Annotated in this window: 92 protein-coding genes, 8 pseudogenes and 1 riboswitch (1 of these 101 only partly in view); of the genes and pseudogenes, 51 read left to right on the top strand and 49 right to left on the bottom strand. The window is 70.8% G+C overall.

Annotated elements, in window-relative coordinates; all coding sequences use genetic code 11:
• A protein-coding gene (locus Pma05_RS21360) for a helix-turn-helix domain-containing protein (RefSeq protein WP_203859207.1) crosses the window boundary here: on the bottom strand, window positions 1-22 show its start. 419 nt of this gene lie to the left of the window's left edge; the window shows 22 of its 441 coding nt (coding positions 1-22); it begins with the start codon at window positions 20-22; the stop codon falls past the left edge of the window.
• Between the two features lie 264 nt (window positions 23-286).
• Between Pma05_RS21360 and Pma05_RS21355 the strand changes: the two genes are divergently transcribed.
• The 6 genes from Pma05_RS21355 to Pma05_RS21330 all read left to right on the top strand — a co-directional run bounded on the left by Pma05_RS21355 (window position 287) and on the right by Pma05_RS21330 (window position 5,854).
• Window positions 287-646: a hypothetical protein gene (locus Pma05_RS21355; RefSeq protein WP_203859206.1), complete on the top strand. Its 360-nt coding sequence runs from the start codon at window positions 287-289 to the stop codon at window positions 644-646.
• Between the two features lie 174 nt (window positions 647-820).
• Window positions 821-1,153 (top strand): hypothetical protein, encoded by a 333-nt coding sequence (locus Pma05_RS21350; protein ID WP_203859205.1) that lies wholly within the window; start codon window positions 821-823, stop codon window positions 1,151-1,153.
• A 363-nt stretch (window positions 1,154-1,516) separates the two neighbouring features.
• Window positions 1,517-2,935, top strand: a complete 1,419-nt coding sequence (gene phoH2 / locus Pma05_RS21345; RefSeq protein ID WP_203859204.1) for an RNA 5'-3' helicase PhoH2 — start codon at window positions 1,517-1,519, stop codon at window positions 2,933-2,935.
• A gap of 311 nt (window positions 2,936-3,246) precedes the next feature.
• Complete coding sequence (locus Pma05_RS21340) at window positions 3,247-3,936, top strand: aggregation-promoting factor C-terminal-like domain-containing protein (RefSeq protein ID WP_203859203.1); 690 nt, start codon at window positions 3,247-3,249, stop codon at window positions 3,934-3,936.
• A gap of 192 nt (window positions 3,937-4,128) precedes the next feature.
• The gene (locus Pma05_RS21335; RefSeq protein WP_203859238.1) at window positions 4,129-4,773 is read left to right on the top strand and encodes a rhomboid family intramembrane serine protease; all 645 of its coding nucleotides are present in this window, start codon (window positions 4,129-4,131) and stop codon (window positions 4,771-4,773) included.
• A gap of 112 nt (window positions 4,774-4,885) precedes the next feature.
• Window positions 4,886-5,854 (top strand): NAD(P)/FAD-dependent oxidoreductase, encoded by a 969-nt coding sequence (locus Pma05_RS21330; protein ID WP_203859202.1) that lies wholly within the window; start codon window positions 4,886-4,888, stop codon window positions 5,852-5,854.
• A gap of 119 nt (window positions 5,855-5,973) precedes the next feature.
• On the opposite strand, the pseudogene Pma05_RS21325 reads toward Pma05_RS21330, so the two are convergent.
• Window positions 5,974-6,663 (bottom strand): annotated as a pseudogene (locus Pma05_RS21325) (TetR/AcrR family transcriptional regulator); the annotation flags it as partial.
• Window positions 6,664-6,876: 213 nt separating this feature from the next.
• Here Pma05_RS21325 and Pma05_RS21320 point away from each other — a divergent pair.
• Complete coding sequence (locus Pma05_RS21320) at window positions 6,877-7,806, top strand: NAD-dependent epimerase/dehydratase family protein (RefSeq protein WP_203859200.1); 930 nt, start codon at window positions 6,877-6,879, stop codon at window positions 7,804-7,806.
• Window positions 7,807-7,829: 23 nt separating this feature from the next.
• On the opposite strand, the gene glpX is transcribed toward Pma05_RS21320, so the two are convergent.
• Complete coding sequence (gene glpX, locus Pma05_RS21315) at window positions 7,830-8,861, bottom strand: class II fructose-bisphosphatase (RefSeq protein WP_203859199.1); 1,032 nt, start codon at window positions 8,859-8,861, stop codon at window positions 7,830-7,832.
• Between the two features lie 148 nt (window positions 8,862-9,009).
• On the opposite strand from glpX, the gene Pma05_RS21310 reads away from it, so the two are divergent.
• Both Pma05_RS21310 and Pma05_RS21305 read left to right on the top strand, forming a co-directional pair.
• Window positions 9,010-9,735, top strand: coding sequence for a DUF4245 domain-containing protein (locus Pma05_RS21310; RefSeq protein ID WP_203859198.1), 726 nt, complete (start codon window positions 9,010-9,012; stop codon window positions 9,733-9,735).
• Window positions 9,736-9,816: 81 nt separating this feature from the next.
• Complete coding sequence (locus Pma05_RS21305) at window positions 9,817-10,635, top strand: hypothetical protein (protein WP_203859197.1); 819 nt, start codon at window positions 9,817-9,819, stop codon at window positions 10,633-10,635.
• 49 nt (window positions 10,636-10,684) lie between these two features.
• On the opposite strand, the gene Pma05_RS21300 is transcribed toward Pma05_RS21305, so the two are convergent.
• Window positions 10,685-10,921 (bottom strand): exodeoxyribonuclease VII small subunit, encoded by a 237-nt coding sequence (locus Pma05_RS21300; RefSeq protein WP_203859196.1) that lies wholly within the window; start codon window positions 10,919-10,921, stop codon window positions 10,685-10,687.
• Between the two features lie 61 nt (window positions 10,922-10,982).
• Window positions 10,983-12,203: an exodeoxyribonuclease VII large subunit gene (gene xseA, locus Pma05_RS21295; RefSeq protein WP_203859195.1), complete on the bottom strand. Its 1,221-nt coding sequence runs from the start codon at window positions 12,201-12,203 to the stop codon at window positions 10,983-10,985.
• Between the two features lie 113 nt (window positions 12,204-12,316).
• On the opposite strand from xseA, the gene Pma05_RS21290 reads away from it, so the two are divergent.
• From Pma05_RS21290 to Pma05_RS21265, 5 genes are all read left to right on the top strand, one after another.
• Window positions 12,317-13,348, top strand: a complete 1,032-nt coding sequence (locus Pma05_RS21290) for a 4-hydroxy-3-methylbut-2-enyl diphosphate reductase (protein ID WP_203859194.1) — start codon at window positions 12,317-12,319, stop codon at window positions 13,346-13,348.
• A 77-nt stretch (window positions 13,349-13,425) separates the two neighbouring features.
• A complete protein-coding gene (locus Pma05_RS21285) occupies window positions 13,426-13,863 on the top strand; it encodes a hypothetical protein (protein ID WP_203859193.1) in 438 nt (145 codons plus the stop codon).
• A gap of 893 nt (window positions 13,864-14,756) precedes the next feature.
• Window positions 14,757-15,551, top strand: a complete 795-nt coding sequence (locus Pma05_RS21275; protein ID WP_307836870.1) for a helix-turn-helix domain-containing protein — start codon at window positions 14,757-14,759, stop codon at window positions 15,549-15,551.
• Complete coding sequence (locus Pma05_RS21270) at window positions 15,542-15,736, top strand: DUF397 domain-containing protein (protein ID WP_203859191.1); 195 nt, start codon at window positions 15,542-15,544, stop codon at window positions 15,734-15,736. The genes Pma05_RS21275 and Pma05_RS21270 overlap by 10 nt, the downstream gene beginning before the upstream one ends.
• A 51-nt stretch (window positions 15,737-15,787) precedes the next feature.
• Window positions 15,788-16,600 (top strand): hypothetical protein, encoded by an 813-nt coding sequence (locus Pma05_RS21265; RefSeq protein WP_203859190.1) that lies wholly within the window; start codon window positions 15,788-15,790, stop codon window positions 16,598-16,600.
• Between the two features lie 78 nt (window positions 16,601-16,678).
• On the opposite strand, the gene Pma05_RS21260 is transcribed toward Pma05_RS21265, so the two are convergent.
• A complete protein-coding gene (locus Pma05_RS21260; protein ID WP_239312783.1) occupies window positions 16,679-19,954 on the bottom strand; it encodes a S8 family serine peptidase in 3,276 nt (1,091 codons plus the stop codon).
• Between the two features lie 368 nt (window positions 19,955-20,322).
• Window positions 20,323-21,471: pseudogene (locus tag Pma05_RS21255) on the bottom strand (DNA recombination protein RmuC); the annotation flags it as partial.
• 56 nt (window positions 21,472-21,527) lie between these two features.
• On the opposite strand from Pma05_RS21255, the gene Pma05_RS21250 reads away from it, so the two are divergent.
• On the top strand, window positions 21,528-22,295 hold the full coding sequence (locus Pma05_RS21250; protein ID WP_203859188.1) for a hypothetical protein: 768 nt from the start codon (window positions 21,528-21,530) through the stop codon (window positions 22,293-22,295).
• 151 nt (window positions 22,296-22,446) lie between these two features.
• Window positions 22,447-23,055: a hypothetical protein gene (locus Pma05_RS21245; protein ID WP_239312780.1), complete on the top strand. Its 609-nt coding sequence runs from the start codon at window positions 22,447-22,449 to the stop codon at window positions 23,053-23,055.
• Window positions 23,056-23,138: 83 nt separating this feature from the next.
• Here the strand turns inward: Pma05_RS21245 and Pma05_RS21240 are convergent, their stop codons facing one another.
• Complete coding sequence (locus tag Pma05_RS21240) at window positions 23,139-24,977, bottom strand: glycoside hydrolase family 3 protein (RefSeq protein WP_203859186.1); 1,839 nt, start codon at window positions 24,975-24,977, stop codon at window positions 23,139-23,141.
• A gap of 128 nt (window positions 24,978-25,105) precedes the next feature.
• Here Pma05_RS21240 and Pma05_RS21235 point away from each other — a divergent pair, with 128 nt between their 5' ends.
• Both Pma05_RS21235 and Pma05_RS21230 read left to right on the top strand, forming a co-directional pair.
• Entirely contained in the window at window positions 25,106-27,082 is a 1,977-nt protein-coding gene (locus Pma05_RS21235) for a serine hydrolase domain-containing protein (protein ID WP_203859185.1), read from the top strand.
• A 302-nt stretch (window positions 27,083-27,384) separates the two neighbouring features.
• Window positions 27,385-28,350 (top strand): putative endonuclease domain-containing protein, encoded by a 966-nt coding sequence (locus Pma05_RS21230; protein WP_203859184.1) that lies wholly within the window; start codon window positions 27,385-27,387, stop codon window positions 28,348-28,350.
• Between the two features lie 12 nt (window positions 28,351-28,362).
• Here Pma05_RS21230 and Pma05_RS21225 read toward each other — a convergent pair whose 3' ends face one another.
• The gene (locus Pma05_RS21225) at window positions 28,363-28,962 is read right to left on the bottom strand and encodes a hypothetical protein (protein WP_203859183.1); all 600 of its coding nucleotides are present in this window, start codon (window positions 28,960-28,962) and stop codon (window positions 28,363-28,365) included.
• A 619-nt stretch (window positions 28,963-29,581) separates the two neighbouring features.
• On the opposite strand from Pma05_RS21225, the gene Pma05_RS21220 reads away from it, so the two are divergent.
• The gene (locus Pma05_RS21220; RefSeq protein WP_239312777.1) at window positions 29,582-30,724 is read left to right on the top strand and encodes a M14 family zinc carboxypeptidase; all 1,143 of its coding nucleotides are present in this window, start codon (window positions 29,582-29,584) and stop codon (window positions 30,722-30,724) included.
• A gap of 120 nt (window positions 30,725-30,844) precedes the next feature.
• Here Pma05_RS21220 and valS read toward each other — a convergent pair whose 3' ends face one another.
• Window positions 30,845-33,457, bottom strand: a complete 2,613-nt coding sequence (valS, locus tag Pma05_RS21215) for a valine--tRNA ligase (RefSeq protein ID WP_203859181.1) — start codon at window positions 33,455-33,457, stop codon at window positions 30,845-30,847.
• A gap of 93 nt (window positions 33,458-33,550) precedes the next feature.
• A complete protein-coding gene (locus tag Pma05_RS21210) occupies window positions 33,551-34,177 on the bottom strand; it encodes a DUF6939 family protein (RefSeq protein ID WP_203859180.1) in 627 nt (208 codons plus the stop codon).
• Window positions 34,178-34,396: 219 nt separating this feature from the next.
• On the opposite strand from Pma05_RS21210, the gene Pma05_RS21205 reads away from it, so the two are divergent.
• A complete protein-coding gene (locus tag Pma05_RS21205; RefSeq protein WP_203859179.1) occupies window positions 34,397-35,317 on the top strand; it encodes an aminoglycoside phosphotransferase family protein in 921 nt (306 codons plus the stop codon).
• Between the two features lie 66 nt (window positions 35,318-35,383).
• On the opposite strand, the gene Pma05_RS21200 is transcribed toward Pma05_RS21205, so the two are convergent.
• The 3 genes from Pma05_RS21200 to Pma05_RS21190 form a co-directional block, all read right to left on the bottom strand.
• Entirely contained in the window at window positions 35,384-37,381 is a 1,998-nt protein-coding gene (locus Pma05_RS21200; protein WP_203859178.1) for an ABC transporter ATP-binding protein, read from the bottom strand.
• Window positions 37,378-39,411 carry an ABC transporter ATP-binding protein gene (locus Pma05_RS21195; protein ID WP_239312775.1) on the bottom strand — a complete coding sequence of 678 codons (2,034 nt, stop codon included), beginning with the start codon at window positions 39,409-39,411 and terminating at the stop codon, window positions 37,378-37,380. Before Pma05_RS21195 ends, Pma05_RS21200 begins: the two co-directional genes overlap by 4 nt.
• Before the next feature lie 350 nt (window positions 39,412-39,761).
• Window positions 39,762-40,274, bottom strand: a complete 513-nt coding sequence (locus tag Pma05_RS21190; RefSeq protein WP_203859177.1) for a methylated-DNA--[protein]-cysteine S-methyltransferase — start codon at window positions 40,272-40,274, stop codon at window positions 39,762-39,764.
• Window positions 40,275-40,408: 134 nt separating this feature from the next.
• On the opposite strand from Pma05_RS21190, the gene Pma05_RS21185 reads away from it, so the two are divergent.
• On the top strand, window positions 40,409-41,602 hold the full coding sequence (locus Pma05_RS21185; protein WP_203859176.1) for an RNA-guided endonuclease InsQ/TnpB family protein: 1,194 nt from the start codon (window positions 40,409-40,411) through the stop codon (window positions 41,600-41,602).
• Here the strand turns inward: Pma05_RS21185 and Pma05_RS21180 are convergent.
• Window positions 41,599-43,308 (bottom strand): DNA-3-methyladenine glycosylase 2 family protein, encoded by a 1,710-nt coding sequence (locus Pma05_RS21180; protein WP_203859175.1) that lies wholly within the window; start codon window positions 43,306-43,308, stop codon window positions 41,599-41,601. The genes Pma05_RS21185 and Pma05_RS21180 overlap by 4 nt on opposite strands.
• A 397-nt stretch (window positions 43,309-43,705) precedes the next feature.
• On the opposite strand from Pma05_RS21180, the gene ychF reads away from it, so the two are divergent.
• Window positions 43,706-44,794, top strand: coding sequence for a redox-regulated ATPase YchF (gene ychF / locus Pma05_RS21175; protein ID WP_203859174.1), 1,089 nt, complete (start codon window positions 43,706-43,708; stop codon window positions 44,792-44,794).
• 35 nt (window positions 44,795-44,829) lie between these two features.
• Here ychF and Pma05_RS21170 read toward each other — a convergent pair whose 3' ends face one another.
• From Pma05_RS21170 to Pma05_RS21160, 3 genes are all read right to left on the bottom strand, one after another.
• Window positions 44,830-45,408 carry a Fic/DOC family protein gene (locus Pma05_RS21170; protein ID WP_203859173.1) on the bottom strand — a complete coding sequence of 193 codons (579 nt, stop codon included), beginning with the start codon at window positions 45,406-45,408 and terminating at the stop codon, window positions 44,830-44,832.
• Window positions 45,401-45,991: a type II toxin-antitoxin system antitoxin SocA domain-containing protein gene (locus Pma05_RS21165; protein ID WP_203859172.1), complete on the bottom strand. Its 591-nt coding sequence runs from the start codon at window positions 45,989-45,991 to the stop codon at window positions 45,401-45,403. Before Pma05_RS21165 ends, Pma05_RS21170 begins: the two co-directional genes overlap by 8 nt.
• A 170-nt stretch (window positions 45,992-46,161) precedes the next feature.
• A complete protein-coding gene (locus tag Pma05_RS21160; RefSeq protein WP_203859171.1) occupies window positions 46,162-47,037 on the bottom strand; it encodes an SDR family oxidoreductase in 876 nt (291 codons plus the stop codon).
• Window positions 47,038-47,152: 115 nt separating this feature from the next.
• Between Pma05_RS21160 and Pma05_RS21155 the strand changes: the two genes are divergently transcribed.
• From Pma05_RS21155 to Pma05_RS21145, 3 genes are all read left to right on the top strand, one after another.
• Complete coding sequence (locus Pma05_RS21155) at window positions 47,153-47,572, top strand: winged helix-turn-helix transcriptional regulator (protein ID WP_203859170.1); 420 nt, start codon at window positions 47,153-47,155, stop codon at window positions 47,570-47,572.
• A 370-nt stretch (window positions 47,573-47,942) separates the two neighbouring features.
• Complete coding sequence (locus Pma05_RS21150; RefSeq protein WP_203859169.1) at window positions 47,943-48,395, top strand: hypothetical protein; 453 nt, start codon at window positions 47,943-47,945, stop codon at window positions 48,393-48,395.
• Window positions 48,396-48,436: 41 nt separating this feature from the next.
• Window positions 48,437-49,429, top strand: coding sequence for a hypothetical protein (locus Pma05_RS21145; protein WP_203859168.1), 993 nt, complete (start codon window positions 48,437-48,439; stop codon window positions 49,427-49,429).
• 76 nt (window positions 49,430-49,505) lie between these two features.
• On the opposite strand, the gene Pma05_RS21140 is transcribed toward Pma05_RS21145, so the two are convergent.
• Both Pma05_RS21140 and Pma05_RS21135 read right to left on the bottom strand, forming a co-directional pair.
• Entirely contained in the window at window positions 49,506-49,868 is a 363-nt protein-coding gene (locus tag Pma05_RS21140) for a PH domain-containing protein (protein WP_203859167.1), read from the bottom strand.
• 62 nt (window positions 49,869-49,930) lie between these two features.
• Window positions 49,931-50,242 carry a 4a-hydroxytetrahydrobiopterin dehydratase gene (locus Pma05_RS21135; RefSeq protein ID WP_203859166.1) on the bottom strand — a complete coding sequence of 104 codons (312 nt, stop codon included), beginning with the start codon at window positions 50,240-50,242 and terminating at the stop codon, window positions 49,931-49,933.
• A 266-nt stretch (window positions 50,243-50,508) separates the two neighbouring features.
• Here Pma05_RS21135 and Pma05_RS21130 point away from each other — a divergent pair, with 266 nt between their 5' ends.
• On the top strand, window positions 50,509-50,898 hold the full coding sequence (locus Pma05_RS21130) for a (deoxy)nucleoside triphosphate pyrophosphohydrolase (RefSeq protein WP_203859235.1): 390 nt from the start codon (window positions 50,509-50,511) through the stop codon (window positions 50,896-50,898).
• Between the two features lie 182 nt (window positions 50,899-51,080).
• Here Pma05_RS21130 and Pma05_RS44045 read toward each other — a convergent pair.
• The 8 genes and pseudogenes from Pma05_RS44045 to Pma05_RS21095 form a co-directional block, all read right to left on the bottom strand.
• Window positions 51,081-51,332: pseudogene (locus Pma05_RS44045) on the bottom strand (succinate dehydrogenase/fumarate reductase iron-sulfur subunit); the annotation flags it as partial.
• 51 nt (window positions 51,333-51,383) lie between these two features.
• Window positions 51,384-52,172, bottom strand: a pseudogene (locus Pma05_RS21125) (succinate dehydrogenase/fumarate reductase iron-sulfur subunit); the annotation flags it as partial.
• A complete protein-coding gene (locus tag Pma05_RS21120) occupies window positions 52,172-54,097 on the bottom strand; it encodes a fumarate reductase/succinate dehydrogenase flavoprotein subunit (RefSeq protein WP_203859164.1) in 1,926 nt (641 codons plus the stop codon). The pseudogene Pma05_RS21125 and the gene Pma05_RS21120, both read right to left, overlap by 1 nt.
• Window positions 54,098-54,109: 12 nt before the next feature.
• Window positions 54,110-54,931 carry a succinate dehydrogenase subunit SdhC gene (gene sdhC / locus Pma05_RS21115; RefSeq protein WP_203859163.1) on the bottom strand — a complete coding sequence of 274 codons (822 nt, stop codon included), beginning with the start codon at window positions 54,929-54,931 and terminating at the stop codon, window positions 54,110-54,112.
• A gap of 306 nt (window positions 54,932-55,237) precedes the next feature.
• Entirely contained in the window at window positions 55,238-55,882 is a 645-nt protein-coding gene (locus tag Pma05_RS21110) for a hypothetical protein (protein WP_203859162.1), read from the bottom strand.
• A 181-nt stretch (window positions 55,883-56,063) separates the two neighbouring features.
• Window positions 56,064-57,452 (bottom strand): TldD/PmbA family protein, encoded by a 1,389-nt coding sequence (locus tag Pma05_RS21105; protein ID WP_203859161.1) that lies wholly within the window; start codon window positions 57,450-57,452, stop codon window positions 56,064-56,066.
• 22 nt (window positions 57,453-57,474) lie between these two features.
• Window positions 57,475-58,911 carry a TldD/PmbA family protein gene (locus tag Pma05_RS21100; RefSeq protein ID WP_203859160.1) on the bottom strand — a complete coding sequence of 479 codons (1,437 nt, stop codon included), beginning with the start codon at window positions 58,909-58,911 and terminating at the stop codon, window positions 57,475-57,477.
• An 83-nt stretch (window positions 58,912-58,994) separates the two neighbouring features.
• Window positions 58,995-59,549 (bottom strand): Uma2 family endonuclease, encoded by a 555-nt coding sequence (locus tag Pma05_RS21095; RefSeq protein ID WP_203859234.1) that lies wholly within the window; start codon window positions 59,547-59,549, stop codon window positions 58,995-58,997.
• A gap of 454 nt (window positions 59,550-60,003) precedes the next feature.
• Here Pma05_RS21095 and Pma05_RS42650 point away from each other — a divergent pair.
• From Pma05_RS42650 to Pma05_RS21080, 4 genes and pseudogenes are all read left to right on the top strand, one after another.
• A pseudogene (locus tag Pma05_RS42650) lies at window positions 60,004-61,143 on the top strand (LamG domain-containing protein); the annotation flags it as partial.
• Between the two features lies 1 nt (window position 61,144).
• A pseudogene (locus Pma05_RS42645) lies at window positions 61,145-62,113 on the top strand (LamG domain-containing protein); the annotation flags it as partial.
• Window positions 62,114-62,575: 462 nt separating this feature from the next.
• Window positions 62,576-69,154, top strand: a complete 6,579-nt coding sequence (locus tag Pma05_RS21085) for an RHS repeat domain-containing protein (RefSeq protein ID WP_425567763.1) — start codon at window positions 62,576-62,578, stop codon at window positions 69,152-69,154.
• A gap of 50 nt (window positions 69,155-69,204) precedes the next feature.
• The gene (locus Pma05_RS21080; RefSeq protein ID WP_203859159.1) at window positions 69,205-69,732 is read left to right on the top strand and encodes a hypothetical protein; all 528 of its coding nucleotides are present in this window, start codon (window positions 69,205-69,207) and stop codon (window positions 69,730-69,732) included.
• A gap of 250 nt (window positions 69,733-69,982) precedes the next feature.
• Here Pma05_RS21080 and Pma05_RS21070 read toward each other — a convergent pair whose 3' ends face one another.
• The 3 genes from Pma05_RS21070 to Pma05_RS21065 all read right to left on the bottom strand — a co-directional run bounded on the left by Pma05_RS21070 (window position 69,983) and on the right by Pma05_RS21065 (window position 71,952).
• Entirely contained in the window at window positions 69,983-70,516 is a 534-nt protein-coding gene (locus Pma05_RS21070) for a transposase (RefSeq protein WP_203859158.1), read from the bottom strand.
• Between the two features lie 442 nt (window positions 70,517-70,958).
• Window positions 70,959-71,087, bottom strand: a complete 129-nt coding sequence (locus tag Pma05_RS43520; RefSeq protein WP_275414725.1) for a hypothetical protein — start codon at window positions 71,085-71,087, stop codon at window positions 70,959-70,961.
• Window positions 71,088-71,199: 112 nt separating this feature from the next.
• Window positions 71,200-71,952, bottom strand: coding sequence for a helix-turn-helix domain-containing protein (locus Pma05_RS21065; RefSeq protein ID WP_203859157.1), 753 nt, complete (start codon window positions 71,950-71,952; stop codon window positions 71,200-71,202).
• A gap of 348 nt (window positions 71,953-72,300) precedes the next feature.
• On the opposite strand from Pma05_RS21065, the gene Pma05_RS21060 reads away from it, so the two are divergent.
• The 6 genes from Pma05_RS21060 (at window position 72,301) to Pma05_RS21035 (ending at window position 79,169) form a co-directional block, all read left to right on the top strand.
• Window positions 72,301-72,597, top strand: coding sequence for a hypothetical protein (locus Pma05_RS21060; RefSeq protein ID WP_203859156.1), 297 nt, complete (start codon window positions 72,301-72,303; stop codon window positions 72,595-72,597).
• A gap of 425 nt (window positions 72,598-73,022) precedes the next feature.
• Window positions 73,023-74,099 (top strand): ABC transporter ATP-binding protein, encoded by a 1,077-nt coding sequence (locus tag Pma05_RS21055; protein ID WP_203859155.1) that lies wholly within the window; start codon window positions 73,023-73,025, stop codon window positions 74,097-74,099.
• Window positions 74,096-75,136 (top strand): ABC transporter ATP-binding protein, encoded by a 1,041-nt coding sequence (locus Pma05_RS21050; RefSeq protein ID WP_275414724.1) that lies wholly within the window; start codon window positions 74,096-74,098, stop codon window positions 75,134-75,136. The genes Pma05_RS21055 and Pma05_RS21050 overlap by 4 nt, the downstream gene beginning before the upstream one ends.
• Window positions 75,133-76,197, top strand: coding sequence for an ABC transporter permease (locus tag Pma05_RS21045; RefSeq protein ID WP_239312769.1), 1,065 nt, complete (start codon window positions 75,133-75,135; stop codon window positions 76,195-76,197). The genes Pma05_RS21050 and Pma05_RS21045 overlap by 4 nt, the downstream gene beginning before the upstream one ends.
• A gap of 9 nt (window positions 76,198-76,206) precedes the next feature.
• Window positions 76,207-77,205: an ABC transporter permease gene (locus tag Pma05_RS21040; protein ID WP_203859154.1), complete on the top strand. Its 999-nt coding sequence runs from the start codon at window positions 76,207-76,209 to the stop codon at window positions 77,203-77,205.
• A 203-nt stretch (window positions 77,206-77,408) separates the two neighbouring features.
• Window positions 77,409-79,169 (top strand): ABC transporter substrate-binding protein, encoded by a 1,761-nt coding sequence (locus Pma05_RS21035; RefSeq protein ID WP_203859153.1) that lies wholly within the window; start codon window positions 77,409-77,411, stop codon window positions 79,167-79,169.
• 95 nt (window positions 79,170-79,264) lie between these two features.
• Here Pma05_RS21035 and Pma05_RS21030 read toward each other — a convergent pair whose 3' ends face one another.
• The 7 genes and pseudogenes from Pma05_RS21030 to Pma05_RS44040 form a co-directional block, all read right to left on the bottom strand.
• Complete coding sequence (locus tag Pma05_RS21030) at window positions 79,265-79,711, bottom strand: type II toxin-antitoxin system PemK/MazF family toxin (RefSeq protein ID WP_372441521.1); 447 nt, start codon at window positions 79,709-79,711, stop codon at window positions 79,265-79,267.
• Window positions 79,712-79,811: 100 nt separating this feature from the next.
• A complete protein-coding gene (locus Pma05_RS21025) occupies window positions 79,812-80,411 on the bottom strand; it encodes a hypothetical protein (RefSeq protein WP_203859151.1) in 600 nt (199 codons plus the stop codon).
• 271 nt (window positions 80,412-80,682) lie between these two features.
• Window positions 80,683-84,330 carry a methionine synthase gene (gene metH / locus Pma05_RS21020; protein WP_203859150.1) on the bottom strand — a complete coding sequence of 1,216 codons (3,648 nt, stop codon included), beginning with the start codon at window positions 84,328-84,330 and terminating at the stop codon, window positions 80,683-80,685.
• A gap of 15 nt (window positions 84,331-84,345) precedes the next feature.
• Window positions 84,346-84,426: riboswitch (S-adenosyl-L-homocysteine riboswitch) on the bottom strand.
• Between the two features lie 211 nt (window positions 84,427-84,637).
• Window positions 84,638-85,930, bottom strand: a complete 1,293-nt coding sequence (locus Pma05_RS21015; protein ID WP_203859149.1) for an RNA polymerase sigma factor — start codon at window positions 85,928-85,930, stop codon at window positions 84,638-84,640.
• A 34-nt stretch (window positions 85,931-85,964) separates the two neighbouring features.
• Window positions 85,965-86,369 (bottom strand): YciI family protein, encoded by a 405-nt coding sequence (locus tag Pma05_RS21010; protein WP_239312793.1) that lies wholly within the window; start codon window positions 86,367-86,369, stop codon window positions 85,965-85,967.
• A 156-nt stretch (window positions 86,370-86,525) separates the two neighbouring features.
• Window positions 86,526-88,445, bottom strand: a pseudogene (locus tag Pma05_RS21005) (S9 family peptidase); the annotation flags it as partial.
• A 123-nt stretch (window positions 88,446-88,568) separates the two neighbouring features.
• A pseudogene (locus Pma05_RS44040) lies at window positions 88,569-88,790 on the bottom strand (peptidase S9); the annotation flags it as partial.
• A 167-nt stretch (window positions 88,791-88,957) separates the two neighbouring features.
• Between Pma05_RS44040 and mshB the strand changes: the two are divergent.
• The 3 genes from mshB to Pma05_RS20990 all read left to right on the top strand — a co-directional run bounded on the left by mshB (window position 88,958) and on the right by Pma05_RS20990 (window position 91,070).
• Window positions 88,958-89,956: an N-acetyl-1-D-myo-inositol-2-amino-2-deoxy-alpha-D-glucopyranoside deacetylase gene (mshB, locus tag Pma05_RS21000; RefSeq protein WP_203859230.1), complete on the top strand. Its 999-nt coding sequence runs from the start codon at window positions 88,958-88,960 to the stop codon at window positions 89,954-89,956.
• A 17-nt stretch (window positions 89,957-89,973) separates the two neighbouring features.
• Window positions 89,974-90,432 carry a hypothetical protein gene (locus tag Pma05_RS20995; protein WP_372441519.1) on the top strand — a complete coding sequence of 153 codons (459 nt, stop codon included), beginning with the start codon at window positions 89,974-89,976 and terminating at the stop codon, window positions 90,430-90,432.
• Between the two features lie 173 nt (window positions 90,433-90,605).
• Window positions 90,606-91,070 carry a hypothetical protein gene (locus tag Pma05_RS20990; RefSeq protein WP_203859146.1) on the top strand — a complete coding sequence of 155 codons (465 nt, stop codon included), beginning with the start codon at window positions 90,606-90,608 and terminating at the stop codon, window positions 91,068-91,070.
• Between the two features lie 4 nt (window positions 91,071-91,074).
• Here Pma05_RS20990 and Pma05_RS20985 read toward each other — a convergent pair whose 3' ends face one another.
• Window positions 91,075-92,142 carry a GNAT family N-acetyltransferase gene (locus Pma05_RS20985; RefSeq protein ID WP_203859145.1) on the bottom strand — a complete coding sequence of 356 codons (1,068 nt, stop codon included), beginning with the start codon at window positions 92,140-92,142 and terminating at the stop codon, window positions 91,075-91,077.
• A gap of 79 nt (window positions 92,143-92,221) precedes the next feature.
• Here Pma05_RS20985 and fdxA point away from each other — a divergent pair, with 79 nt between their 5' ends.
• The 3 genes from fdxA (at window position 92,222) to Pma05_RS20970 (ending at window position 97,934) form a co-directional block, all read left to right on the top strand.
• Complete coding sequence (gene fdxA / locus Pma05_RS20980) at window positions 92,222-92,545, top strand: ferredoxin (RefSeq protein WP_203859144.1); 324 nt, start codon at window positions 92,222-92,224, stop codon at window positions 92,543-92,545.
• A 62-nt stretch (window positions 92,546-92,607) separates the two neighbouring features.
• Window positions 92,608-93,684 (top strand): succinyldiaminopimelate transaminase, encoded by a 1,077-nt coding sequence (dapC, locus tag Pma05_RS20975; protein ID WP_203859228.1) that lies wholly within the window; start codon window positions 92,608-92,610, stop codon window positions 93,682-93,684.
• Window positions 93,685-94,043: 359 nt separating this feature from the next.
• Entirely contained in the window at window positions 94,044-97,934 is a 3,891-nt protein-coding gene (locus tag Pma05_RS20970; RefSeq protein ID WP_203859227.1) for a ThuA domain-containing protein, read from the top strand.
• Window positions 97,935-98,149: 215 nt separating this feature from the next.
• On the opposite strand, the gene Pma05_RS20965 is transcribed toward Pma05_RS20970, so the two are convergent.
• Window positions 98,150-98,605, bottom strand: a complete 456-nt coding sequence (locus Pma05_RS20965; RefSeq protein WP_239312766.1) for a MarR family transcriptional regulator — start codon at window positions 98,603-98,605, stop codon at window positions 98,150-98,152.
• Between the two features lie 86 nt (window positions 98,606-98,691).
• Here Pma05_RS20965 and Pma05_RS20960 point away from each other — a divergent pair, with 86 nt between their 5' ends.
• Window positions 98,692-99,186, top strand: coding sequence for an SgcJ/EcaC family oxidoreductase (locus tag Pma05_RS20960; RefSeq protein ID WP_203859143.1), 495 nt, complete (start codon window positions 98,692-98,694; stop codon window positions 99,184-99,186).
• Between the two features lie 132 nt (window positions 99,187-99,318).
• Here Pma05_RS20960 and Pma05_RS20955 read toward each other — a convergent pair whose 3' ends face one another.
• The 3 genes from Pma05_RS20955 to Pma05_RS20945 all read right to left on the bottom strand — a co-directional run bounded on the left by Pma05_RS20955 (window position 99,319) and on the right by Pma05_RS20945 (window position 101,399).
• Window positions 99,319-100,188 (bottom strand): tetratricopeptide repeat protein, encoded by an 870-nt coding sequence (locus tag Pma05_RS20955; RefSeq protein ID WP_203859142.1) that lies wholly within the window; start codon window positions 100,186-100,188, stop codon window positions 99,319-99,321.
• Window positions 100,185-100,616, bottom strand: coding sequence for a hypothetical protein (locus tag Pma05_RS20950; RefSeq protein ID WP_203859141.1), 432 nt, complete (start codon window positions 100,614-100,616; stop codon window positions 100,185-100,187). Before Pma05_RS20950 ends, Pma05_RS20955 begins: the two co-directional genes overlap by 4 nt.
• A 225-nt stretch (window positions 100,617-100,841) precedes the next feature.
• On the bottom strand, window positions 100,842-101,399 hold the full coding sequence (locus tag Pma05_RS20945; RefSeq protein WP_203859140.1) for a hypothetical protein: 558 nt from the start codon (window positions 101,397-101,399) through the stop codon (window positions 100,842-100,844).
• 152 nt (window positions 101,400-101,551) lie between these two features.
• Here Pma05_RS20945 and Pma05_RS20940 point away from each other — a divergent pair, with 152 nt between their 5' ends.
• From Pma05_RS20940 to Pma05_RS20920, 5 genes are all read left to right on the top strand, one after another.
• Entirely contained in the window at window positions 101,552-102,148 is a 597-nt protein-coding gene (locus Pma05_RS20940; protein ID WP_203859139.1) for a TetR/AcrR family transcriptional regulator, read from the top strand.
• Window positions 102,149-102,204: 56 nt separating this feature from the next.
• A complete protein-coding gene (locus tag Pma05_RS20935) occupies window positions 102,205-102,867 on the top strand; it encodes an SIMPL domain-containing protein (RefSeq protein WP_203859138.1) in 663 nt (220 codons plus the stop codon).
• Window positions 102,868-103,103: 236 nt separating this feature from the next.
• Window positions 103,104-104,591, top strand: a complete 1,488-nt coding sequence (locus tag Pma05_RS20930; RefSeq protein WP_203859137.1) for a class I tRNA ligase family protein — start codon at window positions 103,104-103,106, stop codon at window positions 104,589-104,591.
• Window positions 104,592-104,700: 109 nt separating this feature from the next.
• Window positions 104,701-105,321, top strand: a complete 621-nt coding sequence (locus Pma05_RS20925; protein ID WP_203859225.1) for a nucleoside/nucleotide kinase family protein — start codon at window positions 104,701-104,703, stop codon at window positions 105,319-105,321.
• Window positions 105,322-105,560: 239 nt separating this feature from the next.
• Window positions 105,561-108,701, top strand: a complete 3,141-nt coding sequence (locus Pma05_RS20920; RefSeq protein ID WP_203859136.1) for a putative bifunctional diguanylate cyclase/phosphodiesterase — start codon at window positions 105,561-105,563, stop codon at window positions 108,699-108,701.
• A 138-nt stretch (window positions 108,702-108,839) separates the two neighbouring features.
• Here Pma05_RS20920 and Pma05_RS20915 read toward each other — a convergent pair whose 3' ends face one another.
• A complete protein-coding gene (locus Pma05_RS20915; protein WP_239312764.1) occupies window positions 108,840-109,427 on the bottom strand; it encodes a sugar O-acetyltransferase in 588 nt (195 codons plus the stop codon).
• Window positions 109,428-109,443: 16 nt separating this feature from the next.
• On the bottom strand, window positions 109,444-110,397 hold the full coding sequence (gene dapD, locus Pma05_RS20910; RefSeq protein WP_203859135.1) for a 2,3,4,5-tetrahydropyridine-2,6-dicarboxylate N-succinyltransferase: 954 nt from the start codon (window positions 110,395-110,397) through the stop codon (window positions 109,444-109,446).
• 116 nt (window positions 110,398-110,513) lie between these two features.
• Here dapD and dapE point away from each other — a divergent pair, with 116 nt between their 5' ends.
• Window positions 110,514-111,587: a succinyl-diaminopimelate desuccinylase gene (gene dapE, locus Pma05_RS20905; protein WP_203859134.1), complete on the top strand. Its 1,074-nt coding sequence runs from the start codon at window positions 110,514-110,516 to the stop codon at window positions 111,585-111,587.
• Window positions 111,588-111,717: 130 nt separating this feature from the next.
• Here dapE and Pma05_RS43515 read toward each other — a convergent pair whose 3' ends face one another.
• Window positions 111,718-111,846: a hypothetical protein gene (locus tag Pma05_RS43515; RefSeq protein WP_275414723.1), complete on the bottom strand. Its 129-nt coding sequence runs from the start codon at window positions 111,844-111,846 to the stop codon at window positions 111,718-111,720.
• A gap of 208 nt (window positions 111,847-112,054) precedes the next feature.
• Between Pma05_RS43515 and Pma05_RS20900 the strand changes: the two genes are divergently transcribed.
• Window positions 112,055-112,906, top strand: coding sequence for an LOG family protein (locus Pma05_RS20900; protein WP_203859133.1), 852 nt, complete (start codon window positions 112,055-112,057; stop codon window positions 112,904-112,906).
• Window positions 112,907-113,047: 141 nt separating this feature from the next.
• Here the strand turns inward: Pma05_RS20900 and Pma05_RS20895 are convergent, their stop codons facing one another.
• Window positions 113,048-113,425, bottom strand: a complete 378-nt coding sequence (locus Pma05_RS20895) for a hypothetical protein (protein ID WP_203859132.1) — start codon at window positions 113,423-113,425, stop codon at window positions 113,048-113,050.
• Window positions 113,426-113,565: 140 nt separating this feature from the next.
• Window positions 113,566-114,051, bottom strand: coding sequence for a nuclear transport factor 2 family protein (locus Pma05_RS20890; RefSeq protein ID WP_203859131.1), 486 nt, complete (start codon window positions 114,049-114,051; stop codon window positions 113,566-113,568).
• Between the two features lie 76 nt (window positions 114,052-114,127).
• On the opposite strand from Pma05_RS20890, the gene Pma05_RS20885 reads away from it, so the two are divergent.
• Entirely contained in the window at window positions 114,128-114,568 is a 441-nt protein-coding gene (locus tag Pma05_RS20885; protein ID WP_203859130.1) for a MarR family winged helix-turn-helix transcriptional regulator, read from the top strand.
• A gap of 45 nt (window positions 114,569-114,613) precedes the next feature.
• Here the strand turns inward: Pma05_RS20885 and Pma05_RS20880 are convergent, their stop codons facing one another.
• Window positions 114,614-114,784 carry a hypothetical protein gene (locus Pma05_RS20880; RefSeq protein ID WP_203859129.1) on the bottom strand — a complete coding sequence of 57 codons (171 nt, stop codon included), beginning with the start codon at window positions 114,782-114,784 and terminating at the stop codon, window positions 114,614-114,616.
• Between the last annotated feature and the right edge of the window lie 559 nt (window positions 114,785-115,343).

The raw sequence follows: 115,343 nt of genomic DNA, 5'->3' as shown, positions 1-115,343 counted from the left end.
GCCCGTGGGCCCGGTCCGGCACCCGGTGACGGTACGGCCAGGTGCCCGGTTCCGGGGGGACTGCGGTCAGCCTGTATTGCACGCGTGACAGCGGCTCACTTTTCCGGCGCGCGGTGCTCTTGCTTGTGTTGAGGGGTATCACATGGCAACAATAGGTGTCCGTAGGTGTGGGGGTAATCAGACGAAAAGCTGATACTGTCACGCGTACGATACGCCCTACCGTTTGTCTCGTGCATGAGACGTTTCGTGCTCGCGAGGGTGACACCCCCGCGGCTGGAGGAGTCCGGTGACCGAACTAGCAACCCGGGCCCAGGCATTCGGTCTGATCGCCGACGGCGTCGCCGCCGGTCTCAGTGCGCCATGGCGGCTCTACCTGGCACGCGGCTGCCGCTACCTCTCGCTCAACGTCGGCGACCGCGCGGAGTGGAACTCCTGGCGAACCCACCTCGGCTGCCCCGAGCTGAGCGTCCGGGTGTACGACGCCGGCGGCGAGATCCGCCGGGCCTCGGTCGCCGAGGTCGTACTGGACGGCTGCCGGATCAGTGTCGAACTGGTCGAGGAGGTGAGCACGGAGGATCTCGACCGGCTGCTCATCTCCGATCCCACCTCTTTCGACCCGACCTCCTTCGACCCGGAGGAGAAGTGACCGGGCCCGCACGGCGCGGCTCGGGTACGGGCCCGAGCCACGACCACCCGGCCCGGTGCGGAACTCAGGACAGCGACGAGCGGAGCGAGGAGATTGCGTGAGCGAGAGTTACCAGCGAACCGGCCAGCTCAGGTCCCGAACTCGTGCGGTCGGTGGGCGATGCGAGGAGACGCGGTGAGTCCGTTCTTCGTGGTCTTCCTCCTGCTCCTGCTCGCCTCGGCCAGTTATGCGGCCGGACGGCTGCACGGCCAGCTCAGCTACCGGCTCGGTTACCGATTCGGTTACCGGCAGGGATATTTCGACGGTGACCGGGGGGCCTGGAACCGTCGGCGTAGGGAGGCGCAGGCGGCCATCGCCTCGGTGTTGGCGGTGCCATCACCCACCGCACCGCACACCGCCCACACCGTCGTAGGTCAGGGAACGACGTATACGGGCGCCTCTTTCGCGGGGACCGCGACCAACGGCGGACGGCACTCCACCGACGCCCTCGCCGTCAGGAATGCCTGACCGGCGGCGCGGTGGGGTGAGCGGTCACCCGCGAGCACGGTGCGCCGGTCCGTGAGGACCCGCACCGTCGGGATCACGTCAGACCGGTGACGGTGATCCCACCGGCCGGGATGCGCGCAGGGGGCATGCATCCCGGCCGGTCCGCCGCCGGAGCGCCGTGCGAAGTCGCACAGTTCCTTGCCCTAGCCCAAGCTGGCGTTTTCCGGCTAGCGTCTACGCATGGCACGGGGTCGTCCCGAGCCAGCCGGCCGGCCCGGACTCTGCGACTGCACGCGCCACGGGGCCCGCATCCGACCCCGTGTCTCCGGGCACCGGACGAGGCGGAACGCGGGTGGACGGGTGCACACCCGCCGGAGCAGGCCTGTGACGAATCGCCGTACCACCCCTCGGGCCGACGACCAGAACCCGGCCGCCACCAAGACCCCGGGCCGAGCCAGGAGCGGACGCCGCACCCGGACGTCCGAACCGGCCGCCAGTGCGGAGCCCGCACCAGAACGCCGGGCGTACGTCCTGGACACCTCGGTACTGCTCTCCGACCCCGGCGCCTTCCACCGGTTCGCCGAACACGAGGTGGTGGTGCCACTGGTGGTGATCTCGGAGCTGGAGGGGAAGCGCCACCATCCGGAACTGGGCTGGTTCGCCCGCCAGTCGCTGCGGATGCTCGACGAGCTGCGGGTGAAGCACGGCCGGCTGGACCAGCCGGTACCGGCGAACGACGCGGGCGGGACGCTGCGGGTGGAGCTGAACCACTCCGACGACGGCGTACTGCCGCCGGGGTTCCGTACCGACTCCAACGACACCCGGATCCTGTCGGTCGCGCTCAACCTGGCCGCCGAGGGCCGGACGGTCACCCTGGTCAGCAAGGACATGCCGCTGCGGGTCAAGGCGGCGTCGGTGGGACTGACCGCTGATGAATACCGGCACGGCCAGGCCAGCGATCCGACCTGGACCGGGATGGCCGAGCTGGAGTTGGGCGAGGAGCAGGTCAACCAGCTCTACGACGGCGCGGCGCTGGACCTGGACGCCGCCGCCGGACTGCCCACGCACACCGGTCTGGTGCTGCACTCGCCGCGCGGCTCCGGGCTGGGGCGGGTACTGCCGGACAAGACCGTACGCCTGGTCCGCGGTGACCGGGAGGCGTTCGGCCTGCGCGGGCGCTCGGCCGAGCAGCGGGTCGCCCTCGAACTGCTGCTGGACGAGTCGATCGGCATCGTCTCGCTCGGCGGCCGGGCCGGCACCGGCAAGTCCGCGCTGGCGCTCTGCGCCGGCCTGGAGGCGGTGATGGAGCGGCGCCGGCACCGAAAGGTCATCGTCTTCCGCCCGCTGTACGCCGTCGGCGGCCAGGAACTCGGCTACCTGCCGGGCTCGGAGGCGGAGAAGATGTCGCCGTGGGCCCAGGCGGTCTTCGACACCCTCGGCGCGGTGGTGCACGACAACGTGATGGAGGAGGTGCTGTCCCGGGGGATGCTGGAGGTGCTGCCGCTGACCCACATCCGGGGGCGGAGCCTGCACGACGCCTTCGTCATCGTCGACGAGGCGCAGTCGCTGGAACGCGGCGTGCTGCTCACCGTCCTCTCCCGGGTGGGTCAGGGCTCCCGGGTGGTGCTCACCCACGACGTCGCCCAGCGGGACAACCTGCGGGTCGGCCGGCACGACGGTGTGACGGCGGTGATCGAGGCGCTGAAGGGGCACCCGATCTTCGCTCATGTCACCCTGACCCGGTCCGAGCGGTCGCCGATCGCCGAGGTGGTCACGGATCTGCTGGAGGACATCCCTTTGTAGCGGGTGGGCGGACCCGGCAGGCGGTCACGGTGGTAGACATTTGTCCTGGTTTGTGCCGAAAAATGGCGTGACGCAGTTCACAAATTCTGCCTCTCCTTTCCCAACCGCCTCACCTTGCGCAATCGTGTCCTTCGAGCGCCCACGTCCCAGGGGCATGGCTGGAGATCAGTTCTCCTTCCCGGGGCGGAGGCACCGGCGGACAGCGGTCGGTCGGGGTCGCGGCCCACCGGGTCGGGGCGCTCGCGGCGTGACCGGCGGGCCTACCCGCTCCGACCGCGCCGCGTCCCTGATCCCGACGAGAGGACCACTCTGTGAGTCGGCTGTGGAGCCGGTTCGGCGTCCGGGGAGTCGCCCTTGCCCTGCTCCTGGGGGGCGTCGGCGGCGGTTACTACCTCGGCGAGGACCGGGAAGCGCAGCAACACAGCATCGAGGCCGAGTCGGCGTTCGACGCGCAGCAGGCCGAGTGGGACCTGCTCCGCGAGCGACACGCGGCGCACATCCGGGCCACCGCCGAGCAGCGGGCCGCCGAGGCGGAGGCCGCCCGCAAGGCGGCCGAGGTCGCCAGGGCGGCGGCGGAGCGAGCCAAGAAGGCGGAGCAGGCCGCGAGCCGTAAGCGCGAACGCGAGAAGCAGGAGAAGGAGGAGGCGGAGCAGGCCACGAAGCCGTACACCGGGCCGATCCCCGCCTCGTGCAACGAATACAGCGGCAACCGCAAGATCGGCTGTGCCCTGCTGCTCGACGCGGGCTTCAAGATCGCCGAGATGCCCTGTCTCGACAAGCTCTGGACCAAGGAGAGCGGCTGGAACCACAAGGCCGAGAACACCTCGTCCGGGGCGTACGGCATCCCGCAGGCGCTGCCGGGCAACAAGATGGCCTCGGTCGCCAGCGACTGGAAGACCAGCCCGGCGACCCAGATCAAGTGGGGCCTGGGCTACGTCAAGGGCCGGTACGACACGCCCTGTGGCGCCTGGGGGTTCTTCCAGGACAAGGGCTTCTACTGAGAGTACGACCCGGAGAGTGGGGGCCCGGACCGCACGGTCCGAGCCCCCGTTCTTTCGGTCCGACGTCTCGGAGCGGTGAGATCCGGGCGACACGGCGCCGAGGTCCGGGGCGGTATTTCCCGTCCCGTCGACGGGCTGCGGTGGCGGTCGGCCCGGGAAGCTGATAGCAACGTGAGGGTGACGTTCGACCCGATGTCCCGCGGTAACGACCCCAACCGGTTCGGCACCGAAGCCTTCTACGCCGCGCTCGGCCGGGCCTTCGTCGCGATGTGCGCCGTGGTGCCGGTGCTCTTCGTGATCGAGGCGCTCGACGTCTGGCTGAACGCCGGATTCGACACCACCGCCGGGATCATGCCCCGGAGCATCGCCGGGCTGGACGGCATCTTCTTCGGGCCGTTCCTGCACCACGGCTTCGACCACCTCTACAGCAACAGCGTGCCGCTGATCCTGCTCGGCACCTTCGTGTTGGCCACCGGGGCGCGGCGGTTCCTCTACTCCACGCTCCTGATCATGTTCGTCAGCGGGCTCGGGGTGTGGATCACCGGGTCACCCCAGTCGATCGTGGTCGGGGCCAGCGGCGTGGTCTTCGGCTACCTCGGCCTGCTCTTCATGCGGGGGATCGTCGAGCGGAGCTGGTGGAACTTCGGCGTGGTGCTGCTGGTCGGGCTGCTCTACGGCTGGCAACTGCTCGGGGTGCTGCCGACCGACGAGCCGATCTCCTGGCAGGGCCACCTCTTCGGACTGCTCGGCGGGCTGGTGGCCGCGATCGTCTTCCGGCGGCGCCGGCCGCGCGACGACGACCCGTACCGGTCGGAGTCCACGTTGACCCTGCCCTGACCTCGCGTACACCCGCGGGTGGGACGGCTATTGCTTCGATGGCTGTTGTCCGCCTACGGTCGGATCAGCACAGCTGTTGATCAGTCCGTAGTCGGAGAGCGACGGTGAGCACATGCGTGAGGTCGATGTCGCGATAATCGGGGCCGGCCCCACCGGGCTCTTCGCCGCCTACTACGCCGGCTTCCGGGGACTGTCGGTCGCGGTCATCGACGTGCTACCCGAACCGGGCGGACAGGTCACCGCGATGTACCCGGAGAAGGTCATCTACGACGTCGCCGGGTTCCCGTCGATCAAGGGTCGCGACCTGGTCGCCAACCTGGTCACCCAGGCCGCCTCGTTCAACCCCGAATACCTGCTCGGGGTACGCGCGGAGAAGTTGTCATACCTGGACGGCAGGCCGGTGCTCAGTCTGGCCAACGGGGACATCCTGCGCTGCGGCGCGATCGTCGTCACCGCCGGGCTGGGCAGCTTCACGCCCCGTCCGCTGCCCGCCGCCGAGAACTTCGTCGGCAGCGGCATCGTCTTCTTCGTACCGCACCTGGCGGATCTCGCCGGGCAGGACGTGCTGATCGTCGGCGGCGGCGACTCGGCGTTCGACTGGGCGCTGGCGCTGCACCCCCTGGCCCGGTCGATCACCCTGGTGCACCGCCGGGAGAAGTTCCGGGCCCACGCCGCCACCGTCGACCGGGTACGCGAGCTGCCGGTACGCATCGTGGTCAACGCCGAGGTGACGACGCTGCACGGCGAGGGCGCGGTGACCGGGGCGGACATCGCGGTGAAGGGCGGCGGGACCGAGACGATCCCGGTCGACACCGTGGTCGCCGCGTTGGGCTTCACCGCCGACCTCGGCCCGCTGACCGAGTGGGGACTGGCGCTCGACAAGCGACACATCCTGGTCGACAGCACCATGGTGACCAACCTGCCCCGGGTCTTCTCCGCCGGCGACATCACCGAATATCCGGGCAAGGTCCGGCTGATCGCCACCGGCTTCGGCGAGGCCGCGACGGCGGTGAACAACGCGGCCGTGGTGATCAACCCGGCCGCCCACCTCTTCCCCGGTCACTCCTCCGACGCGGGCTGACCCGGCTCGTCGGGCTGACCCGGCCTGCCGGACTGACGCGGTTCATCGGACTGACCCGGCTCGTCGGACTGACCTCGATCGTGGCGTGGACCCGGCTCGGCGGGTCGACCCGGCTCGGCGGGCAGGCCGGCGAGGTCGGCCATCAGCCGCATCTGGTGGTCGAAGTACGCCTCGGAGTCCTCGACCACCCCCTGGGCGAGCCGGCCGAAGACCTCGAAGCTGACCAGGCCGAAGAGCTGGCTCCAGGCGGCCATGCAGCGGGCGAGCTGCTCCTCGGTGAGCGCGCCGGGGCGCTGCGCCAGCAGTCGGGCCAGGTCGACCCGGACCGGAGACGGCACCGGGGTGCCGTCGGGTGGGGCGAGCCGGCCGGCGGCGGCGCCCTCGATCATGATCGCGGCCAGCGCGAAGACCACCCGCTGGGCCGGTACGACGGTCTCGGACGGGGCGGCGTAGCCGGGCACCGGGCTGCCGTACAGCAGGGCGTACTCGGCGGGGTGGGCCAGGGACCAGGCCCGTACGGCGTGGGCCACCCCCAGCCAGCGCCCGCGCAGGTCGTCCCGGGCGGCTGCCGCGTCACCCGCCTCGGCCGCGTCGCCGAGCGCCTGGTACGCCTCGACGATCAGTACGGTGAGCAGCGCGTCCCGGCTCGGGAAGTACCGGTAGACGGCCGACGAGACCATGCCGAGGTCCCGGGCGACGGCCCGGAGCGAGAGGTTGCCGCCCTCGGTCGCGAGGTGTCGGCGGGCGACTGCCTTGATCTCCTCGATCATCTCGGCGCGGACCCGGGCCCGGATCGATGGTGCGGACATGCCGCCACCCTGCCACACCCCGGGAGTTCTCCGAGAGCGCCCGCTCCGCCAGGGAAGCGGCCGATGCCCGCCGGAGCGCCGATATTCAATGTGAGCGGTGGTCAGAAATCAGAGCGGCGCTCTTGACGCTGGCGCCTGCGGCGGAGCAAGGTGGTACCGGCAAACCGAGAGCGGTGCTCTCGGTTCGGAGAGTTGATCTGAAAGGGTGGGAGGATGGCACTCCAGGTGATCGTCGGAGCCGGTCCGGTCGGCCAGGGCGTGGCCCGGCTGCTCGCCGACCGGGGCGAGCGGGTTCGGCTGGTCAGCCGTCGGGGCACCGGGCCGGAGCATCCCGCGATCGAGCGGGTCGCCGCCGACGCGGCCGATCTCGATCGGCTGGCCGACCTGACGGAGGACGCGGCGGTGCTCTACAACTGCGCCAACCCGGCGTACCACCGCTGGGCCACCGACTGGCCGCCGATCGCCGCCGCGCTGCTGGCCGTGGCGGAGCACACCGGGGCGGTGCTGGCGACCACCGGCAACCTGTACGGCTACGGCCCGGTGGACGGGCCGATCACCGAGAGCGCGCCACTGCGCCCGAACGGTGTGAAGGGCGGGGTCCGGGCGCGGATGTGGCAGGACGCGTTGGCCGCGCACGAGGCGGGGCGGGCCCGGGTGACCGAGGTACGCGGCTCCGACTACCTCGGCGCGGGCACGCAGACCCTGTTCGCCCTGCTCGTGGTGCCGAAGGTGCTGGCGGGGAAGCGGGCGTACGTGCCGGCCGACCTGGACGCCCCGCACAGTTGGACGTACGTCGGCGACGTGGCCCGTACCCTGGTCGGCGCCGCTGCCGACGAGCGGGCCTGGGGGCAGCCCTGGCACGTACCCAGTCAGCCGCCGGTGTCGATCCGGGCGCTGGCGGCCCGACTCGCCGAACTGGCTGGTGCCTCGCCGCCCCGGCTGGCCTCGATGCCGCCCGCGCTGCTCTGGCTCGGCGGGCTCTTCGACCCGACGGCGCGGGAGCTGCGGGAGACGGCCTACCAGTTCCGCCTGCCGTTCGTGCTGGACTCCTCGGCGGCCACCGCGACGTTCGGCATCGAGCCGACCGGGCTGGACACGGCGCTGCGGGAGACCGCCGGGCTCGCCCCGGCCGCCTCCCGCTGATCCAGCGCCCGCCCGAACCCGGGCTACTCCTGCTCGGCCAGTGGTCGGCCGTCGAAGTCGACCGCCGAATAGAGCGCCAGCTTCTCCAGCCGGTGGTACGAGTCGATCACCCGGATGGTGCCGCTCTTGGAGCGCATCACGATCGACTGGGTGTACGCGCCACCGGCCCGGTAACGGACCCCGCGCAGCAGGTCGCCGGAGGTGATCCCGGTGGCCACGAAGAAGGCGTTGTCCCCGGTGACCAGGTCGTCGGTGCTGAGTACCCGATCCAGGTCGTGCCCGGCGGCGAGCGCCTTCTCCCGCTCGTCGTCGTCCCGGGGCCAGAGCTTGGCCTGCATCGCCCCGCCCATGCACTTCAACGCGCAGGCGGCGGTGATGCCCTCCGGGGTGCCGCCGATCCCCATCAGCACGTCGACGCCGGACTCGCCCCGGGCGGCGGCGATGGCCCCGGCGATGTCGCCGTCGGAGATGAACTGGATGCCGGCGCCGGCCCGGCGGATCTGCTGCACCAGCTCCGTGTGCCGGGGGCGGTCGAGTACGCAGACCGTCACGTCGGAGACGTCCGAGCCCTTGACCTTGGCGATCCGGCGCAGATTCTCCGCCACTCCGGCGTTGATGTCGACGGTGTCCGCGTAGACCGGGCCGACCGCCAGCTTCTCCATGTAGAAGACGGCGCTCGGGTCGAACATCGCGCCGCGCTCGGCCACCGCGAGCACGGCCAGGGCGTTCGGCATGCCCTTGCTCATCAGCGTGGTGCCGTCGATCGGGTCGACCGCCACGTCGACCTCCGGCCCGGTACCGTCGCCGACCTGCTCGCCGTTGAACAGCATCGGGGCGTTGTCCTTCTCGCCCTCACCGATCACCACGGTGCCGCGCATCGGGATCGAGTTGATCAGCTTGCGCATGGCGTCGACGGCCGCACCGTCGCCGCCCTCCTTGTCGCCCCGGCCGACCCACCGGCCGGCGGCCATCGCCGCCGCCTCGGTAACCCGGACGAGGTCGAGGGCCAGGTTGCGGTCCAGGTTCTGTGGCACCCGGGTACGGGTGTTGGTCATGTCGGCTCCTCCTCGCGGCACTGCGGGGTGGCCCGGCACAGCGCGGCGCGCCGCCGCCGGCCTTGTCAGGAATCCTGACACGCTGGTCAACTTAACGCCGGCTCGGGGGGCGGGTGGCCCGGATCCCGGTAACTGTCAAGATAGTGGGGTGAACCCCGCCCAGCCTGCCGACCGAATCCCGGACGACCAGCTCCCGGCCGGACCCGACGCGGCCCCGGCCCGGCCGGAGAGCGCCGCTCCCGAGAGCGCCGGTCCGCAGAGTCGCGGTTCGGAGAGTGCCGGTCCAGAGAGTGGCGGTCCCGGTTCGGAGAGTGCCGGTCCGCAGGGTGGCGGGTTGGGCGACGAGCGGGTCGTGCCGGCCGCGATCAGGTCGCAGCGGTCGACCAGGGACATCGTCATCTCGCTGCTGGTCCTGCTGGTGCCGATCGCCCTCCTGATCGGCTTCGGCCGGGTCTTCCTCGGCGCGGACCAGCCGGTGGTGATCGATCCGGCCCCGGCGTTCCAGGAGGCCCGGGGAGCCAACGCCTTCCCGGTCAGCGAGCCGACCGACCTGGCCGACGGCTGGCGCACCGTGAAGGCCGACTTCCGGCGGGAGGCCGGCGGGGCGACCCTGCGGATCGGTTATCTCGGCCCGGACGGTGGCGGGGTGCAGTTGTTGCAGAGCAGCCTGCCGGCCGACCAGTTGCTACCGGCCGAGCTGACCCGGGACGGGCAGCCGCAGGGCACGGTCGAGGTGGCCGGGCGTAGTTGGCAGCGCTACACCGCCCGCCCCGACGAGTCGGCCCTCGTCCTGCTGGAGCCCGGCCGGACGGTACTGGTGGTCGGGCAGGTACCCGAGCGTGACCTGGAGCGGATGGTCGCCGCCCTGCGGTAGTTGTCCGGTATAGGTACGCTTCGTGTCTGCGTATCACGGTGGGCACACGCCTACCGGGCAACCTTCTGGGGAGGATCGACAGTGACAATCCGACGGTGGGGCGTCGCCATGATCGCGGCGGCGGCCCTGTTCACGCCAGCTCTGACGGCCTGCGCGGGCACAGGCGCGGGTACGGGCACCGAGTCGGACGCATCCGGTGCCGAGGTCCCGGCGATCCCGACGGACGCCAAGGAGGCGCTGCTCGCGTCGACCAAGGAGATCGCCAAGGGTAACTTCAGGTTCAGCATGACGGGCAGCGATCTCGACGGTCAGGGCGTCGTGCACCTGCCGAGCAAGAGCGCCCAGATGAACATGAAGGCCGGCGGCGGCGAGTTCTCGATGGACATGGAGATCGTCTACATCGAGCCGGACAGCTGGGTGAAGATGACGATCACCGGGGCTGAGGGCGTACCGGGGCTGGAGAAGCTGAACTCCGGTAAATACCAGCACCTGGACCAGTCCAAGATCAAGGGTACCGGAGGGCTGGGCTTCGACTTCAAGGACGTGGACCCGGCCGGCAGCGAGGCGCTGACCAAGGCCATCGTCGACGTGCAGAAGACCGGCGAGGGGGCGTACACCGGCACCATCGACCTGACCAGGGCGACCGACGCCGGCATGGTCGACGAGGACGGGGTCAAGCTGCTCGGCGCCGAGGCGACCAAACTGCCGTTCGAGGCCAAGCTCGACGCGGAGGGTCGGCTCACCTCGCTGACCATCCAACTGCCGGCGGTCGGCGGCGGCAAGGCGCAGGAACTGACGGTCGGCTACTCCGACTACGGCGCGGCGAGCCCGGCCAAGGCGCCGCCGGCAGCCGAGGTCGTGGAGGCGTCTCCGGAGACGTACGAGCTGTTCAACAAGTGATGACCGGTGCCGGGTGGGACGACTTCGGTCGCTCCGCCCGGCGCATCGGTCAGCTCTGCGCGCTCTCCCGGGCCTGCCGGACGGTGTCGACCCGTTGCCGGGCGCCGTCCAGCCAGCCCTGGCAGATCTCGGCCAGCCGCTCGCCCCGCTCCCACAGCGCCAGCGACTCCTCCAGCGAGGTACCGCCGGCCTCCAGCCGTTCGACCACCGTGGCCAGCTCGGCCCGGGCCTGCTCGTAACTGAGTCCCTCGCCCGGCCCGCTCGCGCGTTCTTCCGCATCAGTCATGGTGGTCCCATCTCAGCACACCGTCGCCGGACGGTGATCCGCGCACACACCCGTACGGCGACTACGGCTCGACGACCGCGCTCAACTCGCCCTCGGCGAGGCGTACCCGCAGCGGGTCACCGGCGGCGACCTCGCCCGGTGCGCGGACGACGTGACCGTCGGCGCGCTGCACGATGGCGTACCCCCGGTGCAGGGTGGCGGCCGGGGAGAGCGCTCGGAGCCGGGCCACGGTGTGCCGGAGTTCTCCGGTCGCCGTGCCGAGTCGGTGTTCCACGCAGCGGACGGCCCGGTCCCGCAGTGCGGTCACGTCGGCGGCCCGCTGGTCGAGCAGTACCTCCGGGCGGGCGAGCGAGGGGCGGGACCGCCAGGCGTCGAGGCGGTGCGCCTCCCGGTCGACCAGTCCGGTCATCGCCCGGTCGAGCCGGTCCCGGGCCATCCGGATCAGCCGGGTCTCCTCGCCGAGATCCGGCACGATCCGCTTGGCGGCGTCGGTCGGCGTCGAGGCGCGCAGGTCGGCGACGTAGTCGACCAGCGGCGCGTCGGTCTCGTGGCCGATCGCGCTGACCACCGGCGTACGGCAGCCGAAGACCGCCCGGCAGAGCGCCTCGTCGGAGAAGGGGAGCAGATCCTCGACGCCGCCACCGCCCCGGGCCAGCACGATCACTTCGATGCCCGGGTCGGCGTCGAGCACCTTGAGCGCGTCGATGATCTGCGGTACGGCGGTCGGGCCCTGCACCGCCACGTTGACCGTCCGGAACTGCACCGCCGGCCAGCGGCGTTGGGCGTTCGTCAGTACGTCCCGTTCGGCCGCCGAGGCCCGACCGGTGATCAGGCCGATCCGGCCGGGCAGGAAGGGCGGCCGGCGCTTGCGGGACCGGTCGAAGAGCCCCTCGGCGGCGAGCAGCTTCTTCAGCTTCTCCAGCCGGGCCAGCAGTTCGCCGAGCCCGACCTGCCGGATCTCGTCGGCCCGCAGGCTGAGCGTGCCCCGGGCGGCGTAGAACTCGGGCTTGGCGTGCAGCAGCACCCTGGCCCCCTCGGCCAACTCCGGCGCTCCGGCGTCGAGTACGTCCCGGTTGGTGGTGACGGTGAGGCTGAGGTCGGCCGACGGGTCGCGCAGGGTGAGGAAGACCGTCGCCGCACCGGGCCGCCGGCTGAGCTGCGCCACCTGGCCGTCCACCCAGACCCAGCCCAGCTTGCCGATCCAGGCGCTCAGCTTCTGGCTGACCACCCGGACCGGCCACGGCTCGTCGGGGGTACTGCGCGGGATGCCGGCCTCGGTCATCCGGTCAGCCTACGACCGCCCTCTGCCATCGACGCGCCCGCGCCGCGCCGGGCTGCCCGCTGGCGGGAGAGCGGCCGACGGGCGGGATCACGGGCGGAACGTAGACTGGGCGGGTGACCGAGGCTCAGGCGACACCCCAGACCGGCAAGCGTGTCCTGTTGGCCAAGCCCCGTGGCTACTGTGCCGGCGTCGACCGTGCCGTGCAGACCGTGGAGGAGGCCCTCAAGCTCTATGGGGCGCCGATCTACGTGCGCAAGCAGATCGTGCACAACAAGCACGTCGTCTCCACGCTGGAACGGCAGGGCGCCATCTTCGTGGAGGAGAACGAGGAGGTGCCGGAGGGCTCGACCGTGATCTTCTCGGCGCACGGCGTGGCGCCGGAGGTCTACGAGCAGGCCAAGAGCCGCTCGCTGAAGGCGATCGACGCCACCTGCCCGCTGGTCACGAAGGTGCACCACGAGGCCCGGCGGTTCGCGGCGGACGATTACGACATTCTGCTCATCGGTCACGAGGGGCACGAAGAGGTGATCGGCACCTCAGGTGAGGCACCCGCACACATCCAGCTCGTGGACGGTCCGGACGACGCCGACAAGGTGACCGTACGGGATCCGGCGAAGGTGGTCTGGCTCTCCCAGACGACCCTGTCGGTGGACGAGACGATGGAGACCGTCGCGCGGCTCAAGCGCCGGCTGCCGCTGCTCCAGTCGCCGCCCAGCGACGACATCTGCTACGCCACCCAAAACAGGCAGCACGTGGTGAAGGAGATCGCCGCCGACTGCGACGTGGTGATCGTGGTCGGCTCCCGCAACTCGTCCAACTCGGTGCGGCTGGTCGAGGTGGCGGTGGACGCGGGCGCCCGGGCCGGCTACCTGGTCGACTACGCCTCGGAGATCTCCGACGACTGGCTGACCGGGGCAACCACGGTCGGCCTGACCTCCGGGGCGAGCGTCCCGGACGACCTGGTCATGGAGGTGCTGGACCATCTCGCCGCGCGCGGCTTCGCCGACGTGACCGAGGTGACCACCGCCGACGAGCGGCTGACCTTCTCGCTGCCGCAGGACCTCAGGCGCGACATGAAGGCCGCGGCGGCCAAGGCGGCGGCCCAGCAGACCGACGCACTCGCGGCGAGCGCCGCGAACGGCTGACCGGGGTACGCGTGGTGCCCGGCGCCGACCAGAACAGGACGCGGAACGGGCGGCCCGGCGTACGCGTCGGACCGGTCATGACGACGCGGTGGATGATCGGCGCGGTGCTGGCCGCCGGGCTGGCCCTCGGTGCCTGTGCGGACTCCGGCTCGACGCCGCCGAACAGCTCGGGAGGAAGCCCGGTGACCCAGCCCGCCTCGCCAGACCCGACCGCTTCCGGTCCGTCCGCCCCCGGCCCGACGACCCCCGGCAACCCGACGGGTGATCCGGTTCCTCCGACCAAGCCGCCGGGCGGCGGCCCGGCACCGAGCGGCACGACCACGCTGAGTGGGACGGTCCGGGCCGGTGTCGAGCCGAACTGCCTGCTGCTGGACGGCTATCTGCTGGTCGGCGGCCCCCGGGACGTGATCACCGCCGGAGCCCGGGTGACAGTCGTCGGCCAGGTACGCGCCGACCTGATGACCACCTGCCAGCAGGGCACCCCGTTCCAGGTGCAGAGCGCCACCCGGGGCTGACCGCCGAGCCGTTCCCAGCGGCGGCCTGCCCCGGACCGTCAGCGGCGGCGGGGTACCCAGTAGAGGATCTGGCCCGCCAGCAACGCGGGGTGGACGTCGGGCAGCTCTCGCAGCGCGCGGGCGAGCTGGGCACCGAGGTACACCATCAGACCGACCCGATCGTTCCGGTACGCGGTCACGAGCGCCAGCCGCGCGTGCTGGCACGGCCAGGGCACCCCACAGGCGCGACAGCGGTACGACGGGTGTGCCGGGACGTGCCGGCGCCAACGCTCATACGGCCCGATCACCCCTACCCCCGACCGACCCGCTCGCCGTGCCGGGCGCGGTACTCCCCGGCCCGGGTCAGGCTGCCCGCCCGACCGTTGGACAGCCGGGGGTGCGACCCGACCCGGGCGTCCCAGGCGGGCCGGCGGTTGCGCGTCCGATCCCGGGTTGGCGGGGACGTGTCGGCCGTGGATGTCTCCGTGTGCACCGGCACGGCCGCCTTCGCGCGGACTGCCGCCCGATATTCCGCATTGGACAGTGGCGGCGGAGGCGGCGGCTGATAGGGCATCGGGACGAGTTCGACCGAGTCCGGGCAGCACCAGCGCCACCCACATCGGCAGTACCGCCAGAGCCGGCGCCAGTCCCGGCGGTGGTACGGCTTTGTTCTGCGACCGAATCTCATGGTGCCTCCCGTCGGCGGAATGTGGACGGGGGCGGCACCTGGCTCCGACCTGGCACCGCCCCCGTAGGCGCCACCGCCCGGCATCGGAGGGCTCTTGCACGGGGGACCGGGCGATGTTGCCTGAATTCCACCTTGGACTTCGACCGGTAATGAGCGGAAGATAACCACTCAGCAGCAAAGATGACGGACCCGATGGCATGCCGGGAAGGGCGGGGAAGGGCGGAGAATGGTGAATCACTATGGCGGAATCGGAAGAATGCTCAAGTTCGCTCGTTCCAGGTCTGGAATGACGCAAGACCAACTTGCCGAACGGCTTAACGTGTCGACCTCGCTCATTGCCAAGTTCGAGACCAATCGGCTGATCCCGAAGCACGACACGGCGCGAAATCTCGACGCGGTGTTCGACTCCGGGGACATGTTCCAGGAGTCGGCTGCCGAGGCGCGGGCGTTCTCCGGCGAGCTGGTCTTCATGAGGCCATGGCTGGAATACGAGCAGCGAGCCACCATGATCCGGACCTTCCAGCCGACGGTGGTTCCCGGGCTGCTCCAGACCGAGGCGTACGCGCGGGCGCTTCTCCGCGACGCCGGCACGCGCGTGCCGGACCTGGACGGCGTGTTGGCGAGCCGGATCGCCCGGGCCGAGGTGCTGCGCCGAGACGATCAGCCGTGCCGGCTGTTCGCCGTGGTGGACGAGACGGTGTTGCGCCGGCCCGTGGGAGGGCCGAAGGTCATGGCCGAGCAACTGCACGCGATCGTGCAGGCGTGCGCCCTGCCGAACGTCAGCGTCACCGTGGTGCCGGCGTCAGCGGGCGCGCATCCCGGTCTCAACGGGCCACTGGCGCTCGCCACGGTCGACGGTCGCAACGTCGGCTTCCTGGACGATCCGCTGGGCGGTCAGGTGGTCGAGGACCCGGACCGGGTCGCCGCGCTCGAAGAGGTCTGGGAGGCAATCCGCGAGTACGCTCTACCCGCACGACCATCCCTCGAATTGATCATGGAAGCAGCGGAGTCATGGAGTTGATCGACGCGCCGCGCTGGCGGAAGTCCTCCCGCAGCAACGGGCAGGGCGGTGACTGCGTAGAGGTGGCCGACAATCTTCCCGGCCGGGTGCTGGTGCGGGACAGCAAGGATCGGCAGGGGCCGGCACTCACCTTCGGGCCGGCGGCCTGGTGCGCCTTCGTCGGCGGGGTGTCCCGGCGCCCGTAGCCCCGCCCAGAGTCGCGAGCCGGTTCGGCCACTGCCGGTAGATTGACGCCGGTGAGGGCTTTGTTGCGCCAGGAGTTGGTGGGGCTGGTCCGCTGCCGAACGCTGTGGCCCGTGCCGGCCCTGGTCGTGTTCGCCGGCCTGGTGATGCTGTCGTTCAACGCCGACGCCTACATGTTCTATGTCTACTACGACCCACAGACGGTGGACGAACAGCTCGACGCGTACCACTTCGACGTGACGGCGCTGCACACCTCCGGCCTCGAATGGGCGCAACTGGCCGCGCTGGCGGTCGGGGCGTTCCTGGTGCTCCGCGACGGGCGGCTGACCGGCCGACCGGCCCCGTCCGTCCCGCCGACCGGTCCCGGCCAGCTCCTGTTGGCGAAGGCGGGCGCGGCAGCGCTCTGCGGGGTGCTCCTCGTCGCCGTCGACCTCGCCGTGGTGCTGCCGCTGGCCGCCGAACAGGCCGCCGAGCACTGGGTCCGGCAGGATCTGGGCTCGGCCGGGATCGTCGTACCCGAGCGGACGTTGACCGACGGGTCGGTCTGGCCGGTGGCGCTCCGCGCGGCGGTCGGTGCCCCGCTGTTCGCGGTGATCGGGATCGGCCTGGCCGCGCTGTTCGGCCGCTGGTGGGCGGTCACGGTGACCGTGCTCGTCCCGGCCTGCGGGGCGCTGTACGTGACCGCCGACCCGTTCTTCGGCGCGCTGACCGCCCCGAACCGGCTGGCCCTGGCCGCGACCCTGGCGCCGAGCCTGGGCGCGGCCGTTCTTGCTCTCCTGCTCGGCTACGGCGCGACGCGGTGGCGACTGGCCCGGGCAGCCGCCGGCCGGCAAGCCCGTCCGAGCCTGGACGGCTCCCCCCGCTGACCCCGGCGGAGTCCGTCACGACGAAACGGGGTCCGTCCCTGGCTGGGACGGACCCCGTTCGTCGGTGGAGCGTACGGGTCAGCGCACCTCGTCGACCTGCACCAGGGCGTTGCCGATCACGGCACCGTCCACGGTGACGACCTGCATCTGGCCGGAGAGCTGCCGGCCGGCGGCCGGAACCGTCAGCGCGGTCACCGATCCGGTGATGCTGGTCTTGCCCTTGTGGGCCAGCGACTCGTAGTTCGCCGGGGTGGACAGGGTGCCGAGGGCGGGCGAGAAGAACACATCCCGGTAGTCGAGCTGGGTGGTGCCGGCCGGTACCGAGTATCCCTCGATCTCGATCTCGTAGGTCCCCGCCGCCGGGTTGGCGATCGAGACCGACTCCTCCGAGTCACCGTCGGCGTTGAACGCCACCCGTACGCCGTCCTTGTAGACGTACAGGTCGAGGTCGGCACCGGCGTCGCTGGTGTTGCCGATCGCCACGTCGAGCCGGCTGGCCCCGGCCGGGACCACCACCTCGTAGCTCAGTACCTCATGGTGCCCGATGCTCGGCCGGGTCTCCAGGATGCTGCCGAGCGGGCCGCCCTTACCGGTGACCACGACCGGACCGAACTCGTTGGTCAGGTCCCAGGTGACCGGGGTCGCCTCCCCGGCCGGCACGCTGAGCAGCTCGGTCACGTCCGGGGTGACCTCGATGCCCTGCACCCGGGCCTGGAGCTGGTACGGGTTGCCCAGCAGCGGCGACGTACGCCGGGACTCGACCTCGATCTCCCAGACGCCCGGGATCGGGTTGTCGTACGAGCGCTCCTCCGGCTTGCAGACGGCGGCGTCGGAGAAGTTGGTGAAGCAGGCCGTACTGGCGGTCGGGTCCACCGGGATGCCCCACGGGTTGATCGCGACGAACCGGGTCTGCGAGCCGGGGGCGATGCCGGTCAGGTTGACCTGCAACGATCCGGCACCCTCCGGCACGGTGACGAAGTACGTCTTGAAGAGGTTGCGGTCGACGTTGCCGCCGGCCGAGAAGGAGAAGTCCTTCTTCTTCGGTACCTCGGCGACGGTCACCGCGTTCATGAACTCGAAGTCCACCGCCGGGGTAGCCGGGTCGTCGATCTCGACGATCGCGCTGTGTACCCCGACGCCCGCCTTCGCCTCGACGCTGAACGTCACCGTCTTGCCCAGCGGCAGGTCCAGGTGCTTCGGCGCCTTGCGGAACACCTTGCCGGTGTCGCCGACCAGGCGCAGGTCGTGCCGGACGGTCCCCTTCGGTCCGCTGTTCCGGGTCACCTTCACCTTGTAGGTCTTCGCCACGTTCGGCTTCTGCCCGCCGTCGCCGATGGCGCACCGGTTGTAGATGCCGGTGCCCCGGTACGGCGTGGCCAGCATGTCCGCCAGCGGGGTGCAGACCGGGGCGTCGACCGTGTAGCCCCGGGTCTCCAGCGCGGCACCGGCCAGCAACTGCCAGGCTCCCGGTACGTTGAGCTGGCCGTTGCCCTGGCCGTGCGCCGGTACCCCGTCGATCCAGGACGCCGACGAGTAGATCGCCCGGCGCAGTGCGGCGGTGGTGACCAGCTTGCGGTTCGCCTTGGCGGCCGAGAGCAGCAGCGCGATGCCGCCGGTCACCTGCGGGGCGGACATCGACGTACCGTTGATCATTTGGTAGCCCGGCGGTAGCGGGTAGCCGGCCTCGGCGACCGGGTTGCCCGGCAGCCAGAGCGGGGTGGTGGAGATCGCCGACCCCGGCGCGGTGATGTTCGGCTTGAACCCGCCGTCCTCGCGCGGTCCGCGCGAGGAGAAGTAGAGGAGCTGGTACGGCGTGCGGGTCTGCGAGCCGTAGTTGGCCAGGTAGCTCTCCTGGCTGATTCCGGCGGCGACGCTGACGATGTCGCTGACCGTGGAGGGGTCACCGATGGTGTTGATGCCGGGGCCGGAGTTGCCGGCCGAGAAGACGAGCTGCACACCGAGTTCGTTGACGATCCGGTTGTAGAGTTCGGCGCGCAGGTCACTGCCGTCGTTCAGCGCCCCGAGGCCGCCGATCGAGATGTTGACCACGTCCACGTCCCGGTTGACCACCAGCTCGACCATGCCGTCGGTGAGCGCGGCGAAGGTGCAGCCGCCGCCCCAGGTGCAGGCCCGCGCGGAGACCAGCTTCGCGCCGGGTGCGCCACCGTCCAGGTTGGCGTTGCCGAACATGTCGTTCGCGGCGGTGATGCCGGCGACGTGCGAGCCGTGCGCGTCCTCGACGATGCCGATGTTGACGAAGTCGTACGCCCCTGGCAGTCCGGCCGGGGTGGTGTCGACGTCCTCGCGGAACTCGACCACGAACGGGGTCTGGTCGCGTACCGGGGTCTCCGGCTTGTCGGTGCCGAAGTGGCCCACGTCGTAGCGCTCGGCGTACGGGCGCAGCACCGGGTCGTCGGTGAAGTCCCGGTTTCCGTTGACGTCGACCCGGATGTCGTTGGTCGCCGGGTCGTAGAGGATGCCGAACAGGTCGGTCGTGTCGCCGTCCCGGTTGATGTCACCGGCCGGCGCGCTTCCTGCGGTGATCGACTCGGCGAACCGGTTGATCCGGTACGTCCCGGCCGGCGCGGTCCAGGAGGCACCCGCGTAGCTGAACGTCGGGCCGGTCACCTGGTCACGCATGATCCGCCAGGTCGCGTCCCCGTCGAAGATGGGATCGGTGGCGGTGAACCAGTCGACGATCTTGCGCTCGCCGGTCGAGGTGGTCTGCAACGCCGGGTGGTCCAGGTCGATCCCGGTGTCCATGATGCCGATCGTGACGCCCCGGCCGTCCCAGGTCGGATGCGCGGTCTTGAAGTCCACCGCCCCGATCTCGTGGGTCGGCATGTACGGGTTAGCGGCCGGCGTGTCGGCCCCAGGACCGGCCACCGCCGCCTTGGTCCGGGCCTGCGCCTGGGCCGGCGTGGGCGTCGGCTCGGGGTCCGGCAGCTCGACCTTGTCGTCGAGGTCGACCGCCGCAATGCCGGGCAGCGCCGCGGCGGCCGGCACGGCCGAGGTGGGTACGCTGGCGCGGACGTAACCGACCTCGTCGGCCCGCTTGGCGATGATGCCGCCGAGCTTGCGCAGCCCGGCGACGACGGTGCCCGACTGGCCCTTGTCGGCCGCGATGAGCAGCGTCACCCGGGGTTCCTTGCGGGACTTCGCCTCGGCGAGCAGTTCCAGGTCGCGCGGGCCCAGGGTGTCGGTGGGACCGGTCTTCTTCAGGGTTTCCGGGGCGGCGGTCGGATCGGCGCTCGCCGGGGTGGCACCGGTGGCCAGGGTCAGGCCGCTCAGGGCCACCACCGAGGCGAGTACCCCGGCCGAGGTCCGTCGGCGCCACGTGCGGGATCTACTCACGTTCATGTCCTCCGAGAGAACGGGCCCTGGAAACAGGGCACACGTGACCGGAATCCTCGGCTGCGGTACGCGTGCCTGTCACTATCGCCCTGCGCGTTGTGACCACCCCGTGATCTGTGTGGACCGATCGGCGTGGCGGTGGCGCGGATCGGTGTCGATGACCGGCTGAACGCCGATTCCGATTCGGACGATCAGGGCTGGGTCGGCCGGGGGATCTCAAGGTGCCGCGCCGACGGCGGATCGACCAGCGGATCGACCAATGGATCGACCAGCGGATCGACCAATGGATCGACCAGCGGATCGACCAATGGATCGACGAGCGGCTCGACCAGCGGCTCGACCAACGGCTCGACCGATGGGTCGGCTGGCGGGTCGACCAGTTCGGGCGCCTGCGGCTGGCGGGGTGCCGTCTCCACCTGCGGCGGCACCGGCAGGTCGTCGCCGGCCACCCCCAGCTCGGCGAGCTTGCGCGCGCTGACCAGCACCCGCGCCTCCAGCGAGCCCACCGCCCGGTTGTACGCGGTCACCGCCCCGCCCAGCGCCCCGCCCAGCTTGGAGACGTGCTCGCCGAGGGTGCCGAGCCGGCCGTACAGCTCGCGGGCCAGCGTGTGCACCGCCACCGCGTTACGGGCCAGCGCCTCCTGCCGCCACGAATACGCGACCGTACGCAGCAGCGCCACCAGGGTCGCCGGGGTGGCCAGCACGACGTTGCGGGTGAACGCGTGCTCCAGCAGCGTCGGGTCGCGTTGCAGCGCCACGTCGAGGAACGGGTCGGCCGGTACGAAGAGCACCACAAACTCGGGGGACTGGTCGAAGGCGGTCCAGTAGGACTTGGCGGCCAGCGCGTCGACGTGTGCCCGCAGGTGCCGGGCGTGCGCGTCCAGGTGCCGGTCCCGGCCCTGCTCGTCCCGGGCCTCCATCGCCGTCAGGTACGCGTCGAACGGCGCCTTCGCGTCCACCACCACCGAGCGGCCACCGTGCAGCCGGACCACCAGGTCGGGGCGGACCACCTGCTGGTCGGTGGCTCCGGTGACCTGCTCGGAGAAGTCGCAGTGCTCCAGCATCCCGGCCGCCTCCACCACGCGGCGCAACTGGTGCTCGCCCCAACGGCCGCGTACCTGCGGGGCGCGCAGCGCCGCCACGAGCTGCTTCGTCTCGGTACGCAGCTCGCCGGAGACCGACGTCATCGCACGGACCTGCTCGCGCAGCTCGGCGTACGCGTCGACCCGGTCGTGCTCCAGCTCGGCGACCCGCTGCTCGTAGCGGCGCAGCGTCTCGTGCAGCGGCGCCACCGCCCGGGCCACCGCCTCCTGGGACTGTGCGGTCGCCTCGTAGGAGAGCGCCCGCATCGACTGCTCCAACCGGCCCTCGCCGTCCCGGGTGGCCCGCAGCGTCGCATCCAACCGGGCGATCTCGGCCGTCGACCGGGCGGTGGCGGCGAGCCAGCCGATCGCCCCGCCCGCGACGAGGCACACGATCACCACGGCCACGGTCGAGAGGTCCACGTCACAGAGCATGCCAGGCGGCCGGCGCAGCGGCGCGGGTACTCGCCGGTGGTGGGTACCGTTGGGTCATGGGCGAGGTGATCTGGTTTCTCCTGCTGGTGGTGCTGCTCGGCGGCGGGCTCCTGTGGTGGCGTCGTGAGCGCGCCGCCCGACAGGCCCGGGAACTCGCCGACGCGCGGGCCGACGCCGGTCGCTGGTACGAGCGGCTGGGCGGGCAGTTGATGCACCTGCACGGCGACGAACCGGCGGTCCGGCAGGCGCTGGCCGATGCCGGGGAGCGCTACAACGCGGCCGGCAGCCAGCTCGAACAGGCGCGCAGCGCCCGGCAGTACGAGCTGGCCCGGGAGACCGCCCTGGAAGGGTTGGCGTACGTCCGGGCGGCCCGGCTGGCGCTCGGCATCGATCCGGGGCCGGAACTGCCGCCGCTGGCCGCCGCCCGGGGTGCCGGGGCGATCACCGTGCCGAGGGAGGTGCAGGTCCAGGGCGAGACGTTCCGGGCCGGGCCGAACCCGGGGGCGGGGACTCCTTACTACTACCCGGGTGGGCGGATGCAGGGTCGGCCGGTGCCGGCCGGCTGGTATTCGACCCCGTGGTGGAAGACCGGTCTGGCGGCCGGCGCCGGGGTGCTGGGCGGCATGCTGATCGCCGACGCACTCTTCTCGCCCGCCTTCGCCGACCCGGGTTACGGCTACGACGCCGGCTACCAGGAGGGCTTCGCGGACGGCGCGGACTACGGCGACGCCGGGGGCGCGGACGGCGGCGGAGACTTCGGCGGGGGCGGTTTCGGTGGCGGCGACTTCGGCGGGGGAGACTTCGGCGGCGGGGGAGATTTCTAGCGGTACGCCCCGATCGTCCCGGTGGTCGTGCCGGCCTTCGGGCTAACCGTCCGGTGGATGGTAGGGCTGACCGGATGGTCCTTGGCAGGGTCAACCGGCAGAGTCGTCAACTGTGAGCGTTGAGGTGGAGACCGTAGGGAGGCGCCGCCCGGTGATAGCCGGACGCTGGGTGACCAGCCTGGCCGCGGCGGGACTCGGGGTCGTGGTGGTGACCGTGACCGCACAGTCGATCGACCGGTTCCACTGGTGGGCCGGCTTCGTCCTGGTACCCGGAGCCCTGATCGCGGCGTCCGGCGGACCGCTGCTGGCTCGCGGCGGCGGGCGCGCGTTCGTCGGATACCTGCTGGCCTGCGTCGGTGGGCTGGTCTTCGCGGTCGGCGCGATGCTGATGCTCGGGGTGATGGGGCGCGGCTGGCCATTCATGATCACTCTGCCGGCGCTGGCCATCGCCGGCACCTACCTCTGGCGGTCGCCCGATCCGCTGCCCCGGGCCTTCCACCGCACGGTCGCGCTGCTGGCGCTGAACACCGCCGCGCTCGGGGTGACCTTCCTGCTGCTGGTCAACGACGTGCTGGACTTCGGCTCGACCGGCTGGTGGGGCGCTTTCATGATGGTCGGCGGCGTGATCATCCTGGCCAACGGGCTGGAGTTGCTCCGGCACCGGATCATGTACCGGGCCCAGGCCGTCACCCTGGCCGTCGGCCCGGCGGTGATCGCCTTCCTGCTCGGCCTGCGCTTCCTGCGCGACTGGCCGTTCTGACTGGCCGTTCTGACTGGCCGTTCTGACTGGCCGTTCTGACCCAGGCCGCCTGGCGGTTCCGCCAGCGGGCCGCTGACGGGCCGCTAACGGGGGAGCCGCCAGGTGAGGCCGTGGCCGTACGGGTAGCGGACCGCCGTCGGGTCGGCCGGGTCCGGGATGCTGACCGGGAGCTTGCCGCGCGGCGCGACCTCCCCGACGAGTACCCGGGTCAGCGCCTCCATCGACGCCTTCGTGTAGCCGAACGTGACGAGCTGGGTCGGTACGTCGTCGAAGTGCCCGACGTCGTAGGCGTCCCGTACCGCGACCACCACCACCGGCCGGCCGGTGGCGGCCAGCGCGTGCACCAGCTTCTGCTGCCGGGCGTTCGGATCGGTGACCGTGGTGTCGAAGGACTTCTGGGTCAGCACGATCGTCAGGTCGTTGGCCTGGGCCGCCGTCACCGCCTCGGCGATCTTCGCGTCGTTCGGCAGCCCGGTCGGCAGCGCCGTGGTCCGGTTGCCCCAGGCGGCCAGCCCGGCCGCGAGGGTGCCGACGTTGTCGAAGGCGCTGGAGTTCCAACCGGTGACCAGCACCGACCGGTCGGCCCGGGGCAGCGGCAGCAGCTTGGCGTCGTTGCGTAGCGCGGTCACGGTACGGTCGGTGATCTTCCGCAGTTCGGCCTGGTGGGCGGGCTGCCCGACCACCCGTTCGGCGGCGGCCGGGTCGACCGGCGGCACCCCGTCGAGTACGCCCCGGCGCTGCTTGAGGGTGAGGAGCCGGCGTACCGACTGGTCGATCCGGACCTCGGTGAGTTCACCGGAGGAGACGGCGGCAAGTACCGAGTTGACCGCCAGGTCGAGGTTCGGCGGCATCAGCAGCAGGTCGGCGCCAGCCTTGAGGGCGAGCACGGGTACCCGGTCGTCGCCGTACTTCTGGCGTACCCCGGCCATGCCCAGCGAGTCGGTCACCACCACGCCCCGGAATCCGAGCTGCTCGCGGAGCAGCCCGGTGAGGATCGGCGCGGAGAGCGTGGCCGGATCGCCGGAGTCGTCCAGCGACGGTACGACGATGTGCGCCGTCATGATCGTGTCGATTCCGGCCGCGATGGCCGCCCGGAACGGCGGTGCGTCGAGTTGTTGCCACTCGGCCCGGCTGTGGTGGATCACCGGCAGTTCGGTGTGGCTGTCGTCCCGGGTGTCGCCGTGCCCGGGGAAGTGCTTGGCGGCCACGGTCACCCCGGCGCCCTGCTGGAAGCCGACCACCTGGGCGGCGGTCATCCCGGCCACCAGCAGCGGGTCGGAGCCGAAGGAGCGTACCCCGATCACCGGGTTGGCCGGGTTGACGTTGACGTCGGCCGACGGCGCCCAGGCTTGCTGGATGCCGACCGCCCGCAGTTCCCGCCCGGTGATCCGAGCCGCGGTGTACGCGTCGACCAGGCTGCGCCCGGCGCCCAGCGCCATGTTGCCGGGGAAGAGGGTGGCCGGGGCCGGCAGCCGCTGCACGATGCCGTGTTCCTGGTCGGTGGAGATGAGCAGCGGGATCCGGGGCCCGTTGCCGGCGGCGCTCGCCTGGAGCCCGCTGGAGAGCGTGGCGATCTGCCGGGGCGAGTCGAGGTTGTGCGACCAGGAGAAGTAGATGACCCCACCGAGGTGGTATTTCGCCACCACCTCGGCCCCGGTCTCCACCCCGTACGCCTGGCGGTTGGCGGTGGCGTCGGCCGCGCTCGGCGCGGTGGCGGAGCCGCCGTAGACGTAGGTGGCGAAGAGCTGGCCGACCTTCTCCGGCAGGCTCATCCGGGCGATCAGTCGGTCCACCGGGGACGGCGTGCCCCGGGTGGACGGTGTGGCCTGGGTGGCGGAGGGTGCGGCCTGGGCGGGCGGGCTGGCGCCGCCGGCGACGAGCAGGGCGATCGCGACGGTTGATGCCAGTAGTCGGCCCCGCATGGCACCTCCAGGTGATTCATCCGACTCTATAAATTAGTCGGCCCTGGGGGATTGGGCAAGAAGCTTCTGTGTTATTGCCAACTCCGAAGGAAAGCTTCATTCTGGGGCGGGGCTGACGAGATCGGTCGATGACCGGCACGGAGGTGGTGGCGATGCGTCGTCGGAGGATCAGCACGGGCGTCCTCGGTGCCGGAGTCGGCACCGCCGTCCTGCTCACGGCCCTGGCCGTCGCACACCCCGCAACCGCCGGCCCGAAGGTGGGTCAGGCGCTGACCGGTCCGAAGGTGGGCCAGGCGCTGGCCGGGCCGAAAGTCGGACAGGCGTTGACAGGTCCGAAAGTCGGACAGGGGGTGGCCGACCCCGAGGTGGGCCAGGCGGTGACCGGTGGGCGGGGCGGGGGATGGCAGGGCGGGCCGCCGACCGTCGGCCCCGGCGACGTCCGGTTCGAGCGGCGCACGCTGCGGGCCGGCCGGCCGCAGGAGGTCGGGCTGCTGCCCGAGTACGTCGACCGGCTGCGCACCGACGCCGAGGCGTACCTGGCGCCGACCCCGGACCACCCCACCTTCCCGACGTACGCCGGGGCAGTGCTGCTGGCCGCCAAGGACGGGGTGGTGGTCCGGCACGAGGCGGTCGGTACGGCGGTGCGATACAGCGAGGTCGGGCCGGCACCGGGGCGGGTCGGTGTCGAGTTGCCGGCCGACCAGCAGGTCCCGATGGCCAAGGACACCATCTTCGACCTCGCCTCGATCTCCAAGCTCTTCACCACCGTGGTGGCACTGCGCCAGGTGGAGCGCGGCACCATCGAGCTGGACGCGCCGGTGGTGCGCTACCTGCCGGAGTTCGCCGCCGGTGGCAAGGAGGCGGTGACGGTACGGATGCTGCTCACCCACACCGGCGGGCTGCCCGCGTTCGCACCACTGTGGAGCAGCTACCCGACCCCGGAGGAGCGGGAGGCCGCTGCCCTGGCCAGCCCGTTCGCCGCCGGTGCCAGCCCCGGCAACCAGTACGTCTACTCCGACCTCGGGCTGATCGCGCTCGGCGTACTCGTGGAAAGGGTGACCGGTCGCCCGCTGGAACAACTCGTCGCCGCCGAGGTGACCGGCCCGCTGCGGATGCTCGACACCGGCTACAACCCGGCACCCGCGCTCCGGCACCGGATCGCCGCCACCGAATACCAGCCGTACGCCGACCGGGGCATGGTCTGGGGCGAGGTGCACGACGAGAACGCCTGGGCGTTGGGTGGGGTGGCCGGGCACGCCGGACTCTTCTCCACCGCCGCCGACCTGGCCATCTTCTGCCAGATGCTGCTGAACGGCGGCGAATACCGGGGCGCCCGGATCCTCCGTGAGTCGACCGTGCGGGACATGCTGGTCAACTACAACGCCGGGCTGGAGAGCCGCTATCCGGAGAGCGACCGGGGGTTGGGGCTCGAACTGAACAAGCACTGGTACATGGCCGGGCTCTCCTCGCCGGTCGCGTTCGGGCACACCGGATTCACCGGTACGTCGATCGTGGTCGATCCGCTGTCGCACACCTTCCTGATCCTGCTGACCAACCGGGTACACCCCGATCGGAACTGGGGCAGCAACAACGTGGCCCGGCGGGCGCTGGCCCGCGACCTGGCGTACGCGACTCCGGTCCGGCCACCGCTCGGCGGCACCGCCTGGCGCGCGGACGACCGCGACAGCGGCAGCGCCACCCTCACCGCGCCACTGCGCCGCTCCGCCGGCCGCGCGGCGGTGGCCAGCTTCCAACTCTGGTACGACACCGAGCCGCGCTACGACCTGCTGCACTTCCAGACCTCGGCGGACGGCGGCGAGACCTGGGCGCCGGTCGACGTGACCCTGGTCGGACCGACCGGGCGGTGGACCGCCGAGGGATCGGTCACCGGCTACGGCGGCCGGCGCTGGTGGCAGGCGTTCGCCGAGTTGCCGGCCGGCACCACCGACCTGCGCTGGAGCTACACCACCGACGCCAGCTCCCAGGGCCGTGGCGTGTACGTCGACGGCCTGCTCGTCGTCGGCACCAACGGCCTGCTCTTCTCCGGCGAGGGCACCGACGCGACCCGCTTCACCGCCACCGGCTGGACCCCGTCGAGTCGGTAGTCCGGGCCGTCTCCCGGCCGTCGCCGTTCGGCGGGCGCCGTCGTTCGGCGGGCGCCGTCGTTCGGCGGGCGCCGTCGTTCGGCGGGCGCCCAAGATTCTTGGCGAGTTAGGGCGCGTAGCGAACCACAGTTCGCCAAGAATCTTGACGCGCCGCGGGTGGTTGTCCACAGGCGGGTGGATGGGCGTTGTGGGGGTGTGGTTGGGGGCGGAGACTTGGTCGGGTGTCTATCGCTCGGAGGCAGCCGAAGGCGGCCGTCGATCGCAGACGACCGGATCGGGTGCGGTTGCCCGGGGTATCGGAGATGCCGGCAGAGGGCACTGGCGAACTCGACTGGTTGGCGTTCGCGCAGGCCGGAGTCCTGGCAACCGGCCAGGCGGTACGGCTGCTCGGCCGGGGCGCCGTCCGTGGGCTGATCGAATCGGGCCGGTGGCGCTCGCTGTGCCGAGGTGTGCTGCTCGCCGGCAACGGGCGCCTCACCCGTGACCAGCAACTCTGGGTGGCCGTACTCGTCGCGGGAAAGGGGGCGGTGTTGGCCGGTGCCACCGCCGCTGCCGAAGCGGGCGTACGGGGACTGCGGCAGGAGCCGCTCTACGTGCTGGTTCCGGCCGCCCGGCATGCCTCCACCGCACTGCGTCGGCTACCGCTGGACATGCCGGGCGTACTGGTGCGCCGCACGACGATCCTGCCCGAGTCGCACCTGCAACTCGGCCGGCCGATGCGTACCACCATCGCGCGGGCGCTGCTCGACGCGGCGGGCTGGGCGCGTACCGATGACGAGGCGCGGACCGTTCTCGCCGCCGGCTGCCAGCAGCGGCGTACGACGGCACGGGAACTCCGGGAGATGATGGCGGAACTGCCGAAGCTGCACCGGCGATCGTTGATCGCTCGTACCCTCGACGACATCTCCGGCGGTGCCGAGGCACTGTCCGAACTGGACTTCGTGGCACTGTGCCGCCGCTTCCGGCTTCCGCCGCCCGACCTCCAAAAGCGGCGGGTCGACGCCAGCGGGCGGGTGCGCTATCTGGACGCGTACTGGCGGCGCTGGCGGTTGCACGTCGAGATCGATGGCGCACACCACATGGACGTACGGCACTGGGAGGCCGACCTGCGCAGGCAGAACGACATCTGGATCGCTGGCGACCGGATCCTGCGGTTTCCGGCCTCGCTGGTCCGGAGCCGGCCGGCGGAGGTGGCCGACCAGCTACGGGCGGGGCTCGAAGTGGCCGGCTGGCGACCCGACCGTTGGCGCCGCGCCGGCTTGGACTGATGCTGCGCCGGTTCAGAGTCGGGCGGCAACCTGCTTGCCGAGTGCGGCGAACTTGCTCTGCGGAATGACCGACGGGCCGGAGAGCACCACCAACCGCAGCTCCTGCTGGTACGGCACGGCGAAGGCCAGTACCCGGGCGCCCTCGACGGTGTACGCCACCGCGTCCGCCCCGACGCCGTCGACCCGGGTCGTCTTGGCCTCGCTGCCCTCGCCGATGGCGTCGATCGTCTCGGTCGCGGTGTCGGCACGGTCGGGGAACGCGGTCGCGACCAGCGACAGCGCCTCGCGGTTGCCGTCCTGGTAGGTGCAGGTGTATCGAGTGGTCTCGTCCTCGGCGGGCGGTGCTTCGGTGGCCTTGAGCGTGGTCTGGTCGGAGCCGCCGAGGGTCTTCACCACCTGGTTGGCCGGAAGCAGCTCGCAGGCCGACGTGATCTCCTTCAGCTTGGCCGGCGCGCTGGCGGTGGCCTTCGCGCCGGGCGAGGAGGAGGCCGTGTCGACCGGACCGCCGAACGTGGCGGGTTCGCCGTCGCCCCCGCAGGCGCTGGCGGAGAGCACGGCCAGCGCGGCGATGCTCAGGGAGAGGGAGCGGCGGGCAGTCTTTGCGGGGGCCAACGGATTCTCCTTACACATTTGTTGCAACGGAGCGGACGCCAGAAAAGGCCGTACCGGGGATTCTGGCAATGGTCGACATGGTCCGTGTCGGCGTCCGGGGTGAGTCGTGAAACTGGTTACTCGTGGCACTGGGGGAGTTGACGTTCCTGCTTTCGTTCGTTAAGTGACAGGTCGGCTCCGGGGTGCCGATCGGAGTGGCGAGCCTAGCGGCTGACCTGGTGAGGGTGGGAGCGGTGGCCGATGATGGTGAACGCTTTGGAAAAGTGGTAGCCCCGGCGGGGATGCCGGTGGCTTCGACTCGTGAGCCGATTTTGCGGGCGGGAAAGGCGGTCGCAGCGAAACTTGGCCGAGTTTTGTTACATCGACCCGCCGTTCTGTGGTGCGGACATTTCTCACTGTTTCCGGCGGCCTCGGTCGCGCTTTCGTGCCGCAAGATCAATCTGTGTCCGACTTGACCGCGTCACGCCGAACCCCCACCCCATCGGAGGTGCAGCGCATGTCATCGAGGTTGTCCCGCCACGGAGGTAAGCCCGCCATTCCGCGATCCGTTACCGGTCGCGCCGCCGCGTCATCGCCGGCGCCCGGCGCCGCCGTCAGTCACCTCGGTCGCCGCCTGGCGGTGGCGGCCACCGTCCTCCTCGGCGTTCCGGGGGCGGTCGCGGTGACCAGCGGCCCGGCCGTCGCCCAGCCTCTCCAGTCGCACTGCGGGACGGAGACGGGCGACAAGCCGGTCGAGGGCTTCATCAGCCACGACGAGCTGCGGCGCAGCCTTCGGCAGATCGAGCAGACCAGTGGCGGCAAGGTCGCCGTCGATGTCGCCGGTCACTCCAACCAGGGGCGGGAGATCTGGACCGCCCGGGTCGGCGAGGGCGACACCGTGGTCCTGATCCAGAGCCAGATCCACGGCAACGAGATGAACGGCACCGCCGCGCTGCTGGAGACGCTCAAGACGCTGGGCAACAACTCCGCCCGCTCCGCGCAGATCCGCGAGGCAGTCACCGTGGTCGCCGTACCGAAGCTCAACGCCGACGGCGGTGAGCTGGACACCCGGCAGAACGCCACGAGCTGGGACGATGTCGTCGCCGACTTCCCGCAGTTGGCGGGCGCCCGGCCGGCGTGGAACTACAACTCCCGGCTCGGCGGGTTCGACGTGAACCGCGACTTCAACCCGGACCTCGGCTACGTTCCCCAGCCGGGGGACTTTCCCGGCAACAGCGCCTCCGTCGGCTGGTACGTGACGCCGGAGGCGCAGACCGTCCGCGAGGTCTACCGCGACCTGGAGCGGGAGTTCGGCACCGTGGACGTCTTCGTCGACCTGCACAACCAGGCGCCCTGCTACACCGGTGAGGGGATGGACGACTTCACCACGCTCTCCATCTCCGGGCGCTTCATCACCGACCCGGCACAGCACGGCAACTGGCCCAAGTTCGACTACGACGCGTCCCGCCGGATCAACATCGCCGCGTACGACGCCATGCAGGGTGGGAACTCGCCGCAGAGCAAGGTCACGCTCTATCCGCAGGACACGAACCTGCCCGGTACCGCACTGGGCTCGTTCGCCCTCCGGGGCAGCGCGACGATCCTGTTCGAGACGCGGGGCCAGACCCAGTCCTGGAGCCAGAAGCAGAACGGCATGCTGAACAAGCAGATCGAAACCGGGATGTTCGGCATCATCGACGCCGTCACCGACGGGACGCTGGGCGGCATCGACCCGCAGCGGTACGAGTCGATTCCGGAGCGGATGAACGTCCCGCAGGACTGACAACCGGAGCTGACGACCGGAACGAGCCGGCGTCCCGGCCTCCCTCCCACGCGGGTGGCCGGGACGTCGGCGGCGATCCGACAGGTTGCACGCCGGCACGGAGGAGGATCGCCTGATCGCCTAGAAAGCGCAGGCGATGACGAGTTCCGGGGTGCGGTCGGGGAGGAAGTCGAGCTTGCCGATCCGACCGGCCGCCTTCAGGTCCCCGGCGATGCTGGCGAGCTGCTCCAGCATCGCCGCCGGGCCGAGCGCCTCGGCCAGCGGCACCTCGGTACGCATCGACACCTTGCGCTCCGACTTCGCCCGCCGTACCTGGGTCAGCGCCGCCCCGGCCAGCTCCAGCAGTGCCGGATCACCGTCGGCGGCCACCCGCTGGATCTCGTACGTCGTCGGCCACGGCGAGCGGTGCACCGAGCCGTACCGCCACCAGGACCAGACCTCCTCGGTGACGTACGGCAGGAACGGGGCGAACAACCGCAGCAGCGTGGAGAGGGCGGCGGCCAGGGCGGCCCGGGCCGACTCGGCACCCGGCCCCTCGCCGTACGCCCGCTCCTTCACCAACTCGATGTAGTCGTCGCAGAACCGCCAGAAGAACGCCTCGCTGACCTGCATCGCCTCGGTGTGGTCGTACCGGTCGAAGGCGGCGGTGGCGGTGGCGACCACAGTGGAGAGTCCGGCGAGCATCGACCGGTCCAGCGGCTCGGTCGCCGGCGCCCGCAGGGCGTCGCCGGCACCGAGGCCGAGCGCGAACCTGGACGCGTTGAGCAGTTTGGTGCCGAGCCGCCGGCCGATCCGGATCTGGCCGGGGTCGAACGCCAGATCGGTGCCGGGCCGCCCGTTCGCCGCCCAGTAGCGGACCGCGTCCGGGCCGTGCTCCGCCAGCAGCCCGATCGGGGTCTGCACGTTTCCCTTGGACTTGGACATCTTCTTGTGGTCCGGGTCGAGGATCCAGCCGGAGAGGACCGCGTCCCGCCAGGGCAGCACCCCGGCCTCCAGGTGCGCGCGGACGACGGTCGCGAACAACCAGGTACGGATGATCTCCTGCCCCTGTGGCCGCAGATCCATCGGGAAGACCCGGGCGTAGAGGTCGGGGTCGTCGAGCCAGCCGCCGACGATCTGCGGGGTCAGCGACGAGGTGGCCCAGGTGTCCATCACGTCCGGATCGGCCATGAAACCGCCTGGCCGGCCGCGCTGCGACTCGGTGTATCCGGCCGGGGTGTCGGAGGTCGGATCGACGGGCAGCGCCGATTCGTCCGCCGTGAGAGGCTGGGCGTAATCCGGCTCGCCAACGTCGTCGAGCCGGTACCAGACGGGGAACGGCACCCCGAAATAGCGCTGCCGGCTGATCAGCCAGTCCCCGGTCAGCCCGCTCACCCAGTGCTCGTAGCGGTGCCGCATGTGCGCCGGCACCCAGTTCAGCTCGCGTCCCCGGTCGAGCAGTGCGGCCCGCAGCTCGGCGTCCCGGCCGCCGTTGCGCAGATACCACTGCCGAGTCGAGATGATCTCCAGCGGGCTGTCGCCCTTCTCGTAGAACTTCACCGGATGCGTGATCGGCCTCGGCTCGCCGGCCAGGTCGCCGGAGCCGGCCAGCAGCTCCACGATCCGCCGCCGGGCCGCGTTGACCTTCAGGCCGGCGAGTTCGGCGTACGGGGTCGGGTCGACGCCGGACGGTGGCTCGGGCAGCAGCCGACCGTCCCGGCCGATCACCACCCGGGTCGGCAGCCGCAGCTCCCGCCACCAGGTCACGTCGGCCAGGTCGCCGAAGGTGCAGGTCATCACGAGACCGGTGCCCTTGGTCGGATCGGCCAGCGGGTGGGCGTAGACGGTCACCTCGGTGCCGAACAGCGGGGTGCGGACCGTGCCGCCGACCAGGTCGGCGTACCGCTCGTCGTCGGGGTGGCAGACCAGCGCCACGCAGGCCGGCAGCAGCTCGGGGCGGGTGGTCTCGACGTGCACGTACGGGTCGTCGCGGCCGGGGCCGGCACCGATCGGAGTGTCCGCGCTACCCGGCCCGGACGCCAGCACCTCGAACCGGATCCGGTGGTACGCCCCCGGCCGCTCCCGGTCCTCCAGCTCCGCCTGCGCCACCGCCGTGCCGAAACCGACGTCCCAGAGCGCGGGCGCCTCGGCGGAGTATGCCTCACCCCGGGCCAGGTTCCGCAGGAACGCCCGCTGCGCGGTGGCCCGGGCCGTCCGGCCGATCGTGGTGTACGTCAACGACCAGTCCACCGACAGCCCGAGCAGCCGCCACAGCTCCTCGTAGACCTGCTCGTCCTCGGCGGTCAGCGCGGCACACAGCTCGACGAAGTTGCGCCGGGAGATCGCGACCGGGTTCTTCCGGGCCTCGTCGCCGACCGGCCGCTGCGGCGGCTGCCACTGCGGGTCGTACGGCAGGCTCGGGTCGCAGCTCACGCCGTAGACGTTCTGCACCCGGCGCTCGGTGGGCAGGCCGTTGTCGTCCCAGCCCATCGGATAGAAGACCGTCCGGCCGCGCATCCGCTGGAACCGGGCCACCGTGTCGGTGTGGGTGTACGAGAAGACGTGCCCCATGTGCAGTTCGCCGGATACGGTCGGCGGAGGAGTGTCGATCGCGTACACGTCCGACCGGCTCTTCGTCCGGTCGAAGGCGTACGTCCCCTCCTCCTGCCACCGGTGGGCCCATTTCTCGGCCAGCCCGTCCAGGCTGGGCCGCTCGGGGACACCGGTGCGCTGGTGCCGCGCCGCATCCGTCATTGGCCGATGGTACGGGAGACGGCCGGGCCGCCGACCAGGATTTCCGCACCGCGCGCCCCCGTCCGACGCCGACTCCGCCGGCTCGCCCGACGGCTAGCCCGCCGGCCCGCCGGACACCGCCTCAACCCGCTCGTCGGGCACCGCCTCAGCCCGCCCGTCGGGCAGTGACTCCGCCGGCCAGTCGCCGGTGAGGAACGACCGGACCAGGGCGGCGTGCGAGAGCGGGGTGTCCAGGTCGGCGACGTCGGCGTTGGTGGTGTAGTCCAGCAGCACCACGTCCCGGTCGGCGGCGAGCCGGCGCAGCTCGGCGACCAGGTCGGCCGCCGGCTGTTCCAGCACCCACCGGTACGTCGGCAGGTAGATCAGGCGGCGGGCCTCCGGGTAGTCCAGCAGTCGGTCGCCGGTCAGCCCGGCCCGGTGCCCCCGGACCGCGCCGTATCGCCGTACCGTCCGTTTCAGGCCCTTCATCGTGGTCACGCCGAGCCGGCTGGGATCGACGTCGACGCCGGCGAAGACCTTGAGCGCCTGCCAGATCCCCTCCACGGACTCGCCGGAGACGCCGGGCGAGAACGGCACCGGGATGCCGCCGTGCGGATAGAACGGACTCAGCCGCACCCAGGGGTCGGGCCCGCGTGAGGTCACGTCGAGCACCAGCGCGCCCGGCGCCGCCGCCTCGATGGTCGCGGCGGAGCGCCGCCGGCTCATCACCCGTATCGTCATGGGATCGCCCTCCGGTCGACGGCACGTCGCCGGCCCGACGTGACCACGAACTCTGGTCGACCCGCATCCTGCCGCCCGGGTACGACAACCCGGATCGGAGCAGCCGGCGCCAGGCACCCGCCCCGGCCGCTGATCCGCCGGTCCGCCGGCCTGCTGATCCGCCGGCTACCGTGGACGCCGTGATTCCCGAGGCGACGGCGTGATTCCCGAGGCGAGACGGTGATTCCCGAGGCGCTGGCCCGCAACGCACGGCAGGTGTGGGGGGCGGACGGCATCCGCTGGCTCGCCGAGCTGCCCCGGACCCTCGCCGAGGTGGCCGCCGACTGGGAGTTGACCGTCGGCGAGCCGTACGACCTGTCGTTCCACTACGTCACTGCGGTGACCTGTGCCGACGGTCGGCCGGCGGTACTGAAACTGGGCGTGCCGAGCGGGGAGTCGCTGCGTACCGAGGCACCGGCCCTGGCCGCGTTCGCCGGCCGGGGCGCCGTACGCCTGCTCCGGGCCGACCTCGACCGGGGGGCCCTGCTGCTGGAGCGGGCCGAGCCCGGCTGGCGGCTGCGCGACCTGGTGCCCGGCCGGGACGCCGAGGCGACCTCGGTGGCGGCGGAGGTGTTGCGCCGGATCGCCGTACCGGTGCCGGCCGACTGCCCGCTGCCCGACCTCTCCAGCTACGGCGTCGGCTTCGAGGAATACCTGGCGGTGCACGGCGACGGCGGGCCGCTGCCGGCCGACCTCGTCGCCCGGGCCGATGGCCTGATGCGCGAACTGTCTGCCTCGGCGCCCGGGCGGGTGGTGCTGCACGGCGACCTGCACCACGACAACATCCTGCGCGCGGAGCGCGAACCGTGGCTCGCGATCGACCCGCACGGGCTGGTCGGCGATCCCGGGTTCGAGGTCGGTGCGCTGCTCTACAACCCCGAGCCGGACGACCGGGATCCGGCGTTGACCGCGCTGGTGCCGGCCCGGGTCGAACAGCTCGCCGACCTACTGGCGATGCCGGTGGACCGGGTGGTCGGCTGGGGCTTCGTGATGGCGGTGCTCTCGGACGTCTGGACGGCCGAGGACTGGAGGCCGGGCGCCCCGTCGCCGGCCAGTCGGGCGCTGGACGTCGCGCGCCTGCTGCTACCCCGACTGAGCTGAGCCGGCCGGTCCCCGCCTGCTGGCCGGGCCCCGTCCCACCGGAGCAGCGCCTATGGGAGCAGCGAGTCAGCGGAGCAGGGAGTCGCGCCACTGCCGGTGCAGGGCGGCGTACCGGCCGCCCCCGGCGATCAGCACCTCCGGCGGACCGTCCTCGACCACCCGGCCGCCGTCCAGCACCAGTACCCGGTCCGCGATCTCCACGGTGGACAGTCGGTGCGCGATGACGATCGCCGTCCGCTCGGCCAGGATGGTCCGCAGGGCCCGCTGCACCAGCCGCTCGCTGGGGATGTCCAGCGACGAGGTGGCCTCGTCCAGGATCAGCACCGCCGGGTCGGCGAGGAACGCCCGGGCGAACGCGACGAGCTGCCGCTGCCCGGCGGAGAGCCGGCCGCCGCGCCGGTGCACGTCGGTCGCGTACCCGGCGGGCAGCGCGGCGATGAAGTCGTGCGCGCCGATCGCGTCCGCCGCCGCGACCACGTCCCCGTCGTCCGCCCCCGGCCGGCCGAACCGGATGTTGTCCGCCACCGACCCGCCGAAGAGATGGTTCTCCTGGGTGACCATGACGACCGCCCGGCGCAGGTCGGCGTCGGCGACGTCACGCAGGTCGACCCCGTCCAGGGTGACGGTGCCCCGGGTCGGGTCGTAGAACCGGGCGATCAGCTTCGCCACCGTCGACTTCCCGGCACCGGTCGCGCCGACCAGCGCCACCGTCTGGCCGGCCGGGATCGACAGGGTCAGCTCCGGCAGTACCGGAGCGTCGGCGCGGTAGCCGAAGGTCACCGCCCGCAGGTCGACCGCACCCCGGACCGGCCCGGTCGGCAGCGGGCGGGGCGCGGCCGGCTCCGGTACGCCCGGCCGCTCGTCGAGTACCCCGGCCAGCTTCTCCAGCGCGGCCGTGGCGGACTGGAGTGCGTTGTAGAACTGGCTCAACTCCTGCATCGGCTCGAAGAACCGGCGCAGGTAGAGCAGGAACGCGGCGAGTACCCCGATCTCGGCGTGCCCGCCCAGCACCCGCATGCCGCCGTACGCCAGCACCACCGCGATGGTCACGTTGCCGATCACCTTGATCGCCGGCGAGTACGTCGCGATCAGCCGGAACGCCCGCAGGTTCGCCCGCCGGTGGTCGTCGTTGAGCGCGCTGAAGATCTGCTGGTTGCGCGGCTCGCGCCGGAACGCCTGTACCGCCCGGATCCCGCCGAGCGACTCTACGAAGTGGACGATCACCAGCGCGACCGTCTCCCGGGTACGCCGGTACGCGGACGCGGAGGCGCGGGCGAACCAGCGGGACAGCCAGAGCAGGAACGGGAAGGCGAGCAGGGTGACCGCGGCCAGCGGCAGGTCCAGCCAGAGCAGGACGCCGGCCACCGAGACGATCGAGAGCACGGCGAGCACCAGGTCGTCGATGCCGCCGTCGACCAGTTCGGCGATCGAGTCCATGTCACTGGTCAGCCGGGCCACCAGCCGGCCGGAGGTGTAGCGCTCGTGGAAGCTGACCGACAGCCGCAGGAAGTGGTCGTAGACCCGGCGGCGCAGGTCGAGCAGGATGGCCTGGCCGATCCGGGTGGAGAGGGTGAGGAAGCCGCGCTTGCCGGCGTACTCGGCTCCGGCGGCGAGCCCGAACGCGGTCGCCACCGCGACCAGTGGACCCGGGTCACCGGCCCGGAGCGGCCCGATCGCCCCGTCGATGCCGAGCATCACCAGGTACGGCCCGGCCATCCCGGCCGCGTTCTGGAGCAGCAGCAGGGCCACTGCCACGCCGATCAGTTTGCGGTGCGGCCGGATCAGCGAGCCGAGCAGGACTCGGCTGCGGCTGCGGAGTCTGGCGATGCCCTGCGCGGTGCCGGTCTCGGCGGCGGTCCGGTCCGCCTCCGGGTCGGCGGCGATGCCCCGCCACCGGGACAGGTCCGGGCCGATACTCGTCCCGCCGTCGACGGCCTCTGCTGCAGTCCCGCCGTCGACGGGCTCCGCCGCCGTCGTCCCGCCCGTGAACGGGCCGGCTGCCGTCGCGCCGTCGACGGCCTCTGCTGCCGTCGTGGCGCCGTTGATCGGGCCGGCTGTCGTCATGACCGGACGAGTCCGAGGTCGTCGGTGTCCTCGGCGGAGAGCACCGCCCGGTACGCGGGCACCTCGCGCAGCAGTTCGGCGTGGGTACCGACGGCGGCGATCCGGCCGTCGGCGAGTAGTGCCACCCGGTCGGCCAGGGCGACGGTCGAGGGCCGGTGCACCACCACCAGCGCGGTGGTGTCCCGGAGTACCCGGGCCAGCGCCCGTTCGACCAGCGCCTCGGTGTGTACGTCCAGCGCCGACAACGGATCGTCGAGCACCAGTACTCCGGGCCGGCCGAGTACCGCCCGGGCCAGGGCCAGCCGTTGGCGCTGCCCGCCGGAGAGGGAGAGACCCTGCTCGCCGATCCGGGTGTCCAGCCCCCATGGCAGGTCGTACACGAAGTCGGCCTGGGCCACGGCGAGCGCGGCGCGTACCTCGTCGTCGCCGGCATCGGCCCGGCCCAGGGTGAGGTTCTCCCGGACGGACATCGAGAAGAGCGTCGGTTCCTCGAACGCGATCCCGACCTGGCTGCGCAGCGAGTCGAGCTGGATGTCCCGGATGTCCCGCCCGTCCAGGGTGACCTGGCCGGCGGTGACGTCGTAGAGGCGCGGTACCAGCGACAGCAGGCTGGTCTTGCCGCAGCCGGTGGCGCCGACGATGGCCAGCGTCTCGCCGGGCCGGACCGCCAGGTCGACGCCGCGCAGCACCGGGGGACCCTGTGGATAGCCGAACCACACCCCGTCGAAGCGGAGCGCGCCGCCCCGACCGGCTGCCTCCGGCCCGGCCAGCGCCACCGCGCCCGGCCGGTCCACGACCGTCGGCCGGGTGTCGAGTACCTCGTAGATCCGGTCGGCGGCGGTCATCGCCTCCTGCGCGTTGGCGATGATCCAGGCGAGCGACTCGATCGGCCAGATCAGCATCAGTTGCAGGCTGACGAAGGCGACCAGCCCGCCGATGGTCAGCGAGCCGTCCGCGACGGCCACCGCACCGGCGACCAGCACCGCCGCCAGGGTCAGGTTGGGAATCAGGTCGAACTGTGCGGAGGTACGGGCCAGCAGCCGGCCCTTGCCGGTCGCGGTGTCGTGCAGCGTACGGCTGCCGGCCGCGAACCGCCCGGTCATCTCCGGGCGCCGGCCGAACGCCCTGATGGTGCGGATGCCCTGCGCGGACTCCTCGATCAGGGTGGCCAGGTCACCCTGCTCGTCCTGGAGGCGTCGAGCGGCCAGCAGATAGGCCCGGGTGAACCGGCGACTCGCCAGGAACAGCGGCACCGCGCCGGCCGCGACCAGCAGCCCGAGGCCCGGATGCAGCGCGATCAGCAGCGTCACCACGGCGAGGTAGGTGGTGACGTTCACGACCAGGAAGAGCAGTCCGAAGGAGAGGAAGCGCCGGATCACCGACAGGTCACTGGTGACCCGGGACAGTAGTTGGCCGGACTGCCAGCGGTCGTGGAAGCCGATGTGCAGCCGTTGCAGGTGGGCGTAGATGTCGTCGCGGATGGTGGCCTCCATCCCGACCGCCGAGGAGGACTGTGCCCACCGCCGGACGAAGATCAACGCCGCTTCGGCGAGCCCGAGCAGCAGCGCCAGCCCGCCGAGCCGGAGCAGGCCGCCGGGGTCGCGGTGCGCGATCGGGCCGTCCACCGCCCGCTGCACGACCAGCGGTACGGCGATGCTCGCCCCGGTCGCCGCGAACGCCGCGAGCAGCAGCCAGACCAGTTGGCCACGGTAGGGGCGGAGGTAGCGGCGCAGCCGCCAGAGGTTTCGGGGCAACGGATTGCCGGGCAGCCGGAGCCGCCGGCGAGACGACGGCTCGGCCGTGGACGACGACTCGACGGTGGACGACGGCTCGGTCGTGGATGACGGTTCGGTCGTGGATGACAACTCGGCGGTGGACGAGGGCTCGGCGGTGGACGACGGCTCGGTGGTGGACGGCGGCTCGGCGGCGTGCCGCTTCGGGGAGCCCGCCCCGCGCGTCCGTAGCCGGGCGGGCAGCCGGAAGCCGGGCCGGCCCCGGACCGTGGGCTCGTCGTCACGATCCGGCGCCATGCCATGACGTTAACGGCAAATCCAGCTTCCGGCTGAGTCGTGTTGTTGTCACCTGTGGTCGCCGGGACCGATCCGCCGCCTGGCACCGCTCGGCGAGCCGCCACTGATCGACGGCTCAGTCCCGCCGCGCCCCCTCAGGACCTGTTCGGCCAACGGCGCGACGGCCAGCCCGCGCTGATCCCCGACTCAGTACACCCGGGCAGCCCGGTGCCGGCTGGTCGGCCCGCTGCCGGCGGTCGGCCTGGTGCCGGTGGGCGTACGGCGGGCGTGCGGCGTAACCCGCCGAGCGGGCTGCCCTCGCATGTGCGAGCTTCCTCGGCGAGTCGGCCACCCAGGTCCGGTTCGCCGGGTCACTCGCCGACCGGGCTTCCCTCGTGTGCGAGCAGCCAACGCTTCACCGGCAGCCCCCAGCGGAAGCCGCCGAGCCCGCCGTCGGTACGCAGCACCCGGTGACACGGTACGAAGAGCGCGGCGGCGTTGCGGGCACAGGCCATCGCGGCGGCCCGGACCGCGCGGGGCCGGCCGGACAGCCCGGCGAACTCGGTGTAGGTGACCGGCTCGCCCGGCTTGACCTGCCGCAACGTCTCCCAGGCGTGTGCCAGGAACTCGCCGTCGGTGTGCTGCGCGACCGGCACCGCGTCGATCGCGGTCAGGTCACCGTCCAGATAGGACCGCACAGCCCCGGTGACCGGGCCGAGTTCGGGCCGCTCCCGCACCTCCCGGCGCAACCGCGGGTGCACCAGCCCGAGCAGGGTGCCGGAGTCCGTGCCGAAGCCGGCGGCGTGCACCACCCCGTCCGGGTCGGCCAGCACCGTCAGCGCACCGGCCGGCGTCTCGATCCGACTGCTGTACATCTCGTTCATCGAGAGCCGCCCGAGAAGCCCCTGGCTTCAGCCATGGGGAGGAAAGGGTGGTCCGGTGTGGTGTTGGTTGTTGGCATGGTGTCGACTCCTCTGCGGGGCCTGAACTGTCGGATGCGGCTGGAATGCTCGCGGGTGTGGACGAGGTGGTGCGGTATACCTTCCGGTTGCGTCCGGGCGCGACCGCGGAGGCCGCGCTGTTGGCTGACTGGGGGTGGTGTCGCTGGCTGTGGAACGAGGCTGTCCACCAGTGCAGGACCGGGCGTAGGCCGACCTTCGGCAAGCTGTCGAAGTTGCTGACCGAGGCACGGGCCCGCTCGTCGTGGTTGCGGGACGGGTCTCAGGTCGCCCAGCAGCAGACGCTGCGTACCTATGCTCTGGCCCTTCAGCACTCGTTCAGGGTGAAGGGACGCGGCCGGCCGAGGGTCAAACGACTGAAGGACGCCCTGCCCAGCCTCGAATACACCACGCGTGGGTTCTCGATCCGCGAGCGCCGGCTGCGGCTGCCCGGCGGCGTCAGCATTCCGGTCGTCTGGTCCCGCGAGTTGCCGTCCGATCCGACCAGTGTCCGTGTCTACCAGGACTGTCTCGGGCACTGGTATGCCTCCTTCGTCGTCCGCCGCGACACCGCGCCCGCGCCCGATGTCGAGGGGGCGATTGGTGTCGACTGGGGTGTCACGACGACCGCGACGACCACCGACCCGGCCTACGACCTGCCGTACCTCGGCCACCGGAAACGGTGTGCCGCCGAACTCGCCAAACTCCAGCGCCGGATGGCCCGCCGCCGCAGGGTGAAGGGCGCCCCGCCGTCGAGCGGTTATCTGCGGGCCAAGCGTCAGGCGGCGAAGGTGGCGAAGAAGGCGGCCCGGCAGAACATCCACGATGCTCGGGTCTGGGCGAAGAAGGTCGTCGACGACCACGCGACCATCGCGGTCGAGGATTTCAAGCCGAAGTTCCTGGCCAGATCGCGGATGGCGCGTAAGGCTGCTGATGCGGCGATTGGTGCGGCGAAGCGGGAGCTGGTTGATCGTGGCTTGCGGGCGGGCCGGAGGGTGGTGTTGGTGCCGCCCGCCTTTACCACGATGACCTGCTCGCAGTGCGGTACGAGAGCCAAGGACCGTCTCGGGTTGGGTGTCAGAGTCTTCCGGTGCGACACCTGCGGGTACACCGCGGGTCGGGACCGGAACGCCGCGAGGACGATCCTCGCCACGGCAGAGCGCGGCCGTGCTGGTGCCGACGACGTGAGACATGCGATCACCTCCTTCCGGGAGGTCGGTGAGGTGCGGTCTGAGCCAGAAATCCCCCGGCTTCCAGCCGTGGGGAAGCGTTAACCCGCTCTCCATAGTCTGATCACCGCGTACGAGCGCCAGGGCCGCCAGCGGCCGGCGTACGCGTCGAGGCTCTTCGGGTCGTCGGGGAGGCCGAGCGCCGCGGCGCCCCGGCGTACCCCGAGATCGGTGGGGAGGAAGACGTCCGGGTCGCCGATCGCCCGCATCGCGACGTAGCCGGCGGTCCAGGCGCCGATCCCGGGCAGCGCGGTGAGCCGATCGACCAGCTCGGCCCGGTCGGCGCCGGGATCCAGGTCCAGGTCGCCGGCGGCGACCGCCTCGGCCAGGGCCCGGATCGTCGCCCGCCGGGCAGCCGGCATGCCGAACGCCGAGTCCGGCAGGGCCAGCACCTCCTCGGCGGTCGGAAAGGCGCGCAGTCCGCCCGGACCGCCCGCCTCACCCGACCCCGCCGGCCCGCCGGTCACCGAGGCGGGTTCGCCGGCGGGGCCCGCCGGGACAGCGGGTGCCTCCATCGGGTCGGGCAGGTCGATCGGAGGTACGTCGACCTGGGGCGCGCCGGAGGAGGCCGTGGCGGCGAGCCGGGCGGTCGACCCGCCGGCGGTGGCCGCGGTGGCGAGTCGGGCCAGCACGGTACGCGCCCCGGCCACCGAGACCCGCTGGCCGACGATCGCCCGGACGGCCATCTCGAAGCCGTCCACCGAACGTGGCACCCGGATGCCCGGCTCCTTCGCCACCGCGTCGGCGAACGCCGGATCGGCACCGAGCACGCCGTCCACCGCCTCCGGGTCGGCGTCCAGGTCGAAGAGTCGGCGGCAGCGGGCCACCGCCGGGGCCAGGTCCCGGACGTCGGTGAGCCGGAGGGTGGCGGCGACGTACCCGGGCATCGGGGTCATGGCGATCTCGGCCGGCCCGTTCGGCAGCCGCAGGCCACGGCGGTACGACCCGGCCGCTACCTCCTCGATCCCGGGTACCGCCCGCAGGGCGAGGAAGTCCAGTAGCGCGTCGGCGTGCAGTGGCGCCCGGTAGGCGAGCCGCAACGCGATCGTCCCCGGTGTGCCGTTCGGGCCCTGGACCGTCGAGCCGGCCGGAGCGGAAACACCGCTCGGGACCGTCGAGCCGGCAGGGGCGGAAACACCGCTCCGGACCGTCGTCCTGCTGCTGCGCCGGGAACCCGTACCAGCCGACCGGCGGGCGGCGTCGCGCAGTTGGGACGGTGCGACCGCGTACACCTCACGGATCGTGTCGTTGAACTGCCGTACGCTGCCGAAGCCGGCGGCGAAGGCGATCTCGGCCAGGCCGAGGTCGGTCGTCTCGACCAGGATCCGGGCGGTCTGCGCCCGCTGGGCCCGGGCCAGGGCGAGCGGCCCGGCACCGACCTCGGCGACCAGCATCCGGTTCAGGTGCCGTTCGGTGTAGCCGAGTCGGCCGGCCAGCCCCGGCACCCCCTCCCGGTCGACCACACCGTCGGCGATCAGCCGCATCGCCCGGCCGACGACGTCGGCCCGGACGTTCCACTCCGGCGATCCGGGGGCGGCGTCCGGCCGGCACCGCCGGCAGGCGCGCAGCCCGGCCCGCTGGGCGGCGGCGGCCGACGGATAGAACCGGACGTTCTGCCGCTTCGGGGTCGTCGCCGGGCAGGACGGCCGGCAGTAGATGCCGGTGGTGGTGACGCCGGTGTAGAACCAGCCGTCGAACCGCTGGTCCCGGCTGTCGACCGCCCGATAGCACCGCTCGAAGTCCAGCTCCATGCCTTCGATGGTGCCGCCTGCCGGCCGCGTTGACTCGCGGAAATCGGACCTGGCCGTGCGTACCCGACCGGCTGGTGGCCGGAGTCACCGCCCGGACCGCCCCGCCGGGTCCGCCCAGGCAGCCCGGACGCTCCGCAGCGCCCGCCCGGACGGCCTGGCCTGCTGCGCCGGGTCCGCCTGAGGCGGTCGGCCTGCTCCGCCGAGCCCGCCCGGGGCGCCCGGCCTGCTGCGTCGGGTCCGCCCGGGGGCGGGAGCGGTCCGGGGGTAACGGGCGGTCCGGGCGATCGGTCTCGCCCGTCGCGGTGTCGGTCCGGGCGCGTCCGTAGACTTCATCCCGGGCCGGGCCGGTGGACCACACCGGGTTGCGGGAGGCTACGAGAGAGGCAGTCGCGTTCGCATGACTTCACTGACCATCGGCATCGTCGGCCTGCCCAACGTCGGCAAGAGCACGCTCTTCAACGCGCTGACCAAGAACGACGTACTCGCCGCGAACTATCCGTTCGCCACCATCGAGCCGAACGTCGGGGTGGTCGGCCTGCCGGACGAGCGGCTGGAAAAGCTCGCCGAGATCCACGGCTCGCAGAAGATCATCCCCGCGCCGGTCTCCTTCGTCGACATCGCCGGGCTGGTCCGGGGCGCGTCGAAGGGGCAGGGCCGGGGCAACGCGTTCCTGGCCAACATCCGGGACGCCGCCGCGATCTGCCAGGTCGTCCGGGTCTTCTCCGACCCGAACGTGGTGCACGTCGACGGCAAGGTCTCGCCCGGCGACGACATCGAGACGATCAACACCGAGCTGATCCTGGCCGACCTCCAGACCATCGAGAAGGCGCTGCCCCGGCTGGAGAAGGAGGCGAAGGTCCGCAAGGACCGGGCCGCCGCCGTCACCGCCGCGAAGAAGGCGGCCGAACTGCTCGACACCGGGATCACGCTGTACGCGGGCGCGGCCAACGCCGGGATCGAGGTGACCGAGCTGCGCGAGCTGCACCTGCTGACCACCAAGCCCTTCCTGTACGTCTTCAACGTCGACGAGGCGGAACTCAACAACGCCGACCTGCTGGACGAGCTGCGCCTGCTGGTCGCACCGGCCGAGGCGATCTTCATGGATGCCAAGGTCGAGTCGGAGCTGACCGACCTGCCCCCGGACGAGGCGCGGGAGCTGCTGGAGTCGATCGGGCAGTCCGAGCCCGGCCTCGACCAGCTCATCCGGGTCGGGTTCCGCACGCTGGGGTTGCAGACGTACCTGACCGCCGGGCCGAAGGAGGCGCGGGCCTGGACCGTCCCGATCGGGGCGACCGCGCCGGAGGCGGCCGGCGTGATCCACTCCGACTTCCAGCGCGGCTTCATCAAGGCCGAGATCGTCTCGTACGACGACCTGGTCGCCGCCGGCTCGATGGCGGCTGCCAAGGCCGCCGGCCGGGTCCGGATCGAAGGCAAGGACTACGTCATGCAGGACGGCGACGTGGTCGAGTTCCGATTCAACGTCTGAGTGCTGCCCCGCCCGGTCAGCGCTGTCCCGGTCGATCAGATCCGGCGTACCACCGGGTCCAACACCGAGACCAGCAGCTTCGTGTCGGCGGTCAACAGATTCTCCCGGCAGGCCCGTACGTTGTCGTGCTTGCTCAACTCGGACCAGTCGAGGTGGTAGCCCGCCGCCGCCGCGAGCTGGCGGAGAAACGCGCGTAGCGACCGGCCGTTGCCCTCGCGGAAGGGATGCCGCGCGTTCAGCTCGCCGTAGTAGTGGGCCAGTTCCTGGACGAACGCGGGACGGTTGTAGCCGATCAGGTGTCCGTCACCGGCAAGCTCGGCCAACACGGCGCTCACCTGGTCGTCGACGAAGCGCCAGTGGCAGAACTGTGATCCGGTCTTCGCGATGTCCACGGTTCGGGTTTCTCCGGCCCAGTCGTGGACGTCCCGGAAGAGCGCATGGTGGAAGAGCTTGAGATGTTCGAGGTTGTAGTCACCGGGGATGGTCTCCTGGGCGATCTCTACCTCGCGGATGCTGACGATCTTCGCTTCGAGCAGCGCGAGCCGTGCACTGTCGGTTATCCCCAGCCTGTTGCGTAGGCACTCCGTGCCGGGCCAGGAGTATGGATCAGGCACCGTCGGATCGGGCAATCGCCTCGGCGATGAGTTCGTCGGCGCTGATGACACCGGTTGCTACGTCTCGGAGCCGATCCTGCCATTCGGCGTCCAACTCGACGCCATCGAGCGCCGCACTCGCCGTCGCCAGGGTGACGGCGGTCTCCGCATCGGCGCGCTGACGGGCGTAGTAGACGGTGATGATGTCCCGACGGATCTCGTTGGACGAGGGAGAACTGTCGGGTAGGTCGTCTCGGGCCACCCGCCAGGGCAGCTCGGCGTGGGTCATCCGGGAGAGCTCGATCGCGGAGTATCTGCCGTACCTGGCAGCAACCCATTCGACGGTCGAACGCGCCAACGCGTCCAGCCGCGCAGGGTCTCCGTCGGACCAGGAGTCGATCGTGTAGCGCCCCCGGTGCCGTTGGTAGAGCGCGGGCACCACGGGACCCTGTCGCCATGCCTGGATCGGCTCGTCGAACAACGCCGACTCGTATCGCGCGAGGTGCCAGCACTGGCAGTAGTAGACGAGCTTTTCCAGCTTCATCGCTGTCATCTCGCCCAGCCGCTCGAGCAGAGCGGCCGCGACGTCGTGTACGTCTGCCATGACACCCCCTTCTTCGGCAAGCGTAGGGCCGGACCGAGGCGCCGCGCAGTACGACTACCTGCGATGAGCGTGTCGCGATCGTCTCCGATGCTATCCATGGCGGTCACCGCCGTCTAGAACGTGTGTTCGGAGCTGCCGAGAACGTTCCGTGCCTCGGGCGTCGGCTCGGCTCAGCCGGTCTGCGCGGCCAGACTCACTGCGATGGTGTCGGCGATCGGCGTCGTCGGGCGGCCGACGAGTCGGGACAGGTCGCCCGGCGTGCCGGCGAGCAGACCCCGACTGATCGCCTCGTCCACGTCGACCAGTACGTCGGCGAAGGGGGCGGGGAGACCGGCGCTGGTCAGGAGCGCCGCCCGCTCCGCCCCGGGCAGGGAGGTGTGCACGACCGTCCGGCCACTGCGCCGGGACACCTCCGCGGCGAACTCCTCGAAGGTCCACGCGGTGTCGCCACTCAGCTCGTACGCCTGGCCCAGGTGCCCCTCCTCGCGCAGCACCACGGCTGCGGCGGCGGCGTAGTCGGCCCGGGTGGCGGTGGCGATCCGGCTGCCCGGGGTGACGTTGGTGACGACGGCGCCCTGGGCCAGGATGCCCGGCAGTTCGTTGACGGCGTACATCTCGGAATACCAGTTGTTCCGCAGGAACGTGTACGGCAGGCCGGAGTCGAGGATGAGCCGCTCGGTCTCCCGGTGCTCGGTGGCGAGCTGGAAGTCGGCCCGGGGACCGCCGAACACCCCGGTGTAGGCCAACTGGGCGACGCCGGTGACCCGGGCCGCCTCGATCACCGCGGCGTGCTGGGCGATCCGCCTGCCGACCTCGCTGCCGGAGATCAGCAGTACCCGGTCCCCGGGCTGGAACGCCCGGGTGAGGGTGTCCGGCTCGTCGTAGTCGGCGATGTGCAGCCCGACGCCCCGGCTCACCAGGTCGGCGGCCCGCTCCTTGCTCCGGGCGACGGCGGTGATCCCGTCCGCCGGTACGCCAGCCGCGAGCAGGTCGGCGATGATCAGGCGGCCGAGCTGGCCGGTCGCCCCGGTGATGACGATGCCCATGTGAGTGCTTCTTCCCGTCGACCTGGTGGCGTGCGCGCACGCCGTGCGTTCCGCGCTAACTGTAGAAGCGGTATGAGCAATGGTGATAGTACCCACTTCCGGGTAAGGTACTGGCGTGAGCGTAAGTGAGAAGTCGGCCTCCGCCGGTCCGGTCCCGGCCGGGCCGCTCGGCACCGCACCGGACGTCAACCGGGCGGACTGCCCGTCCCGGGGAGTGCTCGAACACGTCACCAGCCGTTGGGGCGTACTGGTGCTGGCCGCACTGCTCCACCGGTCGTACCGGTTCAGCGAGCTGCGCCGCCAGGTCGGCGGGGTGAGCGAGAAGATGCTGGCTCAGACGCTCCAGACCCTGGAACGGGACGGCTTCGTGCACCGGGCCGCCAAACCGGTGATCCCGCCCCGGGTCGACTACTCGCTGACCCCGCCCGGCCGCGAGGTCGCGGAGCAGGTGTCGGCGCTGACCCGCTGGGTCGAGGGCCGGCTGGACGACGTCCTCGCGGCCCGGAAGGCGTACGACGCGGCGCGGGAAGCCTGAGCGTCCGGGAGTTCAGCCCCCTGGGGGGCCTCCCCACCAACCGTGGGCCGGACATTCGGCGGTCACTCGGCGGACATTCGATCGCAGTGCGGCCTTCGGGCGACCGTCCCGGCTACGCTCCCGTTGAACCTTTTTCAACCCCCCTTTGCGGTCCGCGTCGACCGCGGGTGGAAGTCGGAACGCGCACCCCGCGCTGTCCGGGTTGAAAATGCTCATTCGGCCGGTCGATCGGAACGGAATTCCGATTACCGCCGCGTCGATCTGCGGAAATCGTAGGACTTTCGGCGGCCTCCGGTAGTCGACCGGTATCCGTGGACATCGCGCGGGCCGATTCGCCGGAGCACGGACATATCGCGAGGAGGATGGTCGGATGGCGGTCGAGGACGAGCGACTCGGGGCGAATCTCGCCGAGTTGTGGCTCTGCGGAAGACTGCATTTCCCGGAGATGGCGGAGATCGTCGCGGGCGCGAACAGGTTGGTCGCGGGGACCGGCGGCGACTCGTCGGCCTTCGAGCGGCATGGCGCCATCCCCAACGCGCCGGGGATGTCCGGCACGGTGACCGGGCAGGTCTTCCCGGTCTGGGACGAGTTGCGCGACACGTTCCAACAGGTCCTGGCCCGTACGGCGGAGCGGCTCTACGACAACGGCGACGCGCTGGTCGAGGTGGCGGACGGGTACGCCGCCGCGGACGAGAACGCGGCGGCCAGGTCGCGGTACGTGCAGGACCGGGAGATGTACCGCGAGGAGTACCCGATTCCGGATTCGGAGGACCGCCCGGCGATCCGGGAGCCGAACCGGGAATTCGACGGCGAACTCGAATAGCCGGTCGAGCAGATAGCGACTCCAGGAAGGCAGACTGTTCCATGGCAGGGGAGATTCCCACGGGCGGCGCGATCGCGAGCCTGGGCCGTCAGGTACACAGGGCCGCCGTACGGGTCAGAGGTGAGCGGGAACTCCGGTACGTTCCGGCGGACCCGGAGCACGAGGACCGAAAACTGGCCGGGCAACCCGCCGAGGCGTACGCGGGAACGGAGACGTACGGCATCGACGAGAATGGCAACTTCCTCGGCACCGAGCAGGACTGGGCGAGGCTGGAGGCCCAGTACGCCTGGATCGAGGAGTTCTTCGTCAACCACGTCGGCCCCGATCCGGCCGACTTCGACCCGACGATCGAGGCGATGCGGCGGGTGGAGTTGGCCCTGCACGACAAGGATGCCGACGTCTCGCCGGTCGACGACCCGCACGCGAGGGCGGAGCGGTCTCTGGGCAACTGGTGGGGCGGCGCCGCCAGCACCTTCTACAACGACTTCTTCGTACCGATCCCGAACGTCGTACGGCATCAGGCGGTCATCGCCCGGACGCTGCACCTGGCCATGATCGCGAATCGGGACATCTTCGCCGAGGCCAGGAAGGACCTCAAGAAGATCGGTGACGCCGCTGTCGAGTCGATCGAGGCGGTCGGCCGGGGCGGCGGCAGCGGTGACCTGTCCCTGCTGCTCGGGGTGGTCGCCGCCGTCACGACGCTGGCCGCCTCCGCCGCCACGATGGGCGCCGCCGCTCCGGCCGTGGTGAACGCCTGGACGCTGGTCGCGGGCATCTCGTCGGCCGGCTCGCTGGCGGCGGCCGAGTTCGCCCCGCCCAAGGAGCGGGAGCTGACCGCCGGAAGCGTGGACGAGGTGCTGGCCCGGATGGTCGACATGGTCCTGGAGGACGTGGAGGACATCGACCAGAGTGAGCGCGAGATCGTACGCGTGCTACGGGACGATCTCGACGTGCTGACCGCCGACGTCGAGTCCTTCCTGCCCCGGCAGCCGAACCGCCCGGCCCCGTCCGGCGGCTTCCAGCCCCCGGCCTGACGCGAGCTGGTGGAACCGGTCGCCCGGCCGGGCCGTCAGCCCGGCCCGGCCTGGTCGCCGGTCACGAGATCGCCGGTCAGGAGATGTAGTGCAGGATCACGTTGTGCACGTGGTGACTCTTCTGGTCGCCACGGAACTCCACCTCGTAGGTGTGGGTGCCGACGTTGATCGCGATCGCGCCGGTGGAGAAGAACGAACCACCCCAGGACTTGTTGCTGACCACGCTCACGCTGGTGATCTTCGAGTACGGGATGCTGGTGATCGCGAACTTCTTGCCGATGAACGACTTGTCCTGGATGATCACGCGTCGGTCGGTCAGCCCGATGAACCCGGTGCCCGCGCCGATGGCGTCGTAGACGGCGATGACCTTTTCCCCGTCGAGCAGGCCGCTCTCGATCTGCTTGAGCTGCTCGCGACGGTCATAGGTGACGTTTGCCATGATCCGAGGGTAGGAGGGGCCCGCCACTGCCGCACCAGCCCGCGGGCCGGGGCCCCGCCCGGTCAGCTCGGAGCGGTCACCGCGCGGTAGACGTCCTCGATTCGGGCGGCGAGGGTGACCTCACCCTCGGTGATCTCGCTGTCGTCGCGGGGACCGATCCTGATCTGGGTGTGCCCGTCCAGCCGCCGGATCTCCGGGCGGAGGTGCAGCGCGTCCGCGATGATCTTTATCCGCTCGGTGAGGGCCGCGTGCTGGGTGTCGTCGAGGATGAGGGTTCTTTTGATCTGCTGTCCCTCGCGGGTCCAGCTGCCCAGTAGGGTGAGTGCGTCGCTCAGGTAGTCACGGTCCATCCGGCCACCCCACAGAGCACGCATCGCCAAACCTCCCAGGCGTCGTTGCCGGCTTGTGGCCAAATCGTCGCCATCCCGTGTCTCGGTCGGTGCTCCCTAGTCTGTCGCTGGTCGGCGGGTGTGTCCACGTCCACCCTTCCGTCTTCTGTTGACCGGTGGTCCCGGCGCAGCTACCCGAATTCCCGATTGATCTGGCACGCTGGACGCCCGTGCGGACCGATTGGGCGAGCGGTAACGACCGTGATGGGTCGACTGGGGGACATTCCGGACACGGCCGGCGGGATCCGAAGATCGTGGTCGGGGCGGCCATCGTGGTCGCCGGACGGGTACTCGCGTGTGCGCGATCTCACCCACCGGAGGTGGCCGGCCGGTGGGAGTTCCCGGGCGGCAAGGTCGAGCCGGGCGAGTCCGAGGTCGCCGCCCTGGTCCGGGAGTGCGCCGAGGAGCTGGGCGTACGCGTCGAGGTCGGTGAACGGATCGGCACGGATGTCCGGATGGGGCATGGCCGCTCGGTGCTCCGGGTCTATCTGGCCGAACTCGTCGACGGGGACGACCCGCAGCCCCTGGAGCACTCCGAACTCCGCTGGCTGCGCCCGGAGGAACTGGACAGCGTGCCGTGGCTGCCGGCGGACGTACCGATCGTGGCGGCGCTGCGCCCGGTGCTGGCCGCCGCTTCCTGACCGGCGGCCGTCGACCGGCGGGCCCGGGTGCGGGTCGGCCGACCGCGCCCGGACCGGGATCGCCAGGTCGGCGACACCGGCCCGGGACACGGGGGAACGGCTCAGTCCTTCGGCACGGAACTGCTCAGTCCTTCGCCTTCGGCACGGAACGGTTCAGCCCTTCGCCTTCGGCACGGAACGGATTAGTCCTTCGCCTGCGGCTGGTCCGGGTGGCTGTAGTTGAGCCCTTCGGCCGGCAGTGGGAAGGTCACGTCGTCGCCGAACGGCGAGGGCGCGGCGGCCTTGTCGAAGGTGAACTCGCTGATCGCCAGCCGACCCCGGGAGTCCAGCGGCGGCGCGGTCGGGTGCGGGACCTGCCGGCCCCAGTGCACGCCGCGCTCGGCGCCGACCTCGGCCTCGGGCTCGTGCGACCCGCCCGCGTGCGAGTGCACGGAGCCGAGTTCGTCGGGGTCACGCGGAGTCTGGCCCTGTACGGCCTCGTTCTGCTTGCCACGGCGGAAGATCTTGCTACCGAGCCACACAACTGGATCATACCGTCGGTCGACTACGCGTTCCTTCATTGGGATGATCGCGTTATCGGTGATCTTGATGTGCTCCGGGCAGACCTCGGTGCAGCACTTGGTGATGTTGCAGTAGCCGAGGCCCTGCGACGCCTGGGCGTACTCCTTGCGGTCCGCCTTCGCGTCCAGCGGGTGCATGTCCAGCTCGGCGGCGCGGATGAAGTAGCGCGGCCCGGAGAAGGCGACCTTGTTCTCCTCGTGGTCCCGGACCACGTGGCAGGTGTTCTGGCACAGGAAGCACTCGATGCACTTCCGGAACTCCTGGGACCGCTCGACGTCGACCTGCTGCATCCGGTAGTCACCCGGCTCAAGGTCGGTCGGCGGCGCGAACGCCGGGGTCTCCCGGGCCTTCTCGTAGTTGTACGAGACGTCGGTGACCAGGTCCCGGATGACCGGGAACGTCCGCAGTGGGGTGATGGTGACCGTCTCGTTCTCCTCGAACGTCGACATCCGGGTCATGCAGCCCAGCCGGGGCATGCCGTTGATCTCCATCGAGCAGGAGCCGCACTTGCCGGCCTTGCAGTTCCACCGGCAGGCCAGGTCCGGCGCCTCGGTCGCCTGCAACCGGTGGATGACGTCGAGGACCACCTCGCCCTCGTTCACCTGCACCTGGTAGTCGGTCAGCTCGCCACCCGACTCGTCACCGCGCCAGACCTTGAAGTGGCGGGCGGTGCCGGGCTTGCCGGTGCCGCCCGGCGCGTTCTGTGTCGCCATTAGTTGGCCGCCTCCTCAGCGTGCGCCTCTGCGGTGAGGGCGTCGAAGTCCGCCAGCTCCTCTTCGGTCAGATACTTGGCCAGCTCGGCGCGGTCGAAGAGCTGGATCAGCTCGCCCCGCATCCTCGGCAGCGGCTTGTGCTCCAGGCGTACCTTGTCGCCGTCGAGCGAGCAGACCAGGTTGACGGTGCGCCACTGCGGCGCCATGGTCGGGAAGTCCTCCCGGGTGTGGCCACCCCGGGACTCCTCGCGCTCCAGCGCCGCCCGGGCGGTGCACTCCGAGACCACCAGCATGTTGCGCAGGTCCAGTGCCAGGTGCCAGCCGGGGTTGTAGCGGCGACCGCCGGAGGCGGCCACCCGGGTCACCCGGTCGCGCAGGTCGGCCAGCTTGACCAGCGACTCCTCCAGCTCACCCTTGCGTCGGATGATGCCGACCAGGTCGCCCATCACCGCCTGGAGGTCCTGCTGCAAGGTGTACGGGTTCTCCCCGCCCTCGCGCTCCAGCGGGGCCAGCGCCCGGTCCACCGCGGCCTCGACGTCCGCCGCCGCCACCTTCGGGCGGGCGGCCAGCCCCTCGGCGTACGCCGAGGCGTGCCCGCCGGCCCGCCGGCCGAAGACCAGCAGGTCGGACAGCGAGTTGCCGCCGAGCCGGTTGGAACCGTGCATGCCGCCGGAGACCTCACCAGCGGCGAAGAGCCCCTGCACGTGCCCCGCCGCCGCACCACTGTCCGGGTCGACCTCGACGCCACCCATCACGTAGTGGCAGGTCGGGCCGACCTCCATCGGCTCGGCGGTGATGTCGACGTCGGCCAGCTCCTTGAACTGGTGGTACATCGAGGGCAGTCGACGGCGTACCTCCTCGGCCGGCAGCCGGCTGGCGATGTCCAGGTAGACGCCGCCGGCCGGCGTACCCCGACCGGCCTTGACCTCGGCGTTGATCGCTCGGGCGACCTCGTCCCGGGGCAGCAGCTCCGGCGGACGCCGGTTGTTGTCCGGGTCGGTGTACCAGCGGTCCGCCTCCTCCTCGGTCTCCGCGTACTGCTTGCGGAAGACGTCGGGGACGTAGTTGAACATGAACCGCTTGCCCTCGGAGTTCTTCAACACCCCGCCGTCGCCCCGGACCGACTCGGTGACCAGGATGCCCTTCACCGACACCGGCCAGACCATGCCGGTCGGGTGGAACTGGAGGAACTCCATGTTGATCAGCGTGGCGCCGGCCCGCAGCGCCAGCGCGTGCCCGTCCCCGGTGTACTCCCAGGAGTTGGAGGTCACCAGGTAGGACCGGCCGACCCCACCGGTGGCCAGCACCACGGCCGGCGCCTCGAAGAGGACGAACTCGCCGGACTCCCGGTAGTAGCCGAACGCACCGGCGACCCGGTCGCCGTCGAGCAGCAGCTCGGTGATGGTGGTCTCGGCGAAGACCTTGATCCGGGCCTCGTAGTCGCCGTGCGCCTTCTTGTCCTCCTGCTGCAACGAGACGATCTTCTGTTGCAGGGTACGGATCAGCTCCAGGCCGGTCCGGTCGCCGACGTGCGCCAGTCGCGGGTACTCGTGGCCGCCGAAGTTGCGCTGCGAGATCTTCCCGTCCTTGGTGCGGTCGAAGAGCGCACCGTACGTCTCCAGCTCCCAGATCCGCTGCGGCGACTCCTTCGCGTGCAGCTCGGCCATCCGGAAGTTGTTCAGGAACTTGCCGCCCCGCATGGTGTCCCGGAAGTGCACCTGCCAGTTGTCCCGGCTGTTCACGTTCCCCATCGCGGCGGCGGCGCCGCCCTCGGCCATCACCGTGTGGGCCTTGCCGAACAGCGACTTCGAGATGATCGCGGTCCGCTTCCCGGCGAGCCGGGCCTCGATCGCCGCCCGCAGGCCGGCACCGCCGGCACCGATGACGACGACGTCGTAGTGGTGTCGTTCGATTCGGGTAGTCATGTCAGAGGCCCTTTAGTTGATGAACCGCAGGTCGTTGAACCAGCCGGCGGAGAGTGCCATGACGTAGAAGTCGGTGAGCGCCAGGGTGCCCAGGGTGATCCAGGCGAGCTGCATGTGCCGGACGTTGAGCTTGGAGATGAAGGTCCAGAAGCGGTACCGCACCGGGTGCTTGGAGAAGTGCTTCAACCGGCCGCCCGCGATGTGCCGGCAGGAGTGGCAGGAGAGCGTGTACGCCCAGAGCATCACCACGTTGCCGAGCAGGATCAGGTTGCCCAGCCCGAAGCCGAAGCCCTTCGGGCTGTGGAAGGCGAGCACCGCGTCCCAGGAGTTGATCAGCGAGATGATCACGGCGGCGTAGAAGGCGTACCGGTGCAGGTTCTGCCCGACCAGCGGGAAGCGGGTCTCGCCGGAGTAGGTCTTGTGCCCGTCCGGGACCGCGCAGGCCGGCGGCGAGAGCCAGAACGACCGGTAGTACGCCTTGCGGTAGTAGTAGCAGGTGAGCCGGAACAGCAGCAGGAACGGCAGGGTCAGCGCGGCATCCGGGATGATCCACCAGCCGGGCAGTACCCGGCCGAAGTGCGCCGCCTCGGGGATGCAGGCTTGCGTCACACACGGCGAGTAGAACGGGGTCAGGTAGTGGAAGTCCTCGACCCAGTAGTAGTCGTGCATGAAAACCCGCACCGTGGCGTACGTGACCCAGGCGCCGAGCCCGATCACGGTGAGCAGCGGAGCGAACCACCAGCGGTCGGTACGCAGGGTTTTTGCCGTGATGGCCGCGCGCTGACGCACGCTCCCCGGCAGTCCGGCCGGAGGTGGGGCCGTCCTCGTAGTCATCTATGTCTCCCTGACGGGGCCCGGTCTGGCTGACGGGCACGGATGGTGTTCCGGCGGGGCGCGCGGGGGCAGGGGAAGACCCGCAGCCGCGCTACCTGCGTCCGCGTCGGTGCACACGTTACGCCGCACGTTGACAGGCACATGCGCAAGGGAGTCTCGCGGGTTTCATGCCGATTACGAAAGTCCTGCTCCCGGATCTGGGCGCGGTTGTGCACAACTTCACTCGACACCACCCACCGTGCCGGTGCACCCGGATCAGCGTGGCCGAGCGGAAGGCGAGGTGTTCAGGAGCGGAACGCGAACCGACTACAGGTCGGGTGCGGCGAGTCTGCGGGCGGCGGCGGCGCACTCGTCGGGCCCGCGCTGCAACCGGTCCACCAGCGGTCGACCCGCCGGATCGCGTGGCGCGATGAAGAACGCCGGCTCGCCGTTGGTCACCTGCCGGTCGAGCGCGTCCGCGTAGCTGGTCCGGGCGTCGACCAGCCGCTGCCAGGACTCGCCACGGCCACCCCGCCCCTCGTCCGGGTCGTCGTCGCGGTCGTCGTCCCACCAGCCGCGTAGTCGCTCGATTTCGGACAGGAACGGCCGTACGGCGGCGTTCTCGTCCCGGATCGCCGCCGCCCGCTCGCCCGGGCTACCGGTGGCACCCGGCGGGGTCAACCGGTTGAGCCGCTTCTCCAGCTCACGGCAGGCGGAGTCGCCTCGGGCCTGCGCCGTCCGCTCGCGGTCGGACTCCCGGGCGAACCGGCCCAGGCCGGCCGCGAACGCGCCGAGGCAGCCGCAGACCAGCAGTACCAGGACCGCCGCGCCGGCGATTCCGCCGATGGTCAGCCGGCGGCGCCGTCGGGCGGCCGGGTCGAGCTGACGTCGCTGCTTGGCCGACTGGTCGGTGCCAGCCGGCGCATCCGGGGGTACGTCGTCGGCGGCGGGGGTGGTTGCGTCGTCCGTCACGCCACACAGTGAAGCACCGTGACGCGATCCGGGCATCCCCCTGCGCGGGCCGACCTGCCCGGCCTGGCGCTCCCGGCCACCGGCAGAACCCGCCGCGGCGTCGGGTGTGCCAGGGTCAGAACTTGCCGTGGCGCCGGGTGTGCCAGGGGCAGAACCCGTCGTGGCGTCGGGTGTGCCGGGGTCAGCCGGAGGCGCCGCCGGTGAAGTTCCACGAGGCCAGCCGGAGCGGCAGCGCCGACCACCAGGCGCTGCTGAAGGTCTGCGACTGCAACACCGGGTGCCGGCCGATCCCGAGTACGGCGCCGGGGGCGAGCGCCTGCGGATAGGACTGGGTGAACCGGAAGTTCTGTACCGCGGCGGCCACCTCACCGTCCTCGATCAGCCACACACCGTTACGGGTGAGTCCGGTGACGACCAGACTCCTCGGGTCGAGGACCCGGGTGTACCAGAGGTCGGTGACCAGCAGCCCGCGTCGTACCTGGGCGACCAGCGCGGCGCTGTCCGCGTCGACCACCGGTCCGGAGACCTCACCCGGCCGGGTCACCCCGTTCGGCGACCCGGCCGGCGCGAGCCCGAGGTGCAGCGGGACCGCCCCGGTGACCGCACCGCCCGGGACGGCGTGCCCGGTCGACGTGGTGCCGGCCTCGGCGGCGGTCCGCCGGTCGTGCGCGACCGTACGGGTGATGCCGTGCTCGACCAGCGCGACCGGGGCCCGGCCGGTGCCCTCGGCGTCGAACGGCAGCGCCGGGCCGGCCAGCGCGTCGTCCACCAGCGTCACCGACCGGTCGAACTGTTCCGTCCCGGGTACGGCGAACGAGCGCTGCTCGTTGTACGCCTTGCCGTTGAAGCCGTGCGTCGAGAGGTTCTGCAACAGGTCGGCGACGGCGGTCGGCTCCAGCACCACCTCGTACCGCCCCGGGGGGAGTTCGACGGGGGCGACTCCGGCCCGCGCCTTCACCGCCGCCCGCGCGCCGAGGATGCCGCCGGCCAGGTCGGCGAGGCGGAACGAGCCCAGCCGGGCCATCCCGTCCGCACCGCCGCACCGGGCGATCCCGTCCATCGCCGCCTCGGTACTCCGCCCGGTCACCGAGTGCCCGGCCGTGTTGGCGAACGCCCCCGCCCGCTGCCCGGTACGGCAGTAGCCGGCCGCCTCCAGCCCACCGGCCGTCTCGACGAACTCGCGTACCCGCTCGGCCCGCTGCTCCGGCCCGGCCGCGGCGGTGGCCTCGTCCCAGTTGCCGCTCCCGTCGATGGTGGTCGGTGCGGTCAGCCCCGGCCAGCCCGGGTCGGGTGGGCAGTGCCGGACCGCCGCGACGGTACGTTCGACCAGGTCACGCACTCCCTCGCCGCTGACCACAGTGGACGACCCAGTGGCGGTACGCCCATCGAGGTGCAGCCGCAGACGCACCGTCGTGGCGGCCTCGGCGATGTTCTGGTGGATGAAGGAGTTCGCGAACCGGGTCAGCGCCAACTCGGCGTACTCGGTGCCGACCTCCGCCTCGGCACCCGGCCCGGCGACCTGCCGGACCAGTTCGACGACCCGGCCGGCGAGATCGAGTGGTGATGTCATCGCTGCCTCCGTAACCTCGCGCTCACCCGCGCACTCCGACCCGGACGTTGGTGAACCGGGCGGGGGCCGCGGGGTGGCCGGTGTGGCCGATCTGCCCCGGCTGCCCCTTGCCGCAGTTCGGCGTACCCCAGGCGACGGTCTCCGAGGAGAGCATGTCCATCGACCGCCAGAACTGCGGACCGATCCCGGTGTACGTCGGGTTGCGCAGCATCCGGCCCCGCCGGCCGTTCTTGACCTCCCAGCCGATCTCGCAGCCGAACTGGAAGTTCAGCCGCTTGTCGTCGATCGACCAGGAGCGGTTGAGGTCCATCAGCACACCGTCGTCGGTGGCCGCGATGATCTCGTCCAGGGTGTGCGGGCCCGGCTCCAGTCCAACGTTCGTCATCCGTACCATCGGCAGCCGGGCCCAGCCGTCGGACCGGACGCTGCCGGCGTAGTCCAGGCCGGCGATCGCCGCAGAGTCCCGCCCGGCGAGGGTGCCCACCCAGCGCCCCTCCCGGACCGCGTCGCGCTTGGCCGCCGGGGTCCCCTCGTCGTCGAAGCCGAAGCTGCCCAGCGCGCCGGGGATGGTCGGGTCGATGGTGACGTTCATCAGCTCGGAGCCGTAGCGGAGCGCGCCGAGCTGGTCGAGGTCCAGCCAGGAGGTACCGGCGAAGGCGGCCTCCCAGCCGAGGATCCGGTCGAGTTCGATGGCGTGCCCGACCGACTCGTGGATCTGCAACGCCATCTGCTCGCTGCCGAGGATCAGCGTGGTCTCGCCGGCCGGGCAGAGCGGCGCGGTGACCAGTTCCCGGGCCTCCTCGGCGATCCGGGCGGCGTGCGCGGTCAGGTCGAGCGAGTCGACCAGCTCCCAGCCCTGGCTGCCGTACTGGCCCCGACAGCTCGGATAGGAGCGGCGCTGCGTCTCGCCGTCGCCGATCACGGTCGCCGAGATCCCCGCCCCGGACTCCCGGATGTGCTGGTCGATCCGGTGCCCCTCGCTGGAGACGAACCACTTGCGGGTGTCCCAGATCTGGTAGAGCCCCTCGGCCTGGTCGGCGCCGTGCTCCCGGGACGTCCCGGTGGCCCGGGCCAGCAGATCGCCCTTCTCCGAGAGCGGCACCGAGAGCGGGTCGACCGCACAGGGCGAACTCCACGACCCGGTGCTGGCCGGCACCGGCAGCAGACTGCTGCCGGGACCCGCGACCCGGCCACTCGCGGCGGCGATCCGCGCGGCCCGCTCACCCGCCGCCCGAGCCGCCGACTCCGAGAGATCGGGTACGGCGTAGAAGCCCCACCCCGAGCCGACCAGTGCGCGTACCCCGATCCCGGCGCTCTCGTCCTGGATGAGGGACTCGATCTCGCCGTTGCGGGCGGACATCGACTCGTACCGGCGGTGCATCACCCGCGCGTCGGCGTACCGGGCCCCGGCGTCGAGGGCCGCCTGCACCGCCGCCGTCGCCACGTCGAACTCGGCCATCGGCATCTCCTCGTCGCAGTCGCCCGGTCACCGATCGGCCGCGGTCGAACCGATCATGGACGACCTTATGCGAGGAGGTGGGGTCAGCGCCCGGGGAGCAACCCTTCCGGCCGGATTTCCGCCGCGATCGGCTCGGCGAGCCGCAGGACATCGCCGGGCTTCGCCACCGCGTGCTCGACGTAGTGGGAGCCGTCGAGGCGGTGCAGTCGCAGTGTGCCGGTGTCCTGCTCCGCCAGGAGATACCAGGGGATCCGAGCGGTGGCGTAGTAGTGCATCTTGAGCACCTTGTCGGTGGCGGCATTGCTGGGCGAGCTGATTTCGCAGACCAGCCGGACCGCCGTACCGTCGACGACCAGCTCGTCGAAGTCGATCTCGCCGGTGACCACCAGGTCGGGGATCGGAATCCGACCCGGTTGCAGGCGGACGTTCACGGCCTCCAGCACATGTAGTCCGACGGCTTCGGCGCCGGTCTCCAACGCGTTGCCGAGGCGACGCGAGATGTGCTGGTGCCGAGGGGTGGGGGCAGGTGTCACGTGGAGGCTCCCGTCGAAGAGTTCGACGCGATCCCGGGTCTCGCCAAGGGCGAGATATTCCGTTTCGGTCCACGGCCCGCTGTGGCTGAACACCGCTGCGGTCATGGTCACCTCCGGCTCGTCGTCGCGGTCTTGTCGGTTCGCCTCCCGTACGGCGCCAGTCTGGCACAGCGGTCCGACATCAGGACTCTCATCCGACGCAGCCCTCTCGGCGGGATATCCGGCCGCGATCGGCTCGGTGAGCCGCAGGACGTCGCAGGGCTTGGCCGCCGCGTGCTCGACGTGGTGGGCGAGCGCTGCGCCGAGTGCCTCTGTCCGATAAAGATGAAGACCTTTGCCTGTTTTGTGATTACCAGTTGTAACGGCTCTTTACCGCTGATCTTCGATGTCTGTACAGTCTGCGCACGTTGTCATCAATCAATCACGGGGGGTTGCGGCGCGTGGTGCCTGGGCGCCCAAATTTCGGCGTGATGGTGCAGGTTCGCCCGGTCTGGTGGCGGCCAGTTCCGCTTCGCGATGTGGTGTCCGGCGTCGGGTACGGCGCGGACTGGCCCTGTGGGTGGTGGCGGTGGTCGTGGCGGCCGGAAGCGGCCTGGTCGATCCCGGGCCGTGGCGTGCTGCTGTGGCGGCTCCGGCCCCGGTTTGCACGGGAGTCGCTGATTCTGAGGCTCAGGCGTCCGCGCTGGCTGTGGCCTGTGATGAACCTGTCGTGGTCGACGGGTCGCAGACGGAGTTCGCCCAGGTGGTGGCACAGCCGGACGGCCGGTTCTTGTTCGAGTCCGCAGCCGTACCGCAGCGGACCCACCGGGCGGGGAGTTGGGTCGACGTCGATCTGGGCCTTGTCCGTGCCGAGGACGGCCTGTGGCGGCCAGCCGCGTCAGTGGCCGACGTGGCCTTTTCGGCCGGTGGTCCTGGTCCGCTGGCGACGCTGGTCAGCGATGGCCGGGCCTTGGTGATGTCGTGGCCGGGTGGTGCGCTGCCGACCCCGACCGTCTCCGGTGATTCGGCGACGTACCCGAACGTGTTGCCCGATGTGGACCTGGTGGTCCGAGCGACCTGGACGGGGTTCAGCCATGTTTTCGTGGTGAAGTCGGCGAGTGCCGCAGCGAATCCGGCTGTGCGTCAGATCCGGTTCGGGCTCGGCGGCGATGCGCGGGTGCTTCCCGATCCGGATGGACAGCTTCGGGCGATGGTGGGTTCACGCGAGATCGCTTCGGCGGAGCCCCCGGTGATGTGGGACTCGCGCACGGAAGGGGCGGGGCGGTCCGCTGGGACGCAGGCGTCGCCGGAGGGATTGGCGTCGACAGCTGCGGCGGCCGGCGACGCTGCCAGGGTCGCGCCGGTGGAGGTGGAGGTCTCGGGTAGCGACCTGTTGCTGCGCCCGGACGCGGAGTTCCTCACCGCGCCGGATACGGTGTTCCCGCTGTATGTCGATCCGGCTTGGTCTGTCTACAAGACGAAGTGGGCGTACGCGACCAACAACGGCTCGTCGAACACCGACTACAGCGCGGCCCGGGTCGGGTTGAACCCGGATACCGGTGCCCTCTACCGGTCGTTCTTCCAGTTTTCGACGACGGCCAACGGCGTCTCCTTGCGAGGTAAGCATGTTGAGTCGGCCTATGTGCAGATGAAACTCGACCACTCCTGGTCGTGCGACGACACGGTGACGTCGATGTACTGGACCGCGGCGATCGGCGCCGTGGGCGGCGTCGGGTCGGCTCGTGGTGGGTCACAGCTTCAATTCCGGCGCGGCCGCGCTCTGGTGGAATGGCGCTATCGCTGACGTCCAGGCCTTCGACCGGGTGCTCGTGCGGCATGACTTCACCGGCCAACTGGCGATGGACCCGCTCTCGGGCGGATTCAACGAGCCGGGGATCCTGGCGCCGGTCCAGGTGGGGAACTGGGACTTCGAGGCTGCGAGACCCTGCTATCTGGCCAACCTGAAGGACACCTGTGAGGTGCCGGAGACAGTGACGGGGTGGGGCCGGTGGCTGTCGCTGACCCGGGGGGCCGCTGTCGGGGCCGGGCGCTCGACCAGCGGTTCCGGTCTCTGGCTGGACTACGAGTACTTCCCGGAAGAGGGCTACACCGAGCCGACCGAGGAGTACGGCCGTAGTGCGGTCAAGACGGGCGTGACACCCCCCGACAGCGAAGGTCGGGAGTTCACTACCTGGCAGGAGACGCCGGTGCTGCGTACCGACGACTCCTTCACGATGTCCGCGTGGGTGACGCTGGACCGCTTGGACGGGATGCGTACCGCCGTGGCTCAGCGAGGGGCGCACGAGAGTGCGGCCTGGCTGAAGTACTCCTCTGCGGACGGCAAGTGGCAGTTCAACGTGAGCGTTGAGGATGTCAATCCCTCTGTCTCGACGGGAGTCAGTTCGACATCGGTGCCGGAGACCGGGGTGTGGACGCATCTGGCGGGTGTGTACGACGCGTCCCGCAGCGAGATCCGCCTCTACGTGAACGGTGAACTGGAAGGCCGGCGGACAATTTCGTTCAGGCCCATGAGCTCGTCCGGTCCGTTGCTCGTCGGTCGGGTGCTGTGGCACGACGGGATCATGGACCAGTGGACCGGCGGCATCGACGATGTCGCGGTTTTCCAGGGGGCGATGAGCGATGCCTCGATGTTCGAGTGGTACAACGCGCAGATCCCGGTGACCCCGGGGACGAATGTGCTCACGCGTGGGGAGGAGCTGTACGAGGCCCAGTATCTTCGCTCGGACATCGGCAACTATCAGCTTCTGATGCAGAGAGACGGCAACCTGGTTCTCTATCAGGCTGGCTATCCGCTGTGGGACACCGCGACCTGGGGCAATCCCGGTGCACACCTGCTCTTCCAGGTCGACGGCAACGTGGTGCTCTACAGCGCCGACGACATCGCTCTGTGGGATACCGAAACCTGGGGGAGCTCCGCCGATCGCCTGGTGCTCCGCGATGACGGGGAACTCGTCCTGCTCGATACGAATGGGCAAGTCATGTGGCGGCGGTGACCGGGTGACAGCTATCGATTCGCTCTCAAGACGTGGTGGCGGGATTCGTTCGGGGAGGGACACGTGATGTTCGCAGGGTCGGTACGCGGTTCGCGGCGCGGACATCGGTGGCATTCCGCCACCGGTAATCGGCGCTGGGTGGTCGTCGGGCTGGTTGCGGCACTGCTGGGGGCATTGCTGCCAGGCAGTCCGGGGCGGGCTGCCCCGGACGTCCCGTCGAGAGAGCCTGCGGCAATCCCGGCGGAGAAGCTCGACCGCGATGGTGGGCCGGTGGCGGGCCGGGCCTGGTCGCAGAAGCGGGTCACCTCCGATCCAGCCCCGACACCGCGCTGGCCGGATCCCGCGACTGCCCGGGTCGAACTTCCGGCGGCTAACGCGCGCAAGGCCGCAGGCATGGGCGTCAAAGCCGGAAGTATGCCGGTGTGGGTGGACAGCGCCGATGGCGGCCGCCTGGCCGCTCTTGATCTACAGGTCGTCGATCGCGACAGTGTCCCGCAGGCGTGGCGGGACGGCCTGGTGCTGAAGGTGGGCGTCCCATCCGGGGCGAGCGGTGGCGCGGCGAAGCTGTCGGTGGACTACAGCGGATTCCGGTACGCGGCCGGTGGATCGTGGGCATCTCGGCTGCGCCTGTGGCAGGTGCCGGCCTGCGCGCTCACCACCCCTGACGCGCCGCCATGCAGGTCGACGCCTCTGCGTACCTCCAACGACCTGGCGTCGGGAGTGGCGTCGGCTGTAGTGGAGGTGCCGCCGTCGCCATCGCCAGCCGCTGTTCGGGCGCTGGACCCGTCGGTGGCCGAGACGGCCGACTCGTTCGTGGTGCTCGCGGCGGGTGCGGATGGCAGCGACGGTGACTTCGCCGCCACCAGCCTGGCTTCCTCGTCGACGTGGTCGGCCGGGGGGTCGTCGGGTGACTTCTCCTGGAACTACCCGGTGCGGATGCCGCCGGCGACGGGCCCGGTGCCGGACATCTCGCTGGCCTACTCGTCGTCGTCCGTGGACGGCCGTTCCGAGGTCACCAACAACCAGCCGTCGTGGATCGGGGAGGGGTTCGACTACTCGCCCGGCTACATCGAGCGTCGGTACGTGCCGTGTGCGGAGGACTCGAAGGACGGGGCGAACAGCCCCACCTCAAGTGGTGACCAGTGCTGGCGGTCGGACAACGCGACGATGAGCCTCAACGGCCGCGGCGGTGAACTGATCTTCCAGGCCGGCAAGGGGTGGCATTCCCGCGGCGAGGACGGGTCGAAGATCGAGAAGCTGACGGGGGCGTCCAATGGCGACGCGGGTGATCCGGCCTACGGTGACGTCGGCGAGTACTGGAAGGTGACGACCACCGACGGTACTCAGTACTTCTTCGGCCTGCACAGCCTGCCGGGCCAGAGCGGCAGGACGAACTCGACCTTGACCGTTCCGGTCTTCGGCAACCACTCGGGCGAGCCGTGCCGCAAGAGCACCTTCGCCGGCTCCGACTGCGTCCAGGCGTGGCGGTGGAATCTCGATTACGTCGTGGACGTGCGCGGCAACACGATGTCTTTGTGGTATGGCAAGGAGACCAACAAGTACGCCCGCAACGCCACCGACTCTGACGACGTGGAGTACGACCGGTCCGGCTATCTGACCCGGATTGACTACGGCACCTACGACCGTGCCGCCGCGACGCACGACGTGACCGAGCGCAGTGTCACCCCGTATGCCCAGGTGGTGTTCGAGACCGATATGCGGTGCACCGCCAACTGCGGGACCGAGTCCGCCCCGGTGAAGGAGAGCTGGAAGGACACTCCCTGGGACCAGGACTGTAAGGCGTCGGCGACATCGTGCCCGCAGCAGTACACCCCGACGTTCTGGACCTCGAAGCGGCTGAAGAAGATCACCACCCGAGTGTGGGACACGACCAAGGCGCCCCCGGCCTGGCAGAACGTGGAGTCGTGGACACTGTCGCACACGTTCGCCGCGACGGCGGACTCCACTCACGAGGGCCTGTGGCTGGACCGGATCGACCACGCGGGGTTGGTGGGCGGCACGGTGAACCTGCCGCCGGTGACGTTCGAGGCCGAGTCACTGCCGAACCGGGTGTTGACCGAACACGGCACCACCGACAACTGGCTTCGGATCTCCAGCATCGTCACGGAGACCGGCGCGCGGATCAAGGTCGACTACTCGTTGCCGGAGTGCACCGAGGCAATGGTGGAGACGCTTGCGCCGCACACCAACACCAAGCGCTGTTATCCGGTGAAGGTGCCCGACCCCGCTGATCCGACCGGCAAGGCACTGGTCACCGAGTGGTGGCACAAGTACCGGGTCGAGCATGTCGCCGAGGACGACGTGCAGTTGAAAGACGGGCACCAGGCGCCGTCGAAGCACACCTGGTACGAATATGTCGGAAGTCCGGCCTGGCACTACGCCGACGACGACGGCCTGTCCAAGCCGGATCGCAAGACGTGGAGCCAGTGGCGCGGCTACGCGCAGGTCAAGACTCGGGTGGGTGACGACCCGGCGACCCGGACCTTGTCCGTGACCACCTTCATGCGTGGCATGCACGGTGACCGCGCTGGCCCTTCGGGCGGTACTCGCACGGTGCCGGTGCCGGCGTCACTGGGCTCGGAAACCGTCTATGACGAGGACCAGTTCGCCGGGCAGATCCGCGAGCAGATCGTCTACAACGGTGTCGACACCAAGCCGGTTTCCAAGACCGTGCACGTCCCGTGGCGCTCCAACCCGACCGCCAGCCGTACGATCAACGGTGACCTGGTGGAAGCACGCTTCACCGACACTCAGACCACCTACACCGCCACCGCGCTCGGTGTCGATGGCGACCGGGGGTGGCGGGTCTCCCGAGGCAACCAGAACTTCGACCACACCTACGGCACGATCAACTGGTCCCAGGACGACGGCGACATCGCCGAGACCGGTGACGAGAAGTGCGTCACCTACAGCTACAACCGCAACCTCGCCAAGAACCTCACCCAGCTCGTCAAGCAGACCACCACCACCGCGGTGACCTGCGACGCACTGCCGACCAGCGTCCACGACATGATCACCGACGGGCGCAACTACTACGACGGCGCCACCAGCGTCGACACCGCACCCAAGTTCGGGTCCGTAACAAGGACCGAGGAACTCAAGGACTGGGCTCGCGCCACCGGAACGGAGTGGCACACCGTCTCCCAAGCCACCTATGACAGCACCGGGCGGCAGCTCACCAACACCGACATCAAGGGCAACGTCACCACCACCGCCTACACGCCGACGGTCGGCGGGCCGGTCAGCAAGGCCACCACCACCGGACCGGCGCCGTTCAACTGGGTAACCAGCGAGGAGTTCAACCCGTACTGGGGTTCGGCCGTCAAGGGCACCGACCAGAACGGGAAGACCACCTCGGAGGTGGAGTACGACGCGTTCGGGCGCGTCGCCAAGGTGTGGGACTTCGGTTGGTTGAAGTCCGCGAATCCGAACCGGCCGTCGGCGCAGTACTACTACACGTACGCGTCGGGCCGCGACGCCTACCCGTTCGTCCGTTCGTTGACGCTGAACCCGGACGGCAACTACATCACCTCGTTCCAGATCCTCGACGCCCTGTTGCGTCCTCGGCAGAGCCAGTCGATCTCGCTTGGCGGCAGCGGCGACCGGGTGGTCACCGACACCATCTACGACGAGTTCGGGCGAGCGGCGGTCTCCTACGGTGCGCGCGCCAAGCCCGGTGCGCCAACGGGTGTGTTGTGGTGGGAACCGGAATGGTCCGTGGCGGCGGTGTCGAAGACCCTCTTCGACCGTGCGTCCCGGCCGACCGCAGAGATCTTCCTGGCCGGGGACGGGGTCACCAACCTGGTCGAGAAGTGGCGTACCACCACCAGCCACGAAGGCGACCTCACCAAGGTCACCCCGCCGGCTGGCGCGACTCCCACCACGACGGTAACCGACACGCAGGACCGGACCGTGGCGGTGCGGCAGCACACCACACCAGCGGGCGTCACTGGGGCGTACCAGGAGACCAGGTACGTCTTCAACCACAAGGACCAGATGGTCAAGACCATCGACACGGCCGGAAACGAGTGGATCAACGAGTACGACGTCCAGGGCCGGCAGTGGCGGGTCACCGACCCCGACAAGGGCGTCACCACCAGCACCTACAACGACTACGACGAGCTGGTCAAGACGACCGACGCTCGTGGCGAGTCGCTGTGGTACGTCTACGACCAGATCGGTCGCAAGACGCAGCTGCGGGACGACTCCGCCACCGGTGCACTGCGCGCGGAGTGGAAGTACGACACCCTCTTCAGCGGCCAGCCCGGCTTCAAGGGCCACCTGGCCCAGGCCATCCGGTACGAGCCGGCCGGTTCGAGTAACGCCTACCGGTGGCGGGTAGCCCAGTTCAACAACCGTTACCAGCCGAGCGGGGTCGACTACGTCATTCCAGCGGTGGAGACGGGTCTCGACGCCACGTACATCTACGCGTACGGCTACTCGGCATTCACCGGTACCCAGACGTCGATGTCGTATCCCGGGGCCGGTGGGCTTGTCACGGAGCAGTTGACGACGGACTACGACTCGACGACGGGTATGCCGATCCGGCTGGACACCAGTCTCACCGGTTCGGCGGGCACCATGGCCACCGCCTCGTACACCGCGTACGGCGAGCGTTCGGGCTCGATCTACAAGATGCCGAGCGGCAGGTACACCCAGGACCGGGTCTATCGGGACGAGGCCACCCGACGTGTCACCCGAACCACGGTGGAGCGGGAGACCGTCGCCGGTACCGTCTCCGACCGGGCATACAGCTATGACGATGCCGGAAACATCACCTCGATTGCCGACACCCCGGAGGTGGGGCAGGCAGATACCCAGTGTTTCCGGCAGGACGCCCTCGGCCGGCTGGCGACCGCCTGGACGCCGAAGAGTGGGGTGAACTGCCAGGCCGATCCGACGGTTGCCAATCTGGGCGGCCCGGCGCCGTACTGGCACGACTGGACCTTCGACTCGACCGGTTCCCGGTTGACCGAGACCAGTCACACCGCCGGCGGTGACACCACCCGCAACTACGCTCTGCCGACCGGTGGGCAGGGTGTCGCCCGGCCGCACGCGGTCACCTCGATGACCACCGCCGCTCCAGGGCAGCCGGATGTGGTTTCGAGGTACGGCTACGACCAGGCGGGCAACACCACCTGCCGGCCCGCGGGGACCAACGCGAACGACTGTGCCACCGTGGCGAACAGTCAGACCCTGGGTTGGGACGCCGAGGGCAAACTCGCCACTGTCGCTACCGGCGGGCAGACGATCGAGACCAACATCTACGACGCCGAAGGCGTGCGGTTGATCCGGCGTGACGCGACCGGGACGACCCTGTATCTGCCGGGACAGGAGATCCGCCGCGAGGGTGGGGTCAACACCGGGACCAGGTACTACAGCTTCGCCGGCACGATCTGCGCCAGCCGCAAGGGTGCCTCCAGCATCACCGATCTGACCTGGCTCTATCCGGATCACCAGGGCACTCAGCAGACCGCGATCAACGCCGGTACCCAGGCGGTTACGGTCCGTCGGCAGACGCCGTACGGCGACGCCCGAGGCGAAAATCCCGTCTGGGTCAACAACAAGGGCTTCGTCGGCGGTGACATCGATCCGACAGGCCTGGTCAACATCGGGGCCCGGCAGTACGACAAGGTCCTGGGCCGGTTCATCTCCGTGGACCCGGTGCTGGACCTGTCCGATCCGCAGCAGTGGAACCCATACGCGTACAGCTACAACAGTCCGATCACCAACTCCGACCCGACCGGCCTGCGGCCGGACTGTGGTGGCGGTACCGGCACCATCGACTGCAGCAGCAACGTGCCGAAGGCCAACCCCGAGGTCAACAAGGGTAAGTGGCCAGACACCAGGACCAAGATCAATCCGGGCTCGCAGAAGGTTGTCGATCAAGCTCGCGAACGTGTACGCAAGCAGCGCGAATGCCAAGCGAGCTTCTGGTGCCGCAACGCCGGAAAGGTCGGCGCCGCCGCAGGCATCGCCGCTGGCGTTGCCGTCGGCGCACTGTGCACCGCAGGGACGTGGGGAGTAGGCGCGGTCGGCTGTGCGGCCATCGGCGGATTCGTCGGTGGCGCCGTCGGCTCTCTCGTCACCAATGCCCTCGATGCCGAAGACGAAAGCGGCTGGCAAATTGCAGGCGAAGCGATCCTCGGGGGAGGAATAGGTGCCGCACTCGGCGCAGGTGGAGCGCTCCTCGGAGCGGCTGCCTTCGGTGCCGGAGTCGCCTGGAGTGCAGGAATCGGCCTAAAGGCCGCCGGCCAGATGGCACTCACCAATGCGCGATCTTCTCTTTCCGCGGGATCAGGAGGTGCGCTCAGGGCTTACGCGGACGGCTTGGTTAACAAGAATGCTCCGAATGGTCAGCCTATCAAGGTTGCGACGGAAATGACGACTCCGAGTGGACGAAAGTTCTATGGTCACAATGGTGTTAACAATATCAACCTTAAAGAACTTGCCGAGAGCTATAAGGCGGCCACCGGGAACAATCGGCATCTGAAGTGTGCGGAGATGCACTGTATTTCGCAGGCATACAAGGAGGGGGTTCCGTTTCGCGGGTCGACCATGCGGTCGATCACCGTGGGAGGTGCGTTCGGTAAACCGCATGGTACGCCGATGGCACCCTGTACCAGGCATTGCCAGAATTTCTTGCCGTGGCTGGATATCGAGGCGAACCCGAGCCGCTTCCCGGAGGACTGGTAGTATGTATGGCTCATCTAGCTTTCGGTCCTTCCAAACTGTTCGGAGTGTAGATGAGTGATCGGCGAGATGCTTTGTTAGCATATGGACTTGCATTCGATGAAGCAGTAGACATTGCGGCAGATACATTGGCGAGGATTGGCTACCCTTCCAGGCATGCATCTAAGGTTCAGTGCGCCGAGGATGGGGCAGAGAATGATCTTCGACAAGCTATAGGGCAACTCGGACTCTTGTGTCTTCGGGTCGAATCAGAGTTTGCTACGCCCTTCGTCCTGGACGATGCAAAGCCCTCGTCCTACTGGTCGGGGTTCCTTGCTGTTCATGCCGCTTCACGCAGAGTCGTCCACGTCACTCGCGCCGCCCAACTGGCTGGGGAACTTGATGGTCGGGCTGAAGCGGAGCTGGATGGCGATCTGGACGAGCTGGAGGAGTCGTTGGTTTACCTCAACGATCCGGCCCGACTTTCGACTGCCGCCGGCGAATTTATGGCGACTGCCCATCAGTTTGACGATCTGTTACCGATGTCCATCAAGCTCGAGTTGGATGGCCTTCGGAGTGCGCTGATAAGAAATGATCAATAACTGAGTTTGTGGTAACGAGACACGTTGAACGATGCCTTGGCTGTGCCCTTGTTGCAGGTCATTGCGTTGTGGGATATCTGCTGGTCACGGCGACGATGAGGGTCGTGTGGTCGGCGATTGGCGCCTCGGACTGGGGCGGGCGATGTTGGTGTGGCCATGGACGCGGGGTAGCCGATCGAGGTATACGCAGGGTTGCCATGACGGCGGGTCCGGTACCGGTCCGGTACCGGACCGAGCTTGGTGCAGGTCCTCACCGAATGTGACACCTCGGACGTGGTAGAGCCAGTTCTCGATGCGTCACTCCCGGCGGATCCAGTCCTGTCGGTCGGCTGGTGCGGCGTCGGTGGCGGGGATCGAGATGACGAGGTCGGGTACGTGTGATGCGTACGGCCTGCTGGGCGTGCGGGAGGCTGATGCCGTCCGGGGTGGCCAGGGTGACGGCTTTGACGGTGCGGGTCTCTCGGCGGCCGTGGCCGTGGCCGTGGTCGCGGGTCTGGTGGCCGATCGGGATCTGCGCCCAGGGCAGGGTCTTGAGTTGGTGGTACAGGGTGGGCTGGTTGCCCTTGACCTGGACAGCGAGGTGCGCGTCCCGGCCGTGGACCTGGCGGGCGTGGTCGGTCTGGGCGTGCAGCGCGTCGGCGATGAACGGCACCCCGGTCAGGTCACCGAGGACCTCCTCCACGGCGTCGAGCAGCGGTCCAAAGGCGGGGATCTGGCTCTTGGTCTCGATGGTGACCTGGGCCAGGACGATGCGTATGGGTGGCAGGGAACGCCTGCCACCCATACGTGTGCATCACGGGACGAAATCGGAGGGTGGACGTGAGGCTATCTATAGGAGCGACCCCGGGTTGCAGGCTGCTGGCACTTCTCGCGGCGGTCCCCATGGTTGCGATCACGGCTGGCCTCGTTGTCGGCGCAGCGTTTATGATTGTGCCGCCTCTCTTCGGAGAAAGTGGCGGTATCGGATCAATGCTTTGGATAATTCTCGGTCTAGTGTTCCTGATTCTCGTCGCCTATGCCGTCGCGGCTATGAGCTGGGCGTTTCTTCGAATATGGAGGACGGCTATGTGGCTCAGGGGGTCGATTCTCATCCAGCGCCGCATCGTTCGCCGCTCCCGCACACGGACCTTCGAACGGCACACGTGGAATTGCGACGTGCTGACCCGACAGGTGTTGTCGAGACGTTAGTCGTAACCGAGTTGGTCACGGGTATTCGTGACGAAATTCTAGTCAAGAAGGGTAACGTCATCCTGCCGCCACGCCAGCTCCAGGCCATTGCCGATGCAATCGTAGAGGATCGGCAGCGGGTGGTAGCGCATAAAAGTGCCTTCGCCGTTGCTGACCGCCTGCGCCACCTTGCAAGTTCAGCGGAAGTCAAATGAATTTCCCGGGATCAAACTCCGCACGTCTTGGCTGCGCAAAGTTTGCAACTTGTAACCATGTCTCAGTTGGTCACTTTTACTGTCCTCAATCCGGTACCCGATTGTAGCGGTCCATCGTGACCTTGTTCGTCGAGGCATCTCGGAAAACTAGTTCCCAGGGGCCGGTGTTGATGTCCATGTCCTTGCCAAACCCGATCCACTTGCCGGCCATTCGCCGACCGGTCGGCTCGACCAGCATCTGGATCGCCCCGTGATACCGGCCGCCACGGTAGTAGCCGCTCGGGTCGGTCTGCTCGATCCAGGTACCCGTGACGACGCTGCCGTCGATCGTCATGTCGATGGTGAGCGAACCCTCCGCGGTGTTCGGCAGGCTGCGTACCGTCAACCGGTCGCCGTGCTGCAACACGACCACGTAATGCTGGCCGACGAACGCCCCGTCCCGTCCGCTGGAGAAGTACTCGTATCGGCTCAGCCAGATGCCCGAGTAGTTGCGATGCGGACTGCCCTGTGATGCCGGTGCGCCGGCGGGAACCACCGTACTGCCGGCCGGCGGTTCGAGATCGTGTCCGCCCCGACCGTCTGGCGTCACGCTGGTGTACGGGGTGGCCGCGAAGCCCAGGGACTCGACGGGCAACCCGGTGACCACCTCCAGGGCGCGAGCGTAGACGGGCCGGGGGGCAGCGATCGAGCCCGATTCCCAGCGCTGTACGAGTCGCTTGTTGGCGTCGTTGGGCTGGCCGGCTCGACGGCCGGCGTCCTGGAGAGCGCGGGCGAAGTCGTCCTGACTCATCCGCATGCCCAGTCGGACGGCTCGGAGGGCGCTGTTCGGCGCGGTCATAGGTTCACCGTAACGCCAATGTCGCCGGAATGTCGCCCCAAATGCCGTCGGTTCGCCGCCGTTGCTGTCGTCGCGCCTGGTGACGCATCAGATACATCCTGTGCCTACGACTGCGCTGGGCGTCCTGCTCCCTGCGAGGTCTGGATGCGCGCCGACCGAGCGGCAACGAGGTCCTCCGAGTGCATCCGCTATCTGCCGCCGGCTCGGGCTGGCGTTCGGGCCGGCGGCTCCAGATGAAGGAGGAACGATGCTGACACGAACCCGAGGATGGATATGGCTGCGGCAGCGCAGGGTGCGTGACTACCGGTGGGATGGTCGTCGGTGGGTGAGGGTGCCGGGGCCGAAGCGATGACGACGAAGCCACCACACATTTACCCGCCCGAGATACCCGAACTGGCGGCCGGGACTCTGCTCCGGCTCCGGTCAGGGGACTGGCACCACATCCACGACCTACCCTGCAACGCGTACTGCGACATGACGGTGGCGAAGGTGCATGCCGGCGTGACGCGGGAGGACGGTGGCCATCTCTGGGTCTGGGTCACCGGCCATGACCATCCGACCTGCTCATGGTCGTCGGTGGAGCCGCACGCACCATGCATCGAACTGATGGTGCGCCTCGACGTGCTACGCCGACATGCGCGGTGACCGCCCGTCGCCGGCCGACGTCCTGGGTGTCGCACGGCGCGTCGTCGGGCCACACCAGAACGCCACATGTCGCCGCTGCACCCCGGAGGGCTGCCCGGCGGACGAGTGGGCGGCGGTGACGCTGTCGAGGATGCGGTGGCGGCGGCGCCGCGAGGGCCAAAGACCCTTGACGACGTACGCCGGATCGCGGACCGGATCCGGAGCGACATTGACAGGGTGGGCGGGGTCGACAGGGGTGGACGGGAGCTATTTGAATAGGGCGATGCGTCGGTCCGCTGGCCGGGGGAGACCGACGAGATCGGCACCTGTAGCTTATTTTCACTCTCTGGACTCTGCTGTAGGTTACCTTCACGCTCCCCGGGGTTGGCGCGGATCCGCCGGCCGGGCGGCGGGACCGGTGACGGAGCAGGAAGGGGAGGGCCCGGGTGGGAACGCCGGCATCTTCAGCGTCGTCCGCGACCCCGACGGTCGACCCATATCTGCGGGTGCGAGATCTGCGGGTGCGGTTCCGTACCGAGGACGGGGTGGTGCGGGCGGTCGACGGGCTCTCGTTCGGGGTCGAGCGGGGTCGCACCCTGGGCATCGTCGGCGAGTCGGGCTCGGGCAAGAGCGTCACCAGCCTCGCCGTGCTCGGCCTGCACGACCCGAGGCGTACGGAGATCAGTGGCGAGATCCGGGTCGGTGGGCGGGACATCGTCGGGCTGCCCGATGCCGAGTGCCGCAAACTGCGTGGCCGGGACATGGCGATGGTCTTCCAGGATCCGCTCTCCGCACTGCATCCCTACTACTCCGTGGGGCGGCAGATCGCCGAGGCGTACCGGGTGCACCATCCGGAGGCGGGCCGGCGGGCGGCGTGGCGGCGCGCGATCGAGATGCTGGGGCGGGTCGGGATCCCGCAGCCCGAGCGCCGGGTCGACGACTACCCGCACGAGTTCTCCGGCGGGATGCGGCAGCGGGTGATGATCGCGATGGCGCTGGTCAACGACCCCGATCTGCTGGTCGCCGACGAGCCGACCACCGCGCTGGACGTCACTGTGCAGGCGCAGATCCTCGACCTGCTGGCCGACCTGCAAGCCGAGTTCAACTCGGCGATCGTGCTGATCACCCACGACCTCGGGGTGGTCAGCCAGGTCGCCGACGACGTACTCGTGATGTACGCCGGCCGGGCCGTCGAGCACGGCAGCGTCGAGCAGGTGCTGCGCCGGCCGCAGCATCCGTACACCTGGGGGTTGCTCTCCAGCGTGCCGTCGTTGCACGGTGACGCGGACGCGGACCTGGTGCCGATCCGGGGCAACCCGCCGAGCCTGATCCACCTGCCGCCCGGCTGCGCCTTCCACCCCCGCTGCCGGTACGCCGACCGGACCGGCGGTCGCTCCTCGACCGAGGTCCCCGAGTTGTTGCCGGTGGCCGAGGCCGGTCACCGGGTCGCCTGCCACCTGCCCGAGGCCGACCGGCAGCGCTACTACGCCGACGAGATCGCCCAGGTGGGGGTGGCACTGTGAGCGCGCGGACAGAGGTGGCACCGGAGCAGCCGGTCGAGTCCGGGGGCGGCGAGCCGCTGCTGACCGTGACCGGGCTGACCAAGCACTTTCCGGTGCGGGCCGGGCTGCGCCGTCGTGGGCTGGTACGGGCGGTCGACGGGCTGGACTTCGAGGTGCGGGCGGGGGAGACCCTGGGACTGGTCGGCGAGTCCGGTTGCGGCAAGACCACCACCGGTCGGCTGCTGGTCCGGCTGCTGGAGCCGACCGCCGGCAAGATCGTCTTCGAGGGGCGGGACATCACGCACGCCTCCCGGGGCGACCTCCGGCCGCTCCGCCAGGACCTCCAGATCATTTTCCAGGACCCGTACGCCTCGCTGAACCCCCGGCACACCGTCGGGCGGATCGTCGCGATGCCGTTGCAGGTCAACGGGATCGTCCCGCCCGGCGGGGTGAAGCAGCGGGTACGCGAGCTGCTGGAACTCGTCGGGTTGAACCCCGAGCACTACAACCGCTATCCACACGAGTTCTCGGGCGGCCAGCGGCAGCGGATCGGGATCGCCCGTGCGCTCGCCCTGCGGCCGAAACTTATCGTGGCCGACGAGCCGGTCTCCGCGCTGGACGTGTCGATCCAGGCGCAGGTGGTCAACCTGCTCCGCGACCTGCAGCGGGAGCTGGGTCTGGCCTTCGTCTTCATCGCGCACGACCTCGCCGTGGTGCGGCACTTCTGCCAGCGGATCGCGGTGATGTACCTCGGGAAGATCGTGGAGACCGGGGATCGGGTGGAGATCTACCAGCGGCCACGGCATCCGTACACCCGGGCGCTGCTCTCGGCCGTACCGGACGTGACGAAGTTGGGGCCGGCGGGGCGAATCCGGCTGACCGGGGACGTACCGACGCCGCTGGACCCGCCGTCCGGCTGCCGGTTCCGGACGCGCTGCTGGAAGGCCCAGGAGATCTGCGCGACCGAGGAGCCGGCGTTGACCGGGTACCCGGGTGGGAGCGGCGGCGGGACCGGCGCGGTGGCCTGCCACTTCCCCGAGGAGGGCGAGCTGCGATGAGTGAGCAGCAGATGGCGGCCCAGGCCGGGGCGGTCGCGGCGGCCGGCGTCGACCCGGTGTCGCCGGGGCCGGCGGACACACCGGACGGCGGCACGCCACCCGACGGGAGCGCGACCAAGGCGGCCGGGGCGGGCGAGATCGTCGGGTGGTCGCCGGGGCAGCTCGCCTGGCGGCGGTTGCGCCGGGACAGGGTGGCGCTGCTCAGCGGCGGGGTACTGGTCTTCTTCGTCCTGCTGGCCGCCGCCGCGCCACTGGTGGCCCGGCTCTACGGCAAGGGCCCGGAGGACCGGTTCCCGGAACGGTTGGACCGCAACGGTTTCCCGCTCGGCTACGCCGGGGTCTCCGGCGAGCACTGGTTCGGCATCCAGCCCGGGATCGGGCGGGACATCTTCATCCAGGTGGTCTACGGGCTGCGTACCTCGCTGATGATCGCCTTCACCGCCGCCGTACTGACGATCGCGCTCGGCGTGGTGGTCGGCATCGTCGCCGGGTACGTCGGCGGCTGGGTCGACGCCGTGGTCACCTGGGTCATCGACCTGGCGCTGGCCTTCCCGTTCTACATCTTCTGCTTCGCGTTCGTGCCGCTCGCGGTCAACCAGTTCTACGGGCCGCGCGACGAGGTGGCGTCCTGGTTCAGACCGGCGCTACTAGTGCTGATCTTCGTACTCTTCAACTGGACCATCTCCGCCCGGCTGGTCCGGGGACAGGTGCTCTCGCTGCGCGAGCGCGAGTTCGTGGAGGCGGCCCGCGCCTCCGGGGCGGGGCTGGGGCACATCCTGTTCCGGCAGCTCCTGCCGAACCTCTGGGCGCCGATCCTGGTGACCTTCTCGCTGAACGTACCGGCCCTGATCACGGCCGAGGCGGCGCTGTCGTTCCTCGGCATCGGGGTGCTGGAGCCGACTCCCGACCTGGGCCGGCTGATCAACGACAGTGTGCGCTTCATCCGGGACGTACCGAGTTTCACCATCGTGGGCGGGACCACGCTGTTCCTGCTGGTGCTGGCGTTCAACCTCTTCGGCGACTCGCTGCGCGACGCGCTCGACCCGAAGTCGAGCAGGTAGGAGGCGTCCGTGCTGCGATTCGTGGTCAAGAAGGTACTGCTGGCGCTGAGTACCCTGCTCGCGGTCAGCGTGATCACCTTCGGGATGTTCTTCGCGGTGCCGAACAATCCGGCCGAGCTGATGTGCGGGGACAGCAAGAACGTGTGCAGCCCGGAGCGCATCGAGATGATCGAGCGCCGGATGGGGCTGGACAAGCCCATTCCGGCGCAGTACGGCGACTTCATGCGGGGCGTCTTCGTCGGCCGTACCATCGGGGCCGGCGAGACGGCCCGGGACTGCCCGGCGCCCTGCCTGGGTTTCTCGTTCCGCAACGACGAGCCGGTGACCGGGATCGTCGGGCGCACCCTGCCGGTGACCCTGAGCATCGTCTTCGGCGCGGCGGTGGTCTGGCTGGTACTGGGCGTCTCGATCGGGATGGTCTCGGCGCTGCGCCGGGGGACCGCCTTCGACAAGCTCGCGGTCGGTACCTCGCTGGTCGGCGCCTCCATGCCGATCCTGCTCTTCGGGCCGCTGCTGCTGATCGGACTGGTCTACGAGACCGGCGTGCTGAGCTATCCGCGCTACACCCCGCTGACCGAGAATCCGCTGGCCTGGGCCTCCGCGATGCTGCTGCCCTGGTTCGCGCTCGGCTTCCTCAACTCGGCGACCTATGCCCGGCTCTCCCGGGCGCAGATGCTGGAGACCCTCTCCGAGGACTTCGTCCGGACCGCGCGGGCCAAGGGACTGGCCAAAATCACCGTGTACGGCCGGCACGCGCTGCGCGCCGCGATCACCCCGATCATCACCATCGCCGGGCTGGACCTCGGCGCCTACCTCGGCGGCACGGTCATCACCGAGACGGTCTTCGGGTTCACCGGGCTCGGCCGGACGGCGTTGAACGCGGCGCTCAACCTGGACATGCCGATCGTGATGGCGACGGTGCTGCTCGCCGCCGTCTTCGTGATCGCCGCCAACGTCCTGGTCGACGTGCTGTACGCGGTGGTCGACCCCCGGGTCCGGCTCGGATGACCGCCCGGTGCCGACCCGTCGGCGTCCACGAGGCGGCGAGGTGACGGGTGCGGAAACGTTGTCCCATCGTTACTGCTATGAAACTTACCTTCACGCCCGCCTGGGTGAATATTTCTTTCAAGAGATCAGCGCGTCAACAAGATCAACGCGTCAACAGGCCGACGCCGATTTGACCTGCGGGAACGAGACCAGGAGGAATTCCTATGCGACCCAGGCTCGCGGTGGCCGCGTCGAGCGCCGCGCTCGTGCTCGCGGCCAGTGCGCTGGCCGCCTGCTCGGAGAACACCGGAGAGAACGGTGACTCCGACAACGGCGGCGGCAAGCAGTTCACCAGCTCGATCGCGACCGACCCGAAGGACTCCCAGGGGCCGGCGGCCGAGGTACCCGGGGCGAAGCCCGGCGGCACGCTGAAGCTGATCCAGGAAGACGACTTCGAGCACCTGGACCCGCAGCGGACGTACACCTTCTTCGGGATGTCGATCCAGCAGATGTTCGTCCGGACGCTGACCGTCTTCAAGGAGGACGGCAACGGCAACGTGCTGCTGGTCGGCGACCTCGCCACCGACCCCGGCAAGGACGTGAACAAGGACTGCAAGACCTGGGAGTACACCCTCAAGGAGGGGGTGAAGTTCGAGGACGGTACGCCGATCAAGGCGGCCGACGTGGCGTACGGGATCGCCCGCTCCTTCGAGGAGACCATCGACGGCGGCCCGACGTACATCCAGGAGTGGCTGGCCGACAACTCGACCTACAACGCGAGCTACAAGGGGCCGTACACCTCGGGCACCGACACCGTCCCCGGGTTGACCGTGAAGGACGACCGGACCCTGGTCTTCAACTTCGCCAAGCCGCACTGCGACCTGCCGTTCGCGCTGTCGCTGCCGACCTCGGTGCCGGTGCCGAAGGCCCAGGACACCCGGGCCGAGTACGACCGCCGGGTCGTCGCCTCCGGGCCATACAAGATCAAGGAGTACGTCAAGGACACCCGGTTCGTGTTGGAGCGCAACCCGAACTGGGACCCGAAGACCGACCCGCTGCGGCACGCCTACCCGGACGGCATCGAGGTCGAGATCGGCCCCAACGACACCGCCGCGACCGAGCGGGCGCTCGCCGGGCAGGGCGCCGACCAGTCCGCCGTGGCCTGGGACGAGGTCCCGCAGGCGCTGGTCAACCAGGTGCTCGGCGACTCCTCGCTCGGTGAGCGGGCGCTGCGCAAGACCGCCCCGTCGGTCTGGTACCTGAGCATCAACAACGAGCGGATCAAGGACGTGAAGGTGCGCCAGGCCATCGCGTACGCGATCGACAAGCAGGGCATCCTCGCCACCCAGGGCGGCGACGCCTCCGGGAAGGTGACCCACACGCTGCTGGCCGACACCACCATCGGCCGGGCCGACTACCCGAACCCGTACGACGGTGGGCCGACCGGCAACCCGGAGAAGGCCAAGGAACTACTCGGCGGGCAGAAGCCGAAGCTGGTCTTCATGTCCCGGAACAGCGCCTTCGGCCAGCAGACCGCGCCGATCGTCGAGCAGAGCCTGGAGAAGGCGGGCTTCGACGTCACCGTGCAGTACGTCGACCAGCCGGCACACAACCCGACCGCCCGGACCCGGGGCAACCCGTACGACATCTACCTGTCGAACTGGGCGGCGGACTGGCCGAGCGCGGTGTCGACCATCCCGGTGCTCTGGGACGGCCGCAAGCTCGGGCCGCAGGGCAACTCCAACGTGTCGTACTTCAACGCCGACGACGTGAACGCCGAGATCGACCGGGTGAGCAACCTGCCGGCCGGCGAGGCGGGTCCGGAGTGGGCCAAGCTCGACCAGACGATCATGGAGAAGTACGTCCCGGTCGTGCCGATCTACCAGGACAACGCCTTCGTGGTGACCGGTGCCAAGGTCGGCGGACTGATCATCTCCGAGCAGTTCGGCATCCCGGTCTTCTACAACAGCCACATCAAGCAGTAGCCGGGTCCGTGCGGGGCCCTCTCCGGTCGGTTCGTACCGGAGGGGGCCCGGCGCGTCTCAGCCCGTCGGCGCCGCCGGTGATTCCGTCGACCGCGTCAGCGCCAGCCGTATCCGGCGCGGAGCGCCCGGCCGACCCGGTCGAAGCGGGCCCGGTCCAACACCGCGCCCTCCCGCCGGATGCCGTCCTCGCGCATCGTGAGGACCCGGTCGAGCCGGACCCAGCTCGGGCGGTTGTCCCGATCCCACTCGCCGGGGCCGAGGGCGAGCCAGTGCCGTTGACCGTCCCGGTCGCTCTTGCTGGAGAGCATCAGCCCGAAGAGGGTCCGGCTGGCCCGCCCGACCACCAGCACCGGGCGGTCCTTGCCCTGGCGCGGATCGTCCTCGTAGGACACCCAGGTCCAGACGATCTCGCCCGGGTCGGCCTGCCCGTCCAGCTCGGGGGCGTAGAGCAGCTCCCGACGCTGCAACGCGGAGACCTGGCGTCGCCGTGCGGGCTGGGCGGGAATGGGACCAGCGGTGCGAGCCGGGGTACGCCGAGCCATCCGGCTGACCGTCGCGGTCACGCCCTTCCAGAGATTCGCCACGGCGGAACCCTACCCGTCGTCGGTGCGCTCCGCCGACCGGTGCGGCGGCGGTGCCCGGTCAGCCGATCCGCAGCACCAGGGCGCGGAGCCAGACCGGCCACCGTGGACTGTCGTACACCCGTTCCGGGACGAGGTAGCGCTCGTGGTCCACCCGGCGTATCACCTCGTCGCGTACCGGGAGCAGCACGATCTCGATCCGGAACGGGCGTACCGAGCGGCCCAGCGACTCTTCGACCTGACGTACCACGTCGGTGGTCGACGTACCCGGGCCGGGCCGGGCGAACGAGTCGCGTTGCCGGGCGGTGTGCCAGTCTCGTGCCGCCGGCCAGCGTTCGGCGACCAGCCGGCGCAGCGCCGGCCACGGTGCCAGGCCGAGCGGATCCGGGGTGTCGTCGGCGGGCTCCAGGTCGGCGCGCGGTGCCGGGCGCTGTCCCGCCGGGTCGACCAGCGAGAGCCACCAGCCGAGCCACTCCGCGCCCGGCACGAAGCCGAGCGGCCTGGTCGGCGCCGGAGGCTCGTCGACGTCCAGCGGGCCGGGCACCAACCGGTGCGCCGGCACCTCGATGCGCTCGCTCGCCCGGATCCACAACGCGCAGTCGACCAGGTGGTCCCACCTGCGGATGCCGATCCGCCAGGAGAGCGGGCCTCGCAGTTCCACCGGCGTCTCCTCCCCTAGGGCGTGTCCTGCCGATCATTGGCGGCCTGCGGCGGGCCCAGACGACGACCGGCGGCGTTGGAGATTCGGCCGGATACAACCTCGGTATCCGGCCGAATCTCCGCCTTGCCGGATCGCCGCCTGGACTCCGCCTCGGCTCGCCATGATCGACAGGACGCGCCCTAGGCCGCCACTGACCAGGGTAGTGACCCGAACGGGGGATAGGCGGAGACAAATGGGTGGGCGGCCGGTCGGCCAATAGGTGGGTACCCGATTACTGTCCGGGGTCGTAGCCCAGGTTGGGGCGGAGCCAGCGCTCGACCTCGGTGACCGGCAGGCCCCGCCGGGCCGCGTAGTCCTCGACCTGGTCCCGGCCGAGCCGGCCGACGGTGAAGTACCGCGACGACGGGTGCGCGAAGAGCAGGCCGCTGACGCTGGCCGCCGGGGTCATCGCGTACGACTCGGTCAGGCCCATCCCGAGCGCCTCGGCGCCGAGCAGGTCGAACAGCTCCCGCTTGAGGCTGTGGTCGGGGCTGGCCGGGTAGCCGAGGGCGGGGCGGATCCCCCGGAACCGTTCGGCGTGCAGGTCCTCGATTGCCGGGTCGGCGTCCGGCTCGTACCAGTCCCGCCGGGCCCGCAGGTGCAGGTGTTCGGCGAACGCCTCGGCGAGCCGGTCGGCCAGTGCCTTGACCATGATCGCCCGGTAGTCGTCGTGTCCTGCCTCGAAGCCGGCGGCGAGTTGCTCGGCACCGTGGATCGTCACCGCGAAGCCGCCGAGGTGGTCACCGGCCGGGGCGAGGTAGTCGGCGAGGCAGCGGTTCGGCCGGCCGGCCGGCTTGGTGGTCTGCTGGCGCAGCATCGGGAAGCGCGTACCGGTCTCGCCGGTCAGCACGATGTCGTCGCCGTCGGCGTGCGCCGGCCAGAAGCCGTACGACCCGACGGCGGTCAGCGTTCCGTCCGCGATGATCTGGTCGAGCAGCGTGTTGGCGTCGTCGTAGAGTTCCCGGGCCACCGGCTGGTCGAGGATCGCCGGGAACTTCCCCTTCAACTCCCAGGCGAGGAAGAGGAACTGCCAGTCGATCATCTCGCGCAGCGCGGTCAGCTCGGGCCGGACGACGCGTACGCCGGTGAAGGCCGGCACCGGCAGCTGGGCGTGGTCGACCTCTTCCCGGTTGTCCCGGCACTTGGCGAGGGTGAGCAGCGGTACCCTCTCCCGCCCCTCGTGCTGCTCGCGCAGCCGCTGCTGCTCGGCCCGGTTGCGGACGTCCAGTTCGGCGGCCCGCTCCGGGTGCAGCAGGTCGGAGACGACCCCGACCACCCGGGACGCGTCGAGCACGTGCACGGTGCTGCCGTCGTATGCCGGGGCGATCCGGACCGCCGTGTGCTGCCGGGAGGTGGTGGCCCCGCCGATCAGCAGCGGCAGGTTCAGGCCCCGCCGCCGCATCTCGGTGGCGACCGAGACCATCTCGTCCAGGGACGGGGTGATCAGCCCGGAGAGCCCGATCGCGTCGGCGCCCTCGGCGACCGCGGTGTCCAGGATCTTCGCCGCCGGCACCATCACGCCGAGGTCGACGACGTCGTAGTTGTTGCAGCCGAGTACCACGCCGACGATGTTCTTGCCGATGTCGTGTACGTCGCCCTTGACCGTCGCCAGCACCACCTTGCCCTGGCCACGCTTGGCGTCGAGCCGGCCCTCCGCCCGGGCCTGCTCCTTCTCCGCCTCCATGTACGGCTCCAGGTAGGCGACCGAGCGCTTCATCACCCGGGCGCTCTTGACCACCTGGGGCAGGAACATCTTGCCGGAGCCGAAGAGGTCGCCGACCACCTTCATGCCGTCCATCAGCGGCCCCTCGATCACGTCGAGCGGGCGGTCGGCCTGCTTGCGGGCCTCCTCGGTGTCGGCCTCGATGAAGTCGACGATGCCGTGCACGAGCGCGTAGGAGAGGCGTTCCTCGACCGGCGTCTCCCGCCAGCCGAGGTCGACGGTGCGCCGGGTGCCGGAGCCGGAGACCGTGGAGGCGAAGCTGACCAGCCGGTCGGTGGCGTCCGGCCGCCGGTCGAAGAGTACGTCCTCGACGAGTTCCAGCAGGTCGGCCGGGATGTCCTGATAGACGGCGAGCTGACCGGCGTTGACGATGCCCATGTCCAGCCCGGCCCGTACGGCGTGCAGCAGGAAGGCCGAGTGCATCGCCTCGCGTACGACGTCGTTGCCCCGGAACGAGAACGACAGGTTGGAGATGCCGCCGCTGGTCCGGGCCCCCGGGCAGCGCTCCTTGATCAGCGGGAGCGCGTCGATGAACGCCTTGGCGTACCCGTTGTGCTCGGCGATCCCGGTCGCCACCGCCAGGACGTTCGGGTCGAAGACGATGTCCTCGGGCGCGAACCCGGCCCGCTGGGTGAGCAGGTCGTACGCCCGGGCACAGATCGACACCTTGCGTTCGGTGGTGTCCGCCTGGCCGAGTTCGTCGAAGGCCATCACCACGACCCCGGCACCGTAGTCCCGGATCCGCCGAGCCTGGGCCAGGAACGCCTCCTCGCCCTCCTTCAGGCTGATCGAGTTGACGATCCCCTTGCCCTGCACGCACTTCAGCCCGGCCTCCAGCACGCTCCACCGCGAGCTGTCGATCATGATCGGGATGCGGGCGACCTCGGGCTCGGTCGCGATCAGGTTGAGGAAGGTGGTCATCGCCCGCTCGCTGTCGAGCAGGTCGGCGTCCATGTTCACGTCGAGGATGTTGGCGCCGCCGCGTACCTGCTCCAGCGCCACGTCGACGGCGGCCTGGTAGTCGTCGGCCTCGACCAGCCGGCGGAACCGGGCCGAGCCGGTGACGTTGGTCCGCTCGCCGATCATCACGAAGCCGGTGTCGGCGCCGATGGCGAACGGCTCCAGGCCGCTGAACCGGGTGGCGCTCGGCACCGCCGGCACCGGCCGGGGCGGCTGGCCGGCGACCGCCTCGGCGATCCGCGCGATGTGCTCCGGGCCGGTGCCGCAGCAGCCGCCGACGATGTTGACCATGCCGGCGTCGGCGAACTCGCGGAGCAGCCGGCCGGTCTCCTCGGGCTGCTGGTCGTAGCCGCCGAACGCGTTCGGCAGCCCGGCGTTGGGGTGGCAGGCGACGTAGCTGCCGGCCAGCCGGGCCAGGTCGGCGACGTGCGGGCGCATCTCGGCGGCGCCGAGCGAGCAGTTCACCCCGACGGCCAGCGGCTCGGCGTGCGCGACCGAACTCCAGAACGCCTCGACGGTCTGCCCGGAGAGGGTCCGGCCGCTCAGGTCGACGATGGTCACCGAGATCCACAGCGGCAGGTCCGGCGCGACCTCCCGGGCGGCGGCGATCGCGGCCTTCGCGTTCAGCGTGTCGAAGATCGTCTCGATCAGCAGCACGTCGACGCCGCCCTCGGCCAGTGCCCGGATCTGCTCCGCGTAGGAGTCCCGGACCGTGTCGAAGGAGACCGTCCGGAAGGCCGGGTCGTCCACCCGGGGCGAGAGCGAGAGCGTCACGTTCAGCGGCCCGACCGAGCCGGCGACGAACTTGCCGCCCGCCTCGTCGGCGGCCTGCCGGGCGAGCTGGGCGCCGCGCAGGTTCATCTCCGGGACCAGCGCCTGGAGGCCGTAGTCGGCCTGGGCGATGCTCGTCGCGGTGAAGGTGTTCGTCGAGGTGATGTCCGCGCCGGCCGCCAGATAGCGCCGGTGTACGTCGAGGATCACGTCCGGCCGGGTCAGGTTGAGCAGGTCCGGGTCGCCGGTCACGTCGTGTGAGTGGTCGGCCAGCAGGTCGCCCCGGTAGTCGGCGGGGGTGAGCCCGGCACCCTGGAGCATGGTGCCCCAGGCGCCGTCCAGCACCACGATCCGCTCGGCGAGCAGCTCCCGCAGTGCTCGGGTACGGGCCGCCCGCGTCTCGGTGCCGCTCGAAGCCGTAACCATGGCCACCTCCGTCGTCGAACGGAGGCGCCCTTGGAAGATCGAATCCTCGGTCGAGCGTGGCGGGCGTCTCCGCCCGTTGCAGCGCCTCTCGACCGGGCACCGAGACTACCGGAAAGGACCCGACAAGGCCGAAATCTTCGCGCACTGTGGGACGGGATCCGGGTGGGGCGCACTACTTCCGGGAAGTGGTGGCCTCAGCGACTCGTGCGGGCCACTGAACCTTTTTCAACCTGAACCGCGCGGCGCAAGCGCCCCGACTTCCGCCTGCGGCCCCGACGGACCGCAAGGGGAGGTTGAAAAAGATTCACTACGTCCCGGAAACAGCACGATCTTCGCCTTCGGGGGGAGTGCCGGGGCGGGGGGCGTCGGTGAGGTGGGCGGCGCGGGTGTTCAGGTAGCGCTGTTGGGCCAGGCCGGTGGCGCGGCGGGCCGCGGTCTCGTACGCCTCTCGGGCCGCCGGGTGGTTTCCGGCCAGCTCCAGCAGGTGGGCCCGGACGGCGTACATCCGGTGGTCGTCGGCGATCCGGTTGTCGGCGGCGAGTCGGTCCAGCAGGTCGAGCCCGGCGCGCGGGCCGGAGGCCATCGCCACCGCCACCGCGTGGTTGAGCGCCACCACCGGATTGGCGGCGATCCGCAGCAGCACCTCGTAGAGCGCGACGATCTGCGGCCAGTCGGTCGCCTCGGCACTGGGCGCCTCGTCGTGCAGGGCCGCGATCGCCGCCTGCACCTGGTAGGACCCGGTCGGCCCGTTCGGCAGCGCCGCGCTGACCAGGGCCACCCCCTCGGCGATCTGCCCGGCGTCCCACCGGCTCCGGTCCTGCTCGGCCATCGGGACCAGCGCGCCGTCCGGGCCGGTACGCGCCGGCCGGCGGGCGTCGGTGAGCAGCATCAGCGCCAGCAGCCCGGTCACCTCCGCGTCGTCCGGCAGCAGCCGGTGCAGCATCCGGGCCAGCCGGATCGCCTCGGTGGAGAGTTCGGCGCGGTAGAGGGTCGGGCCGGAGGTGCTGACGTACCCCTCGTTGAAGATCAGGTAGAGCACGTGCAGTACCGCGTCGACCCGCTCGGCGCGCTCGGCGGCCGGCGGCATCCCGAACGGGATGCCGCTGTCCCTGATCCGCTGCTTGGCCCGGGTGATCCGCCGGGTCATGGTCGACTCCGGCACCAGGAACGCCCGGGCGATCTCCGTGGTGCCCAGGCCGCCGACCGCACGCAGGGTCAGCGCGATCTGCGAGGCCGGCGGGAGCGCGGGATGGCAGCAGAGGAAGAGGAGTACCAGCGTGTCGTCGGAGTCCGACGGCATCCGGTCGGCGGCCGGCGCCAGCCACTGCTCCGGGAGGGCCCAGCGGGCGACGGTGTCCTCCCGGCGCTGCCGGGCCTGCTCGCTGCGGAGCAGGTCGGTGAGCCGGCGCGACGCGACGGTGATCAGCCAGGCCCGGGGGTTCTCCGGTACGCCCTCGCCCGGCCACTGGGTGGCGGCGGCGAGCAGGGCCTCCTGCGCCGCGTCCTCGGCCGTGTCGAAGTGTCCGTACCGGCGGACCAGCGCGCCGAGGACCTGCGGCGCCAGTTGACGCAGCAGGTCCTCGACGTGGTTTCCCGACACGCTGGGGACGTTTCCCGACACGCTGGCGACGGACCTACAGGTCCTCGATGCCCTCGGCGATCGGCCGGATGTCGACGTACCACTCCTGGGTCGCGTTCTCCGGGTGCGGCGTCTTCGCCAGCTTCGCCGCGATCTCGGTCGCCCGGTCGAAGCTGGCGCACTCCACGATCGTGTAGCCGGCCAGTACCTCCTGGGTCTCCGGGTATGGTCCGTCGGTCACCACCGGCACCCCGTCGCGCAGCGAGATCCGCCGGGTGTGCACGGGTGCGGTCAGCCCTCGGGCGTCGACGAACTCGCCCGACTCCACCAGGTCGTTGTTCCAGGTGACCATGAACTCGTGCAGCGCCGCCGTGTCCTCCGGCGCCCAGGCCGGCGAGCCCTCGCTGCCCTTGCCCGCCATCGCGTCGTAGTCGCGCTGGGACCCGCCCATCATGATCATGTATTTCACGGTCACTCCTCTCCCGTCGGCACCACCCGCGGTGCCGGTTCAGCAGAGACGTCGGAGCCGGCCGGCGGTTCCGGACACCCGTCCCGCACCGGGTTCCGGCGGGATCTCAGGGTACTCGCGGGCAGGTCAGCGATGGTGCCGGAGGAATCAGAGATGTTGCCGGAGGAAGTCGAGTTCGATGGCGAGCAGCCGCTCGGCGGTGCCACCGGCAGCCATGTGGGTGGCACCGGTAAGGGGGATCACCGAGTGCGGGCGGCCGGTGGCGAGCAGTGCGGCGGAGAGCCGCAGGGTGTGCGCGGCCACCACGTTGTCGTCGGCCAACCCGTGCACCAGCAGGATCGGCCGGACCTCGTCGGAGCCGCGTACCGGTTCGGCGGCGAGCTCCAGCAGCGAGTGGTGGGCGTACACCTCGGGACTGTCGGTCGGCATCCCGAGATAGCGCTCGGTGTACGCGGTGTCGTACAGCGTCCAGTCGGTGACCGGGGCGCCGGCGATGGCACACCGGAACAGGTCGGGCCGGCGCAGTACGGCGAGCGCGGCCAGCCAGCCCCCGAACGACCAGCCCCGGATCGCCACCCGACCCAGGTCGAGGTCGGGGTGCTTGCCGGCGAGCGCGGTCAGCGCGTCCGCCTGGTCGGCCAGGATCACGTCGGCCAGCCGCCGGTGCACCACCTTCTCGAACGACGGCGCCACGCCGGGGGTACCCCGGTTGTCGATGGTGACCACGGCGTAGCCGGCGTCGGCCCACCACTGCCGCTCCAGCCACGCCGACCGGGCGGCCACCACCTCCTGGTGGCCCGGGCCGCCGTACACGTCGAGCAGCACCGGCAGCCGGCGGCCGGCGACGTGGTTGCCGGGATAGACCACCGCGGCCGGCAGCCGGCGGTCGGTGACCCGTTCCAGTGCGGGCCGGGGTGCGTACGGCGGGGTCGCGGCGAGCGAGCGCAGCGGGCCCACCTCCCGGTCGCCGTGCCAGACCGTCCAGGTGCTGCCGGCCTGGTCGAGCGAGCGGGACTGCACCACGAGTACGTCGCCGCCGACCGTCCCGCTGTGCCAGCCCGGGTCGCCGGTCAGCCGCCGGGCGTCGATCCCGCCGGCCCCGATCGCGGTACGCACCCGGAACAGGTGCTGCTGGCTCGGCTCGCCGTCGCTCCCCTCGACCAGCAGGTCGGGGCTGCCGTTGCGGTTCGGCAGCCAGCCGACCACCCGGCGCACGTAGAGCGACGGCGGGGTGAGCAGGGTGCCGTCGGCGAAGAGGCAGCGGGCGTCGTACCCGTCGTGCGCGAGTTCGCCGCCGACCAGTACCCGCCCGTCGGGCAGGTGCCGGGGGGTGCCGGCGACCGGATCGACCCAGCGCGGATCGGCGAGTTCGGCGTGCACCTGCGTCTCGCCGGTACGCGGGTCCACCGCCAGCACCAGCCCGTGCTGCTGCAACCGGCGCAGTACGGTGATCAGCGGCCCGGTCTCGGCCCACTCCACCGAGACCAGGTAGGGGTAGGTCTCCCGGTCCCAGTGCACGTCGACCCAGCCACCGTCGAGATCGAGCAGGTGCAGGCTCACCTCGGCGTTCGGCCCACCCGAGCGCGGGTACGCCACCGAGCGCGGCGGGCTGGCCGGGTCACCGGGGTCGTGCAGGTGCCAGCGGGGCAGCCGGGACTCGTCGACCCGGGCGGCCAGGATCGACCGCCCGTCCGGCGCCCACCAGTAGCCCCGGAACCGGTCGAACTCCTCGGCCGCGACGAACTCGGCCAGCCCCCAGGTGACTCCGGCGTCCTCGCCGGCCAGCAGGGTGTCGGTGCCGTCGGAGTCGACCACCCGTAACTGCCCGACCCGGCCACCGTCGCAGGCGGCGTCGGTGACGTACGCCAGCCGTTGGCCGGTCGGGTCCGGGCGGGGGTCGACCACCGGGCCGGAGACGGCGACCTCGACCACGTCCCCGTGCACCAGGTCGGCCCGGAACAGCCGGCCGTCGAGGGTGAAGACCGCGATCCGGGCGGCCGGGTCGGTGGCGTACGAGGCGATGCCGGAGGCGCTCAGCCGGAGCCGTTCGCGCAGCGCCCGCTCGGTCGAGTGGGGCGCGCCGGCCTGCTTGGTGTCGACGGTCGGCTCGGCACCGGGGACGCCGGTCGAACGGGCACCGGCGGCGGCCACCGCCAGCTCGACGGGGTCGGCGACCGGACCGGCGGCGGTCGGGTCGGTGTCGGCCGCCGGGTCGGCGAGCAGGTCGGCGGGGTCGGCGACCAGCCGTTCGGTGCCGTCGGCGACGTCCAGCAGCCAGAGCGCGTCGACCGGGTCGGTGGGGCCGCCGGAGCGGAGGAAGAGCACCCGCGAGCCGTCGCCGGCCACCGTCACGGCCCGCGGCGCGCCGCGGCTGAACCGGCGGGTACGGGCGGCCAACTCCGGGTAGTCCACATCGTGATCGTAGAGCCGAGGGGTCGACGATGTGGTGGAGCCGGCCATCGCCGCCCGGTCGGGTACCGGTAGTGGAATGCTTACTCTGCGGAGGTGTCGACTAACTCCCTGGGTAGGGTGAACCGGCCTGGCCGCGTAGAGTTGCCCGGGTGACGAACCCGACCGAGGTGGCCGTCCCGGCTGATCCGCCCGAGCCGTTCGGTCCCGCCGATCCGGCCCGGCCGGCCCGGCGGCTGCTGCTGGTGCACGCGCATCCCGACGACGAGGCGATCGGCACCGGCGCCACGATGGCGTACTACGCGGCGGCCGGCGCCGGGGTCACCCTGGTCACCTGCACCCTCGGCGAGGAGGGCGAGATCCACGTACCGGCGCTGGCCGGGCTGGCCGCCGCCGAGGCCGACCAGCTCGGCGGATACCGGATAGCCGAGCTGGTCGCCGCGTGTGCCGCGCTCGGCGTACGGGACCACCGGTTCCTCGGCGGCGCCGGGCGGTACCGCGACTCGGGCATGATGGGGCTGGCCACCAACGACCACCCGAGGGCCTTCTGGCAGGCCGATCTCGACGAGGCGGCCGGTCACCTGGTCGAGATCATCCGCGAGGTACGCCCGCAGGTGCTGGTCACGTACGACCCGAACGGCTTCTACGGGCACCCCGACCACATCCAGGCGCACCGGGTGGCGATGCGGGCGGCCGAACTCGCCACCGCCGAGGGTTTCGGCCCCGACAAGATCTACTGGACGGCGATGCCGAGGAGCGTGCTGGAGGCCGGCCTGGTCGCCTTCGCCGAGGCCGGGGACAACCCGTTCGCCGGCACCGAGCAGGCCGACGACCTCCCGTTCGGCACTCCGGACGAGCAGATCGCGGCCCGGGTCGACGGCACCGACCAGCACGCCGCGAAGGAGGCGGCGATGCGGGCGCACGCCACGCAGATCCCCGACGACTCGTGGCTCTATTCGATCGCCGGCAACTTCGGCGGCGAGTTCATGGGCGTGGAGTACTACACCCTGGCCGTCGGCTCCCGGGGCCCGGGCTCCGGCCCGTACGGCTGGGAAGACGACCTCTTCGCCGGCCTGCCGGTGGCGGACGGCAGCCCGACCGCGCCGACCCCGGCAGCGGTGGTCCCGACGCCCCCGACCGGTACGCCGGCGGAGGCGGGCGTGCGGTGAGCCTGCCGAGCCCGTCCGTGTCCACGACGCCGGAGTTGGAGCCCGTCCCGCCGCCGCCCACCGAGCCGTCGGCGGCGGACCGGGCGGTCGACCTGGCGCTGCGGGTGGTCGGTGGCGTGGTCGCGGTGGTGGCCGCGGCGGTCACCGTCGTGCTGGAGCTGATCCTGTCGATGCTCCGGGTCGGTGGCGCGCTGATCGGGGTCTCGGTGCTGGTCACCGTGCTGGCGAACGTGGCGCTGGGCTGGTTCGCGCCCCGGGTGGTGGGCCGCCGCTGGGCGCTCGCGCTGCCCGCCGTCGTCTGGTTCGCCCTGATGGTGGTCGCGGCCGGTGGTACCTCCGAGGGCGACGTGCTGATCGCCGCCGACAACTGGGTCGGGCTGGTGATGATCTTCGCGGGCTCGGTGACCTTCGCGATCATGGGCTTCCGCATGCTCATGAATCCGCCCGGCCCGGAGTCCCGGCAGCTCGGGCTCTGATCCCCGGCCGGCCAGTGCTCCGGTCCCCAGCGCCGGCCCGTGCTCGTGCCCCGCGCCGGCCCGTGCTCGGCTCCGGCTCGCTCGCACCATGGATCCACTCAGCCACGGGTGGTAGAACTCTGTGGCAAGACGCCCCCGGACGGGTGGGGGCCCGAGGCCAAGAGGGACGTGCGATGAAGGAGCGTTGGCTGCCGGTCGGAGTACTCGCGGGCGGACTGTTCGGGATCAACGTGGTGGCGCGACTGGTGGCCCGGTTCGGCTTCGGTGACAACACCGAGATGCAGGATCGGATCTCGCTGGGCATGTTCGCCGCGATCGGGGTGGTCCTGGCGGTCCTGGCGTTCCTCCGGGGGCAGCGCCGTCCGCTGCCCGACTGGGGCGGGGAGATGGCGCTCGCCGTACTGGTCGCGATGGTGCTGACCATCTTCGTCGGGCCGTTCGTCAGCGGCAGCCAGCCGTTCGCCTCCGGGGCCGGGGCGTTCTTCTCGCAGATCTGGCTCTACGCCGGCTTCACCCTCGGCGGCGTACTCGTCGGCTATCTGCTGCTCACCGCGTTCGGCCGGGACTACCGCTCGCAGTCGCTCAAGCGGTACGCCGAGGCGAAGCAGTCCAAGCCTCGCCGGGTGGTCCGCCGCTGACCGGTCAGTCCGGCGCGACCCGGGTCTGATAGGTGTGGTGCGTGGTGAAGCCGAGCCGGCGATAGAGCGAGACGGCGGCCTCGTTGCGCTCCTCGACCTGGAGGAACGCCCGGGTCGCGCCGAGCCCGGCCGCCCACTGGGCCAGCGCCCGGATCAGGTGCTGGGCCAGCCCTCGCCGCCGGGCCGACGGGACCACCTCGATCAGGCTCAACCCGAGCCAGCGGTCCCGGCCGGTGACCGTGCCCCGGGCCACCGCGATCAACTCCGGCTCCTCGCCCGCTGACGGCGCGCCGTGTAGGTGGGCGAAGCGGATCTGCCGCACGGCGGTGAGGATGTGCCGGGCGGCGGCAGGCAGCTCGGCCGGCGTACCGGGGTCCGGGGAGTCCTCGGCGCCGCCGGGCGGCCCGGTGACGGCCGTGTCGCGCCGGGCGTACTGCCGAGTCTGTTTCGCCTTGCGCTGGGCGGCCAGGGCGAACCACTCCGGCGAGGGCGTCTCGGCCAGCTCCGGCGCCGGCAGGTCCGGCCGGGCGGGGACGGCGTCCAGGATCGCCGCCAGCGGTGCGGTCTGCACGAGTACCAGTGGCCGGGCCGACCAGCCGCGGTCGTCCAGTGCCGCCCCGACCGGCGCGGCCAGCGGGAGCGGTACGTTGACCATGGCCGGTCGGCCGCGTTCGGCGTACCAGCGGACAACCGCGTCGATCGCCGCGTCGAGCGGACGATCCGGGTCACCCACCGGCAGCGCGGTGTTCGCCCGCCCCGACCAGCCGTCGGCGGTACGCAACAGCCAGTCGCCGAGCCGGTCGCGTACCGGAGCCGGCCAGGCCTCGTCCGCGGCGAGTTCGAGTTCGACCACCGCCGCCGCGTTCGGGCGCCGGGCTGGCGGTACCCGCTTGGCCCGGTGCACCTCGCCGAGCGGTACCCGGAGCGGCCCGGTCGCGGTGGCGATCGTGAGATGGGTCTCGCTCAGGTCGACCAGCTCGCCGAGGGCGTCGCTGAACAGGGCACGTCCGCTCTGATTTCCGACAATCCGGCGTACGACGATCCGGTGTCCCACATCGCGGCGTCCGAGCACGATCGACCCCCTCCCCGGCGACATACTAGGCTCTTACCGTCGCGGTCGATCGCGGCGTGGCTTGCGGAGGAGAAGATCGGTGACCTACATCATCGCCGAGCCGTGCGTGGATGTGCTCGACAAAGCGTGCATCGAGGAGTGCCCGGTCGACTGCATCTACGAGGGCAACCGGATGCTCTACATCCACCCCGACGAGTGTGTCGACTGCGGGGCGTGCGAGCCGGTCTGTCCGGTGGAGGCGATCTTCTACGAGGACGACGTACCGGAGCAGTGGAAGGACTACACCACAGCCAACTACGAGTTCTTCGAGGATCTCGGTTCGCCGGGTGGGGCCTCCAAGAGCGGCAAGATCGACAAGGACACTCCGTTCATCGCGGCCCAGCCGCCCCGGGGTGAGCACTGAGCGGCACGACACCGGCTGCCGGTCGGACGCCTGACCGGGCCTCCTCCGGCCGTACCGGCAACCTGCCCGACTTCCCCTGGGATCTGCTGGAGCCGGCGAAGGTGCTGGCCGGGCGGCACCCGGACGGGATCGTCGACCTCTCCATCGGTACCCCGGTCGACCCGGTGCCCGCGTCGATCCGGGCCGCGCTGGCGGCGGCCTCGGACGCGCCCGGCTATCCGCTGACCGCCGGCTCGCCGGCGTTGCGTGCCGCGCTCGCCGACTGGGTGGCCCGGTTCTGCGGCGCCGACCCGGCGGCCGTCGGCGTGCTGCCGACCATCGGCTCGAAGGAGCTGGTCGGCTGGCTGCCCACGCTGCTCGGGCTCGGCCCCGGCGACGTGGTGGTGATCCCGCAGGTCTGCTACCCGACGTACGAGGTCGGGGCCCGGCTGGCCGGCGCGGAGGTGGTCCGGGCCGACTCCCTGACCGCGCTCGGCCCCGACCCCCGGGTACGCCTGCTCTGGGTCAACTCGCCGTCCAACCCGACCGGCCGGGTACTGCCGCCGGAACATCTCCGCAAGGTGGTGGACTGGGCCCGCGAGCGCGGCGTCGTGGTGGCCAGCGACGAGTGCTATCTCTCGCTGGGCTGGGAGGAGACGCCGACCTCGATCCTCGATCCGGCGGTCTGCGGCGGCGACCACACCAACCTGCTGGCCGTGCACTCGCTCTCCAAGCGCTCCAACCTGGCCGGCTACCGGGCCGGCTTCGTCGCCGGTGACCCGAGCCTGGTCGGCAGCCTGCTGACGGTACGCAAGCACGCCGGGATGATCGTGCCGGCTCCGGTGCAGGCGGCGATGGTCGCGGCGCTCGGCGACGAGGCACACGTGGTCGAGCAGCGCACCCGGTACGCCGCCCGCCGCGAGGTGCTGCGCGACGCGCTGGTCAAGGCCGGTTTCGAGATCAGCTACTCCACCGCCGGGCTCTATCTCTGGGCCAGTCGGGGTGAGGACTGCTGGGCCACGGTGGACTGGCTCGCCCAGCGGGGCATCCTGGCCGCGCCCGGCGAGTTCTACGGCCCGACCGGCAACCGGCACGTCCGGGTCGCGCTCACCGCGACCGACGAGCGGGTCGCCGCCGCCGCGGACCGCCTGCTCTCCTGACCGCCCTTCTCTCCTGACCGACGGGGCCCCCGAATCGACGGGCCCCTACGAATCGACGGGACTCCCCGGACCGACGGGGCTCTCCTGACCGACGGCTCTCCTGACCGACAGGGCTCTCCGGATCGAAGGGGCTCTTCGGGTCGGCTGCTCCCGGCGCCCGCCGGAGAGCGCTCTCGGAAATTTGGTCGGCACCGCTTGACGGCACGGCAACACGCTCGTAACGATGTATGCACATCTTTCGCGCTCCGGCGGTCGCCGGTGGCGCGAGCCAGAGGGCGTGACACGGCGGACCGCCCGGTCGACGAAGGGACCGGTCCGTGCGTAGGACAACACGAACCTGGCTCGGCGCTGCGCTGAGCATGCTTCTCGTCATCGTCGGGGTGGCGGTGACACCACCGGTGGCGAGTGCCGCCGCACCCGCCTTCACCGTGCTGGTCTTCTCCAAGACCGCCGGCTTCCGGCACGGCTCGATCGGCCCCGGCATCGCGGCCGTCCAGCAACTCGGCGCGGCCAACAACTTCGCCGTCGAGGCGACCGAGGACGCCGGGGCGTTCACCGACGCCAACCTGGCCCGGTTCGACGCGGTGGTCTGGCTCTCCACCACCGGGGACGTACTCGACACCGCGCAGCAGGGCGCCTTCCAACGGTTCATCCAGGCCGGCGGGGGGTACGTCGGGGTGCACGCCGCCTCCGACACCGAGTACGACTGGCCGTGGTACGGCGGCCTGGTGGGGGCGTACTTCGCCTCGCATCCGGCACCGCAGCCGGCCACGATCAAGGTCGCCGACCGGGTGCACCCGTCGACCGCTGCGCTGCCGCTGCGCTGGAACCGCACCGACGAGTGGTACAACTTCCGGGCCAACCCGCGCGGCAAGGTGCACGTGCTGGCCACCCTGGACGAGACGACGTACTCCGGCGGGGGCAACGGGCACGACCACCCGATCGCCTGGTGCCACAACTACGACGGCGGGCGGTCCTGGTATACCGGCGGCGGGCACACCGACGAGTCGTTCGCCGAGCCGCTCTTCCGGACCCACCTGCTCGGCGGCCTGCGCAGCGCGGCCGGGGTCGACCCCGGCGTCTGCGGCGGCACCGTCGACAGCAGCTTCCAGCAGGTGACCCTGGCCAAGGGAGTGGCCGAGGTCGGCGAGCCGATGAGCCTGACCGTGCTGCCGGACCGGGGCGTACTGCACACGGCCAGGGACGGCACGATCCGGCACACCGACGCGGTCGGCAACACCAAGGTCGCCGGCCGGCTCGCCGTCTACACCTCCGACGAGGAGGGGTTGCAGGGCATCAAGGCCGACCCGAACTTCGCCACCAACCGCTGGGTGTACGTCTTCTACGCGCCACCGCTGAACACCCCGGGCGGCGGCGCCCCGGCCACCGGTACGCCGGCCGACTTCGCCCCGTGGAACGGCGTGAACCGGCTCGCCCGGTTCACCGTACGGGCCGACAACACCCTGGACCTGGCGAGCGAGACGCTGGTGCTGGACGTGCCGACGAGTCGCGGGATGTGCTGCCATGTCGGCGGGGACATCGACTTCGACGCCGCCGGTAACCTCTATCTCTCCACCGGCGACGACACCAACCCGTTCGACTCGGCCGGGTTCAGCCCGATCGACGAGCGGCCCGGCCGCAACCCGGCGTTCGACGCCCAGCGGACCTCGGCGAACAGCAACGACCTGCGCGGCAAGGTACTGCGGATCAAGCCGAGCGCGGCCGGCGGCTACACCGTGCCGGCCGGCAACATGTTCGCGCCCGGCACCGCGAACACCCGGCCGGAGATCTACGCGATGGGGTTCCGCAACCCGTTCCGGATGAGCGTGGACAGGGCCACCGGCGCGGTCTACCTCGGCGACTACGGCCCGGACTCCGGCACCGCCGACCCGAACCGGGGACCGGCCGGGCAGGTGGAGTTCGCCCGGATCACCGCGCCCGGCTTCTACGGCTGGCCGTACTGCACCGGGAACAACGACGCGTACAACGAGTTCACCTTCCCGTCCGGGCCGTCGGGGCCGAAGTACAACTGCGCGGGCGGGCCGGTCAACGACTCGCCGAACAACACCGGGATCCGCAACCTGCCGGCGGCGGTGCCGGCCTGGCTGCCGTACACCGGGTCGCAGCCGGTGGAGTTCGAGGGCGGCGGGCTGTCGCCGATGGCCGGGCCGGTCTACCGGTACGACCCCAACTCGACCTCCGAGGTGGCCTTCCCGGAGTACTACGACGGTACGTTCTTCGCCGGTGAGTTCGGCCGGCGCTGGATCAAGAACATCGTGCTGGACGAGACGGGGAAGCCGTTCAAGATCAATCCGTTCCCGTGGTCCGGTACCCAGGTGATGGATCTGGAGTTCGGCCCGGACGGCGCGCTCTACGTCCTCGACTACGGCACCGGCTTCTTCAACGGCGACGAGCACTCGGCCGTCTACCGGATCGAGTACGCCCGCAGCGGCCGGGCCCCGAAGCCGGTGGTCGCGGCGACCCCGACCTCCGGGGTGGCGCCGCTGACCGTCAGCTTCTCCTCGGCCGGCACCCTCGACCCGGACGGCGACCCGATCAGCTACGCCTGGGACTTCGACGGCAACGGCAGCACCGACTCCACCGCACCGAACCCCACCTTCACCTACACCACGAACGGCACCCGGAGCGCGACGCTGACCGTGCGGGACTCGACCGGCAAGACGGCCACCGGCAGCGTGGTGATCACGGTCGGCAACACCGCTCCGACGGTCCGGCTGGAGTTGCCGGCCAACGGCCAGACCTTCACCTTCGGCGACACGGTGCCGTTCCGGGTGGTGGTCACCGACCCGCAGGACGGCACGATCGACTGCGCCCGGGTCAAGGTCAACTATCTGCTCGGGCACGACGCGCACGGACACCTGCTGGCCAGCGCGCAGGGCTGCACCGGCACACTCCGGACCCTCGCCGATGGCGAGCACGACACCGCCGCGAACATCTTCGGGGTGGTGGACGCCGAATACACCGACAACGGCGGGGGCGGGCAGGCGCCGCTGACCACGCACGCGCAGAGCATCCTGCAACCGCGGGTACGCCAGGCCGAGCACTACTCGTCGGCGAACGGCGTACAGACGAGTGCTCCGGGGCAGGCGCACGGCGGCCGGGCGGTCGGATATATCGACAACGGGGACTGGATCGCGTTCACCCCGTACGACCTGACCGGGGTGCGGTCGTTCTCGGCCCGGGTCGGTGCCAACGTCGGCGGGCACACCCTGGAGTTCCGGATCGACTCGCCGACCGGCCAGTTGATCGGCTCGGCGACGGTACCGGCCACCGGCGGCTACGGCGAGTTCCGCGACGTCACCGGCGGCATCACCGCACCGGCCGGCACCCACGAGCTGTATCTGGTGTTCCGGGGCACCGGTGGCGGGCTCTACGACATCGACGAGTTCACCCTGCTCGGCGAGGGCGGCGGGCCGGGGCCGGACCCCGAGCCGACCGGCAACCTGGCACTGAACCGGCCGGCCACCGCGTCCAGCGTGCAGGGTGCCGACCTGCCCGCCTCGGCGGCGGTGGACGGCAACCCGGCCACCCGTTGGTCGTCGGCGTTCGCCGACCCGCAGTGGATCACCGTCGACCTCGGCGCGTCGTACCAGCTCACTCGGGTACGGCTGAACTGGGAGGCGGCGTACGGCAGCGCGTACCAGATCCAGACCTCGGCGGACGGCACCGCCTGGAGCACGGTGAAGTCGGTGACCGGCGGTGACGGCGGGATCGACGACCACCCCGGGCTGACCGGCACCGGCCGGTACGTCCGGATCAACGGCACCGCCCGGGGGACCGGCTTCGGCTACTCGCTCTGGGAGTTCGAGGTCTACGGCACCCCGGCCGGCCCGAGCGGCGGTGGCAACCTGCTGCTGAACCGGCCGGCGACAGCGTCCAGCATGGAGGGTGCCGACGTGCCCGCCTCGGCGGCGGTGGACGGCAACCCGGGCACCCGCTGGTCCTCGCTGTTCGCCGATCCACAGTGGATTCGGGTCGACCTCGGCTCGACCCAGCCGATCGGCCGGGTCAAGCTGGTCTGGGAGGCGGCGTACGGCAGCGCGTACCAGATCCAGACCTCGGCCGACGGCACCGCCTGGACCACGGTGCGGTCGGTGACCGGCGGCGACGGCGGCACCGACGAGCACACCGGACTCGGCGCCACCGGCCGCTACCTGCGGATCAACGGCACCGCCCGGGGCACCGGCTACGGCTACTCGCTCTGGGAACTGGAGGCGTATCCGAGCTGACGGGTCGACCGTCTTACTGGTAGCTGCTGAAGGGGTTCCGGCGGGTGGCCGGATTGCCTGGCCACATCGAGACCCTCCCGGGTCGGTGGGAAGGTCCGGCACGGTGCTGCCGGCCGGAACCCTTCGGCAAGCATTCGGACTGGGACGACAAGCGGCACCTCGATCTTCTGTCCTGGCTCCAGCCCCCGACACGGGTACGGGTCAGCGTGGGTTGGCTACCCAGGTGGTTCTTCACGGGTGCCCGCCGGGCTGCCGAGTCGTACGGTCTGATCCTGCTGTACCCGACGCGCGGTCCGCAGGAAGTCGAGGATCGTGGCGAGTTGGTTCTCGTCATAGCGTCGCAGGGCCTTCGCGCCTACGGTCCCGACCGGAAGATAGACGTCTCGCTCGGCGGCCCGGGCAGTGTCGGTGGGCTCCACCATGACCCGCCGCCGGTTTCCCGTGTCGCGGGTTCGCACGACGAAGCCAGCGCGTTCGAGCCGGTCGATGACCGTGGTGGTTGCCGCGGGGCTCATGCCGAGCGCGGCGGCGAGGTCACCTGCGGTAAGGGCCTGGCGGCCGAGGATGATGTCCAGGGCCCGCAAGTCGGTGCGGTTGAGCCGTAGCCGCGCCGCTGCCGCCTCGTCGAAGGCGTCGAAGCTCTGTTGTAGCAGTCGGATCTCCGCCGCCACCTCGCGAATCAAGCTACTCTTCGACATTCGAAACTTCCTGCTATCGTAGACTTCGACGTTCAAACACTACTCGCCTGGGAGTCACCATGACGAGCGATGACCACCAGATCAGGGAACTCTTCGCGCGACTCATGCAGGCGTGGACCGACAATGACTCCGCCGCCTACGCCGCATGCTTCACCACCGATTCCGACTACGTCTCCTACGACGGCACCCGTGCCGTCGGCCGCACAGCGATGCAGGACGCCCACGACCGCCTGTTCCGCGGCGTACTGGCCGGCTCCGCACTCGTCGGGGAAGTCGAATCGATCCGGCAGATCGCACCCAGCGTCGCCGTGGTGCATGGCACCGCCTCCGTGCTCATGCCCTGGCGGTCGAAACTCCCGAAACGACGCCTGTCCCGACAGACACTGGTGGCCGTACGGACCACCGAAGGTTGGCGATTCGCTGCCCTGCACAACGGTCGGGTACGGCCCGTGCGTATCCCCCCGCCCGACTCGATGCCGTCGCGCATGGCACAACGGATGGGCCATCTCGCTCGACGCTTCGGCATCGGTCACGGGGCGATGACACGAACCTGATCGACAGCGACTCGACGTACCGTCATGCCGCCGACCGGGCGTCATGCGCGGTGGTGGAGCTACCCGCATTCCTCGGGGCCGCGCCAGCCAGCGGGAACATCAAGCCTTCCCAGGCGCGATCGGTTCGGGTCCTCAGCGCCAGTTGCGGCGGAGCCAACGTCGCACCAGCGGCGGCACGATCCAGGAGTAGGCGCAGAACAGCAGCCACAGCAGTCCGGCCACCCCTGCGAGGGCGGGTAGACCGGCCGCGCGCAGCCCGAGGATCACGGCGATCGCGCCCAGCCAGACCTTCAGCGGGCCGAAGCGCAGCACTGGCCGTACCGGCAGCATCAGGGGGTGTTGCGCGATCTTCAGCTCCAGTGCGGACTCGGCGAACGCCTGCTCGGTGGGCATCGAGGCGGCGGCCTGACGGTAGCCCTCGTACGCCGTGCCGAGTCGGCCTCGGGCGGCACTGGTGCCGCCGAGTAGGGCGTGGGCGGCCGGGTGCTCCGGGTGGGCGGCGACGAACTCGCGGCTGATCCGCTCGGCGGTGCGGTCGTCGCCGCTGGTGTAAGCCACCTGGACGCGGGTGGCGTACACGATCGGTGCTTCCGGCTCCAGGGCCATAGCCCGCTCGACGAGCTTTGCCGCCTTGTCGGGCTGGCCGTTGGCCGCGCAGACGTCGGCGTAGGTGCAGAGCAGATCGACGTCGTGTGGTGCCTGCGCCAGCCCGTCGAGCAGTGCCCGCTCGGCGACCTGCGGCCGGCCGAGCCGGTGCTCGGCTCGGCCCAGGTGCCACAGCAGGTCCGGGTCCGGCCCGGCGGTGGCCAGACCGGCGCCTGCCGCCTCGACCACATCGGACCAGCGGTCCAGTTGGCCCAGCGCGGCGCAGCGCAGCCGGGTCGCGGGCACGTCGATCGCCTCGTCGGCCGGCAGCCGGGACAGTTCCGCCAGGGCTTCCTGCGGCCGGTCCGCCAGCAGCAGGGCCTCGGCGCGGGCCAGGACCGGAGACGGCGCGGTCATCGGACCAGCACCAGGATGAGAATGGCCTCCAGCACGCCGAAGCCGATGACCGCGGCGAAGCCGGGGCCGACCAGGCTGGCGGGCTCACCGCCACGGTACGAATAGACCCGGAACGGCGCACGCTGGAAGGCGAGTACCACCAGCCAGACGAGCGCGCCGATGACCATGCCGGCCAGGCGTACCCCGGAGTTGCCGTCGACGGCCGCGCTGACCGCGAGCCGCGCGCAGAAACCCACCAGCCCGGCCGCGCCGATGGTGAGCAGGCGGCGGCTGGAGAGTCCCAGCCGCCCACCATTGAGTACGCCCAGCGCAGCCGCTGCCAGCGGGCCGCCGAAGACGGCGGGGTACAGGATCGACTCGGGGCGCCATGGCGGTTTGCCGGGCGCGGGCTGCTCCTGGATCGTCGGGCTGAACAGCTCGTCCTGCATCGGGCCCCCCATCTCTGCCGGCCAACGGCACCGGCACAGCATAATGACCGTCCTGGGGGGACCCGTTGACCGAGACTACGGCCGCAGCACCACCCGGCCGGCCCCGAAAACCCGCCGCCCGCCGCACCCGGGACCAGGGTGGGCGGACGACGGAGTAACCCTTCGTGCTGCTGCGGAGCGAGGTGGTCCGGGCGGCTCTTCAGCAAACATCCGGCCGCAGACTACTCAGTTCGCCCTGGCGGCGCGACCGAGGCGGATGGCCGAGATGAGGAAGAAGATCGCGCCGGGGATGGCGTACCCGATCGCGTTGGTCAGCACCGGGTTGTCCGCGGAGGCACCGGCGATGAACGACGCGCCGGCGAGTACGGAGATGCCACCACTGATGATCATCGGCCACTGGCCACCCATCTCGCGGCGGGTGACTCCCACGATCAACTGAACCAACCCGGCCACGACCGCCCAGGCACCCCATACGCGCAGGACCGCAGGTATTCCGGACGCGCCGGCGATGGCCAGGCCGATCGCGGCGAGCAGGCTGACCGCGACGTTCACGTACAGCAGGGTGGGCGATCCGTTGGCGCGCGACGCGCGGGCGTCGATGACGGCGGCGGCGACGTCGAACAGCGGGTAGAGCACGAGCAGCGTCACGGTGAGCGGGCCGAGGTGACTGGCGGTCGTGAACGCCAGGAGGGCCCAGACGATGGCGAACCCGAAGCGGACGAAGTACAGCCGCCGCAGGGTGGACGCGGTCGTCGAGCTGCCGGGTGCGGTAGCGGTGGTCATGACGATCCTTTCGGTGGCGACTGAGGGAAGACCGCGACCAAGCGGGGCAGCGCGGTCGAAACCACCAGGAAGAACGAACGTTCTGTCTCGTTCACGGTAGCGACTTCGTGTCGAGCTGGCAAGACCGAACGTTCTGTCACTACCATGGCTTCATGGCACGTAGCGAGACCGACATCCGGCCGTCCGAGGCGCGACAACGGCTTCTCGACACGGCGACCAGGATTTTCTACGGGGAGGGAATCCACTCGGTGGGGGTCGATCGGATCATCACCGAGGCGAAAGTGACCCGGGCCACCTTCTATCGGCACTTCCCCGGCAAGGAGGATCTCGTCCTCGCCTATCTGCACGCGGCCGATCAGGCCATTCGTCGCCAGGTGGACACGGCCGTCAGCGCCGGCCTTCCGGCGCCCGACGCCCTCCGGGCCATTGCGGAGTCGATTGCCCAGAGCATCCGGTCCGCCGGCTTTCGCGGCTGCGCCTTCCTGAACGCCGTGGCTGAGTATCCCGATCCCGACCACCCGGTGCACCAAGCCGTCCTCGCGCATCGGCAGTGGTTCCTCGACACGATCAACACCTTGATGGCGAGCATCCAGAAAACCGAGGCCGAGCCCGCCGCGCAGCACCTCGTCATGCTCCGCGATGGCGCCATGGCGGCAGGCTGCCTGTTCGACCGGGTACTGATCTGCGAGACCTTCCTCCGCGGTGTCGAAGGACTCATCCGGACGCACGCCGCACGCCAGCCATCCTGAGCCGCGGTTCAGCCTGCGGATCTGCCGCCGCGCCTCACCCGCACTAGGGTGAGCGGATGAAGGAGCAACCTTTCGTGCTGGTGCGTGGTGAGGTGGTCCGGGAGGTACCTCCGGAGATCGCCCGGTTCTCGGTGACGGTCGCCGCCCGGGACAAGAACCGACCGGCGGCACTGTCCCGGCTCGCCGAGCGGTCCGAGGCGGTCCGGGCGCTGGTCGACGGCTACGGCGACGCCATCGACCGCCGGGAGACCGGTGACCTGTGGGTACGCCCCGAACTGAAGCGCTCCGGCGAGAAGGTGACCGGCTACGCCGGCAGCGCCACCACCATCGTCACGGTGACCGACTTCGGGATACTCGGCGAGCTGATGCTGCGGCTCGCCGACCAGGACCAGACCACCGTCGCCGGCCCGTGGTGGGAACTGCGGCCGAACAGCCCGGTGCACCGGGAGGCCCGGCAGGCCGCCGTCGCGGAGGCGATCACCCGGGCCCGGGAGTACGCCGACGCGCTCGGCGCCGAGGTGACCGCCCTGCTGCACCTCTCCGACGCCGGCCTGACCGCGCAGCAGCCGATGATGATGACCCGGGCCGCGCACACCATGGGCTACCGGGCGGCCGGCGGGGCTCCGCCGGAACTCGAACTCGACCCGCAGGTACAGACCGTGCAGGCCACCATCGAAGCCGGGTTCGCGATCAGCCCGCCCCGACTCGCGAGCGAATGATGCAGGTGCCGTGCCGGCTCGCGGCGCGGTAATGCCGGTGCGTCACGGCGGCCCGCCGGACTAGCCTGGACGTCATGACCGCCGCGACCCGTACCCGAGTCATGCGCCGGCCCCGGAGGGGCCGGAGCTAGGTCGCGCGCGCCAACCGCCCGCGTCGACGGGCCTCTCGATTCTTCGAGGGGCCCGTTTCCGTGTGCGCCGGGCCGGGCCCCTCCCGACCACTCGTGGAGGACGCCATGACCTACCTGACCACGCCGATCTACTACGTCAACGACCTGCCGCACGTGGGGCACGCCTACACGACAGTGCTCGCCGACGCGCTGGCCCGCTGGGAGCGCCTGGCCGGGCGGCCCGCCCGGCTGGTCACCGGCACCGACGAGCACGGCGCCAAGGTGCGCCGGGCGGCGGCCGAGGCGGGCATCGCGCCGGCCACGCTCGCCGAACGCACCGCCGGCCGGTTCCGGGCCACCTGGGACCGGCTCGGCATCGGGTACGACGAGTTCGTCCGGACCACCTCCGCCCGGCACCGGGAGACGGTGACGACACTGCTGACCCGGGTACACGACGCGGGTCAGTTCCGCCCCGGCCGGTACGACGGGCGGTACTGCGTCGGCTGTGAGGCGTACACGGCGGAGTTGGTCTGCGCGGTGCACGGCCGGCCGACCGAGCTGGTCGGCGAGGAGAACTGGTTCTTCCGGCTGAGTGAGTTCGCCCGGCCGCTCGCCGAGTGGTTCGACCGGTGCCCGGACGCGGTCCGGCCGGCCAGCCGCCGCAACGAGGCGCTCGGCTGGCTGCGCCGGGGACTGACCGACTTCTCGATCAGCCGGGCCGGCCTGGACTGGGGAATTCCGCTGCCCTGGGACCCGACCCAGGTGACGTACGTCTGGTTCGACGCCCTCGGCAGCTATCTCACCGCCGCCGGCTGGCCCGGACCGGAGTACTCCCGCTGGTGGCCGGCCCGGCACGTGATCGGCAAGGACATCCTGCGGTTCCACGCCATCTACTGGCCGGCGATCCTGCTCGCCGCCGACCTGCCGTTGCCGGAGCGGATCACCGTGCACGGCTTCCTGCTGCAACGCGGCAGCAAGATCGCGAAGTCGGGGGAGCGGACCGTCGCCCTGGACGACCTGCTCGACCGGTTCGGCCCGGAGGGACTGCGTTACCACCTGCTCCGGGACAACCCGGTCGGCCCGGACGGGGAGTTCTCGCTCGGCTCGGTCGAGGCGCGCTACAACGCCGACCTGGCCAACTCGCTCGGCAACCTGCTCTCCCGGGTGACCGCGCTGGTGGTGTCCCGGTGTGCCGGGACCGGACCGGCGCCGAGCCGGGACTCCCCGCTCGCCCCGGTGGCCGCCCGCTGGGCGGAGGCCAGTGCGGACGGCTGGGCGGCCGGACAGCCCTCCGACGCGCTGGCCGCCGCGTGGCGGCTGGTGGCGGCGACCAACTCCTACCTGGTCTCGGCGCAGCCGTGGCGGCTGCCGGCCGACTCGACCGAGGCGGCCACCGTACTCGGGGACGCGCTGGAGGCGCTGCGGATCGTCGCCGTACTGGCCGCGCCGGCGGTGCCGGAGACCGCCGAGCGGATCTGGCGGCAGATCGGGCTCGACGAGTACGCCCCACGGGTCCCCGACGCCCTGGCCTGGGGCGGATATCCGGGCGGCCGTCCGGTGACCCGGGCCGCGCCGCTCTTCCCCCGGCTCGCGGCGGCCGACCGGGTGGGATAGTTCCCGGGTGCGCCCCGAACCGTTCCCAGACACCCCGTCGCCGCAGGTCCCGTCTCCGTACCGCCCGTCTCGGTACACCCCGTCTCCGCAGGTCCCGTCTCCGTACACGCTGGACCAGTTGGTCGACCGGGCCCGGGCGCTGGCGTCGACCGGGCCGCGCCGGTTGCTCGGCATCACCGGCGCGCCCGCCGCCGGCAAGTCGACCCTGGCCGGGTTGCTGGTGACGGCCCTGGACGGCATCGCCGAGCTGGTGCCGATGGACGGCTTCCACCTGGCCGAGGCCGAACTGCACCGGCTCGACCGGCACGCCCGCAAGGGCGCGCCCGACACCTTCGACGGTGCCGGGTTCGTCGCGCTGCTGCGCCGGCTGCGTACCGGCACCGAGACCGTGTACGCGCCCGAGTTCCGCCGGGAGCTGGAGGAGCCGGTCGCCGGGGCGATCCCGGTACCCCCGTCGGTGCCGCTGGTGGTGGTGGAGGGCAACTACCTGCTGTTGCCCGACCAGCCCTGGGGCGAGGTACGCGACCTCCTCGACGAGGTGTGGTTCCTCGACCTCGACGAGGCGGAGCGACTGCACCGGCTGACCGAGCGGCACATCGCGTTCGGTCGGGAGCCGCTGGCGGCGGCGGCCCGGGCCCGGGGTACCGACCAGCGCAACGCCGACCTGATCGCCGGCACGATCGACCGGGCCGACCTCGTCGTCCGGATGGCACCGTCCAATCCGGCCTGACGTCACCGGCACGGCTGGAACCAGTCGGGCTGGTCGGACCCACGTCCGGCTCGGCGTCGGGTCCATTCCGGCCAGTCACCGGAGGATTCCGGACTGGTTACTGCCCATCGGCTGGTACCAGTACCCGGCGGGGTGATGGCGAAGCGCATCGAGGACTGGTAGACCGATCGGCGAAACAGTTTGGACCAGTGCCGCCGCCAACGACGATCGGCAGGAGAGCGACGATCGGCAGGAGAGCCGTGTCAGTTCGGAAACTGTTGGCCGGGTACGCGGGGGTGAACGGTGTACTGCTGGTCGGCTTCTTCGCCCTGCCGGTGCCGCGTACGGTGGTGACCGTCGCGTTCGGGTTGACCAGCATGGCGGCCGTCGCCGTCGGAATCCGCCGCTACCGGCCGGAGCGCGCGTACGCCTGGTGGCTCTTTGTCGCGGCACTCGGGGTCTTCGCGGCCGGCGACACCGTCTACCTGCTCGCCGCGAACCTGCCGCTCGGCGACTCCCCGGCCGACTCCGGGCTCGTCTCGGACCTCTGCTATCTGGTGATGGTGCCGCTGCTCGGTGCCGGGCTGCTCGGGCTGACCCGCTCCACCACCGGGGCCCGGGACCGGTCCGGACTGCTCGACTTCCTCATCTTCACCACCGCCGGTGCCTTCCTGCTCTGGGTACTGGTGATCCGGCCGTACCTGGTCGGTTCGGGGCCGAGCACGTTCGAGCAGTCGGTGTTGGCCGCGTACGCGCTGCTCGACGTGCTGCTGCTGGCCACCGCCGTACGGGTGGCGGTGACCTCGCGGGGCAGCGTCGCCGGGCTGTTGCTGGCCGCCGGCGCGGCCGGGATGCTGCTCGCCGACCTTGTCTACGGCGCGGCGCTGTTGCGTGGCGACTGGCAGCCGGGCGGGCCGACCGAGCTGGGCTGGCTCGCCTTCTACATGGGCTGGGGTGCCGCCGCGCTGCATCCGTCGATGGCGACGCTGACCGAGCCGGCCGCGCCACCGGACAGCGAGATCGACAAGGCTCGGCTGGTCCTGCTCGGCATCGCCGCGACGCTCGCCCCGGCGGTGCTGCTGGTCGAGGTGGTGAACGGGGACGTCCGGGACGGCGCGGTGATCGCCGTGGCCGGCGGGATGGTCTTCGCCCTGGTGCTGAGCCGGCTCGGCGACGCGGTGGACGGGCACCGGCAGGCGGTGGCCCGGGAGCGGAGCCTGCGGCAGTCCGGCGCCGAACTGGTGGCCGCGACCGACACCGCCGAGGTGCGCCGGGCGGTACGGACCGCAGTGGCCCGGCTGGTGCCCCGGCAGTCCACGCACCGGATCGTCTTCACGATCAACCACACCGACGGGGTGCCGGCGGCGGCGGTGAGCATCTGGGGCCCCGGGATGGCCACGCCGTCACCCTTCTATCCGGCCCCGACCGCAGCCGCCGCGCGGCGCAGCCGGCTGCTCCGGGTCCGGACCCTGCAACCGGCGCTGGCCGAGCAGTTGCGCGGCTTCGAGACCGTGGCGCTCTGCCCGCTGGTCGGTGACGGCCGGGTCGGCGGGGCCAGCGGGGCACCCCGGGTCGGTGCGCTGCTGGTCGCCACCGACAGCCGGCTGCTGCCGACGCTGCGGGACTCGCTGGAGGTACTGGCAGCGCAGGCGGCGATGGCGCTGGAACGGATCAGCCTGGCCCAGGAGATCAACCGCAGGGACAGCGAGGCATACTTCCGCAGCCTGGTGCAGAACGCGGCGGACGTGATCCTGATCGTCGACGACGACCACGGGGTCCGGTACGCCAGCCCGTCCCTGCGGACCGTGCTCGGGGTCGAGCCGGCCGACTGCACCGACCTGGGTACCGTGCTCTCCCCCGAGGACCAGCTCTCGGTCGCCGCCCTGCTCGACACGGCGCTCGCCGAATCGGAGCGCCGAGGCGTCGACTGGAGCGTACGGCGACCGGACGGGCAGCGGGTGCAGCTCGAAGTGACCTGCCGGGACCTGCGCAAAGACCGGACCGTACGCGGCTTCGTACTGACCATGCGGGACATCACCGAACGGGTCCGGCTGGAGCAGGAGCTGACCCACCGGGCGGTGCACGACTCGCTGACCGGACTGGCCAACCGGGCCTCCTACCAGGACCAGGTGTACGAGGCGGTGGAGAAGGCCCGGGACGGCGGCCGTACCGTCGGCACGCTCTCCATCGACCTCGACGAGTTCACCGCCGTCAACGACACGCACGGGCACGCGATCGGGGACGCGCTGCTGATCGCCGCCGGGGAGCGGCTGCGGGACATCGTCGGGCCGAACGACCTGGTGGCCCGGCTCGGCGGCGACGAGTTCGCCGTACTCATCCCGGACGCGGACGATCCGGAGCAGGTCGAGCGGGTCGCCGACCACCTGGTCCGGGCGCTCGCCGAACCGCTGGAGGTCGGCGACACCGTGGTCAACGGGTCGGTCAGCGTCGGGGTGGCCACCACCGCCGACGCCAGCGATGCGGGTGAGCTGCTGCAACGCGCCGACCTGGCGCTCTATGTCGCCAAGGGGGCCGGCAAGGGGCGCTGGTGCCGCTACCAGTCCGAGCTGCACACCGCGATCGTGGAGCGGCTGGAGCTGCGGGCGGCGCTGACCGAGGCGGTGCAGAAGCTCAGCTTCTCGGTGAACTACCAGCCGATCGTCGACATGCGGACCGGGGCGGCGGTCGGCTTCGAGGCGCTGGCCCGGTGGCACCATCCGGCCCGGGGACCGGTACCGCCGGAGCTGTTCATCGGGCTGGCCGAGGAGACCGGGCTGATCGAACCGATCGGCGACTACGTACTGCGCCAGGCGGCCGGTGCGGTGGCCCGGTGGCGGGCCGAGCGGGGCGCGACCGGTGCGCCGTACGTGAGCATCAACGTCTCGGCCCGACAGCTCCGTACCCCGGGCTTCGTCGGTACGGTGCGCGCGGCGCTGGCCGCCGCCGACGTACCGCCGGACCGGGTGATGCTGGAGATCACCGAGAGCCTGCTGCTGCGGGACCAGGAGCCGGTCTGGGCCGAGCTGTCCGAGCTGCGCGCCCACGGTCTGCGGGTCGCGATCGACGACTTCGGCACCGGGTTCTCGTCGTTGAGTTATCTCCAGCAGATGCCGGCCGACGTACTCAAGATCGACCGGTCGTTCACCGAGACGGTGGCGTCGTCACGGCGGCAGCGGCTGCTGGTGGAGGGGATCATCCGGCTGGCCGGCACCCTCGGCCTGGACATCATCGCCGAGGGGGTGGAGACGGAGGCGGTCCGGACCATCCTGCTGGACATGGGCTGCGCGTCCGGGCAGGGCTACCTCTTCGCCCGCCCGCTGAAGGACCGCGACGTGCTGCGCTGGCTCGACGACGCCCCCGCACCCGGCACAGTGCCCAAGCCCCGCCCCGCCGCCGAGTGACCCCGACCGCCCCGCTGTTGCGTGACACCGACCGCCCTGCCACCGAGTGACCCCGACCGCCCCGCTGTTGCGTGACACCGACCGCCCTGCCACCGAGTGACCCCGACCGTCCCGCTGTCGACGGGGCGGCGGGCCCGCTCAGTCGGAGGTCGAGGTCAGTGGCCGCAGGACCCGGGCCGGGTTGCCGACGGCCAGTACCCCGGCCGGCAGGTCCCGGGTGACCACGCTGCCGGCCCCGACCACTGTGTCCGGGCCGATGGTGACGCCGCCGAGCACGATCACCCCGCCGCCGAGCCAGACGTTGTCGCCGATGGTGATCGGCCGGGCCGCTTCCCAGCCGGCCCGGCGCTGCTCCGGGTCGAGCGGGTGGTGCGGGGTCAGCAGTTGTACGTTCGGCCCGATCTGCACGTCGGCGCCGATCTCGATCGCGGCGACGTCCAGCAGCACGGCGTTGAAGTTCAGGAACGACCGGTCGCCGATCCGGATCTGGGTGCCGTAGTCGCAGTAGAACGGCGGCCGGACCACCACCCGGTCGCCGACCGCGCCGAGCAGTTCCCGGAGCAGCGCCTCGTACCGCTCCGGCTGGTCGGCGGCGGTCGAGTTGTAGCGCTGGACGAGCAGGGCGGCCCGGCGGATCAGCGCCGCCAGCTCCGGGTCGTCGGCCCGGTAGAGGTCACCGGCGAGCATCCGCTCCCGTGGCGAGCGCGGATCCGTCTCGGCACCCATTCCCGGCCCGGCCCGTTCAGTCGTTGGCGTGCAGGGCGGCGTTCAGCTCGATGCCCCGCCCGGTACGCGGCTTCGCCTCCAGGGCGCCGGTCACCGAGTTGCGCCAGAACAGCAGCCCGTCGACCCCGGACAACTCGCGGGCCTTGACCACCCGGCCGTCCGGCAGGGTCACCTTGGAGCCGGCGGTGACGTAGCAGCCGGCCTCGACCACGCAGTCGTCGCCGAGCGAGATCCCGATCCCGGCGTTCGCGCCGAGCAGGCTCCGCTCGCCGATCCGGACCTTCTCCGTGCCGCCGCCGGAGAGGGTACCCATGATCGAGGCGCCGGCGCCGACGTCGGAGCCGTCCCCGACCACCACTCCGGCGACGATCCGGCCCTCCACCATCGAGGTGCCGAGGGTGCCGGCGTTGAAGTTGCAGAAGCCCTCGTGCATCACGGTGGTGCCGCTGGCCAGGTGCGCGCCGAGGCGTACCCGGTCGGCGTCGGCGATCCGGACCCCGGACGGGACCACGTAGTCGGTCATCCGGGGGAACTTGTCGACCCCGTAGACCGCCAGGTGCCGGCCGGCGGCCCGCTCCAGCACCCGCAGCTCGTCGACCCGCTCCGGCGGGCACGGGCCGGCCGAGGTCCAGGCGACGTTGGCCAGCACCCCGAAGATGCCGTCGAGGTTCAGCTCGTTGGGCCGGACCAGGCGGTGCGAGAGCAGGTGCAACCGGAGGTACGCGTCGGCGGCGTCCTTGATCGGGTCGGCCAGCGAGCCGATCTCGGTGACCACCACGGCGGTACGCAGCCCGGGCAGCCCCCGCTCGCCGATCGCGCCCGGCGGCAGGTCGAGCGTGTCGCCGTCCTCACCCGCGACGAGCGGCGACGAACCCAGCCCGAGCTTGCCGGTCGGATACCAGGTGTCGAGCACCTGGTCTCCGGCGAGCGTGGCCACTCCGATCCCCCAGGCGGGCTGTGCGGTCGTCACCGGGTCTACCTCTCCGTCATCCGTCTGGGACCTCGGCTCAGCCGTGAGTGTGGAACGTCATTTCCGAGCCTTGGACGCGTCCCGCCGATACGACCTTGACGGTACCGTCTCCCACCATGGAGAACCCGCTCACCCCCGAGGTGTTGGCCGATCCGGTGGCGTTGACCCGCGCCCTGGTCGACATCGAGTCCGTCTCGCGCGACGAGAAGGAGATCGCGGACTGCGTCGAGGAGGTGCTCAGGACCGCACCGCACCTGACCGTGGCGCGGCACAGCAACACGATCATGGCCCGTACGGACCTGGGCCGGGCCCAGCGGGTGGTGCTGGCCGGGCACCTGGACACCGTGCCGTTGAACAACAACTTCCCGTCCAGCGTGCAGGGCGACCTGATCTACGGCTGCGGCACCTCGGACATGAAGTCCGGGGTGGCGTACGCGCTGCACCTGGCGGTGAGCGTGCCCGAGCCTCGATACGACGTGACCTACTTCTTCTACGAGGCCGAGGAGATCGAGTCCCGCTACAACGGGCTGACCCTGGTCGCGCAGGCGCATCCGGAGTGGCTGACCGCCGACTTCGCGGTGCTGTTGGAGCCGACGCACGGGGTGGTCGAGGCGGGCTGCCAGGGCACGATGCGGGCGATGGTCAGTTCGACCGGCCGGCGGGCGCACTCGGCCCGCTCGTGGAACGGGGTGAACGCGATCCACGGGATCGGCGGCGCGATCAACCGGCTGGCGGCGTACCAGGCCCGGATGGTCACCATCGACGGCTGCGTGTACCGCGAGGGGATGAACGCGGTGCGGATCAGTGGTGGGGTGGCCGGCAACGTGGTACCGGACCTCTGCGAGCTGGAGGTGAACTACCGGTTCGCCCCGGACCGGACGGCGGAGCAGGCGGAGGCGCACGTACGCGAGGTCTTCGCCGACTACCAGGTCCGGGTGACCGACTCGGCGCCCGGCGCGCTGCCCGGACTGACCGCGGCACCGGCCCGGGAGTTCCTGACGGCGGTCGGCGCGGACCCGATCGGCAAGCTCGGCTGGACGGACGTGTCGCGGTTCGCCGCGCTCGGCATCCCGGCGCTCAACTTCGGGCCGGGCGACCCCAACCTGGCACACGCCCCCGACGAGCACGTCGAGATCGGCAAGATCCGGGACGGCGCGGCCACCCTGCACCGCTGGCTCGCCTCGGACTGAACTGTCCCGCACCGGGTTCTCTCGGCCGGTGCGCTGTCCCGCGCCGCGTTCTCTCGGCCCGGTGCCGGCCGGCGGTGGCCCCTTTGCCGCCGGCCGGCACCGGTTTTCCCCGTGATTTTCGGTCGGCGGACTACCCGTCGACGTGCTGCTGCGTACGCGATTCCTGCTCCGGCCTCGAGTCGTCGTCGATGGCGCTGATCGGCGCGGCGTTTCGCGCCATCCGGCGCTCCGCGACCACCGCCCGGATCCGGCGCTGCATCTGTCGTCGAAGTCGAACGATCTCCCCGCTGGTCATCACCGTTGCCCCCCGAAGGTGCGCGGCCGTGGTGTGGGCGCCGCGCGTTCCCCCTGTGTGAATGGTAAGACGCCCACCAGCGCCGTTTGGTTGCGTCCGTGCTGGATGTTTGTCCTGTGACGTACGGGATCACGCCACCCCGGCCGTGGTCCACCGGATTACCGTGGACCCCATGAACCACAGCCAGGGGCGAAACGGCGGCCGGGGTCCGGGACCGGAACGGCATCGGGGCGCGGTCACCCTGCGCCGCGAGGCAATTCCGTTGAGTACGGCGGACCAGCGGCTGCTCGACTCCCGCAGCCGGGGCGACTGGAAGACCAAGGACGCCTGGCGGGCGTTGCGCATCCTCTCCGAGTTCGTGGAGGGCTTCGACACCCTCGCCGACCTGCCCCCGGCGGTCAGCGTCTTCGGCTCGGCCCGCAGCAAGCCGGACAGCCCGGAGTGCGAGCTGGCCGAGGAGTTGGGCGCCGCGCTCGCCGCCGCCGGCTATGCGGTGATCACCGGCGGGGGGCCGGGCGTGATGGAGGCGGCCAACCGGGGCGCCATCGAGGCGGGCGGGCTGTCGGTCGGGCTCGGCATCGAGCTGCCGTTCGAGCAGGGCATCAACGACTGGGTCGACATGGCGATCGACTTCCGGTACTTCTTCGCCCGCAAGACCATGTTCGTCAAGTACGCCCAGGCGTTCGTGGTGCTGCCGGGTGGCTTCGGCACCCTGGACGAACTGTTCGAGGCGCTGACCCTGGTGCAGACCGGCAAGGTGACCCGGTTCCCGGTGGTCCTGATGGGTACGGCGTACTGGAGCGGGCTGCTCGACTGGCTCCGGGACACCCTCGCCGCCGACGGGAAGATCGGCCTGGCCGACCTGGAACTGATCATCGTGACGGACGACGTGAACGCGGCCGTCCGGCACATCGTCGAGGCGGACGCGGCGCTCGCCGCCGAGCAGGAGGCGCTCCAGGAGACCGCGATCGCCCAGGCCGAGGCGGCCCAGCAGTCGGCCGCCACGACACGCAACACCCGCTGAGCCGTCGACCTCCCGCTCCGGCTGAACCGTCGACTTTCCGCTCCGGTTCCCGCTCCGGCTGAACCGTCGATCTTCCGGCCGCGTCCGATGTGCGCCGGCCCACCCCTGTTCAGCCAGGAGTGGGCCGGTTGGTGCCGCTGACTACGACAGCACCCGGATGCTTCCCGGAGAGAAGACGGTGGAGTCGCCGGGCGGGAGGGCGATCGACGGGAAGCCCGTGCAGAACCCTCCGGTGTAGACCACGATCGTGGCGTCGGTCTGGTTCCTGACCGTGGTGCCGGGCGGGAACGTGCCGTTGATGTCGTGACAGCCGGCCGCCGGGTTGACCAGGATGGCGTTCGGGCCGGCGGGGCTGCCGATGACGACCCGGCCGGTGGCGGCGAGCCCGGGCGAGGCGGCGAGCCCGACGGCCGCACCGGCCAGCACGCCGACCACCGCCACCCGGGCCGCCCGGCGCCAGGTGCTCGATCGACCTGTCGTCGTACGGGGCTGGGTCGGTGTTGTTTCCACGGTTTCCACGAGAGATCCTCCCCGGGGATCGAGGTGCTGATCGATGACCGGCCGGCCGTCGCCGACGGGTCGCCTCCGAGGCGGGAGTATCGACGGTCTTTGTCGGCCGGCTGGCTGGGACGCTACGGCCGGGCGACTTCATTTCGCTTTCAAGTGGAAGTCACCGCAGTCGGGCGGGTGCGCGGCGGGCGTCCGGGTGATCCGTCGACCGGATCCGATGCCGGCCAGGAGGTGATGCCGCTCAGGAGGTGATGCCGGTCAGGGGTCGGATCGGCCGCTGCCCGAAGGGCCGCATGGAGGTCCTCGTAGCGATGCACCACTGCCACCGCGCGGTCGCGTACCCGGAACAGCGTGGCGACCCTGGTCGGCGCGGTACGGGCCGCGTCCGCCGCCGTCGGGTCGGGCCAGGTCGCGTCCTGCTCGACCACGATCGTGTCGGCGTCGACGGGGTGCCAGGAGACCGGATGCAGCGCGATTCCCGAGTCGACGATCCACTGGGTGAACGCGTCGGCCGAGATCGGGCCGGTCCCGCGCGGCCCGGTGACGTCGACTGGGTCGGTCACCGCCGCGCGGGCCGCTGGTAGGTCCCGCTGGTTGACGGCGGCGTGCCACCGGGAGACCACTTCCTCTAACATGACTCTCCTCCGTATGCGTTTCGCATGTGACCGTATGTGAAACGCATACTGGCTGGCAAGGGGAGGGGAGCGGCGGATGGCTTCCGGTGGGCAGGTGCTGTTCTCGTTCGTGCGCTACTGGTCGCGGCGCTGGACCGGTGCCGGCCTCGGCGTCGACGCCGAGCGGGGCCGGGACGTGATGGTCGTGGAGGCGGTGGCGGCACTGACCGGCCGGGGCGTCGTGGCGTCGGTCAACGACGTGGCGCGGGAACTCGGCGTCGACCAGTCCGGCGCGAGCCGGATGGTCTCCCGAGCCGAGCGGCTGGGTCTGCTCGCCCGGGTGCGACCGTCCACCGTCGGCGGGGCGACGGCGATCACCGTCACGAGTGAGGGCCGGGACCTGCTGCGCGCCGCACACGCCTGGCAGGAGGAGGTGCTGCGTACCCTGACCGCCGACTGGTCGCGCGACGAGGTCCGTACGCTGGTCGACCTGATGGGCCGACTGGTCGAGGCCCAGAACCGCCTCGACGCCCGATAGGCCCCGGTGCGAGGTCCTCTGGGCGTGAACAGAGCGTGTGCGGCTCTAGACGATCTGCTCCGGGGGCAGCCGCTGCTTGCGCATTTCGTCAGGTGCCAACCCGCGCGCCTCGTTGAGCATCTGGCCGATTCGGGCCTCGAAGGCTTCCGGGCCACCTGCCGTCTCGACAGCACGCTCCAGATGACCGGACTCCCGCCAGCGTCGAACCTCGCTCATCGTCCTCTCCTCCTCGTGTTTATTTGCGGTGGCTAATAGGGTGTCGACGCTGACTCCCTAGGTGACAGATTCTGCGTCTGGTGAGTATCGCCACGGCGAGCTGGCATTCGAGGATATCCGGCAGGCGGTAGCAGTTGCTGCCTGCGGACGGTCCCGACAGCCGGAAGCACAAGACTATCCAACGTCGGCCCAGAGTGGCTTACCCGACCGGTCATGGCTGCTGTCACCTGACCGACATCCACCAGGAACATCTCCCTTCGATCAATCAAGATGGCCGGGCCGATACCCCAAGGGAGTCCCCATGACGAACCAGCCGCCGGTCGAACCGACTCAGTCGACCCCACACACTCCCGGATCTACGCATCTCCCGTCGCCACCCATAGGCATGTCGGGGCAGCTGGCCCCGCCGAGGAAGCAAAAGGTTGTCCCGTGGATCGCTGGCGGTCTCGCCGGGCTACTCCTCCTCTGTTGCGGGATCGCAGCCATCGGAAATCTCGCCGGCAGCCCGACGAACGAGGCCGATCCCGTCGCGGCCACGGCGACTAGCAGGTCGGCGGGA

This window comes from Plantactinospora mayteni (assembly GCF_016862935.1).
In the GTDB taxonomy this organism is placed as follows: domain Bacteria; phylum Actinomycetota; class Actinomycetes; order Mycobacteriales; family Micromonosporaceae; genus Plantactinospora; species Plantactinospora mayteni.
This window is presented reverse-complemented; position numbering and strand designations above follow the sequence as displayed.

What these genes read in the sequence shown, in the direction of transcription:
- valS (WP_203859181.1), bottom strand. Translation starts at nt 33,457, where the DNA reads ATGACGGATGCGGCGCGGCACCAGCGCACCGGTGTCCCCGAGCGGCCC.
- Pma05_RS20890 (WP_203859131.1), bottom strand. Translation starts at nt 114,051, where the DNA reads ATGTTAGAGGAAGTGGTCTCCCGGTGGCACGCCGCCGTCAACCAGCGG.
- Pma05_RS21030 (WP_372441521.1), bottom strand. Translation starts at nt 79,711, where the DNA reads ATGGCTCGGCGTACCCCGGCTCGCACCGCTGGTCCCATTCCCGCCCAG.
- Pma05_RS21105 (WP_203859161.1), bottom strand. Translation starts at nt 57,452, where the DNA reads ATGACATCACCACTCGATCTCGCCGGCCGGGTCGTCGAACTGGTCCGG.
- Pma05_RS21270 (WP_203859191.1), top strand. Translation starts at nt 15,542, where the DNA reads ATGGAGTTGATCGACGCGCCGCGCTGGCGGAAGTCCTCCCGCAGCAAC.
- Pma05_RS21235 (WP_203859185.1), top strand. Translation starts at nt 25,106, where the DNA reads ATGACCGGCACGGAGGTGGTGGCGATGCGTCGTCGGAGGATCAGCACG.
- Pma05_RS21200 (WP_203859178.1), bottom strand. Translation starts at nt 37,381, where the DNA reads ATGACGACAGCCGGCCCGATCAACGGCGCCACGACGGCAGCAGAGGCC.
- Pma05_RS21300 (WP_203859196.1), bottom strand. Translation starts at nt 10,921, where the DNA reads ATGACTGATGCGGAAGAACGCGCGAGCGGGCCGGGCGAGGGACTCAGT.
- Pma05_RS20955 (WP_203859142.1), bottom strand. Translation starts at nt 100,188, where the DNA reads ATGACCGCGCCGTCTCCGGTCCTGGCCCGCGCCGAGGCCCTGCTGCTG.
- Pma05_RS20950 (WP_203859141.1), bottom strand. Translation starts at nt 100,616, where the DNA reads ATGCAGGACGAGCTGTTCAGCCCGACGATCCAGGAGCAGCCCGCGCCC.
- Pma05_RS20940 (WP_203859139.1), top strand. Translation starts at nt 101,552, where the DNA reads ATGGCACGTAGCGAGACCGACATCCGGCCGTCCGAGGCGCGACAACGG.
- Pma05_RS21320 (WP_203859200.1), top strand. Translation starts at nt 6,877, where the DNA reads ATGGCACTCCAGGTGATCGTCGGAGCCGGTCCGGTCGGCCAGGGCGTG.
- sdhC (WP_203859163.1), bottom strand. Translation starts at nt 54,931, where the DNA reads ATGACTACGAGGACGGCCCCACCTCCGGCCGGACTGCCGGGGAGCGTG.
- Pma05_RS21100 (WP_203859160.1), bottom strand. Translation starts at nt 58,911, where the DNA reads ATGGCCGAGTTCGACGTGGCGACGGCGGCGGTGCAGGCGGCCCTCGAC.
- Pma05_RS21190 (WP_203859177.1), bottom strand. Translation starts at nt 40,274, where the DNA reads ATGAACGAGATGTACAGCAGTCGGATCGAGACGCCGGCCGGTGCGCTG.
- Pma05_RS21045 (WP_239312769.1), top strand. Translation starts at nt 75,133, where the DNA reads ATGAGTGAGCAGCAGATGGCGGCCCAGGCCGGGGCGGTCGCGGCGGCC.
- Pma05_RS21140 (WP_203859167.1), bottom strand. Translation starts at nt 49,868, where the DNA reads ATGGCAAACGTCACCTATGACCGTCGCGAGCAGCTCAAGCAGATCGAG.
- glpX (WP_203859199.1), bottom strand. Translation starts at nt 8,861, where the DNA reads ATGACCAACACCCGTACCCGGGTGCCACAGAACCTGGACCGCAACCTG.
- Pma05_RS21285 (WP_203859193.1), top strand. Translation starts at nt 13,426, where the DNA reads ATGACGACGCGGTGGATGATCGGCGCGGTGCTGGCCGCCGGGCTGGCC.
- Pma05_RS20945 (WP_203859140.1), bottom strand. Translation starts at nt 101,399, where the DNA reads ATGACCACCGCTACCGCACCCGGCAGCTCGACGACCGCGTCCACCCTG.
- Pma05_RS20930 (WP_203859137.1), top strand. Translation starts at nt 103,104, where the DNA reads ATGACCTACCTGACCACGCCGATCTACTACGTCAACGACCTGCCGCAC.
- Pma05_RS21035 (WP_203859153.1), top strand. Translation starts at nt 77,409, where the DNA reads ATGCGACCCAGGCTCGCGGTGGCCGCGTCGAGCGCCGCGCTCGTGCTC.
- Pma05_RS21120 (WP_203859164.1), bottom strand. Translation starts at nt 54,097, where the DNA reads ATGACTACCCGAATCGAACGACACCACTACGACGTCGTCGTCATCGGT.
- Pma05_RS20960 (WP_203859143.1), top strand. Translation starts at nt 98,692, where the DNA reads ATGACGAGCGATGACCACCAGATCAGGGAACTCTTCGCGCGACTCATG.
- metH (WP_203859150.1), bottom strand. Translation starts at nt 84,330, where the DNA reads ATGGTTACGGCTTCGAGCGGCACCGAGACGCGGGCGGCCCGTACCCGA.
- Pma05_RS43515 (WP_275414723.1), bottom strand. Translation starts at nt 111,846, where the DNA reads ATGCAGCGCCGGATCCGGGCGGTGGTCGCGGAGCGCCGGATGGCGCGA.
- Pma05_RS21160 (WP_203859171.1), bottom strand. Translation starts at nt 47,037, where the DNA reads ATGGGCATCGTCATCACCGGGGCGACCGGCCAGCTCGGCCGCCTGATC.
- Pma05_RS21150 (WP_203859169.1), top strand. Translation starts at nt 47,943, where the DNA reads ATGGCGGTCGAGGACGAGCGACTCGGGGCGAATCTCGCCGAGTTGTGG.
- Pma05_RS21250 (WP_203859188.1), top strand. Translation starts at nt 21,528, where the DNA reads ATGGGCGAGGTGATCTGGTTTCTCCTGCTGGTGGTGCTGCTCGGCGGC.
- Pma05_RS21010 (WP_239312793.1), bottom strand. Translation starts at nt 86,369, where the DNA reads ATGATCATGATGGGCGGGTCCCAGCGCGACTACGACGCGATGGCGGGC.
- ychF (WP_203859174.1), top strand. Translation starts at nt 43,706, where the DNA reads ATGACTTCACTGACCATCGGCATCGTCGGCCTGCCCAACGTCGGCAAG.
- Pma05_RS21195 (WP_239312775.1), bottom strand. Translation starts at nt 39,411, where the DNA reads ATGGCGCCGGATCGTGACGACGAGCCCACGGTCCGGGGCCGGCCCGGC.
- Pma05_RS21070 (WP_203859158.1), bottom strand. Translation starts at nt 70,516, where the DNA reads ATGGGTGGCAGGCGTTCCCTGCCACCCATACGCATCGTCCTGGCCCAG.
- Pma05_RS20970 (WP_203859227.1), top strand. Translation starts at nt 94,044, where the DNA reads ATGCTTCTCGTCATCGTCGGGGTGGCGGTGACACCACCGGTGGCGAGT.
- Pma05_RS21080 (WP_203859159.1), top strand. Translation starts at nt 69,205, where the DNA reads ATGAGTGATCGGCGAGATGCTTTGTTAGCATATGGACTTGCATTCGAT.
- Pma05_RS21180 (WP_203859175.1), bottom strand. Translation starts at nt 43,308, where the DNA reads ATGGAGCTGGACTTCGAGCGGTGCTATCGGGCGGTCGACAGCCGGGAC.
- Pma05_RS21165 (WP_203859172.1), bottom strand. Translation starts at nt 45,991, where the DNA reads ATGGCAGACGTACACGACGTCGCGGCCGCTCTGCTCGAGCGGCTGGGC.
- Pma05_RS20990 (WP_203859146.1), top strand. Translation starts at nt 90,606, where the DNA reads ATGAAGGAGCGTTGGCTGCCGGTCGGAGTACTCGCGGGCGGACTGTTC.
- Pma05_RS20885 (WP_203859130.1), top strand. Translation starts at nt 114,128, where the DNA reads ATGGCTTCCGGTGGGCAGGTGCTGTTCTCGTTCGTGCGCTACTGGTCG.
- Pma05_RS21135 (WP_203859166.1), bottom strand. Translation starts at nt 50,242, where the DNA reads ATGCGTGCTCTGTGGGGTGGCCGGATGGACCGTGACTACCTGAGCGAC.
- Pma05_RS21095 (WP_203859234.1), bottom strand. Translation starts at nt 59,549, where the DNA reads ATGACCGCAGCGGTGTTCAGCCACAGCGGGCCGTGGACCGAAACGGAA.
- Pma05_RS21275 (WP_307836870.1), top strand. Translation starts at nt 14,757, where the DNA reads ATGGTGAATCACTATGGCGGAATCGGAAGAATGCTCAAGTTCGCTCGT.
- Pma05_RS20915 (WP_239312764.1), bottom strand. Translation starts at nt 109,427, where the DNA reads ATGGGTGCCGAGACGGATCCGCGCTCGCCACGGGAGCGGATGCTCGCC.
- Pma05_RS20880 (WP_203859129.1), bottom strand. Translation starts at nt 114,784, where the DNA reads ATGAGCGAGGTTCGACGCTGGCGGGAGTCCGGTCATCTGGAGCGTGCT.
- Pma05_RS21210 (WP_203859180.1), bottom strand. Translation starts at nt 34,177, where the DNA reads ATGACGATACGGGTGATGAGCCGGCGGCGCTCCGCCGCGACCATCGAG.
- xseA (WP_203859195.1), bottom strand. Translation starts at nt 12,203, where the DNA reads ATGACCGAGGCCGGCATCCCGCGCAGTACCCCCGACGAGCCGTGGCCG.
- Pma05_RS21145 (WP_203859168.1), top strand. Translation starts at nt 48,437, where the DNA reads ATGGCAGGGGAGATTCCCACGGGCGGCGCGATCGCGAGCCTGGGCCGT.
- Pma05_RS21065 (WP_203859157.1), bottom strand. Translation starts at nt 71,952, where the DNA reads ATGACCGCGCCGAACAGCGCCCTCCGAGCCGTCCGACTGGGCATGCGG.
- Pma05_RS20935 (WP_203859138.1), top strand. Translation starts at nt 102,205, where the DNA reads ATGAAGGAGCAACCTTTCGTGCTGGTGCGTGGTGAGGTGGTCCGGGAG.
- Pma05_RS21060 (WP_203859156.1), top strand. Translation starts at nt 72,301, where the DNA reads ATGACGACGAAGCCACCACACATTTACCCGCCCGAGATACCCGAACTG.
- Pma05_RS21230 (WP_203859184.1), top strand. Translation starts at nt 27,385, where the DNA reads ATGCCGGCAGAGGGCACTGGCGAACTCGACTGGTTGGCGTTCGCGCAG.
- Pma05_RS21330 (WP_203859202.1), top strand. Translation starts at nt 4,886, where the DNA reads ATGCGTGAGGTCGATGTCGCGATAATCGGGGCCGGCCCCACCGGGCTC.
- dapE (WP_203859134.1), top strand. Translation starts at nt 110,514, where the DNA reads ATGGAGAACCCGCTCACCCCCGAGGTGTTGGCCGATCCGGTGGCGTTG.
- Pma05_RS21240 (WP_203859186.1), bottom strand. Translation starts at nt 24,977, where the DNA reads ATGCGGGGCCGACTACTGGCATCAACCGTCGCGATCGCCCTGCTCGTC.
- Pma05_RS21335 (WP_203859238.1), top strand. Translation starts at nt 4,129, where the DNA reads ATGTCCCGCGGTAACGACCCCAACCGGTTCGGCACCGAAGCCTTCTAC.
- Pma05_RS20900 (WP_203859133.1), top strand. Translation starts at nt 112,055, where the DNA reads ATGAACCACAGCCAGGGGCGAAACGGCGGCCGGGGTCCGGGACCGGAA.